This is a genomic window from Bacillus nitroreducens, assembly GCF_964021195.1.
The window spans coordinates 3,249,435-3,364,777 of record NZ_CAXHYI020000003.1 but is presented as its reverse complement, the minus strand read 5'-3'; the positions used below and the strand labels follow the sequence as shown (position 1 = coordinate 3,364,777).

Sequence of the window (115,343 nt, the reverse complement as noted above, 5' to 3'; positions counted from 1 at the left end):
GTAATGCCCCTTTTATTGCGCCTTCAAGCTGTATATGATAATCCTCCCATGCAATTTCCTCGGCGCTTTTTCTTGCGATTGGATCAAAACGGAAGTTAATTAAGGCGTTATTGATAACTGTTGTGATTGGTTGATCAAAATGTTTTTTGGCTTCTAAGAAAAGATTTTCCACTTGTTCATGATTTCTTACATCGGCTTGGATTGCAATTGCATGATCCCCAATTTCTTCTTTTAATAATAAAGCCTTTGCTTCACTTTGGTAATAATTGATGACTACTTTTGCTCCTTCGTTCGCAAATGCTTTGACTAATTCTTTGCCTAACCCACGTGCACCACCAGTAACGAGAACAACTTGATTCTGTAATTTCACGCTAGTAGCCTCCTTAATTAATAAAATAAAAATACCGCAAAAAAAACAGGCCCAAAAAAATGGACCTGGTTTAGGTTTCAAGAAAAATGGAAGTTTACCACTCTACTTTCCTCCGCCGGTATTATCCGGATCAGGTCCAAGGGTTAAAAAACACTTGTTTTTCTCTCAGCCCGACTGGGCACCCCTAGTAGTTTGCGAATATTCTTTATTTAAGAATAGTATGTTCCTATAGAATTGTAAAGATATATGATTCTTTGAGTAATGAAAAAAATATCAAATATATTTACTACCCTCTCTAATACTCAATTTGGGTAAATTTGTGTTACGAATAAAGTCCCGTACTGAATTCGGATTGGTCTTTGAATACTCTCGTAATGCCCAACCAATTGCCTTTTGTATGAAAAATTCTTTACTTTCAGCATTAGCTTTTATGTATTTGTATAGTTTTGTTTCATTTGTTTCTTCTTTGTATTTTAGTTGAAATAGGATTGAAGAACGTATTAACCACATGTTGTTACTGTAGGACCAAATTTCAATTTTATCCTCAATCACACTTGGGGTTTCTTTTGCTATTTTTCCAACAAGATGTGGAGAAAGGACATCGACAGTATCCCACCAAGATTTAGTTGTAATGAGGGTTTCAATAAAGGACAGGTGGCTACTATTGATTTTTTTAATTGCTCTTACTAAGTAGTCTTGTGCTGCATACTGATATTCTCTTTCATTCTTCTTCCATAATTGATTAACTAACTCAAGATTCAATTCTTGTTTTAAAATACCTGTTTGCTTATAAAAATCACGCATTAATTGTCTTCTTAATGGTGTTTTTATACCAAGGAATGGAAAATGGTTTTTCATATATTTTTGCATGGGTATGGCGTTTTCTTCGTCTCGATTCTGTTCAAATAATGAAACAAGTTGGTTTAGTTCCTTCATATCATTCGCCCCTGTAGACTCATTTTCCCTATTATACGAATTAAAAGTAAAAAATACTATCTTTTCTATGTAAGACTACGTCCGAAAAGATAGTATTTTGCCCTTGTTATTTTGGATTAATAGGAGTTACGACTGCAAATAGGTTTTCTGTTGGATTATTTAGGTTTACTTCAATAACCTTGTACCCTTCAAGGTCCTTGTAATCATTTGAAACAGGTGTTTTGATCTCGTTGCTCATCTTTCGTACTTCCCTTCTAACTATTTTCTCACACAATAGGTAGTATATGATGCGGTTACGAAAATGTGCCTCTTTTTTTAAAAACTTTTTCAAACCTTAAATTTTTAATGCCTCATCACGAACGCGGTCCATAAATTCCTTCACCACATCATGATTTGCATTTTTGCTGCTTAACTTCAGCATGGCTCTTCCGACAAAGTTAACTCCCTTGTTTTGTCCCTCATAAATGAATTTGGTGTGAGAGTCGCCTAACTTAATGAGTGTAAAAGTTGTCGTAATTTCGAAAGCTTTCCCTATTACAAAGCTTGTTTGTTTTTTCTTTTTATTTTCGGTGTCTTCATATTGTGTTGTTTCAACGATATAAGTTTCTACTCGTTTTCCCTCACGATATTTCTGCTGATGTTTTGCGCCGACTTCCCCTTCTGTTTTCTCAAGTAAGGTATGTTCCTCAACCTTTGGCATGATTTTTTTTATATTTTTATCCGAAAATAGATTCCATACCTTTTCAATATTTGCCTTTATCGTTGTTTCCTCTTTCCATTCAATCATTGTTTTGTTTATCCTCCTTACCAGATGCAAGAAATTCATCGATCTGCTCAATTTGAAGATGAAGATCTGCAATTTGTTTTTCTATATTCTCTCTCTTCTGGAGAAGTAAAATCTCCAGGTGTGCAAATGATTCATCTTCCATAACCGATATCATCTCTTGGATTGAAAATCCTAGGTTTCTTAGTTTCGTTAAAAGTATCGCAAGAAAAAAACTCCCATCATCATAATAGCGATACTTGTTTTTCGGATCGATATAAGCCGGCTCTAACAGTTTAACTTCCGCATAGTATCGCAATGTTTCCTTGCTCAACCCGGTCATTTCAGCAAATTCACTTATTTTATACAACTGCTATCCTCCTTGTTTTATCCACCTTTAACGGGAGTAAGAATGCCACTTTGAAATTATTAAATGCACGATGTGGCAATGTCTTTGTAACCTTCATCGTGTATGTCTTTTTGCAAAACCTATGGAGAGGAGAAATACCCTACACTAGTGGAAGACAACTTTATCTTAAACTATGGGGTGCACCACTCGGTCAACACATATCATTCAAAGTTTGTCCATCTAGTATTTCTTCAAACAGTATCTTGGTAAAAGTATTTTTTACTGCGATCGATACTATCATTCTAGTACAGTAGTTTACGAAAAAATAATTTGCTACTCGCTTTTATGAATGAAATCATGTGTAAAATAAAACAGAAAATGCCATATTAGTAACAAACTATATTGGAAAGGATGTGGAATTTTTAGTGAAAGATAAACATTTGAAAAATCAAGTTCTGTATATTACAAATCCCGCTTATGATGTGTTGCATTCAGAAAATCTACTTGATGAAACGAACGAAGAAAGTCAACGTGAACAAATGGTTCAGCAAGAAATGGATAAATAAAAAAACGGAGGACAATTCAAAAATTGTTCTCCGTTTTTGACCGTTAATCAAGCGGTGTAATTTCCACATTCAGTACCCCAACACTCGGTGCTGCACCTAGGGCTTCGAAAGCTTTACGGTGAAGATTGATTCGATTGGCTGGATATTTCTTCACTTCGTCAACAACTGTTACAATGACGTCTTGATGTGGGACAAACGAAACATTTCTCACCCGTAATCGTTGACCACATTTAAAAGGGCTATTTTCTCCGACCGCTACAGTCATATTGTTATCGTAGGACCAACCTAATTCACATTTTGTTGGTGTTCCGCCCCAGGTCCAAGTGGCTTTCCCAAGGATGGTATCTGGGTTTCGGTTCCAGTCCCAGCCATAGTATGGTGCTGGATACTGCGGCACGTACTGATGATAGTAATAACCATCGTACAAATTCCGTGGTTCTAAGTATCCGTGACAATAAGGGCAGTAATAACCAGATGTATGTCTTATCATCTCACTTCTTCTCCTTTGAAACTTCCTAATTACTTCGTCTACTTAAATGTATGTCACTTGACTAGTAATGGTTCCAATTGGAGTCGTACTTGGTATTCGAAACTTAAAGTGTGAGATTTTGTAATTTCTAATTCTGTGAACGAAATAAACCGAGTAGATCTGTTTTATTCGTTACAAGGTCCTCTAGTGTATACCCATTTAGGACATTTATAAATGCCTGTAATGCTTCATTTAAAGCAAATTTAAGTTTACAAGAAGGTGAGATTGCGCAATATCCCCCTCCTGATTTAAAGCACTCAACTATATTGAAGTCGTCTTCTGTCTTGGATACTACTTCCCCGATGTTAATATCTTTTGGATGCTTAGCAAGTTTGAAACCACCATTACGCCCCCGGATGGTAACGATATACTCTAGCTTTCCTAAATGATGGATGATCTTCATTAAATGGTTTTTTGATATATGATAAGCATCTGCAATTTCTTGAATCGTAGTTAATTCTTCATCCTTTTTCAAAGCCAAATACATTAATACACGTAACGCATAATCTGTATAATTTGTTAACTTCATTCTTATAAAACTCCTTACATTATGAGTTCTAAATAAGTATAGCATGGAAGTCCTTTTTTTGCGCAAATGTGACAACTTTTCAAAAGATGTATTTAAAGGGTATCTTTTATTCGCACTGTCATTATATTATAAACATGTATTTAAAATATTTGTTTTGAAAGGACGTTATGTAATGCTAAGTCAAAAAACAATTGAAATCGTGAAAAGCACTGTCCCAGTACTCGAAAAATACGGAAAAGATATTACTACTCAATTTTACAAGCGTATGTTTACAAATAACCCAGAACTATTAAACATTTTCAACCACGCGAACCAAAGACAGGGTCGTCAACAAACTGCATTAGCGAACGCGGTATATGCTGCAGCAGCTAATATTGATAATCTAGGAGCGATTCTTCCAGTTGTAAAACAAATTGGACAGAAACACCGTGCATTAGGCGTTTTACCTGAACACTATCCAATAGTTGGTGAAAATTTACTTGGAGCAATTAAAGAAGTATTAGGAGATGCTGCAACGGATGAAATCATCAATGCATGGGCTGAAGCTTATGGTGTTATCGCAGATGCGTTCATCGGAGTTGAAAAAGAAATGTATGATGAAGCAAAACAACAACCAGGTGGCTGGGAAGGTTTTCGAAACTTTGTTGTTGATCGTAAGGTAAAAGAAAGTGATGTCATTACATCTTTCTACTTAAAGCCAGATGATGGAAAAGAAATATCATCGTATCAAGCAGGGCAATACTTAACAGTTAAGGTACAACCTGAAGGTGATCAATACACACATCTTCGCCACTATAGCTTATCTTCAGCACCAGGAAAAGACTACTACCGAATCAGCGTAAAACGTGAGGAGCATGGTGTGGTGTCTAATTACTTACACAACGAATTGACCGAAGGCGATGTCATACAAGTAAGCGCTCCAGCTGGAGACTTTGTTCTTGATGCTAAAAATACACCTGCTATTTTAATTAGTGGCGGTGTTGGATTAACACCAATGGTCAGCATGTTAAATACGATTGTGGAGCAACAGCCTGAACGTGAAGTGATGTTTATACACGGTGCTCTGAACAGCAACGTTCATGCATTAAAGGCAGAGGTTGAAGAAATCGCGGCTAAACATGATAATGTAAAGAATTTCGTAGTATACTCTGAGCCAACTGAGCAAGATCGTGAAGTTATGAACTTTGATAAAGAGGGTTTCATTGACCTTGAGTGGTTAAAAGCAACTGTAGATATGAAAGATGCAGATTTCTATTTCTGTGGTCCAACTCCATTCATGAAAATGATGTATCGCTCATTAAAAGAATGGGGAGTTGCATCTGAAAATATCCACTTCGAGTTCTTCGGCCCAGCAAGTGAACTAGAAGAACCGACAAAAGTTGTAAATGCATAATCAATAGTTTTCAAGAAACCTTTAGTTTTGAATATGAAAAGTATTGTTTCTGTTACAAAATCGCCACCTAGTTAATACTAGATGGCGATTTTTCATACTTTGAATTGAGGATAAAAGTACTCATTTCATAGTCGGAACATATTTCGAAGTCTCATTACATTGTAAATAAATGCTGCATCTCTACCCTCTTTTGTGTATCGATTTCTTTGTCTACTTAAACAATCCATAAATGCGTAATCACATTCTCGTGAAGGGCCATATTTTTGATAACATAAATCATGTCTCATGCAACATGAATCTACCTGATTTGTAGGTGGTCCAGAGCCTCCACAGCCAGGTCCGCACCACCTATATCCTGGCAAACAAAAACCGATCCCTCTCCTTCTTTTCATTCTTATATTCCCCCTTTTAACGATCAAACCTACTACTAAAATATTTTGAAAATGAAGGAAAGGAAGGGCAAATACCATGCATACCTATTTGAAAATTAAATAATGATTGAAAAGTCTGATAAAAATTTGGTACTATTACTCTTATATGCACTTACACGGGCTTTCGGTTAGTCTATTTAAATCAACTTATTTACATTGAAATCACAACATGAGAAGGAGATTAGCATGAAAGGAAAACTTCATTATGCATGGATAATCGTCTTTGTTACATTCCTTGCATTTCTAGCCGTTCAAGGAGGTCGGTTAGCATTCGGAGCGTTTGTGGAGCCTTGGGAACAGGATCTACATATGGATCGGGCGACAACGTCTCTCATTTCTACAATTAGTTTTATTATTTATGGTTTATCACAGCCCTTTATCGGTAGATTAATAGATCGATATGGCGCACGCCTAATTTTATCAGTTAGTACCTTTATTGTGGGAATCAGCTTCTTTTTTATTACCTTTGTAACTCAACCATGGCAATTGTTCGTCCTCTACTCCCTTGTTTCAGTTGGAGTTGGTGGGGCTTCTAATGTGGCTGGGACTGTTCTGATTACAAATTGGTTTAATAAAAATCGCGGACTTGCACTTGGAATTATGGAAGCAGGTTTTGGTTTTGGACAAATGCTCCTTGTTCCAGGGTCATTACTTTTAATTCATTGGTTTGATTGGCGAACGACTATTTTTATTTTAGGTGCGTTGTTGATTGTTATTGTGTTCCCTGTCGTTTTATTCTTTTTACGAAATCATCCAGATGAAAAAGCGATGGAACCTTTGGGTGGAATGGTGGTTGAGAATGATCATTCAAAGACAGAACATGAGAAGGAATCGATATTACTAAAAGACTTATTTAAAATGCGGCAATTTTGGTTCTTAATGATGCCTTTTGCTATTTGTGGATTTACCACAACTGGTTTGATGGATACCCATCTTATTCCATTGTCTCATCACCATGGTTTTTCAGTGACTGTAACTGGGACCGCCGTTAGTATTTTAGCAGCTTGTAATATAATTGGAATATTGCTATCTGGCGTTATAATAGACTACTGGAGTAGTCGTAAATTATTAGTATTTATTTATTTTACTCGGGCCTTAGCCATTGGCATTCTAGTATACTCACATAATACAGTGTTGTTATTGGTGTTTGCCGTTATTTTTGGATTTGTTGACTTTGCTACAGTTGCACCAACTTCATTATTGTTGACTCAATACTTTAAAAACTATTCAATAGGATTTATTGTTGGATGTTTATCCCTTAGTCATCAAATTGGTTCTGCTATGGGAGCTTATATACCTGGACTTTTATTTAGCACATATGGTAACTACAACATAGCTCTCTATATTTCGATACTTATTGTAATAGCTGCAGCCATTATGAACCTATTATTACCTGAACCAAATCAATTAAATATGCCAGAAAAAAGGGCAAGCTAGACGTTTAGCTTTGTCCTTTTTGCTTCATCCTATCATCTCTACTTTAGAAATAACATCATCTAGGTTACATAATGATATTATAATCAACTTTAAATCATTCACTTCTTCAACGTAAATTTCAGGTACCCTTTTTTAATTTCTAACATATAGTATCAAGTAACGATTTGGGCTCATATTTACGAATTTTTCATGAGGTGATCCGTATGTATGTAATTCATTACTATGAAAATAAAAATAACCTCCTCACTCAGTTGGTACAAAATATTCCAGCCGTTGATGATGTAATTAAAATAAAAGGACGTAAAGGCAAGGTCATAAACATAACGTATAACGATGAAAGAAATGTTCATGTCCAAGTTGAATTAGAACGTAAAGTTAAGAAGAAAGCTATCGATGATTCCAAAAAAAGAAGAAGATAAATGGTATGTGTTGGTTATGAGAAAATGTTTAAAAAAGCCTGTGCCTCATGGTTTTCACATGTAGGAACAGGCTTATCACTATTTCCACCATTCATCAAACATACTTGCTGGCATGTGCCGTTTATGTTGTGAAATGTAGTACCGTCTTTCAATTTTTTCAGCGTCTTCTTTTGAGATTTGTTTACCTTCTAAGTAATCATCAAGTACGTCATACGTTATTCCAAGCTCTGTTTCGTCAGCCTGTAATGGTTTGACATCTAATAAATCTGCTGTTGGAACTTTCAAATAGAGACGTTCCTCCGCTCCTAATTCTTTTAATAGAGCGCGTCCTTGACGCTTGGTCAGTCCTGATAACGGCAATAAATCGGCTCCTCCATCCCCATATTTCGTGAAGAATCCTGTGATTGCTTCAGCAGCATGGTCTGTTCCGACTACTAACAAATTGTGCATGCCTCCAACTGCATATTGAGCAATCATTCTTTGTCTGGCTTTTACATTACCTTTATTGAAGTCGCTGATGTCTTCAGAAGTAGAATTTCTATACTCCGTTACAAATGCATCAACCGTTGTAGCAATATCAAAGGTAATTGCACGATCAGGTTTGATAAAGGATAATGCTGCCTGAGCGTCATCTTCATCCTTTTGAACTTTGTATGGCAAACGAACTGCGACAAAGGTTGCCTCTTGTCCCTCACGACGAAGTTCTTCAACTGCCATTTGACAAAGTTTCCCAGCCAATGTGGAATCCTGTCCTCCGCTTATTCCCAATACAAAACCTTTTGCTTTGCTTTTTAGTAAATAATCCTTTAAAAAAGCAATCCTCAGTTTGATTTCCTCTTTTGGATCAATAGTTGCCTTTACATGTAAATCTTTCATAATCTGTTGCTGAATACTCATGAATATTCCCTCCCTCGTTTACTCGCAACAAACTTTTTATCCATTTACCTTTTCAATCATTTCTTCAACGCTTTCCCTTACTTCTGCAATTCGTTTCATCTTATTATCCCAACAAGCTTGGCTTAAATCGACTGGATATTCTTCAGGCATGGTGGTACGTTTGTACTCATCCCATAGTAACTCAAGGTTATCCTTTAAAAAGCTGCGAATTTCTTGTAATGTTGGAATTTCATATACGCGTTTCCCATTTTCGAAAATTGTATGTTGTAATTCTCTTGCTTCAAAATTTGTCACAAATTTACTAATAAATGTATGAACAGGATGGAACATTTTAATTCGTTCTTCATTTTGTGGGTCTTCATGTTCAAGTGTAATATAATCACCTTCAGATTTTCCGCTGGTCTTATTAATAATTCTATACACTCTCTTTAACCCAGGTGTTGAAACTTTTTCAGGATTTGCACTTATTTTTATAGTGTCTACCATATTCCCATTTTTATCTTCGATCGACACAAGCTTATAGACAGCCCCTAATGCTGGTTGATCATAGGCTGTAATGAGCTTTGTTCCAATACCCCAAGAATCAATTTTTGCACCTTGTGATTTTAAGTTAATGATTGTATTTTCATCAAGGTCATTGGATGCGACAATTTTGGCATCTTTAAAACCCGCTTCATCAAGCATTTTTCGAGCTTCTTTTGATAAGTATGACAAATCTCCGCTATCTAAGCGAATGCCGATAAAGTTTATGGTGTCCCCTTTTTCTTTTGCAACCTTGATTGCATTTGGAACACCTGATTTTAACGTATCATACGTATCAACGAGAAATACACAATCTCTATGTGTATCCGCATAATGTTTAAATGCTTCGTATTCATCACGATACGCCTGTACCAAGGAGTGTGCATGAGTACCAGAAATGGGTATATTAAATAATTTTCCAGCTCTAACGTTTGAAGTAGAATCAAAACCTGCAATATAGGCTGCTCTTGTCCCCCAAATGGCTGCATCCATCTCTTGGGCACGTCTTGTACCAAATTCCATTGCTATTTGATCACCAACAACCTGTTTTATACGTGAAGCCTTTGTCGCAATTAATGTTTGGTAATTAATAATATTTAAAATCGGTGTTTCCAGTAGAGCTACCTCACAAATTGGTCCTTCAATTCGAAGGAGTGGTTCATTTGCGAACACAACTTCTCCTTCCAATACAGATCGAAGTGTTCCTGTAAAACGAAGCTCTTTCAGATAGTTCAGAAAATCATCAGCATATCCTTCTTCTCTTAAGTACTCAATATCCGTGTCGCTAAAGGAGAAGTTTTCGAGAAGATGAATGATTCTCTCAAGACCTGCAAAAACAGCATAGCCATTTCCAAATGGCAATTTGCGAAAGTTCACCTCAAATACGGCTTTACGATTATGTACGCCTTCTCTCCAATAAATCTCTGCCATATTGATTTGATATAAATCTGTATGTAATGCAAAACTGTCATCCTTAATATATTTGTCCATCAAATATTACCTCCAATAAATAAAACCGTGTAGAATTAGCGAACTTCTGCACCGAGTGAATCTTTAAAATGCCCAAGTGCCCAATCATGTCCAGCTTGGTTAAAACTTGCAACGGCTGAGCTATGAATGACAATTTTAAATCCACGGTTATAAGCATCTACAGCTGTGTGAAGAACACAAATATCTGTACATACTCCAACAATATGGACTTCTGTGATTCCACGCTCACGCAATTTTATTTCAAGATCTGTTCCTGCAAAGGCAGAATATCTTGTTTTATCCATCCAGTACACATTCTGATTAGTCTGCTGTTCATTAAACACTCTCTGTAAGTCCCCGTAAAGCAATCTTCCTGATGTATCTTCTAGATTATGGGGTGGGAATAATTTTGTTTCAGGGTGTAACTCGTCTCCTTCTTTATGAAGATCAATTGCAAAAACAACAAAGTCATCATTCTTAATAAATTCCTCAGTGATACGAACAATTTCTTTCTCGATCTGCTGACCTGGTTCTCCACAAGTCAACGCACCATCATTTGCAACAAAATCATTTGTATAATCAACATTTAATAATGCCTTTTTCATTAGAATTCCTCCTCTTTCCTTTAATCATTCGGTTAGCAGGTATATAGTAGCATAATTAAGGTGAGTGTTACCTTTAGTGGAAAATTTTATAGAACCATAAAGTTCATTTTATACGAACTTTGTTGGTTTTTGAATAGAATTGATCGTTTTTGTAAAATCTTAAGTATGCAAAATGGACGTGGAGATGTATAAATGTTTAAAACAATTACGGAACAAGATTGGGTGAGTGAATATATTAAAAGGAAAAAGAATCCGCTCCCTGTGGTGTTAGGAACTAAGGGTACGTGGACAGGAAACAGAAAACCAATGATTATTTTAATAGGATTTACATTGGTAGATGTTTTAGTCCTCGGAGATTTATATGGGGTATCCCATCATCCTGTTCGAAAAATGAAAACGAAAGAAATAACATATTTTGCGATAAATATTATTGATAAGAAAAAAGTAAAAGAAATAATGAATGAGTGGAACATCGATTGAATAAAAGAACCCCTACGTGTGTACGTGGGGGTTCAAAGGCTATGTCTGTCAATCTTCATCTAATTCTTCGTCAAAAATCTCATCAAAGGCCGCAGATACTTTGTTAAATTCCTCATCACTTTCAATTGCTGAGAAATCGCCCTCTTCGTCTATTTTCAAAAAGAATATATCGATATCCTCCTCTGAGTCCTCTTCTAAGTCTTCTACAAAGCTAACTGCTGCGTAATCTATCCCTTCAAACTCTACGACGCCAAGAACCTCAACATCTTGCTCTTCACCAGTCTCATCACTTATTGTAAATACTTCACCGACTTTTACTTTTTCCATTATGCTTGCCTCCCAATGAATGATGTATGATATTATCTTTCCAGTGTACAGTTTAAAACATACCATAAATACATGAATAAATGGCAAACTGGAGATAATAATCCTGTGAAATCTTTTTTCACAAAAATCAATGTGGAGGGATATATATTGAATATTCTATTTCGCATCTTTCTAGAGTTTTTTTATACACTAGTCAAATTGAACATCTTCATGAGGAAACTCATTTTTAGACTTACGTATTTGTTACGCTCTCCGGTTCTTGCGTAGAAGAATATTCAATCGTTATATCATTTTCTCATTGATAAACATGCATTGAATTTAAAACGCATGGAAAGACCCCATTTTCTACGATTGGGGTCTTTTTTATGTAAATGTAGTTAAAATCCAATTTTACTCCAATCAAATAATGCGCCAGGGTCTGTTTTTCTTCCTCGTGCATATTCATCATGGCCAATTACATGGCTTCTATTAGGTACAATTGCTGGATTTCGTTTTAAAATAATTTGTACTAATCGGTTAAGTGATTGATACTGTGCTTCCGTAAAGCCTGCTAATGAAGTATCAATTTGGTTATAAATATCCTCTGGTACAATCGCTGTCATCTCCTCTTTTGTACCCATTGCGATAAGCTCAATCCCTATCGAATACTCATTCATTTTGTCGGCGTAGGATGGAAATTCAACCAAACTGCCTTTCCCAGCATGATAGGCTACCCTGTCCTCGGATACGAGGTTGTAGATGTTTCCTTCACGGTCAATCAGGTAATGAACAGATAGACCATAATCTTCAAATATGGAATAAACATCATTAAAATTATATGGATCCTTTGGGTTAACTGCTGCATTACTTATAAAGTGAATCATCAAATGAGTAATCTCATTTGTCCGTTCCTTTGAATGGTCAAGTGGTAATGGTTTATCAATCGTTGGAATGAGCTCGATCGAGGCTACTTCTACTTCTGGTTTTTCAATCTTATTTTGTTCAGAACAACCAAAAAGTAAGCATAAAAAGAGTAAGCTCGTACTATAAAGTTTTAATTTCATATTGAGTTCTCCTACTTTACAATCTTACACGCTATTCATGTAGGTAATTATACCCAAACACCTTTGTGTTATCTAGTAATTATTATATATAACAAAGTCTTAGGTGTCGGTCTAAAGTAGGATCAGCGTTATTCAAGAATATCCATCGGTAAATCTATTATCAAACTTGAACAAAAAAGCAACTAGTACAGTGGCTATAACATTGTATGCTTGAAGTTTTCGCTTTAAATTTCAAAATCCCAATCGTCTTTTAGAATTAAATAAAGGACTAATAAATCATTTTCTAATTGTTTATACGTTTTCCCTGTTATTTCAATTCCTGCCTTAGGTAATAAAATCCCTGCAATTTGCTGTGTGCGTGTATCCCTTATATGATCTTTTAGTTGTGTAAATCGGTTGCAGTAAGTCTGAAGAAGCTTCCATTCTTCGTTTCCGAATGATTTTAATGCCCATTGGTCAATTACAAGGGAGTTACTTGAAAGTCCTCGCATCCTAATTTCTTTTTCAAGGGGACTATGTTTTTTCTTGTTTTTTGCTCTTCTTTCGTGGATTACAATTGTTCCAGCGACTAAGTCTCCGATCCGCTTATGTTTAGAATGGAAAAAGATCATCATAATACCTATAAAATAAGATGCTGGCAAAGAATCAATGATCCGTAGGAAATTTCGGATAAAACTGGATAACAAAGTGATACTATGACCATTTTCCTGAATAACACGAATCCCGATGATTTTCTTTCCAATTGTCTTTCCTCCTGCAAAAAATTCAAACAGAAAAAAATACCCCCAATTTAGTAAAAACAACAGAACGATTGTAATGGCAACTGGACCTGAGAATAAAGTTTCGGAAATAAACCAAAATTCAGATCCTCCATAAAGGATGAGTACTAATGTAAGTAGAATGAGTAGACTAACCCCCATTAATATTATCGTATCAAGCACAAATGCAGCGGCCCTACTGCCTACCCCAGCTAATTGAAATTGGATGGAAACATACTCAGGAGTTTTTATATTGTTTTTTTCTAGATTCAAAAGGATCCCCCTTTTCTCCACTATTTTTCTTAGAAGCTATTTCTATTTTTCTCTAAAATTACTATAATAAGGATATCTTGCGTTTAATGGCATATAGTGTCAGTCTGGGGCAATTCATGTTAAGCGCTTGAATAATGGTACAAAGACACGAACGTCTTAGTGTCCACCCATGTGGGTCTAATTACAAGAGGTGATAACAAATTGAATTTGAAGCAATTTGTAAAACAACATCGTGACGAATGGAAGCATCTAGAACAATTGATATCGATCTTACATAAAAGAAGAAAATCACGAAACAGTACAGAAATAAATGAGTTTTATCAATTATATCAAAAATGCGCTGCTCACCTATCATATTGTCAGACCTATTTTCCTAATGAGGAAATAACCCCTTATTTAAATGGTCTTGTCTCAAAAGCTCATAATCTGCTTTACAAAGATCAGGTTTCAAGTTTTGGACAAATCCGCTATTTCTTTAGTACGAAATTCATTGGGCTTTTACTAGAACAATGGAAGTTTATCGTTGTTGCTTTTATATTGTTTACATTGGGAGCAGTAGGAAGTTTTTTATCGGTCCTCCAGGATCCTCTTCATATGTTCTCCATTCTGCCTACCGAAATAGCCCAAGGTGTTGATCCCGATTATTTAGGAAGTCAAGATGGCATGGTCGATTCATCCCTAATGTCCGCAACCATTATGACTAATAACATACAGGTAGCCATCCTTGCCTTTGCAAGTGGCATAACATTTGGTATTTTAACGGTCTATGTCTTAATTTATAACGGCATTATCGTTGGTGCGCTGGCTGGCTTATTTTGGCATTATGGCAAAACGTATGATTTTTGGGCTTATATTGTCCCACACGGAATGATTGAGCTTACGGCTATTTTTATAGCAGGCGGCGCTGGGCTTTTAATGGGTTACAAACTACTTGTTCCAGGTCATTATTCGAGAGTTTACCAGTTGAAATATCAAGCAAAACGATCGGTCCAACTACTTTTAGGAACGATACCGCTATTTGTTATTGCAGGTATAATTGAAGGTTTCATTACACCTGCTGCCATTTCTCTTGAAGCAAAATATGCGGTTGCCTTTATAACGGTTATTGGTTTGATCCTTTATATTGTGACTGGTAAACTCTTTTTAATGAAGAATGAGACTACAGTAAATTCCGATTCATAATATCAATGTAATATGAAACAGCTGTAACGGCTAATTTATCTTCTTTGGCCTCTATCATGATGAGGCCTTGGTTTTCCCATTTTCGTTTTCTCTGCTTCTTTTCTAATACTTGCTGTTGAGCCATACTTTTTAACATTGCTATATGATCATTCGACGGATTTTCTTTCACTCTTTGGGCTAAGACTGGGTCCTCTATACCGATCATCAGAAAATAATGTCGCTGTCTAAGTTTTCGTAGATAGATAAGTGCACTCTCTTCCCTAATAAAAGTATATACATCGCTAAATAGCATCAAAAGGCTACGCTTTTTCTGCACGGTTTCCAAATACGAAAACACGGCCCCATAATTAGATTCGGAAGCATCTACCTTCAATCCATAGATAGCCCTTAAAATGGTTTGAAGATGGGCCAACCCTTTTCCAGCTGACACATATGTCTTTACTTCTGATGAAAAAGCTAAAATGGATACATAGTCACCATTTTTAAGTGCAGCAGTTGCAACAGTAATTGCCGATTCTATAGCTCGTTCAAGGCGGTTACCTTTTTCTAGTTCAGCTCCCATCATCCTGCCGCAATCTAGTAAAATTGTAATATGTTTACCATGCTCTGGTTCATACTCGTTTGTCATCACTTCGTGTAGCTTCGCGGTCTGTCTCCAATTTATGGTGCGAGGATCGTCTCCAACAACATAGCTTCTAATTTTTGAAAACTCACCAGTACCTGTTTGATGCTTTCGAATTTTTATTCCTTCATATAATAAGAACTTTTGTGCATTTTCAAGATAATGTCTTGCTTCTGATAAATCTGGAATGACTCGAACATCGTTTGTTAATGGAAAGGTAATTTGTTTTTCCCATAAACCAAGAAAGCTCTTGTATCGGAAATATAATTTAGTAATTTGATAATCTCCCCGATCGCTTGCTTTCGTTTTGTAGATAATCTTTGATGATTTTTCTTTTGCAATCGTCCCTCTAATTGGAAAGGAATGTGTGAAAGAATCTGGGATTCCATCAATGAAACGATAGGTTAATCCGAATGATGAGTGATTCGTTATTTCAATCTCGACAGGTATGGCTAGCCCTCTCTCTATTTCTTCCTGTACTTTGCGCTTAGCAGAAAGCTGTTTCTTTTTTGGTGAGAAGTACAAATCAACAAAGCTTGCTAACAAAAAAAACAAATTTAAACCTATGATCATAGACCAAGAGATTTCAAGCATTAGACTGGCTAGCAATGCGATTGAAAGAATAAACAAACAAATAAGTAATCGTTTTGTGGGCAAAATGCCGCTATCTAGGAACAGGAACCGATCCCACAAGTTCTTCAATGATTTCGTCAATGGTGATTCCCTCCAATTCTGCATGTGGAGATAACTGAATTCGATGTCTCAATGCAGGCTTTGAGACCATTTTTACATCATCTGGTGTGACATAATCTCGTCCAGCTAAATAGGACCATGATTGTGCTGCTTTTGCGATTGAAATGGCAGCCCTTGTACTTGCACCATATCGTATCGTTTCGGACTCTCGTGTTTTGCGAACGATTTGCATAATGTAATTAAGGACGCTATCACTTACAGTAACTCGTTCTATTTCCCTTCGAATGAATAAAAATGTGGAAAGATCAATGACTGTAGAGCTATCTTGGGTAGATAATACTTGCTCAATTACTTGTTTCACAACATTTCTTTCTTCATCAAAAGATGGGAATTCAATTTGAAGTTTAAATAAAAATCGATCTTGCTGGGCTTCTGGCAAACGGTATGTACCCTCAAATTCAATTGGGTTTTGTGTAGCTACAACAAAAAACACTTCTGGTAGCTTGTAAGTCTCGCCTTGAATGGTGACTTGTTTTTCTTCCATAGCCTCTAATAAAGCAGCTTGTGTTTTTGCAGGCGTACGGTTAATTTCGTCAGCTAGTAGAATATTCGTGAAGATAGGTCCTTTTAATGTTTCAAAGTGTCCTTCCTTCATGTTGTAAATCATACTACCTGTGATATCACTTGGTAATAGATCAGGCGTGAATTGGATTCGAGTAAAATCTCCTCCGAGCAATTTTGCAAGTGTACGCACCATTTGTGTTTTCCCTGTACCAGGCACTCCTTCAAGTAGAACATGACCACCTGCTAGAATAGCAGATAAAAGAAGCCGTAAGTTTGTGTGCTGACCTAAAATTCGCTGCTCATATTTTTTAAGTAAGGATGTGAGTTCTTGTTTCATCCTTTCTCCACCTCTTTTCGTAATTCATCTAGGTTCTTTGACCATTGCAAATAATCATGTTTAGATAGTTTTTCAATTTTTAAGACAGTTGATAGACCTTGTAGATATCGCTTAATCTCATCTTCCTTTTTTCCAAACCAGTGTTGTGTTAGTTTCGTTGTTAGGTCAGTCCATTCCCGATGAACAGGTATTCCCCATTTTTCTTGTAACAACTGTTTCACATACTCAGCTTGTATATGTAAAGATTCGTGATAATAGCGACCTCGTATGTACCAAGCACTTAAAGCTCGTATATTCTCATCACTGAATCGAATAGACTCCTCTCGAGGGACAATCACAGGGCCAAATCTCTTTCCTTTATACCAAAGCCAAAGAAATACTAAAAATGCCGCTTGTAAAAGGAATAGTAAGAACCATTTCGGATATAATGTGGTGAAACTAACCGCGTTTTTTGTACTATGAATATATTCATCAAAATAATAAAAGGATGTTTGTTCATCTTCAATTAACGATAAAACGAGTGGAATATGTTCATAGTCTAAGAGGCGGTCATTTGTGAGCCATTCAGGTGTAATAGCCGTAATTAATTCACCATCACCAATTTTTCGACTTGTCGCAATCGCACCTGCATCATCTTCCAGGAGAATCCTTTCATTTTCAGCAGGAATGATTCTATTTGTAGATTGAATGAAAGCTGTATATTCTCTTCCCTCTTGATCTTTCATGGATATGGCTTCATCCATGAAAGAGTCAATATCTGCTGGAAGTGTCTTCAAATCAAACATTCCTCTTGGATTAGCTTTAAACAAAATAAGCCTGTTTCCAGCTTCAATAAATTGTAGATACCCATTTGCATCTTCCTGCTCTGGTGTAAAATAAGGCTCCACCATAATCAGGACTTGATTTTCGTCTTTTTTTGTAAGGTATTGAGGTGAATGTGACCACCTTTTCACTTGATTTTTATCCTGTAAATATGTATAAATGGCTTTCAGACCTGTAGGAGAAGGAGAATCAGAAACATAGTGTGGATACGCTTTTGGGTTAAATGATTCTATATAATAAGTTAGCGCGAGTAGAAGTACAATCAGTCCTATTAGGGTTATCCATACTTTACCTTTGCGCATTCTCCTCACTCCCTTCTGTATCAATTAACCTGACAAAAACTTTTTCACGAAATTGAATATATTCCTCTCTATTAATCTGATATTCTCCATATGCTACCTCATCAAATACTAATGCCAAATCATAAAATTCATTTGCCAAAGTCGGATTGACTTTACGGAGTTCGTCATAATACTCCCAGTTTGTTTTCCATGCTTTTGCTTCGAGCCATTTTTTTTGATGGAAAAGGAGAAGCAGTGCTAAAAATAAATGTCTAGTTGCAGCTGAAAAATCTTGAACATCTTGATGCTTATGTGCTTCCTGTAAATGTTTCTGATAGGTCCAGTTAAGTTCCTCAGTTGAATGAAGTGGCTTATGTGTACTAAATTTCTTGGGTCTTCTATTTCGAATCAACAAAAATACCGCAAGTCCCAAAAGGAAGAGAATCGAAAGCATGATTAAGAATAGCACAACGTCTGCAGCACCATTTGCCGAGCTTATTGATGGAAATAATCGTTCCAATACATCGGCTAGCCAATCTTTGATTCTGTTCCACCATTCTTGAAATATATTTCTAGATTCATCATAGTAGACTCGATACTCTTTCTCCTTAAGAATGTCCTCAATCCGTTCTCTTGAATCCTTCATTTCTCCCATTGCCTATCACCACTTATCTTGGTTCATTGAACCCCTTAATCATTTCATCCAAATCCTCTGCATCATGTCGAACCTTTGCATCAAGATACATGACTCCGTAGCCAACAGTAAATAGCAGATTCGTAAAAATTGTTGTTAGGTTCACAATTAATGTAAGTAGAACACTATTGCCTAAAAAGATACCAAACGTCGCTTCAATCGCAAGGCTTATGGCACTGATAATCAAAAAGAATATGATATAAAGACTAAATAATACCCATCCACGATTACGGGATAATTGCCAACTCCGAGAAAATCCAGGAGATTCATAGTCTAGTACAACAGAACCAAAATAAAAGCCCCAACGTGTCATTAAATACCCAATACCGACATACATTCCAATCCCTAATACAATAACAAATAATATACCGATAACGGGCACTCCTATGGCGCCGAAGATTCCAATCGGAAATAAGATCATCAGAGATACAAATAAAAATCCAAAGGCAATCAGACCAAATAAAATATTACTTCCAAGCATTGCCCAAAATCGTGTAAAAGCCTTTTTTATCAAGGATCCGATTGTGTATTCCTCATTTTTTCGAATGTGGTTTAAGGCTAATAAGATTGCAGCTGTTGCAACTGGAAATAAAACAATACTTATCAGACCAACTAAGAGCGTTCCAATTGCTCCACCTAATCCGATCGTTTCTGCAACTGCTTCTTCATCAAAGCTAGAAAGTACTTGGGTAAACCAATCATCGCCAGGCCCAGTTTCTCTGAAAAAACTGTTTCCTGAGGCCAGTAGGATGAATGCTTCAAGTATGTATACGGGTCCCATAAAAATAAGCAGAATGGTAAAAAAATCACGAAATCGTTTTCTGCTTAAACTAAATGTAAGATCAAGAATTTCGCCAAAGCCCTTTGGTTGTGAAAACTTGGTGTTCAATCTGCCATCCCCCTAATGTTAAAAAAGTTGGTAATATCGCCTATTTTAACATTATTCTGGAAAATTTTCTGTAGGTTTTTAGAAAAAATTTCAAAATTCCAGAGGGGAAAAATTAAGGCCTGATCTCGTATAGGAATCAGGCCAAATGTGATGATTAGTATAAAATTATGATTTAATGGCACTTGCGACATCATAATGACTAAGTTCGATTTCCAGTTGTTTACCCATGGCAAGCTTTGCTAATTCGCCCCCTAAAAAAGGTCCGACTGTTAGCCCTGAGGCTCCTAGTCCGTTTGCAACGTAAAGATTATCAAAATCTGGTATTTCACCGATAACTGGAAGGAATTCTGGAGTAAAAGGTCGAAAACCAACCCTTGTTTCTAATATCGTTGCTTCGGACAATTCAGGAGCAATATGTAATGCTTTATCAAAAATTTCATGAAGCCCACCTGCTGTAATCCTTGTATCGATGCCTTTATTATTTTCATGCGTTGCACCGACAACAATTCTTCCTTCATCAAAAGCTAAAATATATTGATCGTTTGGTGGCATGACCACAGGATAATGATCTGTAGTTGTATTTTCCAGATGAAGATGTACAATTTGTGCTTTCTGTGAGGATACAAGAAAATCTATTCCAAGTGGCTTAAGCAATTCGTTTGCCCAAACTCCAGCTGTAATTAATACCTTGTCAGCAATCACCATCTCATCATTAATATTTACCTCAATTAATCGCCCATTTTTTGATTGTAAACTTCCATTACCTGTTCGAAAATCGGCACCAAAATGTTTGGCTGCGCGTATTAACGCATTACGAAGCTCTCTTCCATTCACTCTGGCAGCACCACTAATATGTACGGACGAAAATTCATTTGATAGTGGTGGAAAGAGTTCCTTTGTTTCTTCGGAACGAAATCGTGTGATTTCTCCAATTTCAGGTGCATCTTCCCGACGAATGTATGCTCGCTCTTCCATTTTATCGAGTTTCTTTTCATCGGTATGGAGACTAATCGCTCCAACCTTTTTATAACCAGTTGAAGTCTCGCCTAATGATTCGAGTTCGCTAATTAGAGTGGAATAATATTTTGCACCTTCTTTGGCCAAATGGTACCAAGCCTTGTTTCTTCGCTGAGAAAGCCATGGACAGACAATCCCTGCCGCTGCATCAGTTGCTTGACCGTGATCCTTTCGGTCAACAATGATTACTTTTGCTCCTTCTTTAGCAAGATGATAAGCAGTGGAGGCACCTAAGATCCCCGCACCTATTACAAGATATGTTGTCATTGTTTCAAAATCCCTTCTATGTTTTACCTATCGTATATTTTACTAAAAATAGACCACAGAAGCATCTTCCTGTCGAAATTTGTATATTTTTCAGATTTTCATCCATAATAGACATAACGCTGTAAAATATAGGAAATAAATATGATACAAACAGCGGTGATTAATTGAAAGGAGGAATGAACTAAACAGTGGCTAAAAAAAATAAAAACCAGCCTCAAACAGGAGCAAATAGTATGGACACGGAATTTGGTGCAGAACAAGGTTTAAGTAAGAAGGCTAGGAAAAAAGCTGCTCGTGAAAATCGAAAAAAAAATAAGTAAGTAGCAAATTTACGTACCGGTACATATTTGACCTGTTCCAGGCTTTTTTAGGAACGGGTTTTTTCTTTTATTTTACACGTTATTGGACAACTGTATTTCCCCATATACTCCTTATAAGGAGGCGGTTTAATTGAAACAATTGGACATCCAAATGATATTATTTGTGGGTGCAACGTTAGTTCATGAATATTGGCTGTATTGGGGTCTTCCTAGGGTCTATTATTGGGACGTTAAGCGTACTCATCTAAATAAAATGGAAGACGAGATAGACGATAAAATTGCATAAAAAAGGGATAACAATTGTTACCCCTATTCGTTCACCTTAAATAGTCGTAAGCTATTTAATGTGACAAGCAAAGTTGCCCCCATATCGGCAAAAATGGCAATCCATAGTGTAAGCCAGCCTGGGACAACCAATAGTAAGGCTAATGCCTTTATAGCTAATGAGAAAGTAATATTTTGTTTGATTATCCTTAGTGCTTTTCGACTTAAATGGATTGTATATGGCAATTTGTTTAGGTCGTCCGACATTAATGCGATGTCTGCCGTTTCGAGGGCAGTATCGGTTCCTGCACCACCCATTGCAATACCGATAGTTGAAGCTGCTAATGCGGGCGCATCATTAACGCCATCTCCCACCATTCCTACTTTTCCATGAATTGATTGTAACTTATGGATAGCTGATAATTTGCCTTCTGGTAGTAAATCTGCATCTATATTCGTAACGCCAACGTCTTTTCCGATGGCATCAGCTGTTCGCTGATTGTCACCAGTAAGCATAACTGTTTTTTCAATGCCTATCTTGTGTAATTTCTGAATAACCGCTCTAGAGGATTCTCTTAATTCATCGGCTACAGCTATCAGTAGAAGAATCTTAGCTTCAGTTCCGAAGATAATAACCGTTTTACCTTTGTTTTGTAATGCATCTATTTTCTCTTGCTTTTCTTGAATAAAGTTTCTGTTAATTTCTTCAAAAAAGTTTGGACTACCAACGTAATAGATTTCTCCATCGATTTTAGCCATTAAGCCTTTTCCTGTAATTGATTGGAAGTCTTCTATGATGACATGCTGATATGGGAGACCTTCAGCTTTTTTTAGGATGGCTGAAGCAAGTGGATGTTGGGATCCTTTTTCTATTGCTGCAGTTAGCATGAGCCATTTCTCTTCCTTGTTATCAAAAGAGATAAGATCAACAACCGATGGGGTACCTTTTGTTAAGGTTCCTGTCTTGTCAAATGCGATTACATTAAGTGATCCAGCTTCTTCAAGATGAATGCCCCCTTTTATCAAGACTCCATGGCGGGCAGCATTTCCAATGGCTGTTACAACTGCAACAGGTGTGGACACAACTAATGCACACGGACATCCAACAACGAGAGCTGCCAATCCTTGATAAATCCAGTCATTCCAATTTGCACCAAAAAATAATGGAGGAACAACGGCGATTAACATCGCAAGTACGATAATTGCAGGCGTATAGTATTTTGCAAATCTATCGACAAACGCTTGAGAAGGTGCACGTTCAGCTTGGGCTTCTTCTACTAAATGGATAATTTTCGCAATCGTTGTGTCTTCCACCCGTTTTGTTACTCGTACTTCCAAGAGACCTTCTTCATTCAATGTTCCAGCAAAAACCTCATCATGAATGGTTTTACTTACAGGGACGCTTTCGCCTGTTATGGAAGCTTGGTTAATGGAAGAGCTCCCTTTTATCACAATTCCATCCATTGCAACCTTCTGACCCGGTTTCACAATCATAATATCTCCAACTTGAATATCCTCAACGGGTATGAGCCTTTCTTCTGTCCCATGCCGAATGAACGCTTCATTAGGTGCAATGTCCATTAACGACTCAATTGAATTCCTTGCTTTATCCATCGAATAGCGTTCTAACGCTTCACTAATTGCAAATAAAATCACAACTGTTGCGCCTTCTCCCCATTCTCCAATCAGTGCAGCGCCAATAATCGCTATAGTCATGAGTGTACTCATATCAAAATTGAAACGACTCAGGTTCTTAAAACCTTTTATAAATAGAGTATTTCCACCGATAAGTATAGCGAGAGCATACCCAATTGTTGAAGAGAGATGACCTTCTCCAAATTGCTCACCTAGTAACCAACTGAATAATATTATTACCGCTGATAGATACACTTTCCTGTTTTGTTTTTGCTTCCAGAATGAAACTTGCGGTGCAGCTTTTTCATGTTCTTCTCTTAATTTCAGGTTTTCAAATGCACCAGCTTTTTCAAGCTCCTTAATCGATGTGTTTCCTGTTACAGTTATTTTAGAAGCTCCAAAGTTTACATTTGCATCTATAACACCATCCAGGTGTTTGACGTTCGATTCGAACGTTTTCGCACAACCTGCTCAGGAAAAGCCTTGAACCCGATAGGTTTTTGTAGCTTGTTCAGACATATCCTCACCCCCGAAAAACAGATACTAATGTAAGTATACACTTTTGATGCTGGCGCTTACTAGAAGATAGGATCATAATAGGCTGCCCTTATTTTATCTACGTTATTTATCCCAAACTTTTGCTAATGTCTTACGGAAGAATATATCTAGCTCCTTCGTTGGATTGTGGAGCTTTGTTTGTAGCGTTAAGGCATTTTCCTCTATGTTATCAAGTTCATTTTTTATATAACGATCTAGTTCTATTGATTGGTTGATGGCCTTTTGTCCAGAAGACTTTAGATGAATGATGTTTTCTATGATTTTTTTTATCTCACCATTTGGAATGAGTTCTTGTATCAAATGATATAAATTAAGGTTCCCCATGCATTTGTTCGTTTCAATAAATTTTGCCATTAATAGTGGCCGTATAATATTTATATAAATTTTACTATTGGGTCCCTTTTCTTGTAATGTTTTATAATTTCCTTTGGCCATTTTTACATAATGGTAGATACAAGGAATGGGTGAAAAAATGGACGTTTCTAATTGATGCATTTTTTCAAGAAAAGAATATTTTTGGATATAAATAATGCCTGAGTGTAACCATTCCAATAACCCTGGGTTTGATTTACGAAAAAGTCTAAGTGCCTTTGTTAACTCCCAACCACTCATATCTATTAAAGGATCTACAGGGCAATCTACTTGATCATGTTTTGGAATTTCAAGTACATCTCGCTTTTGATCGATCGATAAATACCAATCCTTTTTATGTATGTAAATGAAACGAATATCGAAGTCACTATCTGGAGAAACAATTCCCCATGTACGGCTACCTGCTTCACATGCGTAAAGAATTTTGATGTCATATTGCTGTTCAGTTTGGTGAAGAATTTCAATAATATGTTCCTTCAATCGAATTCCCCCATTACATAGAAAAGGAGATGTTGCTATCCATCTCCTTTTACAAAATAGTATTCACTTTTCATGTATACATAAACCTTATAATTACATGTGCTGCAAGCCTACTAGTGATATCGCGTACATCCTTAGATGGGTCGATTTCAACAATATCCATCGCTTTAACTTTTGGATGTTTTACAGCTTTAGAAATACTTGAGAGTAACTCTCTTGATGTCAATCCACCAGGTCCAATCGCAGGACATCCAGGCGCGAAAGCTTGATCAACTACATCCATATCGACTGAAAGGTAGATAAAATCGACTTTTTGAGCTAATCGTTCCGTTTCTTTTTGAATGATTGACACAATACCCATGCTGTCAATATCATCCATTGTATAGATTGTGACTCCGTTGCGAATACAATAATTATGATATTCCTCCGCATTTGAATAATCTCGAATGCCGATTTGTATTAGATCTTCCCCGTTTAGATAACCACCATCGAGCAGACTTCGGAATGGTGTCCCATTCGTTCGACCACCATCTTCAAAATTTCGTACATCGTGATGGGCATCCCATTGAATGACACCAATACGACCGAATTGTTCATGAAATGCTCGAATCGAAGGAAAGCTCACCCCATGGTCTCCACCGAGCATGATATATCTTTTGCATGCATTGGTTTGAATCATTTCCCTTACACTAATATAAACCCTTTCTGTCGTCTCAATTAAGTTGGTTGGATGGGTATGAACATCTCCAAAATCGAGAACGTGAATATCCTTAAAATCATGGTTCCTTTCTCCTGAATAAGTGGAGTAGGCATGAAGAGCATTCCGTACCGTTTTTGGCGCGTCAGCAGCAAGTGAAGGTGAGATTGATGACTTTGATACGGGAAGTCCAATTATACCAATGTCCCCCTTGGCATCATGTTTATACGTTTTTATACATTCGGTCACCTTCGTTACATACTGGTCTTTGAAAATGACTGGCTGACCAGGTGTAAGGTATTGAAATTCAAACATTGTCGTTTCTCTCCCAAATTTTTGTTCCATTGACATATACGCTGTTTGTGTGATTTACGCCAAAATGATAGGGAAGGTACATATAATTTGGAATATCCCATATTACAAAGTTCGCTTTTTGACCAATTTCAAGAGTACCCGCTTCTCCCCCTTTTCCGATAGCGAAAGCAGCATTGACCGTGACTGCATTCCAGATTTCTTCAGGCGTCAATTTAAGTTTAAGCGCTGCCAGTGACATAATCAGCTGGAGGTTTTCTGTTACACAACTCCCTGGATTAAAGTCGGTCGCTAGTGCAACTGCTGCACCTGAATCAATCATATCTCGGGCTCGGGCATATGTTTCTTTCCCAAGATAGAATGTCGTTCCTGGCAGTAAAACTGCCACTGTTTCCCCTTCAGCAAGCATCCTTATTGCTTCATCAGAAGCAGCAACTAAATGGTCTGCACTGATTGCTCCAAGCTCGACAGCTAGTTCTGTTCCACCCAAAGAATCAATTTCATCGGCGTGAATTTTTATACCAAATCCCTTTTCCTTCGCTTTTTGTAAAAATGACTTTGATTGTTGTGTGGTGAATACACCTGTCTCACAGAAAATATCAGCAAACTCAGCTAGTTTTTCATTTTTTATGGTATCAAGGAGTTGAATCATTTCCCCAAGAAATTCATCCTCTTTTCCTTTATAGGTTGGAGGAATTGCATGGGGACCTAAAAAGGTTGAAACAATTGAAATAGGATAGAGTTCTTTTAGTTTTTTTACTACTTTTAGTTGTTTTAATTCCGTTTCTGGTTCCAAGCCATATCCACTTTTTGCTTCTATCGTTGTCACTCCGTATGATATAAATCGATTTAAATGGAAGGAAGCTTTTTCAAGTAATTCTTTTTCTGTTGCACTTTTTGTGGCCTCAACAGTCGAAAGAATTCCTCCCCCCTTTGCGAGAATATCAAGGTACGGCACTCCAGCTTGCTTTAAAGCGAGTTCTTTTTCACGTGAACCGCCAAATACTAAGTGAGTATGTGGATCGACCAAACCTGGAGAGATGACTTTTTGTTTGGCATCTATATTACAAGTTGCATTTAGGTGTTTTGATTCTTCATCCGTGCCAATCCAAGCGATCTTTCCTGAATGGACGGCAAATGAAGCATTCTCTTTAATTGGAAGCTGCTTCATTTCTTCCCCTTTGAGGGGGTTGGTTGATTCAATAGGTAAAATCAATTGCCCTATATTGTGTACGAGTATATCGTATTCCATGAGATCGCTCCTTTTCTAGTAGAATGAGAGATTTTGAACCAGATAATGCGATATTTTAAACGTATCTATTAAGTTACTAGTAAGTTTGTTTTTTTATGCATTAACGCTTTGGAAATGTGTCCTTTCTTTTGTGAAATGTTACCTAAGTTGAAGTTATTGTCCTCTACCTTTTACAATCTGTTTTCTAGCCCAAACCTCTTATAACATCGGGATGTCTACCCCTTTTTCCTTCGCGACTTTAATTGCTTTTTCATAGCCAGCGTCCGCGTGTCGAACAATCCCCATTCCTGGGTCTGTCGTAAGTACACGACGTAAACGCTCTTCTGCTAAATTCGAACCGTCAGCAACAGCAACCATTCCAGCGTGTAAGGAGTAGCCCATACCTACGCCTCCACCATGATGGACAGAAATCCACGAGCCACCAGCTGCAACATTAATCAGCGCATTTAGAATCGCCCAGTCGCCAACTGCATCGCTGCCATCTTTCATGCTTTCTGTTTCTCGGTTTGGAGACGCTACAGAACCACAGTCTAAATGATCCCGACCGATTACAATTGGTGCTTTCAATTCACCTTTTCGCACTAATTCGTTAATAGCGAGGCCCATTTTGACTCGTTCTCCATATCCAAGCCAACAAATACGAGCTGGAAGCCCTTGGAACTCCACTTTTTTCTGAGCCATATCAATCCAGCGATGCAAAGCTTCATTTTCAGAAAATAATTCTTTTAGAAGGGCATCTGTTCGATAGATGTCTTGTGGGTCACCAGATAAAGCAGCCCATCGGAATGGTCCTTTCCCTTCACAGAATAATGGACGAATGTATGCTGGGACAAAGCCTGGAAAATCAAATGCACGTTCAACACCTTGATCTTTTGCAACTTGGCGGATGTTGTTCCCGTAATCAAAGGTTACTGTTCCACGTCGTTGAAACTCAAGCATTGCACGAACATGCTTTGCCATTGATGCGTTTGATAATAACACGTATTTTTTCGGATCATTTGTGCGTAATTCATTTGCTTCTTTTACAGAATAGCCTTCAGGCACATACCCATTTAATGGATCATGGGCAGATGTTTGGTCTGTCATCACATCAATTTGTATGTTTCTATCTAATAGTTGATGATGTACTTCGGCAGCATTTCCGATGAGACCAATCGACAGAGCTTCACCATTATGCTTTGCTTCTAATCCCCATTTAATCGCTTCATCAATTGAATCTGTCATGCGATCACAATATTTCGTCTCCAATCGTTTCTGTATACGCGACTTATCTACTTCAACCGCAATACAAACACCATCGTTCATGGTTACTGCTAGTGGTTGTGCTCCCCCCATACCACCTAATCCAGCTGTGAGTGTGATCGTGCCTCTTAATGAGCCACCGAAATGTTGACGGGCCAGCTCAGCAAAAGTTTCATAGGTTCCTTGTAATATGCCCTGAGAACCAATATAAATCCAACTACCAGCAGTCATTTGTCCATACATCATCAATCCCTTTTGGTCAAGTTCATGAAAATGCTCCCAATTGGCCCATTTTGGAACTAGCACAGAATTTGAAAGTAAGACGCGTGGTGCTGCACTGTGTGTTTTAAAGACCGCAACTGGTTTTCCTGACTGAATTAGCATTGTTTCATCATTTTCTAGGCGTCGAAGCGTATTAACTATAGCATCAAATGCTTCCCAATTTCGTGCGGCTTTACCAATACCTCCGTATACAACAAGCTCTTCTGGTTTTTCCGCAACAGCAGGATCTAAATTGTTGTACAGCATCCGTAAAGCGGCCTCCTGCTCCCAGCCTTTACATTCAAGTTCCAATCCTTTTTTAACATGAACGACACGACTTTGAATTGACATACTACATTCTCCTTTACTATGTTTTATTTTGCTCCATCCTTACCAGGCAGTATGGCATTCCTTTAAGATTTATAGGAACAAACGATGATACGTACATGATTAACTGCCGATAAAGGTCCTCTTAAAGGAACAATTACTTCGTACACTACGTCCTTATGGAAACGTCTTAGTAACCCACATCGTGTTTCTCTCAGCTAAAATTTCACTTTAATATTGGTTTGGAGATTGGCTGTCCACACTAGATTATTTTTTTTAAGCCATTCGGTTACTCTCTCAATGTCTTCAGCAAACATACGGTCTTGATTAATGGTTGGGACAATATTTCTCGCTTTGTAATAAAATGCTTTTGTTGCAGGTGACATTTTCTCGATTCCACGATATTCAACTGCTTGCAAAGCACAGATACATTCTATCGCTAAAACCCTACGCACATTTTGGATAATCTGGTAGGCATGACGTGAGCCGATTGTCCCCATACTTACGTGGTCTTCCTGATTAGCTGAAGATGGAATGGAATCTACACTTGCAGGATGAGCAAGTGTTTTATTTTCAGAGACAAGCGAAGCAGCAACATATTGCATGATCATGGCACCAGACTGTAATCCTGGTTGCGCACTTAAAAAGGGTGGTAAATCATTGAGATGGGGATTGACCAGCCTTTCAATCCTCCGTTCCGAAATACTGGCAAACTCGGCAACTGCTATTTTCATAAAATCCATCGCAATCGCGATGGGTTGACCATGGAAGTTTCCACCTGAAATAACTAAATGGCCATCGTCAAAAACCAAAGGGTTATCAGTTGCAGCGTTGATCTCGATTTCTAGTTTTTCCTTCACATAATCTAATGCTTGCCAGGAAGCGCCGTGTACCTGAGGGATGCAACGTAACGAGTAGGCATCCTGTACTCTTTTATCTCCCTGCCTAGTTATCAATTTGCTTCCAGCTAAGATGTTACGGATTCGTTTCGCCACATCTATTTGCTGCGGATAACCCCGCGCTTCATGAATGGCAGGATGAAAAGCATCAATGATACCTTCTAATCCTTCAAGTGTTAAGCTCGCAATCATTTCACTTTGTAAAGCTAGGTTAGAAGCTTCAATCCAATTAATTACACCCATTGCTGTCATAGCCTGTGTTCCATTAATCAATGCAAGACCCTCTTTGGCCTGCAGGACAACTGGCAGAATACCTTCTTTTTCAAAAACTTTCTTAGTCGGTAATATCTCCCCGTTGTAATGCACATTACCTTCTCCCAGAAGCACTAGAGCCAAATGAGAAAGTGGCGCTAAATCTCCAGATGCTCCTAGTGATCCTTGCTGTGGAATTACAGGATGGATGTTCAGATTTAGTAAGGTGACGAGCTTTTCCGCAATCACGGGACGTATTCCAGAATATCCTTTCAGTAGTGCATTTAAACGAAGTAATACCATTGCACGTGAAACAACTTCAGGAAAAGAATCACCAACCCCACAAGCATGGGAGCGTATTAAATTTAGCTGTAAATCATTGACATCATCCTCGGCAATGATGACATCACTAAACTTTCCGAAGCCAGTGTTAATTCCATAGACGGTCCGTTTATCTGCCACAATTTTCTCAACCGCTTTGCGACTCTGTTCGACTTTTCGAAGTGATTCCCTGCTAATTGTTACATGTTCACCGTCATAACAGATTCGTTTCACTTGTTCTAAAGTTAACGACTGTCCTGTTAACTCAACCATACATCATCCCCCTAAATGTTTATGAATCGTAAAATCAGAAATGAGAAAATAGAAAGAAAAAGAGGCGACAATGGCATAGAAATACCATCATCGCCTCCTATTGACTAAAGGACTATAGGCAATGTAAACAATTATAGATTTTAAATATGATTAATTCCGAGACCAATTGTTTCGTGTTCCAACCCTTTAATTGGTGCACCAATCGTTCCGTAAAAAGCAACGGCTATCCATTCTCCCTCTTCTTCACTTGTATACGGTTCCCCACGAACAATCGCAAACCGTAAACCAACTGTACGGCTAATTTCACCAATTGCGGTTTGCCCTCTTGTCACACCTTCAATGCCCTCAATAATTGCGTGATATAGGGCATGTGTTTCCCGGTATTGTGAATCATGAATCAGGCTATGACGTTTTGCAGCTGTTTCTACAGCAGCAATCACCTTTTGCATGTTCATCGAACCAACTTTACCTTGACAGTATTTCACATTCTTTAGTGTAGATGAAAAAGGATCCATTTCGTCTTCGGTTAAGGTTGCTAATAATACAGCAATCTTTCCAATTGCTATTTTTTGACTCATATCGATAAACCTCTAATTTCTGAATTTTCCTATTATCTAGTAACTTACATTTATTGTATAGGTGAGCCAAATCATTTGTCAATAGAATTGGAAAATTTTAGTATATTAATATAGTAGTAAATTAGCAGGGTAAAGTATAAGTAGTACTTCTGAATTTTTATTTTTTATAAAAGATTGTTTTAAACTATGGTTTCGAGCTTTAGGGGGAAATTACTTGTTAAATTATTATTTTAAGATAGTATATGGGTTTGAAAAAGTTAACGTGGTTAATGATGCCAACGCGAAGAATATTTCAGAAGTAGCTCTTGCTTTCCAATGAACCTTTTTACGGAGGGGAAATATCCTTCCAGAGGTATCGACGCTTTTTAAACAGGGGTTGATCCTTTCTCTCCAAGCAACAAGTGTGGCTAGAATGGAGACGACACCTTCTGATGATAATCGGTAAATTCTATCAGCATAAAGAGCTACAAAATATTAAAACCACACAGATTATCTGTGTGGTTAATCAATTGATCACTCAAATCCTGCTGTCATTTCGTCAGGGTTGGATCCAACTCGATCATTTTTATTGAGTGCGCTTATTTTTACCATATCTTCTTGTGTGAGTTCAAAATCAAATACATCGGCATTTTCTTTAATTCGGTTTTCCTTAATTGATTTTGGAATGGTCACAACACCGTTCTGAAGATCCCAACGTAAAATAACTTGCGCTACAGTTTTATTGTATTTATTACTAATTTCAACTAGTGTTGGGTCATTTAGTAATTCACCACGTTTAAGTGGAGACCAAGCTTCTAATTGAATTCCTTCCTTTTTACAATACTCATGCAAATCTGTTTGCGTAAGATGAGGATGGTATTCAACTTGGTTAACCATTGGTTTAATTTCTGAATTATTGATAAGGTTTTCAAGATGGTGAATGTGGAAATTACTAACACCAATTGCACGTACACGGCCATCTTTATAGAGTTTTTCAAGTGCGCGCCATGTATCAATATACTTATCTTTACCTGGCCAGTGAATGAGATATAAGTCTAAGTACTCGAGACCAAGCTTATTAAGGCTTGTTTCAAATGCTTGAAGTGTTGATTCATAGCCTTGATCGCTATTCCAAACTTTAGAAGTAACGAAAAATTCCTCTCTGTTGATTCCAGATTCACGAATGGCTTGTCCTACACCCTCTTCGTTTTGATAAACAGCAGCAGTGTCAATGCTTTTATAACCATGCTTGATCGCCCATTTTACGGAATCGATAACCTCTTGTCCTTCTTTAACTTTAAATACACCAAGCCCAAACCAAGGCATTTTCACGCCGTTATGTAATGTCGTTGTATCTTGAAGACTCTTTACCATATTTATCCTCCTTTTGGTTTGAAAGATTTACCATTAACAGTTTCTCACACGTTAAGTAAATTTTCAATTATAAAGAATTTCGTTTAATCATTATTTTTCTTATCAAAAAAACGATACCTGTAGAGGCATCGCATTAAAGTTACTGCTTTGTTGGTGTGATCCTTTTTTGAATACGCTGATTATCCAATAAACTTAGGAGTTGCGACTGGATAAGTTTTGATTCAATCGTGGCATGTGATGGGTCAGCGAGATTAACTTGTTCTATTGGGTCTTTCGTTAAGTTGTAAAGCTCGAATTGATCAGGAAGGGGTTCCGTTTTTGTTGTAACTTTTAAAACTGAAATCGTGACTTCTTCCTCTATTAGAACCTCGCTCTCCACGCTTGTTACCTGGTCTTCGATTCCAGGGTTACTCCAAAATTGAGGGTTATCAAAATACCGAGTCAACTTCCATAGTTCCTTTTTTCTTTGAAGACCTGTTGGAATGTATGCAATCACGGTTTCAAGGTGGTTTGGTTGTACGACTGAATCATAAGGTTTGCCAGAGAATGTTGTTTGATGTAGTCCCCTCGTTACATCGTCGTCCGTCATAAAATAGACGGGCTCATTTTCACGTAGAATTTCAGTTTTTTCTTTTAGTAATGGAGTTAAGTTACGTCCAACAGGCGGATGCACTTCAGAATGAGTCTTTTTTAACTCCCTTTGAGCACTACTTAAATCAATATCGGCTAATCCTAATAAAGTTGGCAGAATATCAACATGACTTGTCAACATAGACGTTGTTTTACGCTCTTGAAATAATGTAGGACTATGAATAATAAATGGTACATGTATGGACTCTTCATACGCGTTATACCACTTTTGAAACAAACCGCCATGTGCCCCAAGCATGTCCCCGTGATCAGAGGTAAAAACAACAATTGTATTTTCATAGAAACGTGAGTTTTTCAGGGCGTTGTATACCTTCCCCATTTCTATATCGACTTGTTTTTGAAGAGAATAATATAACTGTCGATAAAATAAACTGTCCCTTGTAGGTTGAAATGTTTTATGGTAGGTTTCACGATAGCTTTTTTGTGCAGTAGGTTTTGTATCTAAAGATTCATTAGCTGTAGGTGCAGGCGGAATATGTGGAAGTGTGTGATCTACCTCAAAATGAAATAATGGTGAATGTTCGGTTAGGTCACCAAACAGTGTGATATCATGTGGATTTAAAAAAGATGAAACGATAAGCCATGGTTCCTCATTAGACTCTTTTTCAAGGGAACGAATTAACTCTACAACTTCTCGCGCATATACTTCATCACGCCCTTTTGTTCCGATACCTGCTGATGAAGCAGAATTTCTTGGGTCTGAGCCATGTGGTTCGGGACCTAGCCATCCAGAAAATCCAAATACATCAAGACGGTTTGCATCCAAATATAGTTGTTCCAATTTGCGGTCTGGAACTCCAGTAGTAGGATTATAGCTTTTTAGTGCTTGATGTGTACCTGGAATTAAAATATCAGCTACACTTGTATGCCATTTCCCTTTCCAAAATGTTTTGTACCCACCATGACGAAAATAATCTCCAAATGTAGGAACGGTATTTGGATCTAGCCAAAACACATCAGGTTCAAAGCTTTCTGCAGCACCCCCTATTGTTTTTGTAAGTCCGTGTAGGGATGGATATTGTCCTGTATATAATGTAGCTCTACTAGGAGAACATGCAGTACTTCCCACATAATGATTCAAGAATTCAAATCCATTTTTCCGAAGTATTTCCTGAGTTTTAAGATTCTCTTTACACCATTTTTTTAATGGTTCATCCTCATAGACGGTTGGAAAACGCTGTTCATCCACAATAAAAAACAAGAAATTGGGTCTTTGTTTTGGCGACGGTTTGTCATGCACTTTCTTATTCACTTGGAAAACCTCCTTTACGCCAAGTATTCTTTATCATATGCCTAGTATAAGTTGGAATTTTATTATCTAGAACTTTTCTTTTACTTTATTTAATAACTTTATTTGATGGTTTAGCCATACCTGTAGCATAAGTTTTTGTGATGTGGTGATATACCAATAATCGGTCTAGCGTTTATCTCCCAGTGTTTAACGATGCCGTAATATATTGGTACCTGTACTTGCAGTAAATTTTATAACATTTAATATGGAGTTGGATCTACCAGTAACTTTATATTCGTTGTAATACCTCCTGAACATAAAAAAAGAGAGGTTCCCCTCTCTTGCGAAAATTGGTTTACTTAAACCAACCAGGCTGTCGAGAAAGTCTCGACAGCCTTTATTCTTTTGATACACTTTAATAATTCACTGCGTTAATATGTTATAATATATTTAATAAATTAGGGTTGGTGATATTGTGTTAAATACTAGGGAAAATACACAAAATGAAATTGAATTTGTATCAATTGACGAGCTTGTTCCAGATAACCATCTGTTACGAAAAATAGATAAATACATAGATTTTTCTTTTATAATTGAGAGAGTAAAACCTTACTACTCTGAAGATAATGGTCGACCTTCGATCGACCCTCTTGTTCTTTTTAAAATGATGTTTATTGGATATTTTTATGGTATCCGTTCCGAAAGACAGCTTGAACAAGAGATAAAACTTAATGTCGCATATCGTTGGTTTTTAGGTCTCAGATTTAAAGATCCTGTACCACATCATTCCACAATAAGCTGGAATCGTCATAAGCGTTTTAAAGATACAGACATCTTCCAAGAAATCTTTGATGAAATTGTTCTTCTTGCAATGAATCACAAAATGGTTGGCGGAAGAGTCTTATTTACGGACTCCACTCATCTCAAAGCTAATGCGAATAAACATAAATTTACAAGGGAAGAAGTTGAAGTAGAAACTCGTGAATATTTAAATGAGTTAAATAAGGCAATTGAAGAAGATCGTGCTGAACATGGAAAAAAGCCTTTAAAGGAAAAGGAGGAGGTGAAAGAAACAAAAGAGATTAGAGTAAGTACCACAGATCCAGAAAGTGGGTTTATGTCGCGAGACAATAAGCAAGAGATGTTCTGTTATTTAGACCATCGGACAACAGATTTGAAGTTTAACATTATAACTGATGCATTCGTAACTCCAGGTAATGTCCATGATTCAATACCATATCTTAGCCGTTTAGATCGTCAAATCTTACGATTTAACTTTAATGTGGAAGCTGTTGCTCTTGACTCTGGATACTTAACTAATCCGATTTGCAAAGGATTATCAGATCGTAAGATCTTTGGAGTTATTGCCCATAGAAGGTATCAACCAACAAAAGGACTCTTTCCAAAATGGAAGTTTAAATATAATAAAGAAAATGACATTTATGTTTGTCCAAATAGCGAGGAACTAACATATCGTTCAACTACAAGAGAAGGTTACCGAGAGTACAAGTCAGATCCCAAGAAATGTTCAACCTGCCCTCTTCTTGAACAATGCACTAGATCCCGGAATAAGCAAAAAGTTGTTACTCGTCATGTTTGGGAAGATCATAAAGATAAGGTGAGGCTAAATCGCCTCTCTCTGGAAGGGAAAATTCTTTATAAGTTTAGAAAAGAAACCGTAGAGCGAAGCTTCGCAGACTCAAAAGAGCTGCATGGGCTTCGCTACTGTAGGTTACGGGGAATTAAAAATGCTAGTGAGCAAGTATTACTTACAGCAGCCTGCCAGAACATGAAAAAGATTGCCAACCACCTAGCCAAACAAGGCTAGATGGTTGGGAGTGATATTTTCAAGATTTTTGATAAAGAATAATGTCAACTTACAACTACAAAAACCACCGAAAACAAAAAGTGTAGAGAAAAAATACCCCTTTCTCTACACTCTGATTGGTTTACTTAAACCAACCTTTTTCTTTTGATTGAGTGATAGCCTCGATCCGATTTTTCACTTCCAGTTTATCCAAGATGGTAGAAATATAATTTCGAACAGTTCCTGTTTTAATACGTAATTCATCGGCAATTTCTTTTGTGTTTTTCCCATCTGCGACGAGTTCGAGTACTTCTCGCTCACGACCTGTTAATGGATTTTCATCAGCATATAGATCATCCATTAATTCTGGTGCGTAGACACGTTTGCCACTCATCACACTTCGGATTGAGTCTGCAAGTTCCTCACTCGGACTATCTTTAAGTAAGTATCCCTTCACACCCGCTTTTAAAGCACGTTGAAAATAACCTGTACGTGCAAATGTGGTTAAAATAATTACTTTACAGTCTGTATCCTTTAATTCTTCAGCGGCTTCAAGTCCTGTCTTTTGAGGCATTTCGATATCCATCATACAGATATCGGGCTTGAGCTCTTTTACAAGAGAAATAGCTTCTTGTCCGTTACTTGCCATCCCCACTACTTCCATATCATTCTCTAAGTTTAAGAGTGACCCTAACGCTCCAAGGACCATTCTTTGATCTTCTGCAATCACGATTCGAATCATAAAAGTCCCTCCACCTCTACCTGTTTGCGGACATTCGGTATTTTAATAATTAGTGTGATCCCGTCTTCCATTAATATTTCTAGTGTTCCATTAACAAATTCAAGGCGTTCCCTCATCCCTTGAAGACCATGTCCATCACCAACATCTTTCGTTGGAATGCTTCCGATCCCATCGTCTTTAATAATTACTGAAATTTCATCATCATGTTGTAGGATTTTAATTTTACAATGGGTCGCATGGCTATGCTTTACTACGTTATTGATCGCTTCTTTTATCAACATGCTAATCATATTTTCGTAGAAAAGTGAAACATCTTTTAAATCTTGAACATATTCAAATTCGATTCCAGCGGCTTTTAATATTTCCTTTACACGAATAATTTCATCCTTTATACGAATGCCTCGCATCTGAGATACCATTTGTCGCACTTCATTTAGTGCGGTACGTGCGGTTTGTTGCACATCCTTTAATTCATTCCTTGCTTTTTCTGGATCTTTATAAATTAGTTTCCTTGCTAAGTCACTTTTTAGTCCGATCATTGAGAGCTTTTGTCCTAATGTATCATGAAGGTCTCTAGCAATTCGTTGACGTTCTTTATATTTTACAAGCTCTGCAATCCGTTTATTCGCATCCTCAAGCTGTTCCTCTAACTTCTCTTGTTTCTTTCGATTATATATATTAAAAGGTAACAGGATTACACTAATCCAAATAATGATAGCGAAAGGCAGCTGAGATAAAAATACCTCGTCCTTAATTACGAGATTATAATTAATTGAAAATGTAGTAGCTACTAAATGGATGATATACAACGTTAAAAAAGCTACACGATTCTTTATATTCCCATTGTAATATGCAATATAAAACGAGAAATAGATAAAGGCAAACAGAATCGACATGGTTAACGATATTCCAATTAAGATGGACGTCCATAAATAGACTGGCCATTTTTTAGAAATAAAAGCAAAACGTAGTGAAATGAAAAAGATAATCGTCAAGATGAGTCCAGTAATGATCTCAGGAGTAGATGACGATTGAAAGATGAAATAAAACGGTAAAATGCTCATTACTGCCCAAATATAGGGAGATATTCCAGACCATTTTTGAAAAAACGAATATTTCTTCATTGAGTTTACCTCATTTTTTTACTTGTATAATATCATGATTACATAGACCTTGGCTATTTTATCCATTTTTCCACATGATGTACAATTTTTTTGAAATATACTATGATTAGCAGAGGATTATCTTACTCATCGGATAAAGTACATAAATTTAGGATGTTTTCGCACTGATTGTTGCTCTATAACCCTCTTAGTCAAAGTAAATTGAAGTTTAACGATGTGTTGATTTCGGTTGTGGATGGACGCTTATATTACGGGCATGGCCTTAGCTTACCCATCCTGCAGTGTGAAGAGCGAGAAGGCTCGCCCGCGCACCCGCTAAAAAGCAGAGTGTGTAGCAGACCAGAACGTTGTCTTTAATATAATTTTTTATAAAAGAGCCTAAATTTAAAGGAAAACCCAGCTTATTTTTCTAAGCTGGGGATTTTTTTGACATTCTTTTGCTCGGCAACCATCTCTTTAATTTTTCCATATCCGACAAAGACCTTTTCATTTTCGTCCCATAAACGGAATTTTAAAGATTTAAGACTTGTTTTTAAGGTGATAGTTGGCACATGTTGAAGTGGAGCAGTTTGATTATGCACCTCTTCAAGCTTGTAATTTGGAACGCGTGGACTTAAATGATGCACATGGTGATAGCCAATGTTTCCTGTTAACCACTGCAAGGGCCTAGGAAGTTTGTAAAATGAACTACCTTCAACTGCCGCTTTTACGTATTCCCAATTTTCATCTTCTTCAAAATAAGAATCTTCAAATGTATGCTGAACATAGAATAACCAAACTCCTGCAATTCCTGAAACCATAAAAATCGTTCCTTGCACGAGTAAAAACGATTGCCAACCGATTGTAACACAGAAAATGGCTGCAATTGTCACGATCCCGAGATTGGTGATATACGTATTGATACGCTCTTTCGATTTTGCTTTTCTTCTGTTAAAACGATTTTCAATTAAGAACACGAAGATAGGACCTAATATAAACATCACAAATGGATTGCGATAAATTCTGTAGCATAGACGCTTCCAAACAGACGCTTCCAAGTACTCTTCAACTGTTAAGACCCAAATGTCTCCAGTGCCACGTTTATCGAGATTGGAGCTTGTTGCATGATGGACAGAGTGATCATGTCCCCACTTACTGTATGGAAATAATGTTAAAATACCGCAAATGGTACCAATGATTTTATTTGCCTTACGATTTTTAAAGAACGAGTGGTGACAACAGTCATGAAAAATGATAAAAATTCGCACAAGAAACCCTGCTGCAACTACTCCTATTACCAGTGTCAAAAGGTAAGAAATATCCAATGCATAATAGGCAAGTGCCCAAAGTCCAAAATAAGGAATGATGGTGTTGCAGAGTTGGATCAAACTTGCCTTAAAGTTTGACTTTTCAAACGGTGCCACTTGCTTACGTAAACTTCTGTGATCTAATTTGTTCATATAATCCTTTCCTTTCTAGATGTTCATTTCATATTTTAAGCAAATTTTCAAAATTAATTAGGGAATTTAGCTAATAAAAACCAAATATTTCTTCATTTACTATGCTATAGGAGAAACATGAAATGTACTAGACATAGGTGTCATGTGAAATATATGACAAATGTCATATGTTGAGTTGAAAATTTAAAATACACAAAAAATTAACACAGGATTCTGGGCTAATGAGAGCTTTTCATGTTATAATTATTTGACAGAATATTTCAACTGTTACTTTAGCAAATATCTAAAAAGGAGGAACTATATGTATAAATTAAAGGAAAAAGAGAGAATCTTCATTTATACTGGTCCTGATGGTTCTGGAAGAAAAACATTAGGCAAAATGGTCGCTACAGCATTTGATATGCAAACTGTTCCCTCATTCACAACCCGAAGCCCTCGCCCCTTTGAAAATAACGGAGAAGACTACCACTTTGTAAGTAAAGAAACTTTTCAACAAATGATGCAGCAAAACGAATTCCTAGAGAGTGTCGAAATTGATGGACATTATTATGGAATTCGTGAAATCGACATTATCAATATTTTTAAAAAACATAAGATTGTTTATTTAACGCTTAACCCTGAGGGAGCCAGTCTATTAAAGGAAATGTATGGAGATAAAGCGATACGCATTTTTGTATATGCTGATCGCGAAACGGTATATGAACGACAAGTTAAACGTGGTGATTCTAAAGAGGACATTGAAAGACATATGAAACACTACGATGAAACCATGGCCTATAAAACGTCATGTGAGCATGTGTATGAAAATTATGATTTACCACAAGTCTCTTACCAAATTAGTGAAATGATTGAAACGTATCTTGATAGACAGCTAATTGCCGATGACTATTAAAAAATAACGCCCTGTGGTTGAAATGAAACTCCACAGGGCGTTATTTTTATCTTATAGGTTATTAAAGCTTTCAGTTAATACTGGTACAACTTGTTTTTTACGAGAAACAACGCCTTTTAATTCTGCCGTTTTGTTATCAAGTGTTACATTGAATGCTTTTTCAACGGCTTCTGTTTTCGCACCAATTGCTAGTCCTACTGAGTCATTGTTTAAAATGTCTGTAATAACAAGAAGGAATAAATCCAGCTCGTTATCTTTGATTTGTTGATTCATGACCTCTTCAAGCTCACTTTGTCTTGCGAGTACATCTTGTGGGTCAACCACATTTACTTGAGCAATTTGTACTTTGTTGCCATTCATCGAGAATTCTTTTGAATCTAATGAAACCAATTGTTCAGCTGTTTTATCACTTACATTTGCACCTGCTTTTAACATTTCAAGACCATAACTTTCTGCGTCTACTCCAGCAATTTCAGCTAATTCACGAGCAGCTGCAATATCTTCCTCTGTACAAGTTGGTGATTTAAATAAAAGTGAATCTGAAATAATTGCAGAAAGCATTAATCCAGCAATATCTTTTGTGATTTCAATATTATTTTCTTTATAAAGCTTGTTAAGAATAGTTGCTGTACAACCAACAGGCTCAACTCGGAAATACAATGGGTCACTCGTTTCGAAGTTTGCCACACGATGATGGTCAATAACCTCTTTAATTGCTACATTTTCCAGACCGTCAGCACTTTGTTGACGCTCATTGTGGTCCACTAAGATAACATTTTGAACCTCATTCGCTACATTTTCAACTAAACGTGGTGCATCTGTTTTAAAATAATCCAATGCATATTGAGTTTCACTGTTTACCTCGCCTAAGCGAACTGCTTCAGCGTCCATGCCCAGTTTCTTCTTTAATTCAGCATATGCAATTGCTGAGCAAATTGTATCGGTATCTGGGTTCTTATGACCAAAAACAAGTACTTTTTCCATTTATTCATTACTCCTTATTGCTTAATATGTATGATGTACTCTATCATTTTACACAAAGAATCACGTACATTAAAGAAGTTTAGAGATTTTTATTCATTTTCTTCATCTAAATGTGTTTTACAAAACTCAAGAACAACTACCTCTTCTTCTTCCTCAAGCTGAAAGTCTAGCACTTTTTGAGTGCCTTTGTCATAGAAAGAATACTGAGCAATCCGTTCTCCCTTTTGATCAACTGCAAAAATCACTTTTAGTTCAATTCCATGTTCAGAGTATAGTTCATCATCCTCGGGAACTTCAATATCTAGAAAGAATTCATATCGGTCTCCTTCTAATATACCTGTTGGATCCTTTAACTTTTCAACCGAGTATCCTGTTATATTCATTTTTATGTCCATCCTTTCACTTACGTTAAGCTCCGTACCTATTATACACATTCTTTCCAGAACAGTGAAAGAAGATTTCTATTCCGCACTTCTTTTCATTTTGTACACTTTTAAATCATAGGACTTCCTTTTATTAAATAAACTAATAACATATCCTAAAACGAAAGCTTAAGGTGAATACCCAACTTTGACAAGTATGAAAAGCATGAATCAAAGCAGTTACAATTTCATGAAGTTGGTCACTTTCAGCTGAAAATTGGAAAAGGAGTTGTGGTCAAATGGCAGTAATGAATAAGATTGCATTATTATTTGTCGTTCTGTACTCTGGTATCATTTTGGCAAATACGTATTTAGGGGAAACGGAACGGGTACAGTCTAATGTTGTTATTTTTGTATTGAATGGATTTGCTTATATTGTATCAGCGATGGAAATGGAAAAAGAGAAATCTCAGCTTTCTGAAAATAGATCAATCGCATAAAAACGACCGCTTCGATTCCTTAAGCGGCCGTTTTTTTATCTTTTCCGTATATTTACAAGAACGTTTCTTCTAATATGTTCTGCAAAATCTTCCAAAAGTTTGATTGAATTGATATCTTGTTCAAATAATGGGATATACAATTTTTGTTGAGATGGAAATTCTTTTTCGATACTAGAAATATAGTCTTTTTCTAGTTCTTTACGCCTTTTTAAAAATTGGCCAACAATATCTTCATTTAAAATTTTATTAATGAAAAGCGTATTGATTGATATATTATGTCTACCCAACAATTGTAAAGCTTTTGCTGTTTCAATAATTGACAGTCGTTCGGGGTTAAGAACGAAAATGAACCCTGTTTGGTTATTATTTAAAATGATTTTCCTTACTGTAGAAAATCGTTCCTTGCGTTGCTGTAAAACTTTGTAGATTGGATCATCAATGGGTTCCCCATCATTTAATAGCTGTGTATAGGTTTCATTTCGCTTCTTTCTTCTCTCAAGCATTCCATCAATCCACACACCCATCAATTCAGGTAAAGTCAATAATCGGATCGTGTGTCCAGTTGGTGCAGTATCAAAAACAACTGTATCGTACTCTTTCCCTTCGTCAAGGATTATTGATACAATTCGATCAAAAAGTGCTGCTTCTTCTGCTCCTGGTGAGGAGCTAGCAGCTTCAATTTGCCGATTGACCTCTTCCTGCATATGTGAACTAACAACACCTCTAATATTTTCTTTAACCGAGTTAATATAATTCTTTGCTTCTATTTCAGGATCAATCTCCACTGCATCTAAACCTGGATAGACCCTTATAGCTCGATTGTTTAATGGCTTATGAAAAATATCACCTACATTATGAGCAGGATCTGTAGAGACAAGTAACGTTTTGTAACCTTGTTGAGCATGTAATAACGCTATAGCTGATGCACTCGTGGACTTTCCCACCCCACCCTTTCCACCAACAAATATAATTTTATTTTTACCAATCATGTTCTCCCCTCCTATTAACAACACCGTATACCTGTAAGTGGTGATTTTTCCATCCCCATACGTAAATGCCACTCATGAAATTTCTCAATTATATAAGGGTATAGCTCTAATGTATAGTAGAAAGCAGGATTTGGAAGACCAAGCGTTTCTGATAAACATAATAGTAAGAAAAGGTCGTCTTCATCTCGTAGCTCTCGTGCGATTTCTGTTCGATGATTAACTGAGAGTATCTCGTCGTATAATTGAAGCAACCTTTTTAAAGCATCTATTCCCTTCATTTCATTCCCTTCTTTCTATCAGTAAAAAAGGAAGCCCCCATATCGAGGTTTCCTTTTTCATACTGGTCTTTACATGTTTGAGTCAATGTTGTGTGGTGGCTCTTTTTTACTTAACTCTTTAAAGGCAGTTAAGACAATCCAAACTGCAAAAATCAAGATAATACTTCCAAGTATAAATAATAGTAGATTAGCATCTGTACCCCCTACACCTGCCCAGTCGAAAATCACTTGCTGTATCATTGCCCATACCGTCATGACGAGTAAGAACAGCATTGGAATTATGGTAACTAGATAATTTCGGCCTAGTCGTTTTAACCAAACAGAGATTAATAGTAAACTAATTGCAGCCAAAAGTTGGTTAGAGGTACCAAATAATGGCCATAATACATAACCGCCTGAACCAAATCCGTTAGGGCCTTTTGGTAAAAGAACTAATGCAGCACTTGTAGCAACTGCTACTGTTGTAGCAACATGAGTTTTTTGTAGAGAAGAAACTTTATACTCTGCTCCTAGTTCTGCGATAATGTATCTCATTAAGCGAACAGATGAATCAAGCGTTGTTGCAGCGAAACTAACGACGATAATTGCAATAATTGTTGCTGCAATATCAGCAGGAATTCCTATTCCTGTAGCTAATTGCGCTCCACCAGAAATAAAGTTTCCGAGTCCACCAGAGTTCGCTGCGGAAAAACTACTATATGCTGCCTTAAAATCTCCAGCATTAGCAAATAATGTTACACATGCAATAATTGAAATTAAGGCTAGAAATCCTTCCCCTACCGCTCCAAAGTAACCTACGAAGCGAGCATCTGTCTCTTTATCCAATTGTTTTGATGACGTTCCTGAGGATACTAAACCATGAAATCCAGAGATGGCACCACAGGCAATTGTTATAAACATCAAGGGTAACCATGATTTATCGGTAGCCTCTGCATTCATCATTGGTGCTGTTACATCAGGGTTAAGGAAGATAAGCCCTAGATACATGATCGCTAATCCTATTACAAGTTGATGGGAGTTGATATAGTCTCTTGGTTGAAGTAATTTCCAAACTGGGAGTGTAGAAGCAAAGTAACAATAAACCATTAAGATAATGATCCAAACAAAGAATGCCATTGATACACCGCTTAGACCGAATAATGAGGCTGCGTCTGGACCACCAAAATAGCTTACTAGATCGATTTGTAATGCAGGAACTTTACTGGTTAGAACGGCTGAACCATACATGATGATTAATGCTACTACTGAAGGTAGTAACATGCTCCCTTTTTTTCTATAGACAGCATAGCCAATCCAAATGGCAAGTGGTATTTCAATAAATACTGGAATCACACTAGCTGGGAATTTAATAAATAGATTTGAGATTACCCAGGCAAATACAGCATTTACCATCAATACAAGAATCAAGATGATAAATAAAAATAAGAGCTTCGCTTTTTTACCGATTAATTTATCGGCTAATGTTCCTACTGATTGCCCCTTATTTCTAACTGACAGAACAAGTGTTCCGAAGTCGTGAACCCCTGCTGCAAATACTGTACCTAGCACAACCCATAACAGCGCTGGCCCCCAGCCCCAATAAACGGCAATAGCAGGGCCTACAATGGGAGCAGCACCTGCGACTGAGGTAAAATGATGACCCCATAGTACATGTTTCTTCGTTGGTACGAAGTCTACACCATCGTTAAATTCGTGAGCAGGTGTAACAAAATTAGGATCAAGACGGTAAATTTTCTCTGCAACAAACTTTGAGTAATACCGATAGCCTAAAATAAACACGATAGTACCAAATACAGCTAACCAAATTGCACTCAAGTTATTCCCTCCTATTCAATTTTTTAGTTCAGAAATTAAAGATGAATACTAATTTTTATGTAAGCGTTGTCAATAATATTATTTAAAATGGTCACAAATTCAAAAGACAAAAATCTAAATGTACATATATAAAAAAATAACAAAACCGCAGTATTAAATATTCTGCGGCTTTGTTATTTTTTTTAGGAAAGTAATGCTCGGTCATTGGTCATTTTTGCGCCTCTGATTCGTTGGAATTCATTAAGTAATTGCTCAATTGTCAAATTGGCTTTTTCCTGCTCATCAACCTCTAAAATAATTTGTCCCTTATCCATCATGATGAGACGATTTCCTAAATCAAGGGCTTGTTGCATATTATGAGTGACCATCAATGTTGTTAAGTTATACTTTTCAACAATTTCTTTTGTTAAATTTGTAATTAGTTCTGCACGAGCTGGGTCAAGTGCTGCAGTATGTTCATCCAGTAATAATATTGAAGGCTCAGTGAAAGTTGCCATTAATAATGATAGAGCCTGACGTTCCCCTCCAGAAAGCAAACCTACTTTTGCTGACAAACGATTCTCTAATCCAAGGTTAAGTGTTTGGAGTACTTCTCTAAAATAGTCCCTACGTTTCTTTGTAACTCCTCTTCGTAGCGTCCTTGTTCGATTTCGTGAGTAAGCCATTGCAAGATTTTCTTCAATGGTCATATTCGGTGCAGTTCCCGCCATTGGATCTTGGAAAACACGTCCTATAAGCTTGGCACGTTTATGTTCAGGTAAAAATGTCACATCCTTACCCGCAATTTCTACTGATCCAGCATCAGGTATAAGTACACCTGAGATAACATTCATTAAAGTGGATTTACCAGCACCATTACTACCGATGACTGTTACAAAATCGCCTTCTTTTAGTTGTAGATTTGTCCAATCAAGCGCGATTTTCTCGTCAGGAGTACCTTCATTAAAGATTTTATGAATTTGATTTAAGTGTAGCATTGGCCTCACCCTTTCTTTCTGAAGGTACGCTGTTCATTTTAACTAGCTGTTGTTGTCGTTTTGCCCTTCTAGCTTTCTCTCTTGTTCCTTCAAGGATTTTTGGAAGAATGAGTGCAATGATAACGATAATAGCTGTAATTAACTTCATATCTCCTGGTTGTAGGAACTCAACACGTAAAGCTAGCGATACGACAATTCGATAAATAATGGCTCCACCAATTACGGCAAGTGTTGCTCTTGCGATTGTTTTTACACCGAATAGTGCCTCACCGATAATAACAGATGCTAAACCAATGACAATCATCCCAATTCCCATTCCTACGTCGGCGAATCCACCCTGTTGAGCAATGAGTGATCCTGAAAATGCAACAAGTGCATTAGAAAGGCCTAAACCAAGGATAGTCATTAAATTGGTATTAGCAGAAAAGCTTGAGATCATTTTTTTATTGTCGCCAGTTGCTCTAACTGCAAGACCAATTTCTGTTCGAAGAAACATATCAATCAAAAATTTAATCAGGAATGTAACGATTAACATAAAAAGTAAAATGCCCCACGTTTTAGGTTGACTGCCACCTAAACCAATTGCGGCTAACACAGAATTGAAAAATGTATCTAATCCTAATGAAGCAAACACGTCTGTTACACTTGTAAATGCAGTGTCAATATTTAATAGTGAAACATTTGATTTGCCCATAATTCGTAGATTGATTGAATACAGGGCGATCATCATCAAAATACCAGAAAGTAGTGCGTTAATCTTACCGACCGTGTGTAGTAATCCTGTGATACTACCTGCAATAAATCCTGCTACAAGTGCTAGCAATGTAGCGATAAAGGGATTTACTCCATTGGTAATCAAAATGGCGGAAACAGCAGCTCCTGTAACGAAGCTGCCGTCAACCGTCAAGTCTGGAAAATCTAAAATACGGAAGGAAAGGTATACACCAATTGCCATGATAGCATAGATGATTCCTGATTCAAATGCTCCAAATAATGCTGTAAACATGTTGAATCATCCTTTCTTTTAGTGCGTATTAAAAAGGTACGTGTGGAACGCAAGTGTTAGCTAGCGAACTTTCACAGGAGGTGGTGTCTTCGATGTTCGATATGTCGAAGTTCCTCATTCGATGTGTCAAAACACCGAACCTTTTGAACAATATTTTTATTCACCTTCGTAGATTTCAGCAATCTCTTCCCATTCAGCTTTAATTTCAATTCCTTGTTCTTCTGCTGCTTTTTTATTAATGAAAAGTTGTAGACTGTTAGGAAGTTCTACTGGAATCTCAGATGCTTTCTTTTCACCTTTTAGAATTTGTGCTGCCATTAGTCCAGATTGATATCCGATATCATAGTATTCAAACCCACTTGCAGCAAATCCACCTGCTTTCATCGAGTCAAGCTCACCAACAAACAATGGAATGTCTTTTTCGTTTGCAACTGCAATGATTGAGTCTAATGCTTGAACAGCTGTATTATCAGTTGGAATATAAATCGCATCAACACGGCCTACTAGACTTTCAGCTGCTTGTTTAACCTCAGCAGTTGTTGAAACTGATACTTCAACTAATTCAGCACCATCTTGTTCTGCAAATTCTTTTACCTGTTCAACCTGAACAACAGAGTTTTGTTCACCAGAGTTGTAAATGACACCAATCTTCTTTGCTTCCAATTGTTGTGTAATAAAGTTGATTGTTGTTTTTGTAGCATCTGGATGGTTATCAGTTGTACCAGTGATATTTTCACCAGGCTTATCGAATGCTTCAACTAAGCCAGCTCCTACAGGATCTGTTACGGATGTGAAAATAATTGGAATTTCATTTGTTGCATTAAGTGCAGCCATTGCACTTGGCGTTGCATTAGCAAAAATTAAGTCTACTTGGTTACCAACCAGGTTTTGTGCAATTGTTGCTGTGTTACTTTGCTCACCTTGTGCGTTTTGGAAGTCAATTTTCAGATTATCGCCTTCCTTAAATCCTTCATCCTCTAATGCTTTTTTAAATCCTTCCGTTGCTGCATCCAAAGAAGTATGTGGTGCGTATTGTGTAATACCAACTACCACTTGCTCTTTTTCATTGTTGTTACTGCTCTCTGATTTCTCAGAAGTTTCATCCGAAGATCCACAGCCCGCTAAAGCGAGAAAGCCTGCTAACAACACTCCTACTAATTTTTTTGATCCTTTCATTGAAATCCCCCTCAATCTTCTGTATTCTATTCTAGTGCCTATTTATTATACTAGAATAATATTTTTTCACACATTTACTTTAATGTGACACAGCATAGAAGCGTTAATGTGTGTTATTAGTTATTCGTAATATACCATTCTAGTGAATCAGAGTCAATCGTTTTCTGAACATTTATGATTTTCGAAAGGTTGTTATATGTAGAAAGCAAAATACGAGGATTAGCAAATATTAATTCATATTTTATTTGTTGAAATCAGACAATATAAAGATAAGTAAACAATGAGGTGTATCTAATTGAAGGAATCACAACAATGGTCATCAAAATTAAGTTTCATTTTAGCGGCAGCTGGATCTGCAATTGGACTTGGAGCAATATGGAAATTTCCTTATGTTGCAGGTACTAGTGGGGGCGGAATCTTTTTTATCATATTTTTAATTTTTACCTTATTAATTGGTTTACCCCTATTATTAGCTGAATTTGTTATAGGAAGATCCACTCAAAAAAACGCCATACAATCTTTTAAAGAATTAGCACCGAACTCTAATTGGCATATTCTTGGTCGTTTAGGTTTTTTTACAAATGTAATCTTGCTCTCATTTTATAGTGTGGTAGGCGGCTGGATTATCGTTTATTTAGTTAGCGGAGGTATTGGAAAATTAAATGGCTTAACAGAAATAGAATATGGGATGTACTTTAGTGAAGTAATTTCAAACCCTATCCTCGTACTAATTGCACAACTTACGTTTATTTTAATTACGATTTTTGTTGTAACAAAAGGGGTTCAAGCAGGAATCGAGAAAGCAAATAAATGGATGATGCCTTTGCTCTTTATCCTTTTTGTGGTGATTATTATTCGTTCTACTACCCTTGATAACTCTATTGAGGGAATCTTGTTTATTTTAAAACCATCTCTGTCATCCCTAACTTCAGATACGATTCTATTTGCATTAGGTCAGTCATTTTTTGCATTAAGCGTTGGGGCATGCGGTATGTTAACGTATAGCTCTTATCTTTCGAAAAAGGAGAACTTGGTACAGTCTGCCTTTTCGATTGTATTATTAAATATCTTTGTTACATTATTGGCGGGGTTAGCTATTTTTCCAGCAGTTTTTGCGTTTGGCCTGAAGCCTGACGCTGGACCTGTTCTCTTATTTAACGTGTTACCAACAGTATTTAGTAATATGCCGTTCGGAATGGTCTTTTTAGTTGCTTTTTTACTTCTGTTTTTATTTGCAACTCTTACTTCTGCATTTTCTATGCTCGAGCTAATTGTTTCGATCTTAACGAATGGAGATGTTCGAAAACGAAAATTTTATGGATGGGTTTCAGGTATTATTATTTTTATTATAGGAGTGCCATCAGCGCTTTCATTTGGAGTTTTGAGTGAAGTGAGCCTGTTTGGAAAATCTATTTTTGATTTTTCGGACTTCCTTGTAAGTAATATTCTATTACCCATGGGTGCGTTATTTATCTCTATATTTGTGTCTTTTAAATTTCCAAAAACAGAACTTTTTAAGGAAATGCAATCGGGTAGTAACTTACCAATTATCCTATTGAAGATTTGGTTCTTTTTAATTCGTTATATTGTGCCAGTCGTTATTATTATAGTTTTCTTGGATAGTTTAGATATTATTTAAAAAAGGTGTCCTGTTTTTTACGCAGGGCACCTTTTGGTATAGTATGCTTTTACTTCTTTTATACTTAATTTGTTTCTTTAACGACTTCTTTATCAACCAGAGCTTCATTTAGAATCACTTTAATTCGTAGGATTCGTTTTTCGTCCATCTCCAACACTTTAAAGGTATGATTTTTATAGTCGATTTCTGGAAGTTCGTCACCTGGTGGGATATAACCAAGCTGACCAATCACAAAACCGCTTAATGTGTCATAATCATCTATCGGAAGGTCAATTTTTAATATATCTTCAACTTCATATAAATTAATCCTTCCATCCATTGAATATGTATGTTCATCGAGCTGAATAATTTCTTCATCTTCAATCGTATAATCATCGTATTCATCGAATATATTCCCTACAATTTCTTCGATTAAATCTTCGATTGTAACAATTCCATCTGTCCCACCATACTCGTCAATAACAATCGCCATATGTATATTGTTTTTCTGTAATTCTTTAAACAATTCATTTGTGTGCTTTGATTCTAAAACAAAATAAGGGTCTCGCAGCAAATCTTTTAAATTAAACGAAATTTCATCACAATCATCAACAAATTTAAATAATTCTTTTGAATGCAAAATTCCAACTATGCGATCGATGGTTTCATCATATACAGGAAATCTTGTATATTTTTCAACATTCACAAGATGAATAATTTCTTTCAATGTAGAATCTAATGGAATGGCGATGATATCTGTACGGTGTGTCATGATATCTGAAACAGTTTTATTATCAAATTCAAAAATATTATTAATCATGAATTTTTCAGATTCCTGAATAGTACCTCGTTCTTTCCCTACATCCACCATCATTCGAATTTCTTCCTCTGTTATATTTTCATCATCAGCGTTTGGATCCACCCCAAATAAACGAACTAAACCATTAGTTGACAATGTTAGCAACTTGACGAAAGGAGCTGTGAGTTTTGACAGAATCGTTAACGGTCTTACAGCAATTAACGAAATCTGTTCTGCTTTTTGTAATGCAAGTCTTTTCGGTACGAGCTCCCCTATCACTAATGTAAAGTAGGATAAAATAAGGGTAATGACAATCACTGATAAAGAATCAATAAGAGCTGGTGCTAGTGGAACACCGATATCAACTAACCAATTCGTTAAATATGACGCAAAGCTACCAGCTGCAAAGGCACTCGCTAAAAATCCTGCTAACGTGATTCCAATTTGAATTGTTGCTAAAAACCGACTAGGATTTGAAAGTAATCTATGCAATAAAACAGCTTTTTTATCCCCGCTATCAGCCATCATTTTAACTTTATTATCATTTAAAGAGACCATTGCCATTTCAGAAGCTGCAAAAAATGAATTTAATAAAATCAAAATAACAAGTATTAAAATTTCAACAAGCATGTCAAATTCCTCCAATGACTCAAAAAACAACGCAAAATTTTCTCAAACACGTCTTGTGGTTTATTTGTATCAGGTTTATTAGACACGACAATGAGGGTCACAAAGACGTTGCTACAGGTACGTAAATAAGCTTTTCTAATTAAAAACTTAACTAGATTCCCCTCTATTCGCCATAGGGCTTTCATTTTTATCAACTGGCAGACTAATTAAAGTTAATTTTCCCCTTATATCGCATGTCTTATGCTAATTTTGCTAATTGCTTTCATTTCAGACATTTGTTTTGCTTGAAATTTTACATTTATTTACAGAAAGATTTGAAGATTTTATAATTTAAATGGAAGTTATTTATCATGAATCAAAGATAATAATACTGAAATAATATTTTAGGGGCCTAGTTTGGAATGCAGCACTTGAAACAGGCGGTGTTTTAGTTGGCGATGAGGTAAAAATCTCAATCGAAATCGAAGCTGGAAAAGCTGAATAATGATCAAATGTGCCAAGCGCCTTTAAAGTGAAAGATCGACTATCTACTTTAACGTCTTGTGGCAAACGTCGATGTCAACACATCTTCAAAAATACTTTGCATTCTTGTTCGTGCGATACTAATCCTCTCGAAGCCTTCCTTGTCCTGTGTAAGTTCGACAAGCACAAGACGAGCTGGATTAAGGCGTGTTCTTTGACCTTCGTGCCAGATTGGCTTGTGATCTCGAGCTATTCAAAACTAGCTTTTCCTAGATAGTTACTTTAAGCGTAATCAATGATGAAAACAGACTAGGCGCTGGAGCTGGATGTAAATAAATCAATGTAGAAAATGATCTCTAAGAAATCTAAAAAGCAGGCATTTGCCTGCTCTTTAGTATTCATAAAGTATTGTGACGATTTTATTTTCAATCGGTTTTCCGTGTGCATCATTCATTAAGTTATTCAATAAAATAGAGAAAATAAGCTCCTCTCCATTTTTTGTTTCTATGTATCCTGATAAAGAACTCACTGTTCTTATCGTTCCAGTTTTTGCTTTTACCTTCCCTGCTATATCAGAATGATTCATACGATAGCGTAAAGAACCTCCAACGAGTCGTTCGCTATTTCCTGCAACAGGTAAAGAATTCAAGAAAGTGGGAAACCAGGTTTGACTTTGAACGGAATAGAGAAGTTTGGAGATATCGTTAGCAGAGACTAAGTTAACATGTGAAATTCCAGATCCATCTCTTATGACCATATTACTTGGATCGACACCGATTTTTTGAAGCTCCTCTTTTACAACTTGGATCCCCTTCTCCCAACTGCCTTCTCCTTTTTTGACACGCCCCATTTCCTTTACTAATGTTTCACCGTGTCCATTATTACTTAACTTCATAAATGGTACAAGAAGCTCGCGTAGTGGAATCGATGAATCGGATGCTAGTAGTTTTGCAGACTCAGGTGTTTTTGCTATCCCTTCTGTTCCAATTACGTGGATCCCTTGTTCGGAAAGAGCTTGCTTGAATAAATCGAGTGCATAACCTGTCGGCTCCCATACAGTCATCCATTCTTGCATTGGTACAGCGCTTACTGGAATAGTTCCTTCAATTGTAATGACATTCTCACCATGTTCCCGAATGATCTCAATTTTTTTGGGCTCTTCTTTCGTAACTGTTTTTGTGTTGTTGATAATTTTCAGGTAATGAGTTGAAGGAGTAAGTGAGATCTCAGCTTTTTCCCCTACTTTCTTATTAGGTGATACGTTCACGATTACAGTACCTGAATCATAATCCTTGTTCGGTGAAGCTGTTAAAGCTGAAACCGCAGAACCGTAGTAATACGTTTCATCACTCCAGGTTAAGTCAATTGAATATCGTTCATCATCATACCAGCTATCATCCGCAATGATATTTCCAAAAACGGTATCGATGCCAGATTCCTTAACTTTTTTTGCAAGCAGATCTAAATCTTCGTGACGGAGAGTGGGGTCGCCCTTTCCTTTTAAATATAGATTTCCAGTTAGTTTCTTTTCTTTTATCTCTCCATCAGTAAGTACCTCTGTTGAGAATTGGTAATCTTCACCAAAAGTTGATAAAGCGGTTGCAGCTGTTATAAGCTTCAAATTCGATGCAGGCCGTAGTCTAATATCCCCTGCATGCTGATATAAAATTTCTCCTGTTTTTGCAGAACGAATACTAATACCTGCAATTGCCCCTTTTAAATTGGGTTCATTTAAAATTAGTTGATTCAACTGACTAAACACTTGATTTTGGTTTGCATTTGCAGTCACTTTACCTTGTGTTGAAATATCAATGGATGGAACAATTGCTATAATAAGAAATAGTACTGCACATAGCAATAATTTTCTATATCTAATAATTAGCCTTCCCCTCCTCTAGCACTTTTGTACAATTTTGTAACTATTACCATATTTTATACAATATTCTTCCTATTATGAAGTGAAAAAATAAAGCATCCATTATTGGATGCTTTTGTATTTTATAAAAACACGAAGTATATAACCGCTGCAAGTATGATGCGATAAATTGCAAATGGTAAAAGTTTAATTTTATCGATTAAACGTAGAAAGAATCGAATCGAGATAAGAGCAAATACGAATGCACTGATGAATCCTACAATAAATACAGGAAGTGCGTCCATTGAAAAATACTCTAAATTTTTCAGGAGTGATATTCCGCTTGCTCCTGCCATAATTGGTACAGCCATAATAAATGTAAAGTCCGCTGCTGCTCTATGACTTAATCCGACGAGTACACCACCCGAGATTGTAGCACCAGATCTTGAAAAACCAGGCCATAATGATAAACATTGGATAAGTCCTACCGTTAAAGCTTGCTTATACGTAATTTGGTCAACAGTTTGTGTATTTGGATTTCTTGCACTATACCGGTCAGCAATGATCATTAAAACTGCACCAATAACAAGTCCAATTAAAACTGTTTCAGTTGTGAATAAGTATTCATCAATCGTATCCTCAAACAATACTCCAAGAACACCTGCAGGAATTAAACCTACTATGATATGAGTTAATCGTAGCTGTTTTGCACCAACTGGAACAATCTTATTTTTTCGATTTAATCCTAATAAATCAATAAATCGGTTTTTAAATACGACAATAACGGCTAAGATCGAGCCGAGCTGGATGACGACTTTAAACGTATTGGCAGGGTACTTTCCAAGAAACTCCTCCGTTTTTAGCCACATGTCATCAACAATAATCATGTGGCCAGTTGAGGAGACTGGAGCAAATTCTGTTAGTCCCTCAACCAAGCCTAAAATAATCGCTTTAAATAATTCGATAATATCCATAAGAAATATTGTACTCCTTTTTATAAATGTCTAGCTCCAGGTGCAGAGAGCCACTATTATCTCGTTTTTGATCTTCTTTTTGTAAAAAAGATAACAAGAAAACCAATACCCGCCAATGCGATTAACGCATATGTAATATTCGAGTAAATGTCCATGTAGTGAACGATTGTATCCCATGATTCGCCAAAAGCAGCACCAAGCAAAACAAGGATGATATTCCAAATTAATGTTCCGAGTGTTGTAAATAGAATAAACATCCAGAAGTTCATATTTGACATCCCTGCAGGTATTGAAATTAAACTTCTGATTAATGGAACCATACGACAGAAAAAGACGGTCCAGTAGCCATATTTATCAAACCAAGCATCTGCTTTATGGATATCCTCTTTTGTTACACGTAAAATTCGACCATAACGGTCTATAATTTTTTCTAAACGTTCGACGTCAAGTAAACGCCCTATTCCGTATAAGATAACTGCTCCTACAACTGATCCAAGTGTAGCGGCAATGATAACGCCTGTTACGGTTAATCCCGTTCTTGTTGTCATAAAGCCACCCGCGGTCAAGATAACCTCCGATGGAATTGGTGGGAAAAGGTTTTCTAGTGCAATCAATAGAAAGATCCCGATGTACCCAAATTGTTCCATAAACTCTGTAATCCAGTTTTCCATGTTAACCTCCAAATAAGCTGCTACTATCATACGCAAGTAAGAAATGAGTAAAGGTGGTTTAGACCCCTAAAAGATCGTCAAAAATAGAAAACGTTAGTAACCGACGATAGATTTTTTGGAGTCCATCACGAATAGGCTGTTCCCTACTTTACTAAAAGCACCTACCAACTGATAGCATTCCTATTGTAATCTATGTTTGTCCATCTTTAAAGTATTCCTTGAAATTTTTCTCATTCCTGTAATTCTAAAACAACAGGGCAATGATCACTCCCCATTACGTGTGAGTGGATTTGTGAATCTTTTAGTTGGTCTTTGAGCTTCTCTGAAACAATAAAATAATCAATTCTCCACCCAATGTTTCTCTCCCTTACATTTCGCATGTAGCTCCACCATGTATATTGATCCGTTGCATCTGGATAAAAATATCTAAACGAATCAATGAAACCAGTATTGAGCAATTCTTTCATTTTCCCTCGTTCTTCATCAGTGAATCCAGAATTTCCACGATTTGATTTTGCATTTTTTAAATCGATTTCGGAAACCGCAACATTTAAGTCGCCACATAAAATAATTGGCTTTTTCTCATTTAAATCAGTCAAGTACTGACGCATTCTGTCTTCCCACTGAAGACGAAAATGAAGTCTCGCGAGGTCTCTTTGTGAATTCGGTGTATAGACATTAATAAGATAAAAATCTTCATATTCTAATGTTAGAATCCGTCCCTCTGGCTCTTCGTTTTCATCTCCTACCCCATATGTAACAGAAATTGGTTTTTTCTTTGTGAAAACAGCTGTTCCAGAATAGCCTTTTTTAAGCGCATAGTTCCAGTATTGGTGGTAGCCATCAAGGTCAAGTTCAATTTGGCTTTCCTGTAGCTTTGTTTCCTGCACACAAAAAATATCGGCATCTATTTCATTAAAATAATTCAAAAATCCTTTTTTTACACATGCACGTAATCCATTTACATTCCAAGATACAAGTTTCATATTCTTTAAGGTTCCTCTCTTTGTTACTCCTCGTAAATCATCTTTCTAGTCATACCACCATCAATGACGAGATTAATTCCAGTAACAAAATTATTTTTTGGATCGGTTAAATATAGACATGCATTCGCAATATCTGCTGGTTTTCCGACCCTGTTTGAAAAATGTTGCTCATGGTCGATGTTCCGAAGTTCATGATAGTCTCCAGTTTCGATCCAACCTGGTGAGATTGCATTAACAGTTATCCGATAATCAGAAAATGAGGCAGCAAGAGCGTGAGTAATCGCAACAATGCCTCCCTTAGTGGCTGCATATCCTTCTGAATGAGGTTCAGACATCAATGCCCTTGTTGATGCAAGATTGACGATTGAACCTCCTTTATGTTTCATATATTTGGCTGCTTCTCTCGAACACAGAAATACACTTCGTAAATTTGTGTAGATCACATCATCCCATTCATCAACCGTTACATCAAAAGGTGATTTAAACAAACCTTTTCCTGCATTATTTATTAAAATATCAATTTTACCATAAATTTGGTAGGTTTTAGACATTAAATGAATGATATCTTGCTCATTTCTTACATCGGTCTTAATAAAAGTAGCAAATTCACCGTATTTATTAAGATTATGTGCTAGACTTGTCCCACCGTCGACATCTATATCCGCTAATACAACCTGATCACCATTACCAACATATCCTTCCGCAATTCCTTTTCCAATTCCATTTGCCGCTCCAGTAATGATTACAACTCGACTCATTTTCTTCACCAGCCTATTTAATAGTTTCAAAACATCCTTTCACCATTATAATCGACGATTATCATCTGGCAAAATAAAACAAAGATATAGAGAATACGAGCATGTTAAAATGACAAGGAGGAGTGAGATTAATGGGGAAAAAAGTATTGGTGTTTTTATTCTTTATTTGTAGTTTTCCAGTTCTATTAAGCTTAAACCCTATCATCTACGACTCTTCATATTATGCAAAATATGAATCTCCTGAAGGGATTCTTTTCTTAAGCTATTCAGAAAACTGGGATGAAAATCAATTAGAAAACTTGTACCTTGAATTAGTTAAAAATAATCACGGTGAGGAAATTAACCTTTTACAAGAAGTAAGAATAGTAGGTGGAGCATCCCCTACAAATGATCGTATTAATGGGGTCTATCACCCTTTCATTAGCAGCATTACTCTTTATAAAGGGGATTTGTATTCAGATACACGGGATTACCGTGATACTTTGGCACATGAATATGGGCATCATTTTGCCTATTACTATTTTCCTTCACATCATTTCCCGTTTTCCAAGTGGGCAAAACTTCGTGGCTTAGAAGATATGCCAGTTCGTTGGAATTCATTTTTCAATTATTCTATTTCAGCTCACGAATGGCACCCACAAGAAATTTTCGCGGAGGATTATGTTCTCTTATACGGTGCAATGAATGAAGTTGACCCTAATGACATTTATACAAACGAGGCATTTTATTTACGAACAGAACATGAGAATCAGAATCTCGAAAATGTTCTTGGAAATACCGAAATCCATCAGTTTTTAGAACAAAAATCAGGCGTTAAAATTGATGAAAATCGTAAACTCAAAACTCCTGAGCTTATAGGAATCAATGACGGAAGTCTAACTTTTTCAGTGGAGAAGAAAGAAGATATTGCATATCGGCTTAATCTAGCAGACGAAGAATACTATGAAATAACAAATGACAAAACTGGATTGATCACTTTCTCTAATATTGATATTCCGGAAAAAGCTATTGTTTCAATTGATGTTCTTGATTTAAATACGTCAATTGGTTATCGTACATTTGATATCCCTCTAGAATCAGAGGATTTAATAGAAAATTAACCGCATTTCATTATATAATAAGATTATCATGTTAAACTTTATTTTTGTAAGGATATTACAGATTAAAGTGTAAACCTTTGGCGTTTGCCTCAGATGTTCAAAAAGCGACTCCCTATGGAAGCGAAATTCTGGGTGCAACATAGCAAAGGTGGATTAGATTGAAAGGCGGTAATGACGATTCCAACACCGAGTATGGAAGATTATTTAGAAAAAATATACTTAACAATTCAGCAAAAAGGATACGCTCGAAGTGTAGATATTGCGTCTTCATTAAATGTCCTTCCATCTTCTGTTACAAAAATGATGCAGAAATTAGATGAAGAGGGATTCGGGATTTACGAAAAATATAGAGGCTTTGTACTTACCGAAAAAGGTACAACCACTGCAAAGAAACTAGTAGAAAAACATGAAATGCTTGAAGATTTCTTAAAAATGATAGGCGTTCAAGATAAAAATATCTATGAAGAAGTGGAAAAGCTCGAGCACTATATTAGTAAAGAAACTTCTCATTGTTTGACGACCTTGATTGAATTTTTTGAAGAAAATCCAGCTGTAAAAAAGGACTACTTAAAGTTTCGTAAAGAAAAAATATAAAATAAGCTCAGAACTGTTCGAGGCAGCTGAAAAACTTACGTTTTTTATAGGTGATTAAATTGATAAATCAAAAAAGACGACTAAAATTCATTTTTTGAATTAAAAGTCGTCTTTTTTATGCATATGATACCATTTCACCCTGGGTTATTACCCTAATAGTTTTAAAATCCGCTTTATATTTACCGTAAATATCGCCATGGCACCTTGTAATTCCATGCCAATTAGACCCGAGGATTTCGCTACATCATACCCGTGTCTGTGTTTTAATTCGCTATTTTTAGCTTCTATTTTATAACGCTCTTTAGATTTTTCTTTAAAATAGTCGCTTTCCTGAAATTCCATCTGTTCAGTATGTACATTTGATTTAATACTAACAGAATAAGTTTTACTTTTAGCACCTTCCTTATAACAACCTTCTTTAAATGGACAGTGTTTACACTTTTCGATATCAAAATAATAGGTATCCACTTGATTGGCAGCTACGCCTTTTTTACCTTGTTGAGCTTTGCGAATGGCCATATGTCCTGCCTTACAGACATACATTCCAGCATCTTTATTACATTCAAATACATCCTCTTTCTTACGAGTACCTTGAGTAACAGATGGGTTTAATTTAGCAACTAGTTTTATTTCATTCTTTTCAGTGTACTCAATATTTCCTTTTTCAGAGTAGGCTGCATCACTAATAACTGTTTCAACATCTATTCCAGCTTTTTTCCTTTTTTCTATGAGTGTCTCAAGTTGTTTTCCATCATTTTTCTCACCTGAAGTAACTGCCGCGGCTGTGACAATGCGTTCCTCGCTCATCGCAAGATGTGTTTTGAATCCAAAGAAGGCAGTATCGGCACTTTTGTGCCCTATTTTTGCATCTTGGTCCTCGGAAATCTGTAAGTGTTCAATATCATCCTCGACAGTTTCTTTCAATAAATTTAATTGTTCCTTAACTTTGGGGTACTGAACAAGAGTTTCTTCCTTCTCAATTACATCTATAAGTTTTTGACTGTACTCAATTTCATCTTCTAGGGCATCAAATGTAGTTTTATTAGGAAACTTATCTTTCATTGTTTCATCTATTTGCTATACAGCTTTTCGTAACTTTCTTGAGCGATCCATTAAGATTTCTTTAGGTGATTTTTGGTTATACCGTGCTTTTGTGTGGGTAGCATCTACTATAATACTTTTACTTTTGATGATTTCCTTTTCAATCGCAATTTCTACAGTTTTATTGATTAACAAATCTAATAGGTCAACATTTTTTAAACGCAGTTTTCGAAATTTAGTTAAAGAACTCGGATCAATCACTGGCTCTTCAGGAGCCATATCTAAAAAATACTTAAAGGACATGTCGTACTTAGAACGCTCGATAATATCAACATCAGACAAGTCATGGATAGTCTTTAGCAATAAATATTTGAACATGCGAATAGGGTCGACAGCATTTCGACCGTTATCATGACAGTAATTTTCCTTAAGCTCTTCATATACGAAAGAGAAGTCCACAAGTTCATTAATTTTCCGTAGCATATTCCTGCGGACCGACAATATCATAGATTTGCATAAACGGACTAAAAGTCATTGATTGTTGTTTTTGAATCATAGAACCCACCCACATAGAATTGATACAACCATTATACAATGAAAAAAGGTATTATTTTCTCAAATTCAGAGAAAATAATACCTTTTTAACTAATGTTTATTGGAGCGGAAGGCACGAGACTCCTGCGGGAAAAGCGTGGCCAGGGGAGACCCAGCAGGAGCACAGCGACGAGGAGGCTCCCAGACCGCACGCGGAAAGCGAGTGGCTGCAGCGGAAATCAACACCAATTTTAGAAAGGGACTTTTTCAGTGCCCTCTGAGCTTTTTTAATTGAGTTGAAATTTGATGACTTCATCCAAATATGTCGTTCGCTGATTTCCTTGAATTTGTAACTTGCTAGGAATAAACTCCTCAAGTAAGTTATCATTAAGTACCTCAATAATCATCTTCGTTTGGTATTGACGTGGAATATTCTGTTCTTGCATTAAAGAGTAATAAGTATGTTCATCTAGATCTAATTTTTTTCCATTGCGATCCATAAATGTTCCATCTATCTCCATCACTCCCATCGAGGTAGGCGTAAGTTCATGTTGATCAAGGAACTCCAAACTTAGTGATTCAAATTTTCGCCCTTCATTCAATTCCATTTTCATCTCAATTTTCGTAGGCTGACCTAGTATTACTTTTTCGATTGAAATTTTACTTCCCATGTAGTCAAATGTTTGTGGGAATGGTTTGTTTATATCAATATCTACTTTGTAGTTATCGCTCGTAAAATATGACAACGAATTTAAGAGAACATCCACTTCTTTTGGCTTCTCAAAATACATTGTGTTGAAAACTGCATGATAACCGTTATATCCCCCCTCTAGACTATGAATGGGAAAGCTATACCCAAATAACAGTGGTTTGGTTATCTTCTCCTCTGTTTTAATTCCTTTAAAATAAACCTCATTTAGGCTTATTTCATCTGAGGTTACTTCAGGTCTAAAGTGAAGGACTGTTACAGTTGGAGCGATGATAAACGAATCGAATTGAATAGGGATTCCGTCAACCGTAATAACTTTGTCAACTTCATGAACGATCGATGATTTTTTTTCAATCGGAATTTCAAAATCCCATTTACCATGAATATATCCTTCTGTTCCATAGTAGTACATCCAAAGTGCATTTTCGAAATCCTCATCCATTTTTTGTAGCTTTGATATATTGAGTTTTATTGTTTTGGTTTCATCTAAAATAGGTAATAAACTTATGGTACCCTTGAAAATATTACCTTCACTTTTTAAGGGTTGTATTGGTAGCTGATTGATAGGATATGTCGTCTGATTTAGAGTTGTGACTTCATCAGGTATAATCACACCATCCCACACATTAATCGCATATTGATCGTCGTTGTTAAGATTTTCAACCTCATAATAGATTAAAGTTTGAAATTCATCTGCAATTGCACTTTTTATTGTTACTCTTATCCCATTGTTCTCTTGAACAAGATTTAGAGGCTCACCCAAACCACGTTTTAAATAATTAAGTAGTTCTTCATCCTCCTTGCCCTGCCAACCTAACCATGAGTAGTATGCATAAGCAAATCCGTTTGTCACAAACCCAATTATCATAAATACAGCAATCATAGATGTGAATGCAATGCCGATTCGTTTCTGTTTTTTGCTTTTCTTTCTTTTTATTTCCTCTACTTTATTGATTCGATTAACCACAACGTTCAGAAAATCAGTAGGAATGTTAATCGATTGAGCTTCATCATAAAGAATATTTATTGTGTCTTGAAAAGCAGCTAGGCTACTTTGACATCTTTGACAGGTGTGTAGGTGAATTTCTAGTTCAATTTTATCAGTACGTGCAATTGTACGATTAAGATAAGATAGAAATTTATCCTGATAATGAGTGTCCTCTTCCCCACTTAATCGTTGAATCCCTTTATGTATGTGCTGTAAAACTGTTTTATTTGGGATTTCAAGAATGTCAGCTACCTTTTCAACTGATTGCCCAGCTACATATGTTAAAACAACAGCATCTTTGTATATCTCATCGAGTTGGTCGAATCTAGTTTGGCTGTATGCATGGTGTCGCTGTTGTTTGCATTCTTGAAAAAAAAGCGAGAACATCCAACTTTCAATGTTGGGATTCCGTTTCTGTTTCTTCGCTTCACTATGTACAGTCATGATTATGTTGTAAAAAACGTCTTGTATGGTGCTATTATTTTTTATATAGACATAGGCCAATTTATATAGGCTGTTTTTTCTTTGTTCAAACCAATGTAATATCGCTCCTAAGTCCTTTTCTCGTATTCTTTTTATCATTTCAGGATCTGTTTCTATTATGTTCACAATATATGCCTCTCTTTAAATAAGTACTTTCTCTTCTAAATAATTCAACATCCATGCCATGAATCCCTTGTGTAAATCAAAAAAGACTAAATCTGTTTTGATTTAGTCTCAGACTGTTACAGACGCTCGCATACTTCGTTTCTTGCCTCAATCGTCGGCTCATGAAGACAACTTTCCTATTCACGTCTTTGATCGGCTGGTCGCCTTGTCTGACAAGCGTTTTCAAGACAGTCTGGTAAAGTGAATCCTGCTAGTGTTTCCTATAAAAATGAGTGTAGACAAAGTCACGTTCGACTTTGTCTACACTCTGACACTAACTCTGTTTTAATTTAGACTTTAATGTAGGTTATTTCTTTTTCAAATCCTCTGTCTCTTCCTCATATTCTTCTGCAAACTCGGTTTGAAAGTTAGGCCTATAGATAGGTCTTGTTGTTTCTTCGTGTTCGTCAAGTACCTTGTTTTGCATATAAGCATGAAATAATGCTTCACCTAACGAGATGAATCCAGCAGCTGCTATTGAAGCAGTGATAAGTCCAGATGTATTATCCATAAACGTATAACTCAAGAGCCATATGGCAAAAAAACTAAGACCAAAATCTGCAAAAGTAGCAACCACATTCCCCATTCTTGGTAATGTAAATAAATCTCCTACAACGTATGCAAGACCCGTTACGAGTATACTCATTAGGAGAATCTCTCCAAAGGAAGCCCCTCTAAAGATTCCAAAAAGGGAAAGAAGTACAATTGAAATCATGATAAATTTAATCCCTAAAGCTTTTGCGTGTTTCATTCCTCGACATCACCCTTTATATTCTTATTAAGCCTTATCATTTGATGAGTGCCCTTAGAATATAAAAGGTAATTACTGGTCTTAGACAGGTTATATGACCTGATTTTCTAATTGACTATGATACAGATTGTGATAATAGCCTTTTTGTTGCAATAATGAAGCATGATTCCCTTTTTCCACTATCTTACCATCTTTTAATACGATAATTTGATCCGCTTTTTCAATCGTGTTCAATCGATGGGCAATAATGAAGCTTGTTTTCCCTTTCATCAAACGTTGCAGTGCTTCTTGAATTTTCATTTCTGTGACAGTATCGATGCTACTAGTCGCTTCGTCTAAGATTAATATAGATGGATTAGCAAGGATCGCTCTTGCAATTGAAAGGAGTTGTTTCTGTCCTTGGCTAATACCACTACCATCCTGTTTTAAAATAGTCTTATATTGGTTTGGGAGCTTCTTAATAAACGAATGAGCATTTGCCAATTTTGCAGCTTCGATTACTTCTTCGTCAGTCGCGTCTAATCTTCCATAGCGAATATTATCCAAAATCGACGCTTGGAATAAATACACATCCTGTAGGACAAATCCCATATGATGACGTAAGCTTTCTCTTGTCATCAAAGATGTACTGATTCCATCGATTGTAATCGAACCCGAATCTGGTTCATAGAACCTAGATAATAAATTTATTATCGTTGTCTTACCTGCACCAGTTGGTCCGACAAACGCAACCGATTGTCCAGCTTTTACCTCAAACGTCACATCATTAATCGTATTCCCATCTTTTTCATATGCAAAAGAAACCTTGTTAAATCGAACGTCTCCTTGAATACGAATCATGTTTTTTGCTTTTTTCTCATCCTTAGTTTCAACTTCTTCATCTAAAATATCAAAAACTCGCTCTGCTCCAGCTATTGCAGAAAGTAGTGTATTGAATTGATTTGCAAGATCATTAAGTGGCCGTGTAAATTGTCTCGAGTATTCAGCAAAAATAACAATTGTTCCAATCGTGATATGACCATTTAATGCTAAAACACCACCAATACCAGCAATAATCGCAAAGCTCAAATTATTTAACACGTTCATCAGTTTAGGTATAAATCCAGAATAGGCCTGAGCATAATAACCTGCTTTCTTGAGTTTTTCACTTTTTTCTAAGAAAGCATTTATGACGGTTTCTTCCTGTGAAAAAGTCTTCACAATTCTTTGACCTGAAATGGTTTCTTCGATATATCCATTCAAATCTCCTAAATGCCTCTGCTGTTCCTTAAATAGCTTTCCAGTACGCTTTGTGATCCACCTAATTCCGAAAAACATAATCGGAATAATAATCATTGTAATTAGTGTTAACAATGGGCTTAACCAGAGCATAATCGCTACTGTTCCAACAAGAGTTAGGATACTTGAAAATATCTGAATAACTGATGTATTAAGAGTTGAACTAACATTTTCAATATCGTTTGTAATACGACTCATCAACTCGCCATATTGTCGTTTATCAAAAAAGTGAATGGGTAACCGATGCAATTGTTCAAAAAGCTCTGTCCTCATTGAAAACACCGTATTTTGTGCAATGCCTACCATCCAATAGTTTTGATACCAAAGGGATAAGGAATGAAGAATATAGACTTCCCCTAATCCAAGTAATAGAAGGATGATGCCTTGATGATCTTGTGACACGATGTATTCATCAATCCCCTTACCAAGTAAAAATGGACCCAGGAGTCCAAGTCCCGAACTCGCCAAAACCATCGCTAGTACAGCTATCAGTAGTTTATAATTGACAACTAAATAGGACCAAATTCTCTTTAGAGTACCAATTTTGTCTTTTGCTTGCTGCGGCTTTTTTCCGTGATTTTGCTTAGATCGATTCGTTCTCATTGACATGCTGTGGTCCCTCCTCTCCAAATTGTGTTTCATACACCTTTTGATAAAATGGTGAGGATTCTATCAATTCATCATGACTTCCCGAAGCAATAATTTTCCCATCTTCTAAAAGTAAAATGGTATCGGTTGCCATAGCTGTGTAGATCTTAGATGTAATAATCAAGGTTGTACATGAATAGTTTTTTAGTTCTTCCAATAGTTTTGCTTCTGTTTGTAAATCCAATGCACTCGTACTATCGTCTAATAATAAAATTTTCGGCTCCCGTACAAGTGCTCTAGCAATGGATATCCTCTGTTTTTGTCCACCTGAGAGGTTTACCCCTTTTTGACCTATAACGGTTTCATATTGCAATGGAAACTTTTCGATGGTTTCATGTATTTGGGCACGTTTGGCAGCAATCATAATTTCCTCCAATGACGCATCCTGCTTGCCCCAAAGAATATTGTCCTTAATCGTCCCCGTAAACAACAAAGCTTCCTGTGGAACATAACCAATTTGCTTGCGTAATTCTTTTAGCTTGCGATCTTTGACATCAACATCATCAATTAGAACATTTCCTTGAACAACGTCATATAATCGTGGAATGAGTTGAAACAATGATGTCTTTCCAGAACCTGTTGCTCCAAGAATAGCTACGGTTTCACCTGGTTGAACTGAAAACGTAATATCCTGTAATACCTTTGTATTTGTACCTGGATACGCGAAATCAACATGAGAAAAAGTAATTTTTCCTGCTGTTTTCGGAAAATTTTTCAACTCTGTGTTTGCTTCTACCAAATCAATTTCTGTATCGAATACTTCAATAACACGGTCAGTTGAAGCTTTTGCTCTAGAAAAATGCATAATAATCCATGAAAAAACACCAAGTGCCCCAGTTATACGTGTCGTATAGTTAATGATTGCAACAACTTCCCCAACTTGTACATTTCCAGAACTTACATCCAGACTACCGAACCACAGAATCGCAATAATACTTCCATTCATCAGTAATAATAGCACTGGCATAGTTAGTTCAATTAGGCGAAGCGATTTGATCGTCTGATCTTTTAAATCTTCATTTGCTTGAAAAAATCGTTGAGTTTCATGTCTCCAACTGACAAACGCTTTGATAAGACGCATTCCAGATAGATTTTCCCTCATCACACCATTGACTGAATCTAATTTCTGTTGAACAGATTGGAAAAGCCTTCTCGCTTTTGTCATGATAAAGACAAGAAAAAGAATAAGAAATGGAATCGTTACAATCAGCATCATCGCAAGCTTTGCATTTACGAGGAAGGCCATAATCATTCCAAAAATAATCAACATGGGTGCTCGTATTGCAATGCGTAAACTCATAAATACTGTATTTTGCAGTTGAGTGACGTCATTCGTCATTCTGGTAATCAATGTTGCTGTATCAAATTTTTGAAGATTTGAAAAGGAGAATGATTGGATTTTTGTAAACAAGTCTTTTCGTATGTCATACGCAAAGCTTTGACTTGTATGTGAAGCAAAGAAGGAATTTGCTATTCCAGAAATAAAAGCTAGGATTGAAATACCAACCATGATTCCTCCCCACTTCAAGACAACTGACAGATCTTTTTGTAAAATACCATCATCGATAATTTTTGCCATTAAAAGCGGTTGCAATAGTTCAACTGCGAGTTCTACAAATGTTAATAACAACGCGACTGTAATAACGAGTCGATATGGTCTTAAATACGCTAATATCCTAATCATATGAGGCCTCCAAAAGTATGTACAAAACAATTCTATCTATTTTACTGAATTATTTTAATCATACAATAAAATTCTCTGATATTATAGAAAAAAAACCAAAAGGCTTATGCCCCCTGGTTTTATGAGTTTTGTAGACTATGAGAATATAATTTTTGGCTGGCAAAAAAGCTAATAACTGTTGCAAGTGTAACAGCTATGATCATATACAAGGTCAAATGATGCATCCCTTTTTCCACATTAATTTGATTAGTAATCAGCATTCCCATAATACTTGCTCCAAACGTCGTGCCAATATTTCTAGCAAAAAAATGAAGACTTGTTGACATACCCTTTTGATGTGCTTCTGCCATTTCCTGCGAGCCGATTGTTCCAATTGTCACAACGATACCAAAGGCAAACCCTTGAATCGTTAGAATTCCAAAAATATACCAGAAGCTAGATTCTTTATTCAAGAATAAAGCTAGAACCGCAGAAAGGACGAGAAGTCCGTTTCCTAAAAATATCGTTTTGCGATATCCATATTTTAAAATAAGCTTCCCTGATGGAACAGATGCCAACATCCAAGCAGCACTCATTCCGAACAGTACAAGTCCACTTATTATAATTGAAACCCCTTGAACCTCTTGCATAAAGAGTGGAATATAATTAGAAAACGCAAAAATACTTAAGAATATCAACAAACCATTTATGTTTAACCATGAGATGTTTTTATTGCTTAAGATTTCAATTGGGATAAAGCGTTTATCCGATTTCTTCTCACATAAAAGAAAGAGAACTAGGAATATAATCCCAAGTAAATTATAGATTAAAAGATTTTTAGTTGTTATAGTATTCATTAAAAATGAAAGCATGCTTCCAGTAAATAGTATAGCGCTAAGATAATTTAGTGGATTTGTATCCTTCGTAATGTTTTCTTTATATGGAATTAAACATAACAGGACGATGATTCCGATTGGAATATTAATAAAGAAAATCCAACGCCACGACATAGATTCTACGAAAAATCCACCGATTAGAGGTGCGATTACAGCTGATACACCCCACATGGCTGAAAAAAAACCTTGTATTTTTCCACGCTTTTCGATCGAATAAAGGTCTCCAGCAATGATCATTGTCAAGGGTGAAACCCCTCCAGCACCTAATCCTTGAATTCCACGATAGATAATTAATTCAATCATGGAATTTGCCAAACCACAGAGCAATGAACCAATGGTAAAAAGAATCATCGAAATACTAAATATCTTTTTTCTTCCATAAATATCGGCAAGTTTCCCGAATATTGGTAAGGAAACAGTGGAAAATAAAATATAGATGGCAAACATCCATCCATAGAACTTATAACCTCCAAGTGTTTCTGAAATGGTTGGGGCTGTAGTCTGGAGGATGGTTGTGTCCATAGCACTAATAAGCATCGCCAGCACAATACTTACTAAAACAAACGGTTTAGATTTCATCTCTTTCTCCCCTATACGCTTTGAGTTCCTCCATTATACTACAAATAATGGAAATGAAAATAAATATGTTTTTTCAAAAAAATTGTGTCTCCTAAAAAATAAATGAGGTAATTATATGATTCGCATTACTGCTATTACAGATAACCATGAACGATTGACAAATGTTCCTATTTCAGAAGTGAGAAAGAATGATTGGAAATGGTATTGGATTGATTTTAATTGTCCTTCAGAAACAGAGATGGAGGAACTATCACGTACACTTCAGTTTCATCCCTTGGCAATTGAAGACTGTATTCATGTATTGCAACGGCCAAAATTAGATTTTTATGATTCAAATACCTTTTTCGTTTCACATAGTCTCTCTGGTAATACGATGGAAAAGGAAGAAATTAATATGTTTTTAGGTGAGAATTATATTGTGACTTTTCATTTAAAAGAATCAAGTGAAGTAAATGAAGTGTGGAATAGGCTAAAAGCTTCCGACATGATACAAAATTGGGATCCCTCCCTTGTTTTATATCATATCATTGATAAGTTAGTTGATAATTATTTTCCAATTATCTATCATCTTGAAGATACATTAAAAGAAATAGAAGAAAATTCAAATGAAAAATCAATGGAAGAACTTTTAGATGAGCTTTTTGAAACGCGTCATCATTTACTCACGCTCCGCCATACTGTGACACCGATGAGGGATTTGGTCTATCGAATCATTAATTCGCACCGATTGGAATTTCTGCAGCACCGAATTGAATATTTTCATGATATCCATGATCATTTGTTACGTCTAACAGAAAAAATTGATGCAAACCGTGAATTAACAGCAGATATACGCGATAGTTATTTGTCACTTAACTCCCACCAAACGAATAAAGTGATGCGAATTTTAACCGTCATTACAACGATTTTCATGCCACTCACTTTTATTGCAGGTATTTATGGCATGAACTTTACGTATATGCCAGAACTCACATATAAATATGGTTATTTTGTAATTCAAGCGATTATGATTGTCATTGGCATTGGCATGTTTATATGGTTCAAGCGAAAAGGCTGGTTTCGGTGAGATGTTTGAATCGATATGAACTTGTCATCACAGTAAATAGAAGTGTCTCGGTTATCTGAGGCATTTGCAATAACTTTCTGAAAATACTATCAATGGATCAGTCTTTTCGTTTATAATAAAAATTGTTAGAGTACCGAAATAGTTACTAGGAGGTAAGATCATGACAATGGTGAAGGAAAAACTACTAACACGTGCTGAAGTGCCAGTTGAACAAACATGGAAACTAGAGGATTTATTTCTATCGGTTGAAGCATGGGAACAGGAATTAGCTGCACTTGAGGTTGATGTATCAACTGTTACAAAGTACAAAGGTCAATTAGGAAATGGAGCAAAGGTATTTTTAGATTGTTTATTAGCAAGAGAAGAACTTCAAAAACGTATGATTTTAGTAGGTACATATGCAAACTTACGGTTTAATGAAGATGCTACAAATTCTGAAAATCAAGGGAATGCAGCAAAGGTTTCATCTATTTTCTCATCAATCAGTGCGGCTCTATCATTTATTGAGTCTGAAATCCTAGCATTACCAGATGGTACAATTGAACAATACATAAAAGAAGAAAAAGAGTTAGAAGAATTTAAGAATAATTTAAATGTCATAATGGACAAAAAGCCACATACCCTCTCACCTGAAACAGAAGAAACACTGGCAGCACTTGGTGAAGTTCACGATGCACCGTATATGATTTATCAACGAAGCAAAGCATCTGACATGACCTTTCCTTCCTTTAAAGATGAAGAAGGAAAGGAGCTCCCACTTTCTTTCGCATTATTTGAGGATCGCTATGAGCTTTCGGAAAATCCAACGGTAAGGAGAAATGCATTTGAGGCTTTCTCTGATACATTAAAAAAATATAAAAATACGTTTGCTGCTGCCTACGGAACGGAAGTAAAGAAACAGGTAGCATTATCCAAATTGAGAAGCTATGAGTCTGTTACACATATGCTTTTACAACCTCAACAGGTTACATTAGAGATGTATCATAATCAGTTAGATATTATTCAAACTGAGCTAGCGCCACATATGCGTAGATTTGCTAAGCTTAAACAACGTGTACTCGGTTTGGAGAAAATGCATTTTAGTGATTTAAAAGCACCACTTGACCCAGATTTCAACCCAAAAACAACGTATGAAGAGGCTTCAAAAACAATTCTAGAAGCTTTACAGGTGATGGGACCTGAATATAGTGCAATCATGGAAAAGGCACTTACAGAGCGTTGGGTCGACCTCCCAGCAAATATCGGAAAATCGACAGGTGCTTTCTGTTCTAGTCCATATGGAGCACATCCATACATTCTTATTACTTGGACTGACACAATGCGTGGTGCCTTTATTTTAGCTCATGAACTTGGTCATGCGGGTCATTTTTATTATGCAAATGGACATCAACGAGTTGGCAATACAAGACCATCCACTTACTTTATTGAAGCACCTTCGACCATAAACGAATTGCTGCTAGCAGAGCACCTATTGTCGAAAACGGATGATAAGAAAATGAAACGTTGGGTAATCTTACAATTGTTAGGAACGTATTATCATAACTTTGTCACTCACCTTCTCGAAGGTGAATATCAACGCCGTGTCTATGCGCTTGCGGAAGACGGTAATCCAATAACCGCACCAGGATTAAGTGCCATTAAAGGTGACGTATTAAAATCCTTCTGGGGAGATACAGTCGAAATTGATGATGCTGCAAGTTTAACTTGGATGCGTCAGCCACATTACTATATGGGACTCTATCCCTACACATATTCAGCAGGCTTAACAGCCTCAACTGCTGTTGCTCAGTTAATCAAAGAAGAAGGTCAGCCTGTCGTAGAACGTTGGATAGAAGTATTAAAGGCTGGTGGCACGATGAAACCCCTAGAACTACTTAAGCATGCTGGCGTTGATATGTCTAATCCAGATGCAATTCGAAAAGCAGTTGCGTATGTAGGCGAGTTAATTACTCAATTGGAAAGTCTTTACGAATAAAAGGAAATCAGGCTGTCCAAAAGGTCAAGGAAATGTGACTTTTGTGGGCAGCCTTTTTAATTATATAAGATGGGCTGTTGATTTCCGATGTAATTACTCGCATTCTTACTCGTATCATAGAGAGTTTTTTAGGATTTTCATTTTACCATGAATGATTTACAAAATAACCATATGGTAAAAAGTTTTCATATCAGCCTGTACAAGCCATGATTACATTTCCGTCTAGGTCTTTAAAATTGAACCAAGCAAAATGATCTCCTACCCTTTCTAATTCTCTTACAATTTCAATATTGTTAGCATTTATAAAATGATAGGCTGCATCAATGTCTTCAACGATAAAATTAAAGATCGGGTTCGGTAATGGTCTGTGAGTAAAAGTAGGATCAAATGCGTGGTCATCTAATGTTAAACTCGTCGTTTTGAGTAACTGGAATATTACAAACGGGAGATTGCACCTTATTTATATCAAATTTAACCCCTAAGATATGGCTATACCATTCAGCTGATTTTTTTTAAGTCTGAAACGTGTATGAATACCCTACCCATTGTATTTTTAATCGGTGTTTGTTTTACCTTTTTCTATTTCATACTTCCATTTTAAATCAGTGGTGTCTTGCGAATTTTTACGCTTAAATAATCGGTCAATCGACCACTACTACGTCGATTCCCTTTATAAGGCATACATTCTATAAAAAACAAAAAATCCCTTTAGACTTACTCACAAATCTCAGCTAAAAAGCTCACCATTAAAGGTAAGCTTTGTGTGGCGATATGAATATCTGTTGTGTATCGTTTTGACTTACCTGCTATTTGTTAAAAACACGTAAATGATTGGATTTGTCGTAAGCTTATTCCGAAATAGACCCATCTAAAGCCATTCCATCTATAGCCCGAGACTGACCTTCTACCAACAAATGTAGGGTAGAACCAGAATTGTCCTGGACCTCTTAACCATACGTAGGTATATCTAAATAGGCATCCTCGTATACTTCCTGGATCGATTGCAAATGCTTGTGCTTGTTGGTTTTGGGTTGGAACAAATGATGGAGGTGGTGCTGTTGGTGGTCCTCCCCCCTGTCCACCAAATGGTGGGAATCCGCCTGGTCCTTGACTTGAGGGTCCAAATGATGGCCCCATTGACCCTCCTCCGAAAATTGGAAAAAGGGAACCGAGTTGTCTTTCGTAATCATGAGGAGATTCAAACTCTGTGTGGTATGGTTGTGTTGCCCCCATATACCCATACGGGTCATAATAATACATCTTTTTATCACTCCTTATTCATAGGCTACTAGCATCCTATTCTATAGGCTTATGCCTTTCAACTTGTACAACTAAAATGGGCATTTACCTAGATAAAAAAATGACCCACCATACGATGATGGCGGGCCATTTTTTAGTGGTCTCTTTGCACAAAATAATTTAATATATGTTTTAAAAATGTCGTTCTTAGTGGAAGATCTTGTAATGTTTCCATCGCCAAACAATAGTGCTCCCACAGTGCTTTTCTTGCACCATCTACTCCCAATACTGTTACAAAGGTTGACTGATTATTTTTTAGATCATTGCCAGCTGTTTTTCCAAGAATTGAAGATGTGCTTTCCACATCTAGTAAATCATCCTTTATTTGAAAAGCAATACCAGCATGATAGGCAAACTTTTTTAACGCATTAATTTTGAATTCGTCTGCTTGAGCAAGTATGGAAGGCATGATAAGTGCTGCTTCAAATCCTTTTCCTGTTTTTAAAAAGCACATCATATTAAGTTCATCTAGTGATAGATGTTTTCCTTTCGATTCTAAATCCATCGCCTGACCTTTACACATATCCATCGTACTCCCAGATGAATACTGAATCAATTTAAGAACTGTTTTCGGATCAAAATGAGTAAGGGATGCCTGTTCAAATGTCGCGTTTTGTGTCAGAAAAAGCCCTGTTAACTCTGCAATAGCTGTATTATATGCTTGGTGGACGGTGGATTTTCCACGCCGAAAAGACGCATTATCCTGGGATGGCAGGTCATCATAAATTAACGATGCTGTATGCATGTATTCAATTGATTTTAAAAGTGGCAAAATGGTCATTTCATCTAACCCGTATTCTTTTACGCCCATCATCCAGGTCAATATCGGTCTTAATCTTTTTCCATCTCCTTCAAGACTGTAATTTGCGGCTTCGGTTATTGGAGTAGTGTCATTGTCTATATTCTGAATCTGAAAATGGCTATTTAACTTTTCACGAACTTTTTCTACCATTTCGATAAACTGTTCATGGTCTTCTCGTTCATTTCTTAAACTTGTTACCATCTGATCTCTCAAGAGTTTGTCAAAAAAATCAACATCATCTGCACGACGAACCATTTTTTGAATTAACTTGTCAAAGGCTTCATTTCCAGTAGAAAAAGTGGCCATTACTTCTTCATACACTTTATTTCCTACCCGTTGTTTATATCTCTTCAATCCATTAATGGCACGATTTAAAATAATCTCACGGACTTTCGGATCTTGATTGTATACGTTATGAATTAAGAAAGAAATGACAGACCAATATAGCTCAAATGGATTTACTAAATCACTCCGCTGCTGATGATGGGTTAAATAATACGTATAGGGTGTTACTGCACCATCTTCTAAATCGGAAAACATATCTGCAAAATCATCTGCGAGTTGGTTATAGATACCATAATAAAAAATTCGGGTGTTAATCTCTTCGTCCTCAGAGGCACGAATAAGCGAACGAACTATCAATCTAGATGAAGCAGATTTAATGATGATCGGTACAAATAAATCTTCATTCGTGTAAGTTGAATTTGACAAGTCTTTTTCACGGTCGACTTCTTGGGATTTAAAAAAGACATAGGACTGTTCAAAAAAGGAATCTAGTGCTTCTTTAGGCTGATTACTTTTAATATATTGGAAGGCTTCTGATAATTCTGCGTGTATAAATTCTAGCAACACTTTATTTTCATCCATCCAATTACCTAAAGCAGGGACAGTACCTGTTAGAAGTGTAGACCGAATCAGGTCCGAGTACTGCTGCTTTTCTTTGTTTGACAGAATGTTGGCATCTAATAAATCATCAATAAATGGATAAGTGAGGCCATAGGCATAGCCTAGTCGTAAAGCCACATCAAGTCTTTTGGCACGCTTATTTGGTGAGAGATTCTCTCCTAATTCTTCTATTTCATTCATTACGACTCCTGCAATGATCTTAAGCAGTTTTCTCTGGGCATGCGTCGCATCCATTCCCTCTGGTAGATTTCTAGCAACAACTTTTAATTTATCAATTAACCAAATAATCGTTGACTCAATTCCCTCTTTTTGTCCCCATCTATACAATCCTGCCATGGTAAACAGATCCATATGATCTTGTTTTTTCTCTTTTGCTGTTCTTTCTAGTAGACGCTCCTTTAAATTGGTTACCACGCTCTGAATTCTCTCTATCGTCTTCTTGGATGTAAGATCTTTTCCCATATCTCTCATAAAAATATAGGAAATACTGCGATCTAAGTAGCTCTCTAGTTTGCCGTTGTAATGTAGCCAACGAATATAACGATCATAACTTCCTTTTTCAAAGTTTTTCTTTTTGCCTTTAAACGAAAAGATCGAACGATGAATATGGTCTTGTTTCCAAGAGTGTATATCACTTGTTAATGTTTCAATATACTGCTTCTCCTTCACGTCTTTTAAAAGCGACTGAAGATACTGTTCAGCTTGCTTTTGTTCATCTTGATATTTTTTTTGGGGATTATTTATTAATCCTACATTCATCTTTTTGATACCTCAACTTTTGTTCATTCCTTTTGTGTGAAACATAATCATATTCAATTCATTCTACCTTTAAACTAACACATTCTTTACATGACGACCATTTATGTATTTGTAAATGAAATATCTTCTAAATATATACTTCGACTATTCATTTACTTGTACCTACTTTCATCATAGGTATATAAAGCATATTAATGTCAGTATATTTCTGACTTATGCTTAATATCCCATGTCTTTCCAACTAGTATTCTATAGCGTAATATCGTTTTATATGTGTTGTATAAATTTATAAATTTATACCAAACGGCTGGTTTTCGTCCAAACAATGTAGCAAACTGGATGAATAAGAGATTTCAATATAATCTCAAACAGCTAGTGATGGAACGTTCGTTACACATTACAGATTATCTGTATGACAAGCTGATGGTAAATACGATCTTGAAAAATATGTGAACCGTGGAGATCCAGTTGATTTCTTTAAAACTGGAGATAAAATCACACCTGTTTCAGGCAAAGTCCATTCAGGCTCATACTACTTCTGAAATGGATATAGTTCGACTCCAGCAAATTCTGGAATCCATATAACGGATATCGTTGAAAATGAAGCTGGTTCAATCACAGGTAAATTTTATTACAGTACAAACCAAGGTAAGAAAAAATAATATTTCCATAATGCTAAATTGTTCTCCCCTACTTCTTTTCTTATGTTCTTATTGCGAGTGGTTTGCCTGCCCTTGAAGTGTGGGATACGAATGAAAAAACCTGAGTCATATTCGAACTCAGGTTTCTTTCCATTTAAAAACGCCCTATTTATCTAACTTTAGTTTTGCTAATGCATCGGCTAATGCGGTATTGATTGGTTCTTCTTTTTGTTGTTTTTTCATGTAGCTGGAAATTTCCCGCTTCGAGAGTTTTCCTGCTTGATTCTTTTTACGGCGTTCGTTGAAGGTGGCTAATTTCTCTCGATGACCACATTTACAAACGAATATTTGGCCTTCTCCTTCGCCCCGCAATTCTAATTTCTTATGACAATTTGGACACCTTGCATTTGTGAGTTTCGCAATATTTTTACGATGTCCACACTCACGGTCCTGACAAACAAGCATTCTTCCTTTTTTGCCATTCACTTCAAGCATTAATTTCCCACAGTCTGGACATTTCGTACCTGTGATATTATCATGCTTGAATTTTGAATCACTTGTTTTGATGTCGGAGACAACTTCCTTTGTATACTGCTTTATATCTGAGATAAATGCATTCTTTTTTAGACGACCTTTTGCAATTTGTTCGAGCTTCTGCTCCCATTCTGCGGAAAGGACTGGAGATTTTAAATCATCTGGAACAAGCTCTAAAAGTTGTTTTCCTTTATTTGTGATGTGGATGTCTTGGCCTCTTTTTTCAATCAAAAATGTATTAAATAGTTTTTCTATAATATCAGCACGCGTTGCAACCGTACCAAGTCCGCCTGTTTTTCCAATTGTCTCAATTAGGTCCTTGCTTTCTCCTGCCATGTATTTAGCTGGATTTTCCATAGCTGAAAGTAACGTCGCTTCATTGAAAGGCTTTGGTGGTTGTGTTTCTTTTTCGATTTCTTTAACGGAATAAACCTTCAGGCTCATTCCTGTTCGTATGGAAGCTGGAATTTGACCATCATCCTCATTTTCATCCATTGTTGTAATGACCTCTTTCCAACCTAAAGAGGTGACTGTAATTCCTTTTGCAACGAAAAGCTCGTTGCCAATTCGTGCTTGAACTGTTTTCTGTTCATACGTATAGGGTGGTAGAAATACCGCTAAGAAACGTTTTACAATGAGGTCGTAGATTTTTTCCTCTTTCGCAGATAACGATTGAAAGTTTGGACGTTCTTCAGTCGGAATAATTGCATGATGATCTGTAACCATAGCATTATCAACAAACGATTTATTTGTTTTAATACTCTTTAAAATCTTTGCTCCAAGCTTTGCATATGGCTGAACCATACACGCTTCAATTCGATCTTTTAATGTATCAATAATATCTGTTGATAGATATTTTGAATCCGTACGAGGATAAGTTACAAGTTTATGTTGTTCGTAAAGTTTTTGAAGTACATTTAACGTCTCTTTCGCCGAGAAACCAAATCGTTTATTCGCATCTCGCTGAAGCTCTGTTAAATCATAGAGCTGTGGTGCATAGCTTTTCTTTTGTGATGTTTGTACATCCGTGATTTTTGCTTCTTGTCCCTGTAGTGATCGGACAATCGATGCTGAAACATCTTGCTTGAAAATTCGTTGCTCTTTCGTTTTTTCATGTTGCCATTTCAAAGACAATGTTTCCGTCATCGCTTTAATTTCATAATAAGGGATCGGATTAAAGTTTCTAATTTCCTCTTCGCGTTTTGCAATTATTGCTAAAGTCGGTGTTTGGACACGTCCGCATGAGAGTTGGGCGTTAAACTTAGTTGTTAGTGCTCGAGTCGCATTGATGCCAACGAGCCAGTCAGCTTCTGCCCGAGCAACAGCTGAAGAATACAGATTTTCATATTCTTTTCCGCTTTTTAGGTTCGCAAATCCTTGTTTAATTGCTTTATCGGTCACAGAAGAGATCCATAAACGTTTGATCGGTTTACGTGTATTTGATTTTTCGATGATCCATCTCGCGACAAGCTCTCCTTCTCGCCCTGCATCTGTTGCGATAATAATTTCATGTACATCTTTTCGATGCATTTGCGCTTTTACCGCACTGTATTGCTTACCAGTTTGTTTAATGACGACAAGGCTTAATGGATTAGGAATAATCGGTAAGTGCTCTAATTTCCACGATTTATATTGTTCCCCATATTTTTCGGGGTCTGCTAATGTGACAAGATGCCCTAACGCCCATGTCACGATATATTTATCCCCTTCGAAAAAGCCATTCCCTTTTTTGTGACAATTAAGAACTCGGGCAATGTCTTTTCCAACAGAAGGTTTTTCTGCAAGAACAAGTGATTTCATTTTAATTCCTCCAATTCACTCTTCCTATTATACACGATTCCAAATTGAAGGCATAAAGAAAACCCGGTCTTATTTACCGAGTTTGGTTAACTACAATAGGAAGTGCAATTTGGAATTCAGTTAAACTGGAGTCTGAAGTGCAGGAGATCGTTCCCCCATGTTTCTCAATGATTTTTTTACATACAAATAGTCCGATCCCTGTCCCGAATTCTTTTGTTGTATAAAATGGTTCAAAGATCGTATCAACCGATTCCTTTGGTATCTCGGGTCCGTTATTAGAAATGGACACAACAATTTGATGTTCAACTTTTTTACCTTTAATCATAATGGTACGATCGGTTTCACGTTGTCTCAGTGCGTCGATGGAGTTTATGAGAATATTTAATAGAACTTGTCTGATCTCGTCTTCATTAACGGTAATACGTAAGTCAGCGTCAATATCCGTTAAAACTTTTACATCTCCCTCTAAAATACTAGCATAAATAAAATCAGTAATATCGTTAAACAAGTCAGTTAATGAAATCTCGTTCTGGGAATTCTCCACCAATTCTTTCTTTGAGACATGAAGGAATTGTGAGATTTTGTAATTTAACTGATTTAATTCATGACTTATGATGTCTAAATATTTTATATCAGGATTATCATTACCGATTAATTTGACAAACCCGATGATTGCTGTAAGAGGATTTCGAAATTCATGAACAAATGTTGATGCCATCTGGCCTAATATGGTTAGGCGTTCTTGATGACTTTGGTCTATGTATTGAATTTTCTCTTGGAGCTGCTTTTCTTTCATTTCCGTGTATTTTGAAACAGCGTGATATGAAAATAAGTCAAAGATGCGATTTACTTCCTCAAAAACAGGAGCTAATTGTTTATGGTCTAGATTTGCCTGATAGATATATTTTAAGATTTCAGATCTACCGAGATTGACATTATAGACAAATGCACCAATATTAATATTGGCTTCTACACGTTCTTCGGCAAGTTTATAGGCAAACAATTTAATCTGTTCTTCATTGATTGGATTGATTAATGAGTTTTTGATCAATTCAAACATCGTTAGACCATTTAATACTACTTTATCTTTATGAACATCATTCTCGGCTATCACGGTTCTTTCTTTCCATGATTTTAAAAAGTATGATAAATTGCTTTCTAGGTAATAAATAAGTTCTCCTACAACTTGATTCATTTTCGTTCAAGTCCTTTCATCATCTTACATTACTCCATAATATGTATTTATTCTACATTTTTTGCAAATCTCCTTTTTGAATTTTAAAAAAATTAAAATAGTAGACAAGTTTCCTATAGGGTCAAGCATACATTATAGAAAGAGAAAGGATAGGAGGGTTGATAAATGAATTTTGTAGTGATTAAAAAAAGTTGGATTGTTACTGTTTTGGTTGCTGCAATGGTATTAATTGGAGGCTGGATTTGGTTAAAACCTGAAATCATTCCGACAATTGCTCCACTAGCCGCTAAAGATGATGTTGTCATACATATCACAACAGGAGAATTAAAATCAAAAACAGATGACGGCAGAGAAATTGAATCTTACTTCTGGAATCCTGGCACTGTTTATGTACCACAGGATAAGGAGGTAACGTTCAAGATTTTTGGCGTAAACGGTAAGGAACATTCCTTCTATATCGAAGGTACAGACATAAAAGGCACTGTGAAAAAAGGTGAAGAAATTACAGTGAATACAACTTTTAAAGAAGAAGGCATGTATCGCATCATTTGTCTGAATCACTCAGATATTAATAATAACGGTCCAATGATTGGTTATATTGTTGTAGATTAACTTAAATAATGCAAGGCACCCCAATTCTAGCTAAAGGCAGGCACGTCTTGTGCCTAACGCTAGAATTCTTAACGTCCTAGTATGGCTTGTGGCGTTTTAGTAAATGGTGCATAAAGCTAGAAATGAAAAACAGGAGAGCTAACTCTCCTCAGAGTGTAGAGAAAGGGGTATTTTTTCTCTACACTTTTTGTTTTCGGTGGTTTTTGTAGTTGTAAGTTGACATTATTCTTTATCAAAAATCTTGAAAATATCACTCCCAACCATCTAGCCTTGCTTGGCTAGGTGGTTGGCAATCTTTTTCATGTTCTGGCAGGCTGCTGTAAGTAATACCTGCTCACTAGCATTTTTAATTCCCCGTAACCTACAGTAGCGAAGCCCATGCAGCTCTTTTGAGTCTGCGAAGCTTCGCTCTACGGTTTCTTTTCTAAACTTATAAAGAATTTTCCCTTCTGGAGAGAGGCGATTTAGCCTCACCTTATCTTTATGATCTTCCCAAACATGACGAGTAACAACTTTTTGCTTATTCTGGGATCTAGTGCATTGTTCAAGAAGAGGGCAGGTTGAACATTTCTTGGGATCTGACTTGTACTCTCGGTAACCTTCTCTTGTAGTTGAACGATATGTTAGTTCCTCGCTATTTGGACAAACATAAATGTCATTTTCTTTATTATATTTAAACTTCCATTTTGGAAAGAGTCCTTTTGTTGGTTGATACCTTCTATGGGCAATAACTCCAAAGATCTTACGATCTGATAATCCTTTGCAAATCGGATTAGTTAAGTATCCAGAGTCAAGAGCAACAGCTTCCACATTAAAGTTAAATCGTAAGATTTGACGATCTAAACGGCTAAGATATGGTATTGAATCATGGACATTACCTGGAGTTACGAATGCATCAGTTATAATGTTAAACTTCAAATCTGTTGTCCGATGGTCTAAATAACAGAACATCTCTTGCTTATTGTCTCGCGACATAAACCCACTTTCTGGATCTGTGGTACTTACTCTAATCTCTTTTGTTTCTTTCACCTCCTCCTTTTCCTTTAAAGGCTTTTTTCCATGTTCAGCACGATCTTCTTCAATTGCCTTATTTAACTCATTTAAATATTCACGAGTTTCTACTTCAACTTCTTCCCTTGTAAATTTATGTTTATTCGCATTAGCTTTGAGATGAGTGGAGTCCGTAAATAAGACTCTTCCGCCAACCATTTTGTGATTCATTGCAAGAAGAACAATTTCATCAAAGATTTCTTGGAAGATGTCTGTATCTTTAAAACGCTTATGGCGATTCCAGCTTATTGTGGAATGATGTGGTACAGGATCTTTAAATCTGAGACCTAAAAACCAACGATATGCGACATTAAGTTTTATCTCTTGTTCAAGTTGTCTTTCGGAACGGATACCATAAAAATATCCAATAAACATCATTTTAAAAAGAACAAGAGGGTCGATCGAAGGTCGACCATTATCTTCAGAGTAGTAAGGTTTTACTCTCTCAATTATAAAAGAAAAATCTATGTATTTATCTATTTTTCGTAACAGATGGTTATCTGGAACAAGCTCGTCAATTGATACAAATTCAATTTCATTTTGTGTATTTTCCCTAGTATTTAACACAATATCACCAACCCTAATTTATTAACTATATTATAACATATTAATGCGGTGAATTAGTAAAGTGTATCAAAAGAATAAAGGCTGTCGAGACTTTCTCGACAGCCTGAGGAGAGCTAACTCTCCTGTTTTTATATTTTCCGCACTGTAATCGCATTTGTTGTTTTTTTGATAATACAGTCTTCAATATCAGCTTGTCCAAGGAGACCCAGGGTAATAGCAGCTTCAACCTTCTGTTGATCAGGTTGTTTAATAACTCTAATGCATTCGACAAGATTTAATTCTTCTAGTTTTTTAACCATTTTCTCATCATGGTAGCTTTCAGAGGAACGAACTTGGCGTTGAATCTTGTAGTTTCCTACAATTGATTCCCCTTTTTTGTGTTTTCCTACTGTCTCATCAAAATACACGTTCAAGACTTTCTTCATTTCTTTTATTTCCTTTTCAATCTCCTTCGCCTTTTCACTTAATGTAAAATACTTACTAATGAGCTCTTCAGGAAGTTGTGTAAAAGACTTTGAATCTTGCAATTAGCTTCACCCCTAAAATCCTTGATACTTCATCATATGAAGTGGGATGAAAGAACATTCTAACACAAAAGATTTTGGAAATAAGAAAAGAGCAATAACCGTTATACGGCTTTGCTCCAATAAGTTATATACTCTTATACAACAGCTTTTTAAGTAACGGAAACAGGACATCTGGCAATTGGTCAATATTTGGAACCAAGATGCTATACTTTCCATAAATGTTTTGAATTGTTGTTTGTTGACCTTCATCGATTTCTCCATTTGATAGAAAGACGTTAATGACTTCAATTCCATGCTTACGTGCTTTAATAACTGCTTCATGTGTATCGATAATCCCATTTTGCTCGTAATCAAAAGCGGCTGGCTCGCCGTCAGAAAAGACAAGCAGAAATTTTTGTTTTTCAGTTCGTTGTAATAGCTTTTTTGTTTGCAAACGAATTGAAAAACCGTCGCGATTGTCTTCTTCGGGCTCAAGTTGCATAATCTCTGCACCATAACTTCGCTTTAAGCTTGAGTCAAAATCAATCACCGTTTGCATATAGTTTGGTTGTTTCGTACTATCAGCATCATTTGTATCCTCCCAGAAACCGGTTATATCATGAGGTACTTGGACAGATTTTAGCGCTTCATGAAACAAGGCGATGCCTAGTTTTGTCTGGTCCATTTTATCGTACATGGATGCTGAGCAATCAACTAACAAACTGAACACTGCATCAATTTGATGGGACGGCTGCTCTTTCTTATAAAATAATCTAGGATTGTCATCTGTAATCATACGAAGCAACTTTTTATTTAAACGGCCAAAATGTAGATCTTCTCTAGGAAGATTCTTTTTATGCTCTAGAGTTTTTAGGATCATTTGCTTTAATTTTTTCTGATAAGGAGCAATGATAGCCTTGTTTTTCTCGTAGTCGATAACTTCATCGTCTGTTGGTTTTCTAGCCTTCTTAAAAACAGGATAGGCAAAACGATTTTCCTTTCCAAATTCGGACTCTGAGGAACCTTCCTTTTCTACGTGTTCCATTTCCATTGCTTCGATTTTGGAATAATCATTGTTTTTACTTTGTTGTGATGAACCTTGCACCATACCTAAAGCCTGATCACCTTCTTCGCCTTCTCTCGCTCCTTCGCCCATGAGGTTGGTTCTGGAGCCTTGTTCTAAGTCAAATTGTAAAAAGCTTTTGGTAGGTGTATTTGTTTCTCGATGCCAGGTTTCGAACTTCTCCTCATGGATGTCTTCGTCTCCTTTTTTCACGTCATCGAGCACATCATTATTTTTTAGTTTATCTTTTCGTTTCAAGTCATCAATTGTCAAGCCGTTCTCTAGTTGCTCGTAATCTAGCTCTGGTAAATGAAAATACGTATTCAACATATCCTCATCGAGTACATCTTCTAACACATCGATGATTTCCTTACATACAAACACGATCTCTTTGGTTGATTTCGCATCAAAGACTTTCGCCAGTTGACTTCGAAGAAATGGAATCACGAGGTCAATTTTTTCTTGAATCGAAGGGATTTCTTCTAGTGGTGATTCAGCTGTCAAAAGTAGAAATAGTGTGTTGAAAAGAGCATCTGTTGGAACACTCTTCACAATGTTTACATGAAGTTGGTCCTCATAATATTTGCGATAAATCCGTCGTCTTTCATTAAAGGCTCTACGTGTTCCAGGGCGTTCCTTTATACAAAGTTCCTCTAGACGGAAATCTTCAAAAAGCATAAACAATTGCTTTGCAAAACTAGACAAGTCAGACTTTCTGCAGAATGCTAAATAACGATCAATTTCTTTAAAATCAGTGTGTTTCATGCTGCCGATTGTTCGCAAAAAAACATCACTTAATAATCCGTTTCGTTTGTCATTGTTAGGTCGATTATCCCAAAAATGGCTAATGATGATTTTGGGTTGAATCGGATCAAGGTATGACTTATAACCTAATTCGACTTCAAGTTCGGGATTCTTTGAGATTGTTTTCGCAAGGTCTGATAATTCCATGAACAGGAAGGAATCCACCTTTTTATCATTGAATTGTATAAATCTCATGGTTATAACCTCACTCAAACAGAGTTTCTGCTATATTTTTAACCGCTGCTTTCTCCCGATCATCTTCAAGTTTTTCGATAATTCCACGTTCGATTGCACGTAATGGCGGCATATACATCGCTAAATCACATGTATCAATTAGTGCTCGAATCGAAGCGGCTTCCTCAGAAAGCATCCCACCACGAACCTGTGTAATTAAATCTGATGATAAGGATACAAATTGATTGATTAATTTTTCATCTTGTAATTCCGTTTGGGTTTGAAGGACATCTTTAAGTGTTTCACCTTGAATATAAGGAACATCAATCACCACAAAACGGTTTTTCAATGCCTCATTTAATGGCACAGTGCCTACATATCCTTCATTAATTGCAGCTATGACACCAAAGCCGTTTTCTGCACGTACCACTTCAGCGGTAAATGGATTTGTAATCATTTTGCGATAATCTAGTACACCATTTAGGATGGGTAATGTTTCAGGCTTTGCCATATTGATCTCATCAATATAAAGTAAATAGCCTTTTTTCATCGCATTTATCACAGGCCCAGGAACAAAATCAATTTTCATTTTTCCTTCATGCTCTTGGATTGTTTTAAAACCAAGCAAGCTTTCCGCATCTAGGTCAACTGAACAGTTAATGCTGTACATTGGCTGCCCAAATAATTGAGAAATTGTCTCCGCAAGCTTTGTTTTTCCAGAGCCAGTTGGGCCCTTTAGAAGTACATTTTTTCCGATGCTTAGAGCTATTATCGCGTCACGAATAATGTTAATATCTGATGGTGTGTACCCACCTTTTCCAATTAGAAGCTCATCACTGGTAACGCGGCTTTTTCTATTTGAAATTTCGGTTTGTATATTTTTCGGTAATGTTAAATCTTCAAGTTGAATAGTCATGAAGTATCAAATCCTCTCGTATATATCTTATACCCTCACGTATTTTAACGTAGTTTATCCAGTCGAGCAATGAATCCACCTTATAAATCATATATTTGTACATTTTTCAAGAAAATATGGTATGATAATAATAACAATTCGTAAAATACAAATAGACCGCAGATGTTGCGAGCATCTACGGCCTAGCAATAGAATGGTCCCACTAAGAGGATCAGCCTAAACGAATAGACCTCACCCGATTTTTAGCCGAATAAGGGAGGTCTATTTTTTATTGTTGTCAAAAGATAATATCGCAACAACAAGTGACGCAAACGAAAGCATAATTACAAGGCTCTCATAAATCGTCATATAGGCATCACCCCCTTTCTTGGGAGCTTAGCCGACCACCCTTATGGACAACCTATTGCATATTTATTATAGCATATTTTACCACACGAACACACGTTTCAATTAAAATTGGTTCTTTATACTCACAAGAGAACCGTCGATGTTCGCTTTAATTGCATCTTCTTTCTTTTTGAGATGCTCTCCAATATATGAAACCAGTTCATTGTCAAATGCTAATCCACTTGCAAATTGACGTTTGACAAACCGTTCAGCCTCTTCAAACGTTGCAAACTTTGCATCCAATGTTTTCTTCTCATGATGGATTACCCAATTGTTTTCTTTTTTGAAGATGAACGACTTTTCGCCTTTTCGATTTACATAGAGAGTTCCATTCTCGTTCTCTTTAAGATTAAGTAGGTTTTCAGGCGCATCATGACGTATCGCATATAGTGGAAATGTATTTTTGACGAATAGTTCAAATGCCGAATCACCTAAAGTGCATCCTGAAGCTTTCGGATGTCCTCCGCCACCATATCGTTTAGCAAATTCAGATACATCTACTTCATCATGTATCGTACGCAATCCAATTTTTTTCGTACCAACATTTAAAATCGCAATTAAGTCTAAATGAGGATTTAGCTTACCAAGGGCATTTCCAAGCTCAGAAATATATTGCTCAGCATGAACCACACCGACACAATATTCCTCAATAAAGATTTGAACAATTTGTCTATTTTTCGAATTGATATAACGCTCGATCTTCTTGTCCTCTGTATCTAAGAGGAATTCTTCCCCTTCCGTTAATTGGAAGGATTCACGATTGTTTTGAAGCCTCTCAAGCATTTTTTCCTCAAATTCTTCAATTCCAATAATAAAAAATAAATCATTTAGACGTTTTGCTTCCACTCGATTTTCAGACTCCCATTCCCATGTATCATAGAGTCTTACTAATTCGATAAATTCTTCTAACCCTTTATGTTCTTCGATTAGATTTTTCTCACGAAGAAACTCATAGTACAGTGAAGTTGCACAGGTTTTCTTACCAGATTCATATTCAGCCTGTACAAATCCCCAGTCATATTTATTAAAATGCATCGCTGTCTTGTGGTGATCCACCATTTGTATATGATGACCTGCTTTATGTCGTTTCTCTAATGCTTTTTCATTTTTTTCATTGACAGCAAGGTCTGTTATATATACTTTTGATTGATTATGTTCGGGTTTTTCAATAAATTTTTCTACACGCTCATTTAAATTTCGGTAAGAGCAATAGGAGACATCAACCTCTTCACCAAATGCAAGTTTGGCAACAAGTCCACATCCTACGCCATCTAAATCACTATCTGAAAATAACTTTATCAAGTCGGATTCCCCCTTTACTCCTAGTTTCGATAACATCTGCTATTTTCATACCCATTTACTACTTTACACTAAAAAATAAAAAAGGACGAGTCTTCCCTTAGGAATTGAAAAATATTTTTCTTCAATCAAGTCACTTTTGTGATATAATCCATTAATCATAATGAAGGTAAAAGGAAATGGTTCTATGTATCAAACATCAACACTAAAAGAAAAATATAAATTATTTATTCATATTCTCATTCCGATTCTCGTTACACAGGTTGGTCTCAATCTGATGACTTTCGTTGATACAATGATGTCAGGTCGTGCTGGAGCATATGACCTCGCGGGTGTAGCGATTGGCTCTAGTCTTTGGGTACCGGTGTATACAGGTTTATCGGGGATTCTATTGGCAATTACACCGATAATTGCCCATTATGTTGGGGCAAGACAAACGGATAAAGTTCCTTACTCAGTTATGCAAGGCATCTATATTTCTGTATTCATCGCCATTGTCGTAGCATTGATCGGTGCAATTGTATTAAATCCCATCTTAGGACTTATGAAATTAGATTCAGAGGTTCGTGAAATTGCAAAAGATTATCTCATTGGACTTTCTTTCGGAATTGTGCCGCTCTTTATTTATACTGTACTGAGGTCATTTATTGATGCTCTAGGTCATACTCGCGTAACGATGATTATTACGCTAACTTCCCTTCCAATTAATGTGATCTTTAACTATTTATTGATTTTTGGAAGGTTCGGTTTTCCTGAACTTGGTGGGGCTGGAGCTGGCTATGCAACAGCGATTACGTACTGGTTAATTGTCATTATCTCAGTATGGATTGTAGTAAGACAAACACCGTTTAACGAGTACCGTGTATTACGAAAATTCTATTCAATATCTCTATCAAGCTGGAGTGAGATCTTAAAGCTTGGCTTGCCTATTGGATTCGCAATCTTTTTTGAAACGAGTATATTCTCTGCAGTAACACTCCTTATGAGTGAATTTAATACAATCACAATTGCTGCTCACCAAGTCGCAATTAATTTCTCGAGTTTGTTATATATGATTCCATTAAGTATATCAATGGCTCTAACGATTGTTGTAGGTTTTGAAGTCGGCGCAAAAAGATTTAGCGATGCAAAACACTATAGTGTTATAGGTCTTTGTAATGCTGTATTTATGGCTCTTGTGTGTGCAGCGATTATTTTGGTATTTCAAGAGCCGATTGCCAAAATGTATTCAACAAACACGTCCGTTATCGAATTAACAACTCAATTTTTAATCTATGCGATTTTCTTCCAACTTTCAGACGCGATTGCAGCACCTATACAAGGTGCACTTCGCGGCTATAAAGATGTAAATACAACCTTTGTAATGACTCTTATTTCCTACTGGGTAATTGGTTTGCCTGTAGGCTATGCATTGGCCAACTTTACATCTTTCGGTGCTTTCGGCTATTGGATTGGGCTAATTGTCGGTTTAGCTGCTGGCGCGATCACGTTATCAGGTCGACTCATCATTGTTCAGAAAAAAGCAACCAAATTAAAATTTAATATGGATTGATGGTAGGAGCTGTCCTTTGGGGACAGCTCCTTATTTATTTGTGAACTGGGATATAATTGAGATCGTTTGGGAAATGACGTACCGTCATTAACGCTATATTAACTAATGAATGACGATAAATGATATAGCGCAACATTAATTAAAGTATAATCCTTACTCCATATTTCAAATAATGAAATCTATATTAATTCACTTAAAAATTTAAGCTCATCTTCGTGTGAAAACTCATTTGAATGCGGAGTTTCAAGTACAAATGGAATTTCTGCAAACACTGAGCTTGATAACAATTCTTTTATTTGACTCACCTTAATTTCACCATGTGGAATAGTAGCATGGCGGTCCTTCATTGAATTTGTTGGATAGGCAGAATTGTTTAAATGAACCGCTTTAACATGGTCAAAATATCCAAGTTCTATCCCTTTCGACTCAACCTCTTGCCAATTCTCTCCATTCCATACACCACTTGCGAACATATGACATGTATCCAAACAAAAGCCAATTTTCTCAGGATACTCTGTTAGTTGTCTCACCTGAACAAGCTCTTCTATTGTTGTTCCAGTTGGACCGCTTTTTCCTGCGTTATTTTCTAGCAAGATAAGCGCTTCCCCGTCCCACTTAGACAGAACATCATTTATTGTTTCTATCATTCGTTGATATCCCTCAAGTGGATTCGTAGCATTTTTTAACACACCAAAATGAACGACGACACCAATCGATCCACATTCATTTGCAATGTCTAAATCATTTAAAAGCGAGTCCTTTACTAGTTCAATGTGATTCTCATCCGCTACTAAATTTGTGGGGTACGGTGTATGGGCGATGGTTAGTAATCCATGCTCTTTACAAAATTGGCTACACTCCATGGCATCACGACGATCAAACTCCTTCACAGAAAGACTTCGTGGATTTTTCGGAAAGTATTGAAAGGATCTTGCACCAATTTTAATAGCATGCCGAGCAGCACCTAAATAGCCATCTCGTATACTGATATGACTTCCAAATCTCATGGTCTCGTCTCCTAAACTACGTATATGCTTAGTTTTTCATTAAGAGTAAGAACTATTCATGTATTGGACATACTAGTTTTTGAGGTGACTTGATTTGGAAAATTATACGTCAAAAGATGAGTCAGTCGTGAATAAGTCAATCGAGGAATTAGAAGAGGAAATGGGCCTGTACCTCGTATCACCTGAAAAAATAAGTTCGATTTATGAAAACGAAGAAGAATAAGAAAAGAGCGAACTGAGAGTTCGCTCTTTTCTTCAGGTTTAGGAAATTATAAATTTCAAAATTACATGCATCGGCAACATCATCACTCGAAAAAAACGCAATGCAGGATCAAGAAAGTGTAAACATCGCCACATTAGTAACTGATGTTTGACTATATTTCGTTCATCCGTTCTGTATTCGTTCTATTTCTTCTAAGTAGAGATGCTGAAGGTTGAGTTTATCTTCTACTGTTAAAGTAGAGTCAAATATGCGCTTACTTGCTAAGATAAATTTCTCTAAAGGAGTTTTTCGAAGTCTAGGATGAGTTAATTCATCCAGTAAATCTCTCCGAATTGTTTCTCGTAGAATGTCTTCACTGTTTAAGTCCTTTTGCCAAAGTCTACGATTCATCCAAAGTGATTGATATGCTATTAAAAGTTGGTCAAAATCAACTGGATCTTTCTCTTTCTCCATGTTTTATAGAGCCCCTTTATTCTTAGAGTATTTTAGCTCCTATACTTAATCATCAAATTTATATGTCCAATACACTTCTGTACGAAGCCACTCAATCATTTCATCGTCATTGTCCTCAATTTTTTGAAGTAAATTTCCCATTAATCCCTCTGTTTGAGAACGATGTGCTTTTAAAGTAGCAAACTTTTTATCTAATACACTGCTGACATCAAATTCGACGTCGTGTTCACCAATTTTTTCGACGCGGTTATGTGTAATAGCTTTACAATATACTTTAGGTCTATTTTCTTTTGGTATACGTCTAACGGCACGAATTGTCGCTTCACCTGTCGCATCATGATCAGGGTGAACACCATGTCCTGGATAAAATGTAATAACGAGTGATGGGTTCACTTCTTTGATAATTTCTTCAATCGTGTCTGCAATTTTTTCTGGATCCAGGAATTCTAATGTTTTATCACGATAACCTAACATACGTAAATCCGAAATACCGCATGCTTTACACGCTTCTTTAAGCTCTTTTTTACGAATCTCAGGTAAAGTTTCGCGGTTAGCAAAAAACGGATTCCCAAGATTTCTACCCATTTCACCTAGTGTTAAACAAGCATAGGTGACAGGAACCCCTTTTTGTGTATTTAAACTGATTAAACCTGAAACCCCAAATGCTTCATCATCAGGATGTGGAAGCACGATTAAAATATGTCGTTCCATTTTATTTCTCCTTTGCTTTCGAATATGCCATCGACTTTTACGTTAGATTTTGAATGGAGTTTTGCTTATCTGAAGGGCAACTGCAAGTTTTCCTTCTTCATCATGGCCAGCCAGTAATAAGCGATCCATTTCATCTAACTCCCAATCGGTTAACCCTTCTGCATAAATCCAACCTATATCCATTTTAAGACCAACACGATATGGGTCATTTCCGACAATTTTTCCTTCTGTGAATGTAACAAGGGCGTTTCGTATAAAAGCACCTGCCGATGTTTTGCGTGCGCCAGAATGAACTGCATAAGCACCATTAGTTGTTTCAAGATGAATATATACGTTTTGGTTCGCAAAACCATCAATTAATTTTTGGACAGCTTCTTTCTCAATTGGTTTCAAATGTGAATCCTCCAAACTCTAGATATAAATATAATAATCATATTTAAATATTAACGATTTTATCAATAAAATTCCAATAATGCGAACTATAAAGTGAAACTTCAATCATAAAAGGGTGGTTTTTACCCTTTTATGATTGTTAGATGAGGCCCACAGGATGTGGGTCACAAAGACGTTGCCACAGGAAGTGGCGCACTTAGTCTTTGTTCGAAAGTTCGGACCTTTACGGGCAAAGTTACAAGAAAGACCCATGGTAACTATTAAAAACCTAGTAATGAATGCCTAATTGTCTAAAAAAATGGAATAAGGTTTTAAAGGTAGCATTTAATTACGGATATGGTATGATTTTCTACGTATTGGGTATATTACGAATATGAAGAAGGTGGTGAACAAAATTGTCAATAGAAAACATTGAATTACAGAATAATATGGAATTCGGTATAACACCGAAATTCATACCAAACTTATGCGAAGCAAAGACCTTAAAAGTTGTTGAGATAAATAATTCATCTGTCCGAATTGAACTAGAATCAAAGCAAAAAGGTGTCTTCCCACTCTCCCATTTTCAATATTTAATTCGCCATGGGGCCCTTGTATTACCAAAGGAAGAAGGAGAAGAAACTGCATAAATGAAAACAACCATCAGATAGATGGTTGTTTTCATTAGAATTATTCACCAAGTTTTTCTTCTTTTAATACACCTTCAAGTCCTTCAATTGCTGCATCTGCATCATTACCTTCAGCTTGAATTACAACTGTAGAGCCTTTAGGTACACCTAGTGACATTACACCCATAATTGACTTTAAGTTCACTGACTTGCCATTGAAACTAAGTGTAATTTCTGATTGAAATTGACTTGCTTTATGTACGAGCTTCGTAGCCGGTCTAGCGTGTAATCCAGCGTCGCTTGTAATTGTAAAAGTTTTTTCTGCCATAATTAGTAATCCCTCTTTCTATTTTTCTTACTACTATAGAATAGCCATTAATGGACAAGATAATCAAGTATAATTTTCAAATTTGACAATTTGGACAAAAAAAAGTTTTCTTTGAAGATATTTCCTCCCTCACAATTTGCGAATTACACCGAACACATGATTCACCTTCTCGGTCATAGACCTTACATATTTGATTATATCCACCCGTTAATTGATCTTCTCTAAACAGTGGTTGCTCTATATACCCTCCAACCTGAATGGCTTCTTGGAGAACAGAAGTAATGGATTTATACAATTTGTTAACTTGTGTAGCATCAAGTGTATCGAATGTCCGAGTTGGTAATAGTTCTGATGCGAAACATATCTCATCAGAGTAACAATTTCCGATTCCAGCGAGAAAATGTTGATCAATCAGTGTTGTCTTAAGCATACCTCTTTTGCTTTCAATTAATTTCTCAAACGCTTGAATGGTAAAACTAGGCTGTAGTGGTTCTGGACCCAAATCTGATAATTCTTCTTCAACTTGTTCGGAAGAAAGTAGGTGTAAATACCCTAATCTCAGTCCAATAAAACAAAGGCTTTGAGTTCCAAAGTTGAGGATAACTTGTTTTGTCCTTGAAATGGTATTTCCATCACTTTCTATATACATCAAACCACCAAGCATGAGGTGTAATAGCAACTTTTTTCCATTTGATAGGTCAAAAATAAGATGCTTTCCCCTCCGATGAATTTGGGTAATTTTATTATTGACTAGTTCATTTGTAAACTTGGAAACCGCGATATTTATTGATTTTTCACGATTTACTTCTACGGACTTTATTGTGTAACCTGCTATTTTTAGCTGGAGGAGGTTTTTATAGGTTTCCATCTCTGGTAGTTCAGGCATCATATCACCTCCGATGTAAGTTGTGCTTAGCATAAACAAAAAAGGATGATAACATGTATGGAAAAAGCCACGAAGGAAGACCTTCGTGGCAATGATCACTGTAATTTTTCAATTTCATTTTGAAGTTGCTTCGTACGTTTTGCATTTCCTTCTGCGAAATTTGCAAGTCTCACTTTCAGTTCTTCATCATGATGAACACGTTCAGAGGTAATTAAATAGCGCCGCATTAATTCTGATTCAGCCGTATAGGCTGTTTCTAGTATTTCTTTTAAAGAAACATCAGTAAGGGCATCTTCCCGATCATGATCACGGTCAAAATCCTTTTCATGATTCATTTCCATCACCTCTTTAAAAGTATTTGCGGTTTCGAGGTGATTAAGACTGTAAAAATTAGTAAGGATTAAGATTCTTCAAAAACACCTTTAATTGGTTGTCCATTCTTGACGTGTGTGAGTACCCCACTCTCATCTTTTGCGATTTTACCAGAAACAATGACATATTCAATTCCTTTTGATAAGGAAGCTGGCTTTTCAGCAGTTGAGGTATCAATGATTTCATTGTAGTCAAAAATCGTAATATCTGCGGTTGCACCGATATCTAGTCTACCTCTAGTCGCCATTGCAGGTGCAATATCCTCAAGCTGTCTTGCAGAGTGAATCGTGATTTTTTTCATCCCTTCCATCAACGGCAATACATCTACGTCTCGAATATAGCGACCAATAAATCTTGAGAAGGTACCTGCCCCTCTAGGGTGATTGTACTCACTATCCATTGTGGCATCACTGCCAATCATGCTATGTTCGACCTGTAAGGCTTGAATCAGTTCTTTTTCATCCATTGCGTAAACAATAACTTGTCCACCTCTAGCACGGTGTATCGGAAAAGTTTCCTCTGTTAGACGCTCTGTTGTTCCCGCGACTTGAATATCTGAATACGTAATGCCAAAACGTGTTTGCCAGTCACCTGCCAGTCGTTCAAATGAAATATTAGTTGCCCATGAATCATATGGGTACACATCATATGTCACTTGGTACCCTTCTGCGCGAGCCTCTTCGATTAATGCGAGTGCTTCATCCATTGCACCCGTTCCACCTGTACTATGAAGATGCATAAAATGAACAGGAGCTTCAAGTTCTCTCGCATACCCAAGAACTTCTTTCACAGAATCTATACTTGTATGTTCTCCGGTTATACTAGAATGTCTGCCATGGAAATGGGTTACAAGCCCATACTCCTTTGCAACCTTCATAATAGCCTTTATTTCTTCTGGAGATGTACCAGGATAATATTCAGGGCTAAACGCTACAGAGAGCGCACCCTTCTTAATTTCCTCACGCGCACGATTCACCATATAATCAATTTGTTCCTGTGTCGGCGTTCCATGGTTGCCAAGTCCTGCCTCATATCTAAGACGCACTGCGAACAAGGCGCCCCCATAATTAACGGATGTTGGATATTTTTCATATTGATTAAAAAATCCATGAAAATCAACGGTACACCCATGCATTGATAAGTTTGTTGTCACTCCATCACCAATTTTAAATTTAGCGGCCATTGGATTTGGATTGAATGAAAGCATATCAATAAATCCAGGACTTACGATTTTTTGAAATGCATCGATTTCTGTTTCACCTTGAATAGTTGCTTTTGTAATGGCAGCTACTTTGTCTCCATTAATACCTACATTGTAACCAATTTTAATCGTTTCTTTATCTGGATCAAGAACGATTCCATTTTTAATGACAATATCAAATGTTTGATGTTTTTCTTCATGAGCGGTTTGTGGGTAATCAAACATTTTAATCAAAAGTTTATCTTTGTCCGATTTGAAGCCAATCAACTGCTCGCCGTCAAATAAAAACTTATCACCACTGATATTTTTAAGTTGAGTTGTTTTATTTGTCGCTAATTCATGTACATAAGCAGACACTTTGCCTTGATCCTTAATCGTATAGACAATTTGCTCAAGACCAGGGGTTGAATCGACCCAGTCAACTGTTGCTGACTCTGAAGGAAGGTTTACAACAAGTAAATCCATATGCGAATTAAATTCTGTAGTATTAAATATGATTTCGGCTTTCTTCATTTCTTGGTTGTTTTTCGCATACAGCATACCTTCCATGTAACCATTTTTAAACTTAATATTGCTAATGTTTGCTGAATCTTCAAAAGCCAATTCAGAGACAGTTTCTTTTGTCGCAATATTTATAATTTGGATGAAATTGCTTCCATCTTCCTTTTTACCGTATAAATACAACAAATGAGAATCTGGATTCACTTCAACACCTTGATAATTATTTTCTGGTATGTCTGGGATTTGAAAATCAGCCCATGGCATAACATTTTCTATTACAGATTGTTGGTGGTCTCCAATATAAAGCTTTTTTTCACCTTTTTCTTCAAGCATGGCAAGCACTTGATTTCCATAAAACGTAATTCCCTCAATTTTAAAGCCATTTACAATAAGTTGGCTTTTAACTTCTTCGTCAGACTTTGAAAATTTTTCGGACGGTGACAAGAATTTTGAACCAAGAAAGAACAGAAATATTACAATTGCCAACGTTACGCCTATTTTTACAAAACGATTTTTCATATTAATCACCCTAACAAAAGAGGAAAAAATTTCGAAACGCGAAATCTTTTCCCCCTAATCAAAATGCGCCTGACATATATCCTCGATTTTATTCGAACGATCTTTAAAAAATCGTGGCTATCCCTCAGAGGCGTTCATATCATTTTAGCTGATGCTAAAATATGTGTATATTACTCTTTTAATGCTGCTTCTAATGCTACTTCGATCATATCATTGAATGTCGTTTGACGTTCTTCAGCAGTTGTTTCTTCCCCTGTTAAAATATGATCACTCACTGTTAATACAGATAATGCATTTCGACCAAATTTTGCTGCTAATGTGTAGAGCGCAGTAGTTTCCATCTCTACAGCGAGTATTCCATATTCTGCCCATTTTTCTAATTCAGCATTTTCGTTATAAAAAACATCACTCGTAAATACGTTTCCTACCTTTAATTTTAACCCTTTTTCCACACCAACATCATATGCTTTTCTTAATAAATCAAATGAAGCAGTTGGCGCGTAGTCCACGGATCCAAAGTTGATACGATTCATTTGTGAATTTGTTGAAGATGTCATTGCCAAAATCACATCACGAACCTTTACATCCTTTTGAATAGCCCCACAAGTACCGACACGAATAAGATTTTGGACTCCATATTCATTCATCAACTCATGTATGTATATTGAAATCGACGGAACTCCCATTCCAGTTCCTTGAACAGAAACACGTTTTCCTTTGTATGTACCTGTAAAACCAAGCATACCTCGTACTTCATTATAACATTTCACATTTTCAAAAAAGTTTTCAGCAATATATTTTGCACGCAAAGGGTCTCCTGGGAGCAAAATTGTTTCAGCAATATCCCCTTTTTTCGCTCCAATATGTGTACTCATGTATGTACCTCCTATGTAGTAGAATTGAACTCTATCTATGTTACCACAATTACATTCTACTTAAAAATTTTCATTAACGCAAAATTATGGGGAAAGCTATGGTTGTAACATTTTCTTAAGGGGGTGTTCGTACGTGGGGAACAAAAAAATGAGTAAGAAATTAAGACAGGCTGTTGACTATGCAAATGCTACTGACACAACAAAGGGTGTTGGAAATCCACCAAATACATCAAAAAAAGAAAAAGATGGCTTTATACAGCCTAAGTAATGGAGGGAATATGTAATGGGAAAGAAAAATCGTAACCGTATCAATGCACCTAAGAAAAATAACCATATACCACCTGAAGCAATTGAGGCAGAACAAAATGCACATGGAAAAGAATTTTCCGCAGCGGGCGGACGTAAAAACGGACCTGGACATAATGAATGAGTAATGAATAAAGGGACGGCCAATGGCGGTCCCCCTTTTTGATGTGTAGCTTTAGATTGTATAGTAATTGTGTACTCGAAAAGGTCAACGGAAAATTTAATTGTAGAATTGTCTAGGCTTAGGTCGGTGTTTCATATCTATGAAGGACCTTCACAGTAGAACTTTTACAATGATCGGGACTTCATGCCATCAATAATGAAGCTTTATTGAAGTTCGAGACTTTGCTCTAGACTTCATTATAGTGCTTATAGAAATTAGGTAGAGCACATATTATGCTTTTCTCAATTACAGCGTTATGTTGATCACAGAAAAGCTTCGATATAAGGTCTTTAAATTTTTTTAACTATATTGACAGGGAATTTGCTATTTTTCAATAAAAAATACGGCGGGTTACCCCCCGCCGTACTATGTACTCAGTCGCTTTCCTCGTCAATGACACATTTATAGAGTAAGTATTCAAATGTAATATCCGCTAGTTCCTCTAGCTCTTCCTCACTCGGGGCAAATCCCCTTTGGACAAGCTCGTTATAGAAAAACTCAGCTATTTCCTCCGTATCAATAACAACCTCAATCTCCTTCAGCATGATCGCCCCCTTTACTTAAGATGTATGTCAAAAAAACATCACCTATGTCATTTTCATATGTATTTAATTTTTTAGTCATGAAATCGAATGTTCATACATAGAATGGGATATAAATAATTTGGACAAGCCTATTGGAGGGGTTTTCATGACAAACAAAGGCGTTATCGTATCATTTCCAGTTAAAGAAGAGGTCAAAAAGACAAATACATTCCTTGAATTCATTGACGGAGACGGGTTTGACAAAATGTTAGGAAAAGTAACAAACGGTCTATTTTCAGTTATTATATTTTTAGGGATCCCATATTTCTTTCATGTGTTATTACAAGCTTTTTTCATTCGTTAATCGTTACCTTTCCCAGACTCAAACTTTTGTAAATTTCTTAAAGCAAGGTCCATCACGTCTTTATATTTTTGATCCTGGAACATTTCGTACAGGATCTTGTAGTCATTGTAAACGTCAAGTAAACCATCAATGATATCTTTTTTCTCTTTTTTTAGATGCAAATGCTTTTTTTCGGATTTACGATAGATATCCATATTTTCATACATCCCCGCATTATTTTTCTTTTTCACAAAATACTTTAACGAATATTTTTGAAGGAATGTTTCAGCTTGATCAAAGTCTGCAAGTAGTGTTAGCTCATCCTCACCCGCTTCGAGCCACTCACCGTCTGTTACTCGTGCTAGTTCGTAAATCACATCCTCCCACGCACCCTCTTTATATCTCCAGATTTCAGTGTGTATGCCAACAATTATAAACACATCATTGTCATATCCTTGCACGAAGACAAGGTCACCAAAATAAAATTTATATTCAATTTCAATTTTTTCCGTTTCGATTGGCTTTGCTTTGTATTGGGAAAGCAAGGTTAGAGCAGATTCCGAATAAAAGACATCTCCTTTATTCACTTTATAAAGATAATTTCCATCGAGCTGGCGAATCTCCGTTACAGAACCAACAGTTCCATATACCGTAACGACAACGATATCCCCAATTTTGAATTTTGGTTGTTTGCGATTATCATCCATATCCTCATCCCTTTTGCTTTTGTGTCGATTTGAAGGGTGTGTGATAGTATATGCAAGTCTTTTGCAAAACGGCATTCGTTTAGGGCTTGTGGAGCAAGAAAAATATAGGGGTGCCGAGCCTAAAATTTTGGAGGCTGGGTGTTTCAGTTTCGTGGATAAGAAACCAGGTTGAATAAGAATAAGTGGCAGTAAATTTTGATAGTGCAATATGTCGGTGTTGGGCAAGCATGAATTGCTAGTGACAGTATTTTTGGGATAGTGACAGTAAATTTCGTATAGTGACAGTATTTTAAAATTAGTAACAGTATTTTTCGGATAGTGACAGTATTCTATATTTACACCAGAAAAATCGATAAAAAACCACCGAGAATCGTTATCTCGGTGGCTTAATTCAGTCTTCATTCACATATAGCTCCCAGGCTTTATCAAAAGTTGACATGCTTTTTAAATAATGTCCGTTAAGTTCTAAATATGAGCTCAATTCATCATAATCCTTCGAATAAATTGGAAAACTATGATCCAAATAAAGGTCGTTTGCAAACTGACTAATCTCATCTTTTGTTTTTTCTGCACGATATTTAACAATATAATGATAAAATGACTTCCCCAAAATAACACACCTACTCTTACGAACAGTTTTTAGGTCATTTTATCACGTCACTCTGTCATGTCAAATAAAAAAATAAATTCGGTAGTAAAAATAATATATAGTTTATTATTTTAATCATTATATTTCAAACTCATTCACAAGTTAAAGTGTACCTTACAAAATCGACTACTGTATGGTGGGTAAGATCGAAATTTACTAATGGTTCGAATTCGATGGATATTGGTTTATAACTAGGATGATCTAAATCAATTAATATTTTCCCATTTATTTCGGATGTAATCGGATCTATATCGATGCCATCAATTGTTTCCCCACCTTTACAAATAACCTAATTTTTGTCAATTCGGTACACTTCCTGCACTTGATCTGATTTTATATCAAACACGCCATCCGTCCATGTAAACGTTACAATTACTTTTTCCACTATTCATTCTCCTTTTTCGTTGAATCTTATCTTCATGTCCATAAAGGAGAATTTACTATGGATATTGATTTATTCCATGAAGTGGCGTTTCCAGAAATGGTGGTCGTTCTAATACTTTTGAAAATGTATGGAATACCGAGTCTAAAAAGGCTGCCCTGGTATTAAAACCATTTAGAACAGCCTTTTTATTTGATATGAACACTAAAATCGAAAATAGTTATGCTTTAAGAAACGTGGAATTTCCATTAGTTCCTTGTACTGTACGGTTTTTGCAAGTTTTTTTGTATCGATTAACATGAGCTGGTCTTCGATTTCATTGATGATGTTTTCCTCTTGATACTCCATACCACAATCGCCGCATTCAACACTTGGTGTATCTGTTATTTCAATTGCCCGCGTGCCATCAGGCAATTCCCAATAGACACTGTTCGTCACTTCTTTCGCGTTTTGCGAATCACACCACATACACTTCAACAAAATAACCTCCTCCCCTTAGCTTGATGTTTCCTCTTCTTTACCACCTTGCATTTTCTTCAAAGTAGATAGATATTTTTTCTCCTTCAACTGATCACGTTTTTCACGTTTATCCTTTAATGTGCTATGGGTAGGGTCTTCTGTGTATTTCTTTCTTCTTGTAAGTCGACTTATCCCCTCTGGTACAAGATTGAATCCGTCTCCTAGTAACCCCGCAATCCCAACTTTCGATTTTTTATTTTCAAGTGATTCGTAATGCTCTGAAAAATAAGCATCCGCACGGCCAGGCACATAGTTTTCTGGTTCAGGATATGTCGTAATGACACCTTCAAAGTTACGAAGCACTACTTTTTCTGGGCTTTGAGAAAGTAGATAGTTCGGCTGTAGCGCTATTTTTCCGCCTCCACCAGGTGCGTCGACGACAAATGTTGGTACAGCATAGCCTGAAGTGTGGCCACGCAGTCCTTCGATAATTTCAAGACCCTTTGAAACAGGGGCTCTAAAGTGTCCGATCCCTTCTGATAAGTCACATTGATAGATATAATAAGGACGAACCCTGATTTTAACTAAATCATGCATAAGCTTTTTCATGATTTCCACACTATCATTAATACCAGCCAAGATAACCGATTGATTTCCAACTGGAACACCAGCGTTCACTAGCATTTCACACGCAATTTTTGCTTCCTCAGTGATTTCAAGTGATGTGTTGAAATGAGTGTTTAACCATACTGGATGATATTTCTTTAAAATATTACATAAGTTTTCGGTTATTCGTTGTGGAAATACAACAGGAGCCCTTGTTCCAATTCGAATAATCTCGACATGCGGAATTGCACGCAAATTTTTTAAAATGTATTCAAGAATATTGTCGTTGATCAGTAGTCCATCACCGCCAGATATTAAAACATCGCGTACTTCTGGTGTATTTGCGATGTAACCAATAGCTGCATCTAGCTGTTTTTTCGGCACTCCCATACCGATTTGGCCAGAAAATCGTCTTCTCGTACAGTAACGGCAATACATCGAACATTGGTTTGTCACTAGAAACAAGACCCGGTCAGGATAGCGATGAGTGAGTCCTGGTACTGGTGAGTCCTCGTCTTCCTCTAACGGGTCCTCTAAATCGTATTTCGTTTTGTGAATTTCCTTTCCGATTGGAACTGATTGCATACGAATTGGACAACGCGGATCATCTGGGTTCATTAATGACGCATAATAAGGTGTTATATTTAAAGGAATCGTCTTTGTTGAAATCAATACACCCTCTTCTTCCTCAGGGGTTAGATTTATCACCTTGCGCAAATCGTCTATCGTTCGGATGGTATTGGTTAATTGCCAAATCCAATCATTCCATTGTTCTTCTGTTACATCCTTCCATAGCTCAATGTCTTTCCAATGACGTTTAGGTTTATATAAGTTTATTTGCATAAAAAATCTCCTCCCTATTCATATAACATGCAAAAAGCATGCCATACTTTTAAATAGAAAGGAGATTTGATAAAAAATAGGCTCATATTTTCATTTTTTGTAGCTTATACTGCAAGGTTTGTCGTGGAATTTTTAGTAGTTTAGCAGCTTGGTTGATATTCCCACGTGTTTTTTTCATGGCAGCTTCAATTAATGATCGTTCCGTTTCTCTAACTGCTTGACGAAGTGGTCTTATTGTAGACGTCGAATTCATCTGAGGGTGTTCAACAAGATGGTTCGGAAGCAATTCCTTTGTAAGCGAGTGTCCTTCGGCCATAATCATGGCATGTTCAATAATATGTTTTAACTCACGGACATTTCCAGGCCACTCATAGTTTGAAAATAACTTGATAACCTCGTCTTCTACTACTGAAACGTTTTTTTGAAGGTTGTGATTATTCATCCCAATAAAGTGATCCACTAAATATGGTATATCCTCTTTACGATCACGCAATGGTGGAATTACCAATGAAAGTACATTTAAACGATAATATAAATCAGGTCGTAGTTCACCATCCTTCACACAATCGGCTGGATACTTATTTAATGCCACTATCACGCGAACATCGACCTGGAGCGCTTTCGGGCTTCCGATTCTTCGTACCATCCCGTCCTCAAGCACACGGAGTAACCGAGATTGAAGCGCAAGTGGCATTGAATTAATTTCGTCCAAAAAAAGTGTTCCACCGTGTGCAATTTCAAATAATCCAGCCCGATCGACCGCTCCTGTATAGCTTCCTTTTACTGTTCCAAATAAGATGCTCTCTAGTAAACTTTCTGGTAACGCAGCACAGTTTTGTGCAATAAATGGTGCTTTTCTTCTTGGTGAAGCATTATGAATTGCTTGAACGAGCAGCTCTTTCCCAGTGCCTGTTTCTCCATACACAAGAACGGTTGAGGAGGAGTTGGCAACCTTTGTTGCCTGTTGTTTTACATGATTAAAGTGCTCATTTTTCGTCAGGATATCATGAAAGGTGTATTTTGCACCATCAATTTCATGAGGTTTTTTTGATACTTTGTGTACTTTGGATTGCAGGTCCATCAATTTATTGGACAAGTCTTTGATCTTAGAATAATCTTTTCCAATTTCAACGGCGCCCATAAATGTCCCGTTTATATGAATTGGAAGTGTCGTATTCACCGTATCGATCAGCTTTCCCCATTTATTTTTATACGTTTGGGGTAGATGAAAAATTGGTTGTCTTGTACGAATGACCTTTAATAGTGTGCTAGAATGCTCATTTAAAGAGGGAAACACCTCAAGAAGATGTTTTCCGAGGACCTCCTCTTTTGTGAGCCCATCATGCTTAGCTGCTACTTGATTATAGAAGATGGTGATTCCTTCTTCATTTACAACGTGAATTGCTTCGTCAATGCTATCTAAAATAGCGAGAACGAGTTCTTCTCCGATTTGCATGTATCTCCACCTCCTAACTTGAATGACGAAAATCTGGCACTTACTGCCGAAAAATGAACATAGGTACAATTATTCCTTAGCAAAACTATTTAGACTCATTAGATAAATCCTTCACCCATACATTCATGTCTTCAATCTTGTCAAAAATATAACAATTGTTAGTGAGTCTACCCGTGTATGTGTATCCTAGCTGGTAAAAGCTTTTATTCATACCATATGAAAGTGCCCTCGCGATTGAAAAGGCACAATAGATTCCTTGATTTACAAGTTCTTGTTCTAGTTGCATCAAGAGTTTTTTCATGAGTCCGTGCTTCCTGTATGCATCCAAAGTTGCGCAGTCGGTAAGCTCTGCATGATAAAAGTCATGATTCATTTCGGCTGATGCACTACTGACAATCACATCACCGTCAAGAGCAACATAGAAAATAGTCGAATCGTTTATAGCTTTTTTAATATAATCAGGTTGATTCAGTGGAGTTGGATAGATTTGGAATACAGTATCATATAAAGTAGCAAGTTGCTCTATGTCATCGACTGTTGCTTTGCGGATAATAAACGGTGTGTCTGTTAGATGATTTTCTCGTGGATGACGAAGAATGTCAGTCATGATCTGTTCTTCTTCCATCCATTTATCGCTGTTTCGCCTTTTATTTGTTAAATATTTCGTCACAAAATACGCATCACTGCCATTAAAATATTTCGGGATCACTGCTTCAATCATATAACCACGAGATATAAAACAAAGGAGATCTTCACGTTTCGCCATCCAAATGATTTTTTCAAAAGAATGCTGCTTGGCAATTTCATTGACCTCGGTTAAGAAGCTCATTACATTTCCTCGATAGTCGATCACTCTAAGTCGAAGGTTGAAATAATCTACAATAATGTTTGCTTTATATGTAGCTGCTTGTATTTTTTTCTGTTCACTGTATTTTTGAATTGACAACATCAATCCTCCTCATATCGTAATAATTTCATTGTTACTCTACTACTTCACACCATGTTAGGATGGTTTGGGCAATAATTTCTGCTGTTTCAAATACCCTTTCAAGTTCAATATATTCATTTGGATAATGGGCAACCTCCGTTGTTCCTGGACCAAACACGATTGTTGGTATTTTACCAACCGCAGTTAACAAACCACCATCTGTTCCCCAAGGTGAGGCTTCGATAATAGGTTCCCTTCCCATCACTTGTTTAAAACTTGTTTTTAAAACATTCATAAGTTCATGTTCAGGGTCAATTGTCCCTGGTACCCACCTAGCTCCAAACCATTCCAATCCGACTGGATGGTCTTTAAACCAAGGATCACTTTCAGGTAGTTTTTCAAGCCATTGTTGCATTTCTGCTTTAGCCTGTTCTATTGATTCTTCTGGTTTGACACCCATACGTCCTTCGAGAGTAACAACGTCTGGAACAGACGAAGGCCATGTCCCTCCATTAATTTTACCAATATTTATAGGAACTGGGATAGGTGTATTTTTATATAATGGGTCATTAATTGACCCATTTCGTATCATTTCAAGTTTTAATAAATGATGAATGACCGTTATGCTTTTTTCAATGGCACTCACGCCTTCATATCTTGTTCCACCATGTGCGATACGGCCATATATTTCGATTTTAAACCACATCGAACCTTGCTGCTTCGGGAATATCTTCATATTGGTAGGCTCAGGGATAATCGCCCCGTCCGCTTTATAGCCTCTTATTATTGCGGCAAGTGTTCCAGCTCCACCGCTTTCTTCTTCAATTACGCTTTGAAAAATAACGTCGCCTTTTAATTCGATTCCAGATTCCTTAATGGCTTGAATGGCTAAAAGTAGAGCTACATTTCCACCTTTCATATCGGTAGAACCGCGTCCATATAATTTTCCATCTTTTATTTCTGCAGAATATGGATCCATTTCCCATTGGGTGATGTCGCCTTCAGGAACGACATCGATATGTCCATTTAATAGAAGTGATTTTCCTCCACCATTACCTTTTAAAACAGCGACTACATTTGGACTATCAAGGAAATTCGAACGTGGCGAAACAAAATAGGGATGCTTTAATAGTTCAGTACCATTAGGCTCCCATATGTCAATTTGCATCCCTAATTGTCGACATTTTTCAATGACAATCGCTTGTGAAGACCTTTCATTACCTTGAAGACTGGGTTCTTGAACAAGCTTTTTTAATAGACGAATCCCTTTACTTTTATTCTCTTGGATCCATTGCTTTACTTTTGTGTAATTCTTACTCACAAACGTCCCCCCTCTTTATTAGGATAGTTGTGTAATGGCCCTATCCCATTTTAATTGGGCACTTGTATGTTTGATGACATCTTCAACTGAAAATGGACTCATCACTTCTAACAAATAGAGGCCGTCCTTTCTTACTTCTATCACGGCCATATCTGTGATGATAAGATCGACACAATTTTTTGAGGTCAAAGGTAAACTGCATTCTTTAACAATTTTGGAATTGCCATGTTTGTCAATATGGTTCATTAAGACGATTACTTTCTTTGCCTTTTGTGCTAACTCCATCGCCCCGCCCATACCAGGCACACGCTTGCCAGGAACGATCCAGTTGGCAAGGTCACCTTTTTCACTGACCTGAAGAGAACCGAGAATTGTGATATCTATATATCCACGACGAATCATCCCAAATGCTATGGAACTATCAAAATAGGAGGAACCGGTAATAGTTGTGACGGGGTAGCCAGCAGCATTGCAAAGATTCTCATCTTCGGCTCCTTTTTCGGGACTTGGGCCAATCCCTAAAACCCCATTTTCTGCATGGATCATTACATTCATTCCAGCAGGTAAATGATTCGGAACAAGAGAAGGTATCCCAATCCCTAGATTCACAACCATTCCGTCTTTTATTTCCTGTGCGGCACGTTTAGCAATTCGATTGCGAATATCTATTCCCATACCCATTTCCAGTTCACCCCTTTGCTCTTAATGACCATATCAACGTAGACACCAGGCGTAATAATTTCTTCTGGGTCAATTTCACCTAGTGGAACAATTTCCTCCACCTCTGCTATGGTGAATTTCCCTGCCATCGCAACTAGAGGATTCATATTTCGAGCACTTTTATCGTAAACAAGGTTACCAAATGGATCGCTTTTTTTAGCAAAAATAATCGAAACCTCAGCTGTTAATGGCTTTTCAAGGAGGTAATCTACACCATCAACGTGAATGATTTCTTTTCCATTTGATACGATTTCATTATCTATTCCGACATCTACTAAAATACCTCCAAGCCCGACACCACCTGCACGGATCCGTTCTGCAAGTGTGCCTTGAGGTGAAAATTCGATTTCCATTTTACCTTCTGTCATTAATTGCCCAGCAACAGGATTTGAGCCAATATGAGAAACGATGCATTTCTTTGCATGACCACGACTGACAAGCTTACCAATACCAATGTTAGGGAAACCCGTGTCGTTTCCAATCAAGGTTAAATTTTTGACGTTTTTCTCTAGTAAGCCTTCAATTAGCGATGGTGGATTTCCAATCCCACCAAAACCTCCAAACATCAGAGTTGTTCCATCATCAATCCGTTCGAGTGCGTCTTCTAGAGTTGAAATCTTATTGTATCGATTTTCAATCAACTTCTTCCACCTCCGACTATATTGAAATACAGTGATATATATTTAGTGGGGGGTTATTATAGCACCCAGTAAATGTTTGTTAAGAATGCCTCTCAAGGGTGGTGTTCCTAGTCAAAGTTCTCCTCAAGTGGGATAATCCCTTTATTCCTAAGCTCAGCTTCAACATCAGTTAAGGTTTGATCTAGAATTTCGAGTAGTTCATCAATTTGGGCAATAGTAATTGTAAGTGGTGGTGCAACTAAGACGGCATCTCCGCCTACGCCTTCAATTCCTGCCGCAGCTGGATATAATAAGAGCCCATTCTTCTGTCCTTCCGTTACTACGAGTGACGTTAAATCAATTTCTTTTTTAAATGGAAACTTCGTAATCATATCGGAGACAAACTCGATTCCACACATAAGCCCTTTTCCACGAACATCACCAATAATAGGATGTAAATGTTGTAATTCTTGTAGTTTCTTAAATAAGTAGTTACCGTTTTTCATAGAGTTTTCAACTAGGTTATGAGTTTCAATGTAATCTATAACGGCTAATGCAACAGCTGTAGATTGTGGGTTTGCACTAAAGGTGTGTCCACTCATGACTAATTTTGATCCTTTTTGAATAGGTTCCATCACCTTTTCACTGACAAGAGTAGCAGCAATTGGGGTGTAGCCAGCACTCATCCCTTTTCCAAGAGTAATGATGTCTGCTTGTGTGTCCCAATGTTCTAGGGCAAACATCTTTCCTGTTCGCCCCATTCCAGTCATAACCTCGTCTGCAATAAATAACACATCATACTTTTCACAGATTTTTTTAATGACTTGGTAATAACCTGGTGGCGGGACAATTGCACCACCAGCTGCCCCAATAATGGGTTCTGCAATAAATGCTGCGATATGCTCAGAACCTATACGATTAATGGCATGTTCCAATTCTGTAGCACACATATGATTGCATGTTGGAAAGGTAGAGTGAAGTGGACAGCGGAAGCAATAAGGTGGCTGGATGGTTGGATAGTCTTCCAATAATGGGACAAACCGTGCTCTCCTGCCGGTATGACCAGACATGGAAAGAGCACCAATCGTAATACCGTGGTAGCTCATCCAGCGCGAAAGAATTTTATTTTTCCCCTTAATCCCTTTTTCTTGCCAATGTTGGATCGCAATCTTCATAGCGGTTTCGGTTGCCTCAGAGCCACTATTTACAAAAAATGACCAGTATTCTCCACCTTTTGCAAGTTCACTGAGTTTTTTTGCTAATTTTTCAGCGGGTTCACTTGTAAATTGTGACCTGTATACGAAAGAGATCTTGTGAGCCTGCTTATTGATTTCTTCAATGATTTCTTTAACGCCATGACCGATGCCTGCCGTGATTGCCCCAGAAGAGCCGTCGATGTATTTTTTTCCGTTGATATCATATAAATAAATACCATCTCCATGGCTGATTGTTGGATATTCCTTATCCAATAAAGGCTTGATTAAGCGGGTTTCGTCCACTGCGAATCCCTCCTTATTATGAAAATAGACTCCTCAACTGTATAAGCTTTTTTTGAGTAAATAGCCTATTATTACATCATATGTATGTAAGGATTGATAATTTCGTTAATCTCAGGATTTTTCCTCCATTAGACTTTTATGAATCCATATTGCCGCCTGCATCCCATCTCCCATAGCAATTGTAGTCTGTTCTGAGTGAACAGTAATATCACCAGCAGCCCACACATGTTCAACATTGGTCTTTTTCGTACGAGGATCCACGATGACGTGCTTATTTTCAGTTCGTTCAATACCGAGTTGTGTTGCTAATTCTGAACGAACCTCATTACCTCCAAACCCCAAAAATCCGCGTTCTGCAGGAATCACATCCCCACTTTTCAAGCGAACACCCATAAAATCAGCAGTATCCTCCTCAAGCAATATTTCTTCCACATCCTCTTGTATGTACGAAATGCCATTTTGTTTTAACTTTTTCAACGCTTCTCGATCAAGTTGTTTCCAATCTTGATTGATAAACGTGATTTGATTTGTAAAATATGATAATGTGAGCGCCATATTTGCTCCAGGCATATTTGAACCAATGACAATCACATGCTTATCAGCAACTTCATAGCCATCACAATCAGGGCACACATAGATCGTCAGTCCGAGGCATTTATAGATATTTTTAATAGGTGGTATATTATCCTTCACACCTGTTGCAATAAGAATTCGTTTCGCAGTATAGGAGTCACCCCCACGACAATCTATCTTAAATGATTGTTTCTGTTTGTTTACTTGTATAACTTCATTGTTTATAAAAGAAACACCGTATCGTTTCGCGTGCATTTTTCCTAGATTTCGTAATGTTTCTCCACTCACCCCATCTGGCCAGCCTAAAATATTATGGTAGCACCGACAAATTGAGGAGCGACCATCATTGGAATCAATCACAGCGATTTTATGCTTATATCGCCCGAGTTGAATCGCTGCCTGTAATCCTGCTATGCCGCCACCAATGATCATGACATCAAATTGATTGCTCATTCTTTCACCTCTATAAACACATATAATGTTTATGGTTTGTTTTATAAGGGAATTTCTATTCAAAAATAATATAAGTTTACATAATAAAATTATGATAAACAAATGCTGTTGCATGCTATTTTACTTATATTTTTTTCTTTCATTATAAAAACTCCTTCCACGTTTTGTGAAAGGAGCATATTCTCTCTTGTATTTGTATATCCCGTATAAATTGGCAGTATCTTCTCACTTTCTATATAACAGGTTCCATTTGTGTGGTGCAAATGGTTCAACTAGCAAGTATTGGGGGAAGCACCCCCAACAAATGAAGCTCCACCCTATCGTACGTAAGAAGCTCCAACAATTATTAATAAGATAAACAGCACAACAATTAATACAAAGCTGTTGTTATATCCATATCCACCATACCCGTATCCACAGTGATCATGATAACCGTAATGCATAGTGTCATCTCCCTTTCTTTTATCTTTACACTGTTAAGATATGTGCCTATGGGTTGTACTGTATGTGCTAGCGCCTATTTTTCAAGTTTTTATTTCTCATTTTATTTACTATATAAAAATAGTATCCTAGACTACCAACATCATTGAATTTTTATACATAATGTTTTATAATAATCCAATAGATACTTAACATAGAAAGCAGGGTCCATATGAAATCAGAAATACTTGCAGCTATTGAAAAGAATAAGGAACGTTTTTACGAAATAAGTGCATATATTGGGGCAAATCCAGAGCTTGGCCATGAAGAATACAAAGCTTGTAAAATACTAACGGATGAGCTTAAAAAGCACAATTTCCAAGTAGAAATTGGAACAGCTGGCCTCCCTACTGCGTTTGAAGCGACTTTTGATAGTGGAAAACCAGGAGCTACCATTGGGATTATGTCAGAGTATGATGCACTCCCAGAATTGGGACATGCTTGTGGTCACAACTTAATAGGAACAATGGGAATTGCAGCAGGTATTGGATTATCGAAGGTCCTTTCAAATACTGGCGGAAAAGTGGTTGTGTACGGTACACCAGCAGAAGAAACAAAAGGTGGTAAAGTAACAATGGCGGAAAAAGGCATTTTCGATCACCTTGATGTGGCCATGATGGTCCATCCGCTAAGCCAATATGAAAAAAGCGGCACTTCGCTTGCTATGGATGCCATCCAATTTGAATTTTTCGGTCGTGCAGCCCACGCAGCAGCAGCGCCACATGAAGGAATCAACGCTCTTGATGCTGTCATTCAAACATTCAACAGCATCAACGCATTAAGACAACATATTACACCAGATGCTCGTATTCACGGAATTATATCCGAAGGTGGAAAAGCAGCAAATATCGTTCCAGATTATGCGGTGGCACAATTCTATGTTCGTGCTGCTTCGCGTGCTTATGTGAACGAACTAGTTGAAAAAGTGAAAAAATGTGCAGAAGGCGCTGCCCTTCAAACTGGCGCAACTATGGAATGGTCATTTTATGAATTCTCTTATGATGACATGGTTACAAATGAATCCTTGTCTGAAGTATTTAATGATACGTTAATCGAATTAGGAGTAAATCCAGAGGAAATTCATGAGCGAGCAGAAGGCGGTTCTCTAGATATGGGAAATGTAAGTCACGTTGTCCCTTCTATCCATCCGTACGTAAAAATTGGTGATGAACCTTTTGCATGCCATACACACGGATTCCGTGAAGCAGCTTTAAGTAACCAAGGCAGAGAGGCCATGATTCTCGGAGCTAAAACAATGGCATTAACAGGTTATAAAATTCTAACAAACCCTGAATTACTCCAAAAAATAAAAACAGAATTTACGAATAGATAATACTCCAATGACGATTCTCGTGGCATAAAGCTAAGAGGTCGTCTTTTTTATTCTCGTAGCGTGTAGTTGTCATGCCAGATTCTTTCTTATCAAATAGGAATCAGTCAATCCGATTAATATGATTAAGTTTTAAACTATTCCATAATAGAGTATTCCACATTATCCGAAAGATTATCGAATAGATAACTACCTATAATGCTCCAAAAAGAAAGATTGACAAAATTGCAGTAACCTCTTTAACTTCCAACTGTACTCAAAATATCTCTTCTATGTAGTATGGTAGTTCAATCAGTTTTACTTCATCAACTTCTTCCTCCTTTCTTTTCTTTACCACATGACGATCTTGTTTAGTATGAATGACAACTCTAGGAGTAATATCTTTTACTAGCATTCTTGGAAAAAAGTTGAAATACTAGCAAGGTTGTTAATATCCTTAGTGGAATAAGGTTTGCATCTTTGAGAACCTCTTTCATCGTTTCGTTTTGGTTTAGATTAGTACTTCTGAATTTTTATTAAACAGGAGACACTTTCGTTGTGTAGCCTCAAGCCACACCCACTCAAAAGATTCAGCTGAAGTTCATAACAATAAAGTGCAAACAATTTATGTTTCTCTTAACCAGAAAAAAATTATACATCATTACTAGTTTTTGGAAGCATATTTTGATGTAATCTAGCTGTAAAGAAACTGTAATACTAATCTATTTATTTTTTTCATAGGAATGAGTCATAGAGAGTTATCCAGTACCAAATTAACTAGGAGGACTTATATTATGAAAAAAATACTAATTGGAATAGCGATTTTCATAGCATCTCTATTTTTTGCGGATAGTGCTTTTGCGTATACAGTTCAAAAAGGTGACACAATGTCAGAGATTGCAAATAGGAATGGTATGTCTTTAAACGAATTAGCAGTTATGAACCCACAAATTGAAAATTTAGACCTGATTTATGTCGGGCAAGAAATACATACTGAAGTAACTGAAAACACGCCAAAATTGACAGAAGGATTGAATGTTCAAAAGAAAGAGGAAGTAGAGATTGTTGAGGAACCTGAGGAAATGATCCATGAAGAAAAAGTTGAAACAGAAGTTAAAAGTGTATCAACTGCCTCAACTAACTATCAAATTTCAGATGCTGACTTGGATTTATTAGCAAGAATTGTACGAGCTGAGGCTCAAGCAGAACCTTTCGAAGGAAAGGTAGCTGTTGCTGCTGTTGTATTAAATCGAGTAGAAAGTTCTAAATTCCCTGATACCATTCGAGGTGTCATTTATCAACGTGGCCAATTCCAACCTGTACGAAATGGTCAAATTAATAAACCTGCTGATGAAGAATCGATTAAAGCGGTGCGTGCCGCATTAACTGAAATGAGAGATATTGCGAACGATGCATTATTCTTTTACAATCCAACTATTGCAACAAATCGTTGGTTAGATACAAGAACAACAGCCGTAAAAATTGGGCGACATGTGTTTAAATATTAAAATAGGAAATAGGAATATATGACCTGCGAAAATAAGTCGGGAACACAAACGTTTACGTTTGTTCCTGATATACAAATATAATAAATGCCTGAGCCTTTACGTGTTACGTGAAAAGGGTTCAGGCATTTTTGATTAATTACCGTATCTTCAAAAACTGCATTCTCTGATTAAATAGTGTAGGATAGCATAAAAATCCGAGCATGATGCTTGTGACAGCTGCAGTTGTTAATAGTAGAAAGAGGACGAGTAATTGAAATTGAACGGCTTGAACTGGACTTGCACCCGCAATAATTTGACCACTCATCATACCAGGTAGTTGAACAAGTCCGATTGTTTTTTGGCTCTCAATCGTTGGAATCATACTTGCCTTAATGGCTGTAATGAGTTGTGTATGGATGGCTTGTTTCGGTGTTCCTCCTAAGGAGAGAATTAGTTCCGTTTGTTCCTGATGCGTATCTACTTCTGAAGTAAATCGATTTAAAAACAGGATTGCCAGTACCATCGAATTCCCAACAACCATCCCACTTATTGGAATAATGTATTGTGCTGTTGCAGGTGTAATGTTAAATCCAAGTAGGATCGATTGAGTGAGTACTTCCATAAATACTAATGTCAGTGCAATCTTCCAAGTAATTCCTTTAATAGTCTTCCCTTTTTTCCTTGCATTCTGTGTGGCCGCTACAATCATAACGAAGACCATTAGGAATATATAAATAAGGCTTTCTGTATCAAAAACAAATTTTAAAATATACCCAACTGCAAACAATTGAATGATTGATCGTACGACTGCAATTGTTGTATCTTTCTCCAGTCCTAGGTTAAATGTTTTCGACAGAAAAATTGGGATCAGTACAAAAATTAGTGCAATGGCTAAGGCGAGTGTGCTCATTCCATCTCCCCCTTTACAAATTGCTTTACTCTTTCGTGAGTAGGAGATTTTAATATGGTACTTTTTCCTGTTTCAATGACTTCCCCTTCCATTAAGACCCATACATAGTGACCTATGTCTATCGCTTGTTGCAGGTTATGGGTAATCCAGAGCATCGTTACTTTGTACTTCTTGTTTATTTTTACAATGAGCTCTTCAATTTCGTGTTTGGAGACTCGATCAAGTGCCGATGTAATCTCATCCAACAACAAAATTTTAGGTTGGTTGACAAGTGTTCGTGCAATGGATACTTTTTGTCGTTGACCACCAGATAAATCACGTACATCTCGATGTAGATATTCTTCATCTAACCCAACGTCATCTAATAAATCCTTCGCTGTTTTAACTTCCAGTTTTTTTGCTTGAAGTTTCAAAGGTAATTCTAAATTATGAAAAACAGTTCCGTTCACCATTGGTGCATTTTGCAATGCGATTCCAACAATCCGACGAAGTTCCACTGGCTCATATGTATCGATTTTCTTATCTTTAATGTGAATTTCACCAGAAGTTGCTGATAAAAGTCCGTTACATAATTTCAGGAGTGTAGACTTCCCTGCTCCCGACGGTCCTACTAAAGATGTAATCGTTCCTTCATAAAAAGAGCCTGTAATATTCTTTAAAATATGTTTATCATCTGCATGAAAATTAACCTTGTTAAAATGAATGGCTGGGTTTAAATTATGCATGTATTCACTTCCTTTAAATGCGATATCAATAAAATACCATACATGTTCCGATACTAGTATAAATTTGATTTATTTCATTAGTATGTACCATAAAATACTTTTACATATTGAGCAAAAAATAAGAGACTGTGTCTTGACACAGTCCCGTTACTGTTATAATGAATAGTATCAATATGGATAAGTGACCTGCTATACGATTCGATGGGGCTTAACTCCCAACCTCAACATCTATTGAGAGTTCTTCATGATAAATCCATGCATTTTGCCCAGGAGTTGTAGCTCCAATACAAACAAATAGTGGATCTGGTCCGTGTGAACCATTAAATGTTACGACGAGATGTTTATAGACATTTAGATGATATTCATCCTCTTCACGGAAAAAGGATAATTGCGGGTTATAAATGCGATTTCCTTCCGTATATTCATTTCGGTATTCACTATATTCGGGTAAATCTTCTGGCCGTTTGACTTGGCTAAAGGTAACGACTATTTTCCTTGTTTCAAAAAAGAGCGAAACATATTCGTATGAAAGACCAGCTGTTCTTATTTCTGGAGTAACATTCAATTCTGGGTGTTGGTTTGCAATATTGTAGATTGAGTTGAACACATATGAGGCGCGTTGTCTGGAGATGAAATTTCTTTCGGTGATGAGATTCGGCTTTCCCTCTCTATCTTTATAAAAATGCTCTAAACCGTCTTTAATCCCTTTTATAATTAATTGCCTTTCAGCATGACTTAAATAGAACTCATGACTAGAATCTAGCAAGAATTGTCCCTCCCTATTTTTTGAGTTTTTTCCATTATACCTCTAGGGATGTGTCGAAAAGTGTTAGTTTCTGGGAAAGGCTATTAACTTTCTCTCTTTGATTCAATAGAAAAAAGAGGTAAGCAAAATGGAGGGCACTGAAAAAGTCCCTTTCTAAAATTAGTGTTGATTTCCGCTGCAGCCACTCGCTTTCCGCGGGCGGTCCGGGAGCCTCCTCGTCGCTGTGCTCCTGCGGGGTCTCCCCTGGCCACGCTTTTCCGCAGGAGTCTCGTGCCTTCCGCTCCAATCAACATTAGTTAAAAAGGTATTATTTTCTCTGAATTTGAGAAAATAATACCTTTTTTCATTGTTAATGGTTGTATCAATTCTATGTGGGTGGGTTCTATGATTCAAAAACAACAAGCAATGACTTTTAGTCCGTTTATGCAAATCTATGATATTGTCGTTCCGCAGGATAATATGCTACGGAAAATTAATGAACTTGTGGACTTCTCTTTCGTATATGAAGAGCTTAAGGAAAATTACTGTCATGATAACGGTCGAAATGCTGTCGACCCTATTCGCATGTTCAAATATTTATTGCTAAAGACTATCCATGACTTGTCTGATGTTGAT

General features: G+C 36.7%; 112 protein-coding genes, 3 pseudogenes and 1 riboswitch (2 of these 116 cut by a window edge). Of the genes and pseudogenes, 27 read left to right on the top strand and 88 right to left on the bottom strand.

Translation table 11 applies throughout. The features are described from left to right. From ACWPVE_RS20345 to ACWPVE_RS20325, 5 genes are all read right to left on the bottom strand, one after another. Positions 1 to 370, bottom strand: partial view of a 3-oxoacyl-ACP reductase gene (locus tag ACWPVE_RS20345; protein ID WP_453996577.1) — the start only. It extends 392 nt beyond the left edge of the window; 370 of the gene's 762 nt are visible here — the first part of the coding sequence; its start codon is at positions 368 to 370; its stop codon lies off the left edge, out of view. A 90-nt stretch (positions 371 to 460) separates the two neighbouring features. Beyond that, positions 461 to 566: riboswitch (TPP riboswitch) on the bottom strand. A gap of 77 nt (positions 567 to 643) precedes the next feature. Then, positions 644 to 1,306 carry a DNA alkylation repair protein gene (locus ACWPVE_RS20340; protein ID WP_453996575.1) on the bottom strand — a complete coding sequence of 221 codons (663 nt, stop codon included), beginning with the start codon at positions 1,304 to 1,306 and terminating at the stop codon, positions 644 to 646. Between the two features lie 106 nt (positions 1,307 to 1,412). Then, positions 1,413 to 1,544 (bottom strand): hypothetical protein, encoded by a 132-nt coding sequence (locus ACWPVE_RS20335; protein WP_453996573.1) that lies wholly within the window; start codon positions 1,542 to 1,544, stop codon positions 1,413 to 1,415. Positions 1,545 to 1,640: 96 nt separating this feature from the next. Continuing rightward, positions 1,641 to 2,093: an SRPBCC family protein gene (locus ACWPVE_RS20330; RefSeq protein WP_453996571.1), complete on the bottom strand. Its 453-nt coding sequence runs from the start codon at positions 2,091 to 2,093 to the stop codon at positions 1,641 to 1,643. Then, a complete protein-coding gene (locus ACWPVE_RS20325; protein ID WP_453996569.1) occupies positions 2,086 to 2,439 on the bottom strand; it encodes a MerR family transcriptional regulator in 354 nt (117 codons plus the stop codon). The genes ACWPVE_RS20330 and ACWPVE_RS20325 overlap by 8 nt, the downstream gene beginning before the upstream one ends. A 404-nt stretch (positions 2,440 to 2,843) precedes the next feature. On the opposite strand from ACWPVE_RS20325, the gene ACWPVE_RS20320 reads away from it, so the two are divergent. Further along, the gene (locus tag ACWPVE_RS20320; protein ID WP_453996567.1) at positions 2,844 to 2,984 is read left to right on the top strand and encodes a hypothetical protein; all 141 of its coding nucleotides are present in this window, start codon (positions 2,844 to 2,846) and stop codon (positions 2,982 to 2,984) included. Between the two features lie 43 nt (positions 2,985 to 3,027). Here the strand turns inward: ACWPVE_RS20320 and ACWPVE_RS20315 are convergent, their stop codons facing one another. Next, on the bottom strand, positions 3,028 to 3,474 hold the full coding sequence (locus ACWPVE_RS20315) for an RlpA-like double-psi beta-barrel domain-containing protein (protein WP_453996565.1): 447 nt from the start codon (positions 3,472 to 3,474) through the stop codon (positions 3,028 to 3,030). 127 nt (positions 3,475 to 3,601) lie between these two features. Next, positions 3,602 to 4,042 carry an RrF2 family transcriptional regulator gene (locus ACWPVE_RS20310; RefSeq protein ID WP_453996563.1) on the bottom strand — a complete coding sequence of 147 codons (441 nt, stop codon included), beginning with the start codon at positions 4,040 to 4,042 and terminating at the stop codon, positions 3,602 to 3,604. Positions 4,043 to 4,214: 172 nt separating this feature from the next. On the opposite strand from ACWPVE_RS20310, the gene hmpA reads away from it, so the two are divergent. Then, on the top strand, positions 4,215 to 5,435 hold the full coding sequence (hmpA, locus tag ACWPVE_RS20305) for an NO-inducible flavohemoprotein (protein WP_453996561.1): 1,221 nt from the start codon (positions 4,215 to 4,217) through the stop codon (positions 5,433 to 5,435). Between the two features lie 125 nt (positions 5,436 to 5,560). Here the strand turns inward: hmpA and ACWPVE_RS20300 are convergent, their stop codons facing one another. Continuing rightward, entirely contained in the window at positions 5,561 to 5,827 is a 267-nt protein-coding gene (locus ACWPVE_RS20300) for a Parvovirus coat protein VP1-like protein (protein WP_453996560.1), read from the bottom strand. A gap of 225 nt (positions 5,828 to 6,052) precedes the next feature. Between ACWPVE_RS20300 and ACWPVE_RS20295 the strand changes: the two genes are divergently transcribed. Next, positions 6,053 to 7,303 (top strand): MFS transporter, encoded by a 1,251-nt coding sequence (locus ACWPVE_RS20295; protein WP_453996558.1) that lies wholly within the window; start codon positions 6,053 to 6,055, stop codon positions 7,301 to 7,303. A gap of 203 nt (positions 7,304 to 7,506) precedes the next feature. After that, positions 7,507 to 7,722: a hypothetical protein gene (locus tag ACWPVE_RS20290; protein WP_453996557.1), complete on the top strand. Its 216-nt coding sequence runs from the start codon at positions 7,507 to 7,509 to the stop codon at positions 7,720 to 7,722. A gap of 78 nt (positions 7,723 to 7,800) precedes the next feature. Here the strand turns inward: ACWPVE_RS20290 and nadE are convergent, their stop codons facing one another. The 3 genes from nadE to ACWPVE_RS20275 are packed head-to-tail and all read right to left on the bottom strand — an operon-like array spanning position 7,801 to position 10,715. Further along, a complete protein-coding gene (gene nadE / locus ACWPVE_RS20285; RefSeq protein ID WP_453996555.1) occupies positions 7,801 to 8,619 on the bottom strand; it encodes an ammonia-dependent NAD(+) synthetase in 819 nt (272 codons plus the stop codon). A gap of 36 nt (positions 8,620 to 8,655) precedes the next feature. Beyond that, complete coding sequence (locus ACWPVE_RS20280; protein WP_453996554.1) at positions 8,656 to 10,131, bottom strand: nicotinate phosphoribosyltransferase; 1,476 nt, start codon at positions 10,129 to 10,131, stop codon at positions 8,656 to 8,658. A 35-nt stretch (positions 10,132 to 10,166) separates the two neighbouring features. After that, positions 10,167 to 10,715, bottom strand: a complete 549-nt coding sequence (locus tag ACWPVE_RS20275; protein WP_453996552.1) for a cysteine hydrolase family protein — start codon at positions 10,713 to 10,715, stop codon at positions 10,167 to 10,169. A gap of 192 nt (positions 10,716 to 10,907) precedes the next feature. Here ACWPVE_RS20275 and ACWPVE_RS20270 point away from each other — a divergent pair, with 192 nt between their 5' ends. Next, positions 10,908 to 11,195, top strand: a complete 288-nt coding sequence (locus ACWPVE_RS20270) for a hypothetical protein (protein WP_453996550.1) — start codon at positions 10,908 to 10,910, stop codon at positions 11,193 to 11,195. A gap of 48 nt (positions 11,196 to 11,243) precedes the next feature. Here ACWPVE_RS20270 and ACWPVE_RS20265 read toward each other — a convergent pair whose 3' ends face one another. The 3 genes from ACWPVE_RS20265 to ACWPVE_RS20255 form a co-directional block, all read right to left on the bottom strand. Further along, entirely contained in the window at positions 11,244 to 11,522 is a 279-nt protein-coding gene (locus ACWPVE_RS20265) for a DUF1292 domain-containing protein (RefSeq protein ID WP_453996548.1), read from the bottom strand. Positions 11,523 to 11,899: 377 nt separating this feature from the next. Further along, entirely contained in the window at positions 11,900 to 12,565 is a 666-nt protein-coding gene (locus ACWPVE_RS20260; protein ID WP_453996546.1) for an N-acetylmuramoyl-L-alanine amidase, read from the bottom strand. 224 nt (positions 12,566 to 12,789) lie between these two features. Beyond that, on the bottom strand, positions 12,790 to 13,596 hold the full coding sequence (locus tag ACWPVE_RS20255) for an RDD family protein (protein WP_453996544.1): 807 nt from the start codon (positions 13,594 to 13,596) through the stop codon (positions 12,790 to 12,792). Between the two features lie 201 nt (positions 13,597 to 13,797). Between ACWPVE_RS20255 and ACWPVE_RS20250 the strand changes: the two genes are divergently transcribed. Continuing rightward, positions 13,798 to 14,778 (top strand): stage II sporulation protein M, encoded by a 981-nt coding sequence (locus ACWPVE_RS20250; protein WP_453996542.1) that lies wholly within the window; start codon positions 13,798 to 13,800, stop codon positions 14,776 to 14,778. On the opposite strand, the gene ACWPVE_RS20245 is transcribed toward ACWPVE_RS20250, so the two are convergent. The 6 genes from ACWPVE_RS20245 to ACWPVE_RS20220 form a co-directional block, all read right to left on the bottom strand. Continuing rightward, positions 14,756 to 16,114: a DUF58 domain-containing protein gene (locus ACWPVE_RS20245; RefSeq protein ID WP_453996540.1), complete on the bottom strand. Its 1,359-nt coding sequence runs from the start codon at positions 16,112 to 16,114 to the stop codon at positions 14,756 to 14,758. The two genes, ACWPVE_RS20250 and ACWPVE_RS20245, sit on opposite strands and share 23 nt — an antisense overlap. Beyond that, positions 16,065 to 16,994 (bottom strand): AAA family ATPase, encoded by a 930-nt coding sequence (locus ACWPVE_RS20240; RefSeq protein ID WP_453996538.1) that lies wholly within the window; start codon positions 16,992 to 16,994, stop codon positions 16,065 to 16,067. Before ACWPVE_RS20240 ends, ACWPVE_RS20245 begins: the two co-directional genes overlap by 50 nt. Next, positions 16,991 to 18,118: a DUF4350 domain-containing protein gene (locus tag ACWPVE_RS20235; RefSeq protein ID WP_453996536.1), complete on the bottom strand. Its 1,128-nt coding sequence runs from the start codon at positions 18,116 to 18,118 to the stop codon at positions 16,991 to 16,993. The genes ACWPVE_RS20240 and ACWPVE_RS20235 overlap by 4 nt, the downstream gene beginning before the upstream one ends. After that, the gene (locus tag ACWPVE_RS20230; protein WP_453996534.1) at positions 18,105 to 18,752 is read right to left on the bottom strand and encodes a DUF4129 domain-containing protein; all 648 of its coding nucleotides are present in this window, start codon (positions 18,750 to 18,752) and stop codon (positions 18,105 to 18,107) included. Before ACWPVE_RS20230 ends, ACWPVE_RS20235 begins: the two co-directional genes overlap by 14 nt. Positions 18,753 to 18,765: 13 nt before the next feature. Then, entirely contained in the window at positions 18,766 to 19,680 is a 915-nt protein-coding gene (locus tag ACWPVE_RS20225; protein WP_453996532.1) for a hypothetical protein, read from the bottom strand. A 165-nt stretch (positions 19,681 to 19,845) separates the two neighbouring features. Continuing rightward, positions 19,846 to 20,964, bottom strand: a complete 1,119-nt coding sequence (locus tag ACWPVE_RS20220) for an NAD(P)/FAD-dependent oxidoreductase (RefSeq protein ID WP_453996530.1) — start codon at positions 20,962 to 20,964, stop codon at positions 19,846 to 19,848. Between the two features lie 188 nt (positions 20,965 to 21,152). Here ACWPVE_RS20220 and ACWPVE_RS20215 point away from each other — a divergent pair, with 188 nt between their 5' ends. Continuing rightward, positions 21,153 to 21,284, top strand: a complete 132-nt coding sequence (locus ACWPVE_RS20215; protein WP_453996528.1) for a hypothetical protein — start codon at positions 21,153 to 21,155, stop codon at positions 21,282 to 21,284. 130 nt (positions 21,285 to 21,414) lie between these two features. Further along, positions 21,415 to 21,570: a hypothetical protein gene (locus tag ACWPVE_RS20210; RefSeq protein WP_453996526.1), complete on the top strand. Its 156-nt coding sequence runs from the start codon at positions 21,415 to 21,417 to the stop codon at positions 21,568 to 21,570. Between the two features lie 23 nt (positions 21,571 to 21,593). Here the strand turns inward: ACWPVE_RS20210 and ACWPVE_RS20205 are convergent, their stop codons facing one another. From ACWPVE_RS20205 to ACWPVE_RS20165, 9 genes are all read right to left on the bottom strand, one after another. After that, a complete protein-coding gene (locus tag ACWPVE_RS20205; RefSeq protein ID WP_453996524.1) occupies positions 21,594 to 23,702 on the bottom strand; it encodes a heavy metal translocating P-type ATPase in 2,109 nt (702 codons plus the stop codon). A 102-nt stretch (positions 23,703 to 23,804) separates the two neighbouring features. Continuing rightward, positions 23,805 to 24,593, bottom strand: a complete 789-nt coding sequence (locus tag ACWPVE_RS20200) for a nucleotidyltransferase domain-containing protein (protein ID WP_453996522.1) — start codon at positions 24,591 to 24,593, stop codon at positions 23,805 to 23,807. Positions 24,594 to 24,663: 70 nt separating this feature from the next. Further along, positions 24,664 to 25,605, bottom strand: coding sequence for a formimidoylglutamase (gene hutG, locus ACWPVE_RS20195; RefSeq protein WP_453996520.1), 942 nt, complete (start codon positions 25,603 to 25,605; stop codon positions 24,664 to 24,666). After that, complete coding sequence (gene hutI / locus ACWPVE_RS20190; RefSeq protein ID WP_453996518.1) at positions 25,598 to 26,854, bottom strand: imidazolonepropionase; 1,257 nt, start codon at positions 26,852 to 26,854, stop codon at positions 25,598 to 25,600. Before hutI ends, hutG begins: the two co-directional genes overlap by 8 nt. 198 nt (positions 26,855 to 27,052) lie before the next feature. Beyond that, the gene (gene hutU, locus ACWPVE_RS20185) at positions 27,053 to 28,708 is read right to left on the bottom strand and encodes a urocanate hydratase (RefSeq protein ID WP_453996516.1); all 1,656 of its coding nucleotides are present in this window, start codon (positions 28,706 to 28,708) and stop codon (positions 27,053 to 27,055) included. Between the two features lie 194 nt (positions 28,709 to 28,902). Continuing rightward, a complete protein-coding gene (hutH, locus tag ACWPVE_RS20180) occupies positions 28,903 to 30,429 on the bottom strand; it encodes a histidine ammonia-lyase (protein WP_453996514.1) in 1,527 nt (508 codons plus the stop codon). Positions 30,430 to 30,569: 140 nt separating this feature from the next. Continuing rightward, the gene (gene hutP, locus ACWPVE_RS20175) at positions 30,570 to 31,013 is read right to left on the bottom strand and encodes a hut operon transcriptional regulator HutP (RefSeq protein ID WP_453997660.1); all 444 of its coding nucleotides are present in this window, start codon (positions 31,011 to 31,013) and stop codon (positions 30,570 to 30,572) included. Between the two features lie 507 nt (positions 31,014 to 31,520). Further along, complete coding sequence (locus ACWPVE_RS20170) at positions 31,521 to 32,360, bottom strand: aldo/keto reductase (protein WP_453996512.1); 840 nt, start codon at positions 32,358 to 32,360, stop codon at positions 31,521 to 31,523. A gap of 139 nt (positions 32,361 to 32,499) precedes the next feature. Continuing rightward, a complete protein-coding gene (locus ACWPVE_RS20165; protein WP_453996510.1) occupies positions 32,500 to 34,263 on the bottom strand; it encodes a sulfatase-like hydrolase/transferase in 1,764 nt (587 codons plus the stop codon). A 454-nt stretch (positions 34,264 to 34,717) separates the two neighbouring features. Here ACWPVE_RS20165 and ACWPVE_RS20160 point away from each other — a divergent pair, with 454 nt between their 5' ends. Then, the gene (locus ACWPVE_RS20160) at positions 34,718 to 36,070 is read left to right on the top strand and encodes an IS1182 family transposase (RefSeq protein WP_453990812.1); all 1,353 of its coding nucleotides are present in this window, start codon (positions 34,718 to 34,720) and stop codon (positions 36,068 to 36,070) included. A 121-nt stretch (positions 36,071 to 36,191) separates the two neighbouring features. Here ACWPVE_RS20160 and ACWPVE_RS20155 read toward each other — a convergent pair whose 3' ends face one another. The 3 genes from ACWPVE_RS20155 to ACWPVE_RS20145 all read right to left on the bottom strand — a co-directional run bounded on the left by ACWPVE_RS20155 (position 36,192) and on the right by ACWPVE_RS20145 (position 39,354). Continuing rightward, positions 36,192 to 36,791: a response regulator gene (locus ACWPVE_RS20155; protein WP_453996508.1), complete on the bottom strand. Its 600-nt coding sequence runs from the start codon at positions 36,789 to 36,791 to the stop codon at positions 36,192 to 36,194. Beyond that, positions 36,788 to 37,915, bottom strand: a complete 1,128-nt coding sequence (locus ACWPVE_RS20150; RefSeq protein ID WP_453996506.1) for a sensor histidine kinase — start codon at positions 37,913 to 37,915, stop codon at positions 36,788 to 36,790. The genes ACWPVE_RS20155 and ACWPVE_RS20150 overlap by 4 nt, the downstream gene beginning before the upstream one ends. Positions 37,916 to 38,316: 401 nt before the next feature. Further along, complete coding sequence (locus ACWPVE_RS20145) at positions 38,317 to 39,354, bottom strand: fatty acid desaturase (protein WP_453996504.1); 1,038 nt, start codon at positions 39,352 to 39,354, stop codon at positions 38,317 to 38,319. 301 nt (positions 39,355 to 39,655) lie between these two features. Between ACWPVE_RS20145 and ACWPVE_RS20140 the strand changes: the two genes are divergently transcribed. After that, the gene (locus ACWPVE_RS20140) at positions 39,656 to 40,246 is read left to right on the top strand and encodes a guanylate kinase (RefSeq protein WP_453996502.1); all 591 of its coding nucleotides are present in this window, start codon (positions 39,656 to 39,658) and stop codon (positions 40,244 to 40,246) included. A gap of 51 nt (positions 40,247 to 40,297) precedes the next feature. On the opposite strand, the gene ACWPVE_RS20135 is transcribed toward ACWPVE_RS20140, so the two are convergent. Both ACWPVE_RS20135 and ACWPVE_RS20130 read right to left on the bottom strand, forming a co-directional pair. Further along, positions 40,298 to 41,230, bottom strand: coding sequence for a manganese-dependent inorganic pyrophosphatase (locus ACWPVE_RS20135; protein WP_453996500.1), 933 nt, complete (start codon positions 41,228 to 41,230; stop codon positions 40,298 to 40,300). Between the two features lie 89 nt (positions 41,231 to 41,319). Continuing rightward, complete coding sequence (locus tag ACWPVE_RS20130) at positions 41,320 to 41,613, bottom strand: DUF6509 family protein (RefSeq protein ID WP_453996498.1); 294 nt, start codon at positions 41,611 to 41,613, stop codon at positions 41,320 to 41,322. A 278-nt stretch (positions 41,614 to 41,891) separates the two neighbouring features. Between ACWPVE_RS20130 and ACWPVE_RS20125 the strand changes: the two genes are divergently transcribed. Continuing rightward, positions 41,892 to 42,092 carry a hypothetical protein gene (locus ACWPVE_RS20125; protein WP_453996496.1) on the top strand — a complete coding sequence of 67 codons (201 nt, stop codon included), beginning with the start codon at positions 41,892 to 41,894 and terminating at the stop codon, positions 42,090 to 42,092. 35 nt (positions 42,093 to 42,127) lie between these two features. Here ACWPVE_RS20125 and ACWPVE_RS20120 read toward each other — a convergent pair whose 3' ends face one another. The 6 genes from ACWPVE_RS20120 to ACWPVE_RS20095 form a co-directional block, all read right to left on the bottom strand. Next, positions 42,128 to 43,081 (bottom strand): ArsA family ATPase, encoded by a 954-nt coding sequence (locus ACWPVE_RS20120; protein ID WP_453996494.1) that lies wholly within the window; start codon positions 43,079 to 43,081, stop codon positions 42,128 to 42,130. Between the two features lie 14 nt (positions 43,082 to 43,095). Continuing rightward, complete coding sequence (locus ACWPVE_RS20115; protein ID WP_453996492.1) at positions 43,096 to 43,359, bottom strand: cory-CC-star protein; 264 nt, start codon at positions 43,357 to 43,359, stop codon at positions 43,096 to 43,098. Between the two features lie 69 nt (positions 43,360 to 43,428). Further along, the gene (locus ACWPVE_RS20110; RefSeq protein ID WP_453996491.1) at positions 43,429 to 45,174 is read right to left on the bottom strand and encodes a carbon starvation CstA family protein; all 1,746 of its coding nucleotides are present in this window, start codon (positions 45,172 to 45,174) and stop codon (positions 43,429 to 43,431) included. 182 nt (positions 45,175 to 45,356) lie between these two features. Beyond that, the gene (locus tag ACWPVE_RS20105) at positions 45,357 to 46,151 is read right to left on the bottom strand and encodes an ABC transporter ATP-binding protein (protein WP_453996489.1); all 795 of its coding nucleotides are present in this window, start codon (positions 46,149 to 46,151) and stop codon (positions 45,357 to 45,359) included. Continuing rightward, positions 46,126 to 47,157, bottom strand: a complete 1,032-nt coding sequence (locus ACWPVE_RS20100; protein WP_453996487.1) for an ABC transporter permease — start codon at positions 47,155 to 47,157, stop codon at positions 46,126 to 46,128. Before ACWPVE_RS20100 ends, ACWPVE_RS20105 begins: the two co-directional genes overlap by 26 nt. A 156-nt stretch (positions 47,158 to 47,313) precedes the next feature. Next, complete coding sequence (locus tag ACWPVE_RS20095; RefSeq protein ID WP_453996486.1) at positions 47,314 to 48,333, bottom strand: ABC transporter substrate-binding protein; 1,020 nt, start codon at positions 48,331 to 48,333, stop codon at positions 47,314 to 47,316. A gap of 295 nt (positions 48,334 to 48,628) precedes the next feature. Between ACWPVE_RS20095 and ACWPVE_RS20090 the strand changes: the two genes are divergently transcribed. Further along, entirely contained in the window at positions 48,629 to 49,972 is a 1,344-nt protein-coding gene (locus ACWPVE_RS20090) for a sodium-dependent transporter (protein ID WP_453996484.1), read from the top strand. Positions 49,973 to 50,036: 64 nt separating this feature from the next. Here the strand turns inward: ACWPVE_RS20090 and ACWPVE_RS20085 are convergent, their stop codons facing one another. Next, on the bottom strand, positions 50,037 to 51,380 hold the full coding sequence (locus ACWPVE_RS20085) for a hemolysin family protein (protein ID WP_453996482.1): 1,344 nt from the start codon (positions 51,378 to 51,380) through the stop codon (positions 50,037 to 50,039). A 388-nt stretch (positions 51,381 to 51,768) separates the two neighbouring features. Here ACWPVE_RS20085 and ACWPVE_RS20080 point away from each other — a divergent pair. Beyond that, positions 51,769 to 51,864: pseudogene (locus ACWPVE_RS20080) on the top strand (YceI family protein); the annotation flags it as partial. A 369-nt stretch (positions 51,865 to 52,233) separates the two neighbouring features. Here the strand turns inward: ACWPVE_RS20080 and dacB are convergent. From dacB to ACWPVE_RS20055, 5 genes are all read right to left on the bottom strand, one after another. Then, the gene (gene dacB / locus ACWPVE_RS20075) at positions 52,234 to 53,721 is read right to left on the bottom strand and encodes a D-alanyl-D-alanine carboxypeptidase/D-alanyl-D-alanine endopeptidase (protein WP_453997658.1); all 1,488 of its coding nucleotides are present in this window, start codon (positions 53,719 to 53,721) and stop codon (positions 52,234 to 52,236) included. Positions 53,722 to 53,840: 119 nt separating this feature from the next. Then, positions 53,841 to 54,671 carry an undecaprenyl-diphosphate phosphatase gene (locus ACWPVE_RS20070; protein WP_453996480.1) on the bottom strand — a complete coding sequence of 277 codons (831 nt, stop codon included), beginning with the start codon at positions 54,669 to 54,671 and terminating at the stop codon, positions 53,841 to 53,843. A 56-nt stretch (positions 54,672 to 54,727) separates the two neighbouring features. Then, entirely contained in the window at positions 54,728 to 55,342 is a 615-nt protein-coding gene (locus ACWPVE_RS20065) for a DedA family protein (protein ID WP_453996478.1), read from the bottom strand. Between the two features lie 230 nt (positions 55,343 to 55,572). Then, a complete protein-coding gene (locus ACWPVE_RS20060; RefSeq protein ID WP_453996476.1) occupies positions 55,573 to 56,328 on the bottom strand; it encodes an exodeoxyribonuclease III in 756 nt (251 codons plus the stop codon). Positions 56,329 to 56,351: 23 nt separating this feature from the next. Beyond that, a complete protein-coding gene (locus ACWPVE_RS20055; protein WP_453996475.1) occupies positions 56,352 to 57,086 on the bottom strand; it encodes an SDR family oxidoreductase in 735 nt (244 codons plus the stop codon). Positions 57,087 to 57,217: 131 nt separating this feature from the next. Between ACWPVE_RS20055 and ACWPVE_RS20050 the strand changes: the two genes are divergently transcribed. Further along, complete coding sequence (locus ACWPVE_RS20050) at positions 57,218 to 58,186, top strand: hypothetical protein (RefSeq protein WP_453996474.1); 969 nt, start codon at positions 57,218 to 57,220, stop codon at positions 58,184 to 58,186. Between the two features lie 177 nt (positions 58,187 to 58,363). After that, on the top strand, positions 58,364 to 58,780 hold the full coding sequence (gene mntR / locus ACWPVE_RS20045) for a transcriptional regulator MntR (protein ID WP_453997656.1): 417 nt from the start codon (positions 58,364 to 58,366) through the stop codon (positions 58,778 to 58,780). Between the two features lie 147 nt (positions 58,781 to 58,927). On the opposite strand, the pseudogene ACWPVE_RS20040 reads toward mntR, so the two are convergent. The 6 genes and pseudogenes from ACWPVE_RS20040 to ACWPVE_RS20015 form a co-directional block, all read right to left on the bottom strand. Then, positions 58,928 to 60,377 (bottom strand): annotated as a pseudogene (locus ACWPVE_RS20040) (IS1182 family transposase). Between the two features lie 265 nt (positions 60,378 to 60,642). Continuing rightward, positions 60,643 to 62,661 (bottom strand): DUF4179 domain-containing protein, encoded by a 2,019-nt coding sequence (locus ACWPVE_RS20035; RefSeq protein WP_453996472.1) that lies wholly within the window; start codon positions 62,659 to 62,661, stop codon positions 60,643 to 60,645. A gap of 346 nt (positions 62,662 to 63,007) precedes the next feature. Continuing rightward, the gene (locus ACWPVE_RS20030) at positions 63,008 to 63,451 is read right to left on the bottom strand and encodes a YndM family protein (RefSeq protein WP_453996470.1); all 444 of its coding nucleotides are present in this window, start codon (positions 63,449 to 63,451) and stop codon (positions 63,008 to 63,010) included. Between the two features lie 90 nt (positions 63,452 to 63,541). Then, the gene (locus ACWPVE_RS20025) at positions 63,542 to 65,338 is read right to left on the bottom strand and encodes an ABC transporter ATP-binding protein (protein ID WP_453996469.1); all 1,797 of its coding nucleotides are present in this window, start codon (positions 65,336 to 65,338) and stop codon (positions 63,542 to 63,544) included. Continuing rightward, the gene (locus ACWPVE_RS20020; RefSeq protein ID WP_453996468.1) at positions 65,313 to 67,061 is read right to left on the bottom strand and encodes an ABC transporter ATP-binding protein; all 1,749 of its coding nucleotides are present in this window, start codon (positions 67,059 to 67,061) and stop codon (positions 65,313 to 65,315) included. Before ACWPVE_RS20020 ends, ACWPVE_RS20025 begins: the two co-directional genes overlap by 26 nt. A 119-nt stretch (positions 67,062 to 67,180) precedes the next feature. After that, on the bottom strand, positions 67,181 to 68,515 hold the full coding sequence (locus tag ACWPVE_RS20015) for an MDR family MFS transporter (RefSeq protein WP_453996466.1): 1,335 nt from the start codon (positions 68,513 to 68,515) through the stop codon (positions 67,181 to 67,183). A gap of 115 nt (positions 68,516 to 68,630) precedes the next feature. Between ACWPVE_RS20015 and corA the strand changes: the two genes are divergently transcribed. Then, entirely contained in the window at positions 68,631 to 69,581 is a 951-nt protein-coding gene (gene corA, locus ACWPVE_RS20010; RefSeq protein ID WP_453996464.1) for a magnesium/cobalt transporter CorA, read from the top strand. A gap of 160 nt (positions 69,582 to 69,741) precedes the next feature. Beyond that, positions 69,742 to 71,556, top strand: coding sequence for an oligoendopeptidase F (gene pepF, locus ACWPVE_RS20005; protein ID WP_453996462.1), 1,815 nt, complete (start codon positions 69,742 to 69,744; stop codon positions 71,554 to 71,556). A gap of 190 nt (positions 71,557 to 71,746) precedes the next feature. Here the strand turns inward: pepF and ACWPVE_RS20000 are convergent, their stop codons facing one another. The 5 genes from ACWPVE_RS20000 to ACWPVE_RS19980 form a co-directional block, all read right to left on the bottom strand. Further along, positions 71,747 to 71,839: a hypothetical protein gene (locus ACWPVE_RS20000; protein WP_453997654.1), complete on the bottom strand. Its 93-nt coding sequence runs from the start codon at positions 71,837 to 71,839 to the stop codon at positions 71,747 to 71,749. Between the two features lie 530 nt (positions 71,840 to 72,369). Continuing rightward, positions 72,370 to 72,816 carry a hypothetical protein gene (locus tag ACWPVE_RS19995; protein ID WP_453996460.1) on the bottom strand — a complete coding sequence of 149 codons (447 nt, stop codon included), beginning with the start codon at positions 72,814 to 72,816 and terminating at the stop codon, positions 72,370 to 72,372. A 133-nt stretch (positions 72,817 to 72,949) separates the two neighbouring features. Continuing rightward, positions 72,950 to 75,322 carry a polyprenyl synthetase family protein gene (locus tag ACWPVE_RS19990; RefSeq protein ID WP_453996458.1) on the bottom strand — a complete coding sequence of 791 codons (2,373 nt, stop codon included), beginning with the start codon at positions 75,320 to 75,322 and terminating at the stop codon, positions 72,950 to 72,952. A gap of 806 nt (positions 75,323 to 76,128) precedes the next feature. After that, entirely contained in the window at positions 76,129 to 78,297 is a 2,169-nt protein-coding gene (locus ACWPVE_RS19985) for a DNA topoisomerase III (protein ID WP_453996456.1), read from the bottom strand. Between the two features lie 73 nt (positions 78,298 to 78,370). Then, positions 78,371 to 79,492: a histidine kinase N-terminal domain-containing protein gene (locus tag ACWPVE_RS19980; RefSeq protein WP_453996454.1), complete on the bottom strand. Its 1,122-nt coding sequence runs from the start codon at positions 79,490 to 79,492 to the stop codon at positions 78,371 to 78,373. A 165-nt stretch (positions 79,493 to 79,657) separates the two neighbouring features. On the opposite strand from ACWPVE_RS19980, the gene ACWPVE_RS19975 reads away from it, so the two are divergent. Further along, entirely contained in the window at positions 79,658 to 80,104 is a 447-nt protein-coding gene (locus ACWPVE_RS19975; RefSeq protein WP_453996452.1) for a hypothetical protein, read from the top strand. Between the two features lie 264 nt (positions 80,105 to 80,368). On the opposite strand, the gene ACWPVE_RS19970 is transcribed toward ACWPVE_RS19975, so the two are convergent. From ACWPVE_RS19970 to ACWPVE_RS19945, 6 genes are all read right to left on the bottom strand, one after another. Then, complete coding sequence (locus ACWPVE_RS19970; RefSeq protein ID WP_453990053.1) at positions 80,369 to 81,721, bottom strand: IS1182 family transposase; 1,353 nt, start codon at positions 81,719 to 81,721, stop codon at positions 80,369 to 80,371. Between the two features lie 128 nt (positions 81,722 to 81,849). After that, the gene (locus ACWPVE_RS19965) at positions 81,850 to 82,248 is read right to left on the bottom strand and encodes a hypothetical protein (protein ID WP_453996450.1); all 399 of its coding nucleotides are present in this window, start codon (positions 82,246 to 82,248) and stop codon (positions 81,850 to 81,852) included. Between the two features lie 124 nt (positions 82,249 to 82,372). After that, positions 82,373 to 84,289 (bottom strand): vWA domain-containing protein, encoded by a 1,917-nt coding sequence (locus ACWPVE_RS19960; protein WP_453996448.1) that lies wholly within the window; start codon positions 84,287 to 84,289, stop codon positions 82,373 to 82,375. 10 nt (positions 84,290 to 84,299) lie between these two features. After that, a complete protein-coding gene (locus ACWPVE_RS19955) occupies positions 84,300 to 85,184 on the bottom strand; it encodes an ATP-binding protein (protein ID WP_453996446.1) in 885 nt (294 codons plus the stop codon). Between the two features lie 261 nt (positions 85,185 to 85,445). Further along, complete coding sequence (locus tag ACWPVE_RS19950; RefSeq protein WP_223254366.1) at positions 85,446 to 85,532, bottom strand: putative holin-like toxin; 87 nt, start codon at positions 85,530 to 85,532, stop codon at positions 85,446 to 85,448. A gap of 102 nt (positions 85,533 to 85,634) precedes the next feature. Continuing rightward, on the bottom strand, positions 85,635 to 86,873 hold the full coding sequence (locus tag ACWPVE_RS19945; RefSeq protein WP_453996444.1) for a DHH family phosphoesterase: 1,239 nt from the start codon (positions 86,871 to 86,873) through the stop codon (positions 85,635 to 85,637). A gap of 184 nt (positions 86,874 to 87,057) precedes the next feature. On the opposite strand from ACWPVE_RS19945, the gene ACWPVE_RS19940 reads away from it, so the two are divergent. Further along, a complete protein-coding gene (locus ACWPVE_RS19940) occupies positions 87,058 to 88,422 on the top strand; it encodes an MATE family efflux transporter (RefSeq protein ID WP_453996442.1) in 1,365 nt (454 codons plus the stop codon). A gap of 179 nt (positions 88,423 to 88,601) precedes the next feature. On the opposite strand, the gene ACWPVE_RS19935 is transcribed toward ACWPVE_RS19940, so the two are convergent. Beyond that, positions 88,602 to 89,429, bottom strand: coding sequence for a deoxyribonuclease IV (locus ACWPVE_RS19935; RefSeq protein WP_453996440.1), 828 nt, complete (start codon positions 89,427 to 89,429; stop codon positions 88,602 to 88,604). 94 nt (positions 89,430 to 89,523) lie between these two features. On the opposite strand from ACWPVE_RS19935, the gene ACWPVE_RS19930 reads away from it, so the two are divergent. Further along, a complete protein-coding gene (locus ACWPVE_RS19930) occupies positions 89,524 to 89,652 on the top strand; it encodes a hypothetical protein (RefSeq protein ID WP_453996438.1) in 129 nt (42 codons plus the stop codon). A 162-nt stretch (positions 89,653 to 89,814) separates the two neighbouring features. Here the strand turns inward: ACWPVE_RS19930 and ACWPVE_RS19925 are convergent, their stop codons facing one another. From ACWPVE_RS19925 to ACWPVE_RS19915, 3 genes are read right to left on the bottom strand one after another with little or no spacing between them, the layout of a single operon-like run. Further along, positions 89,815 to 90,105, bottom strand: a complete 291-nt coding sequence (locus ACWPVE_RS19925; RefSeq protein ID WP_453996436.1) for a hypothetical protein — start codon at positions 90,103 to 90,105, stop codon at positions 89,815 to 89,817. 45 nt (positions 90,106 to 90,150) lie between these two features. Next, complete coding sequence (bshB2, locus tag ACWPVE_RS19920; RefSeq protein WP_453996434.1) at positions 90,151 to 90,816, bottom strand: bacillithiol biosynthesis deacetylase BshB2; 666 nt, start codon at positions 90,814 to 90,816, stop codon at positions 90,151 to 90,153. A gap of 42 nt (positions 90,817 to 90,858) precedes the next feature. Beyond that, positions 90,859 to 91,209 (bottom strand): YojF family protein, encoded by a 351-nt coding sequence (locus ACWPVE_RS19915; RefSeq protein ID WP_453996432.1) that lies wholly within the window; start codon positions 91,207 to 91,209, stop codon positions 90,859 to 90,861. A 395-nt stretch (positions 91,210 to 91,604) separates the two neighbouring features. On the opposite strand from ACWPVE_RS19915, the gene ACWPVE_RS19910 reads away from it, so the two are divergent. Further along, positions 91,605 to 91,838, top strand: a complete 234-nt coding sequence (locus tag ACWPVE_RS19910) for a hypothetical protein (RefSeq protein WP_453996430.1) — start codon at positions 91,605 to 91,607, stop codon at positions 91,836 to 91,838. 40 nt (positions 91,839 to 91,878) lie between these two features. Here ACWPVE_RS19910 and ACWPVE_RS19905 read toward each other — a convergent pair whose 3' ends face one another. The 5 genes from ACWPVE_RS19905 to deoD form a co-directional block, all read right to left on the bottom strand. Beyond that, the gene (locus ACWPVE_RS19905) at positions 91,879 to 92,145 is read right to left on the bottom strand and encodes a phosphocarrier protein HPr (protein WP_453996428.1); all 267 of its coding nucleotides are present in this window, start codon (positions 92,143 to 92,145) and stop codon (positions 91,879 to 91,881) included. A gap of 76 nt (positions 92,146 to 92,221) precedes the next feature. Next, complete coding sequence (gene mutM, locus ACWPVE_RS19900; protein WP_453996426.1) at positions 92,222 to 93,031, bottom strand: bifunctional DNA-formamidopyrimidine glycosylase/DNA-(apurinic or apyrimidinic site) lyase; 810 nt, start codon at positions 93,029 to 93,031, stop codon at positions 92,222 to 92,224. Positions 93,032 to 93,126: 95 nt separating this feature from the next. Continuing rightward, positions 93,127 to 93,366, bottom strand: a complete 240-nt coding sequence (locus tag ACWPVE_RS19895) for a hypothetical protein (RefSeq protein WP_453996424.1) — start codon at positions 93,364 to 93,366, stop codon at positions 93,127 to 93,129. Positions 93,367 to 93,431: 65 nt separating this feature from the next. Beyond that, a complete protein-coding gene (locus tag ACWPVE_RS19890) occupies positions 93,432 to 95,624 on the bottom strand; it encodes an amidohydrolase family protein (RefSeq protein WP_453996422.1) in 2,193 nt (730 codons plus the stop codon). Between the two features lie 170 nt (positions 95,625 to 95,794). Next, the gene (gene deoD, locus ACWPVE_RS19885) at positions 95,795 to 96,499 is read right to left on the bottom strand and encodes a purine-nucleoside phosphorylase (protein WP_453996420.1); all 705 of its coding nucleotides are present in this window, start codon (positions 96,497 to 96,499) and stop codon (positions 95,795 to 95,797) included. Positions 96,500 to 96,632: 133 nt separating this feature from the next. Between deoD and ACWPVE_RS19880 the strand changes: the two genes are divergently transcribed. Further along, positions 96,633 to 96,767, top strand: coding sequence for a hypothetical protein (locus ACWPVE_RS19880; protein WP_453996418.1), 135 nt, complete (start codon positions 96,633 to 96,635; stop codon positions 96,765 to 96,767). A 15-nt stretch (positions 96,768 to 96,782) separates the two neighbouring features. Next, a complete protein-coding gene (locus tag ACWPVE_RS19875) occupies positions 96,783 to 96,929 on the top strand; it encodes a hypothetical protein (RefSeq protein ID WP_453996416.1) in 147 nt (48 codons plus the stop codon). A gap of 413 nt (positions 96,930 to 97,342) precedes the next feature. Here the strand turns inward: ACWPVE_RS19875 and ACWPVE_RS19870 are convergent, their stop codons facing one another. Next, the gene (locus ACWPVE_RS19870) at positions 97,343 to 97,510 is read right to left on the bottom strand and encodes a YozD family protein (protein WP_453997651.1); all 168 of its coding nucleotides are present in this window, start codon (positions 97,508 to 97,510) and stop codon (positions 97,343 to 97,345) included. 148 nt (positions 97,511 to 97,658) lie between these two features. Between ACWPVE_RS19870 and ACWPVE_RS19865 the strand changes: the two genes are divergently transcribed. Then, positions 97,659 to 97,856 (top strand): hypothetical protein, encoded by a 198-nt coding sequence (locus ACWPVE_RS19865; RefSeq protein WP_453996414.1) that lies wholly within the window; start codon positions 97,659 to 97,661, stop codon positions 97,854 to 97,856. On the opposite strand, the gene ACWPVE_RS19860 is transcribed toward ACWPVE_RS19865, so the two are convergent. The 12 genes from ACWPVE_RS19860 to ACWPVE_RS19805 all read right to left on the bottom strand — a co-directional run bounded on the left by ACWPVE_RS19860 (position 97,853) and on the right by ACWPVE_RS19805 (position 109,494). Further along, complete coding sequence (locus ACWPVE_RS19860) at positions 97,853 to 98,542, bottom strand: hypothetical protein (RefSeq protein ID WP_453996412.1); 690 nt, start codon at positions 98,540 to 98,542, stop codon at positions 97,853 to 97,855. The genes ACWPVE_RS19865 and ACWPVE_RS19860 overlap by 4 nt on opposite strands. 391 nt (positions 98,543 to 98,933) lie before the next feature. Beyond that, a complete protein-coding gene (locus ACWPVE_RS19855; RefSeq protein WP_453996410.1) occupies positions 98,934 to 99,152 on the bottom strand; it encodes a YozE family protein in 219 nt (72 codons plus the stop codon). Positions 99,153 to 99,777: 625 nt separating this feature from the next. Continuing rightward, complete coding sequence (locus tag ACWPVE_RS19850) at positions 99,778 to 100,050, bottom strand: YokU family protein (protein ID WP_453996408.1); 273 nt, start codon at positions 100,048 to 100,050, stop codon at positions 99,778 to 99,780. 18 nt (positions 100,051 to 100,068) lie between these two features. Then, entirely contained in the window at positions 100,069 to 101,481 is a 1,413-nt protein-coding gene (kamA, locus tag ACWPVE_RS19845; RefSeq protein WP_453996406.1) for a lysine 2,3-aminomutase, read from the bottom strand. A gap of 82 nt (positions 101,482 to 101,563) precedes the next feature. After that, positions 101,564 to 102,937 (bottom strand): sigma-54 interaction domain-containing protein, encoded by a 1,374-nt coding sequence (locus ACWPVE_RS19840; protein ID WP_453996404.1) that lies wholly within the window; start codon positions 102,935 to 102,937, stop codon positions 101,564 to 101,566. A gap of 85 nt (positions 102,938 to 103,022) precedes the next feature. Next, the gene (ablB, locus tag ACWPVE_RS19835) at positions 103,023 to 103,883 is read right to left on the bottom strand and encodes a putative beta-lysine N-acetyltransferase (RefSeq protein WP_453996402.1); all 861 of its coding nucleotides are present in this window, start codon (positions 103,881 to 103,883) and stop codon (positions 103,023 to 103,025) included. 34 nt (positions 103,884 to 103,917) lie between these two features. Next, positions 103,918 to 105,186, bottom strand: a complete 1,269-nt coding sequence (locus ACWPVE_RS19830; RefSeq protein ID WP_453996400.1) for a peptidase — start codon at positions 105,184 to 105,186, stop codon at positions 103,918 to 103,920. Positions 105,187 to 105,204: 18 nt separating this feature from the next. Then, positions 105,205 to 105,867 (bottom strand): 3-oxoacid CoA-transferase subunit B, encoded by a 663-nt coding sequence (locus ACWPVE_RS19825; protein ID WP_453996398.1) that lies wholly within the window; start codon positions 105,865 to 105,867, stop codon positions 105,205 to 105,207. Then, positions 105,852 to 106,544 (bottom strand): CoA transferase subunit A, encoded by a 693-nt coding sequence (locus ACWPVE_RS19820; protein ID WP_453997649.1) that lies wholly within the window; start codon positions 106,542 to 106,544, stop codon positions 105,852 to 105,854. Before ACWPVE_RS19820 ends, ACWPVE_RS19825 begins: the two co-directional genes overlap by 16 nt. Before the next feature lie 110 nt (positions 106,545 to 106,654). After that, positions 106,655 to 108,025, bottom strand: a complete 1,371-nt coding sequence (locus ACWPVE_RS19815) for an aspartate aminotransferase family protein (protein ID WP_453996396.1) — start codon at positions 108,023 to 108,025, stop codon at positions 106,655 to 106,657. Positions 108,026 to 108,136: 111 nt separating this feature from the next. Further along, entirely contained in the window at positions 108,137 to 109,051 is a 915-nt protein-coding gene (locus tag ACWPVE_RS19810; RefSeq protein WP_453996394.1) for an NAD(P)/FAD-dependent oxidoreductase, read from the bottom strand. A gap of 317 nt (positions 109,052 to 109,368) precedes the next feature. Beyond that, entirely contained in the window at positions 109,369 to 109,494 is a 126-nt protein-coding gene (locus ACWPVE_RS19805) for a YjcZ family sporulation protein (RefSeq protein WP_304214262.1), read from the bottom strand. 209 nt (positions 109,495 to 109,703) lie between these two features. On the opposite strand from ACWPVE_RS19805, the gene ACWPVE_RS19800 reads away from it, so the two are divergent. Beyond that, complete coding sequence (locus tag ACWPVE_RS19800; RefSeq protein ID WP_453996391.1) at positions 109,704 to 110,864, top strand: M20 family metallopeptidase; 1,161 nt, start codon at positions 109,704 to 109,706, stop codon at positions 110,862 to 110,864. A 770-nt stretch (positions 110,865 to 111,634) separates the two neighbouring features. Then, positions 111,635 to 112,348: a cell wall hydrolase gene (locus ACWPVE_RS19795; protein WP_453996389.1), complete on the top strand. Its 714-nt coding sequence runs from the start codon at positions 111,635 to 111,637 to the stop codon at positions 112,346 to 112,348. Positions 112,349 to 112,484: 136 nt separating this feature from the next. On the opposite strand, the gene ACWPVE_RS19790 is transcribed toward ACWPVE_RS19795, so the two are convergent. The 3 genes from ACWPVE_RS19790 to ACWPVE_RS19780 form a co-directional block, all read right to left on the bottom strand. After that, positions 112,485 to 113,237 carry an ABC transporter permease gene (locus tag ACWPVE_RS19790; protein ID WP_453996387.1) on the bottom strand — a complete coding sequence of 251 codons (753 nt, stop codon included), beginning with the start codon at positions 113,235 to 113,237 and terminating at the stop codon, positions 112,485 to 112,487. Then, positions 113,234 to 113,962 (bottom strand): ABC transporter ATP-binding protein, encoded by a 729-nt coding sequence (locus ACWPVE_RS19785; RefSeq protein ID WP_453996385.1) that lies wholly within the window; start codon positions 113,960 to 113,962, stop codon positions 113,234 to 113,236. Before ACWPVE_RS19785 ends, ACWPVE_RS19790 begins: the two co-directional genes overlap by 4 nt. A gap of 208 nt (positions 113,963 to 114,170) precedes the next feature. Beyond that, the gene (locus tag ACWPVE_RS19780) at positions 114,171 to 114,728 is read right to left on the bottom strand and encodes a hypothetical protein (RefSeq protein WP_453996383.1); all 558 of its coding nucleotides are present in this window, start codon (positions 114,726 to 114,728) and stop codon (positions 114,171 to 114,173) included. 384 nt (positions 114,729 to 115,112) lie between these two features. On the opposite strand from ACWPVE_RS19780, the pseudogene ACWPVE_RS19775 reads away from it, so the two are divergent. Next, positions 115,113 to 115,343, top strand: a pseudogene (locus ACWPVE_RS19775) (IS1182 family transposase) (it continues 1,190 nt past the right edge of the window).

What these genes read in the sequence shown, in the direction of transcription:
- ACWPVE_RS20340 (WP_453996575.1), bottom strand. Translation starts at nt 1,306, where the DNA reads ATGAAGGAACTAAACCAACTTGTTTCATTATTTGAACAGAATCGAGAC.
- ACWPVE_RS20335 (WP_453996573.1), bottom strand. Translation starts at nt 1,544, where the DNA reads ATGAGCAACGAGATCAAAACACCTGTTTCAAATGATTACAAGGACCTT.
- ACWPVE_RS20330 (WP_453996571.1), bottom strand. Translation starts at nt 2,093, where the DNA reads ATGATTGAATGGAAAGAGGAAACAACGATAAAGGCAAATATTGAAAAG.
- ACWPVE_RS20315 (WP_453996565.1), bottom strand. Translation starts at nt 3,474, where the DNA reads ATGATAAGACATACATCTGGTTATTACTGCCCTTATTGTCACGGATAC.
- ACWPVE_RS20310 (WP_453996563.1), bottom strand. Translation starts at nt 4,042, where the DNA reads ATGAAGTTAACAAATTATACAGATTATGCGTTACGTGTATTAATGTAT.
- hmpA (WP_453996561.1), top strand. Translation starts at nt 4,215, where the DNA reads ATGCTAAGTCAAAAAACAATTGAAATCGTGAAAAGCACTGTCCCAGTA.
- ACWPVE_RS20300 (WP_453996560.1), bottom strand. Translation starts at nt 5,827, where the DNA reads ATGAAAAGAAGGAGAGGGATCGGTTTTTGTTTGCCAGGATATAGGTGG.
- ACWPVE_RS20295 (WP_453996558.1), top strand. Translation starts at nt 6,053, where the DNA reads ATGAAAGGAAAACTTCATTATGCATGGATAATCGTCTTTGTTACATTC.
- ACWPVE_RS20290 (WP_453996557.1), top strand. Translation starts at nt 7,507, where the DNA reads ATGTATGTAATTCATTACTATGAAAATAAAAATAACCTCCTCACTCAG.
- nadE (WP_453996555.1), bottom strand. Translation starts at nt 8,619, where the DNA reads ATGAGTATTCAGCAACAGATTATGAAAGATTTACATGTAAAGGCAACT.
- ACWPVE_RS20280 (WP_453996554.1), bottom strand. Translation starts at nt 10,131, where the DNA reads ATGGACAAATATATTAAGGATGACAGTTTTGCATTACATACAGATTTA.
- ACWPVE_RS20275 (WP_453996552.1), bottom strand. Translation starts at nt 10,715, where the DNA reads ATGAAAAAGGCATTATTAAATGTTGATTATACAAATGATTTTGTTGCA.
- ACWPVE_RS20270 (WP_453996550.1), top strand. Translation starts at nt 10,908, where the DNA reads ATGTTTAAAACAATTACGGAACAAGATTGGGTGAGTGAATATATTAAA.
- ACWPVE_RS20265 (WP_453996548.1), bottom strand. Translation starts at nt 11,522, where the DNA reads ATGGAAAAAGTAAAAGTCGGTGAAGTATTTACAATAAGTGATGAGACT.
- ACWPVE_RS20260 (WP_453996546.1), bottom strand. Translation starts at nt 12,565, where the DNA reads ATGAAATTAAAACTTTATAGTACGAGCTTACTCTTTTTATGCTTACTT.
- ACWPVE_RS20240 (WP_453996538.1), bottom strand. Translation starts at nt 16,994, where the DNA reads ATGAAACAAGAACTCACATCCTTACTTAAAAAATATGAGCAGCGAATT.
- ACWPVE_RS20235 (WP_453996536.1), bottom strand. Translation starts at nt 18,118, where the DNA reads ATGCGCAAAGGTAAAGTATGGATAACCCTAATAGGACTGATTGTACTT.
- ACWPVE_RS20230 (WP_453996534.1), bottom strand. Translation starts at nt 18,752, where the DNA reads ATGGGAGAAATGAAGGATTCAAGAGAACGGATTGAGGACATTCTTAAG.
- ACWPVE_RS20220 (WP_453996530.1), bottom strand. Translation starts at nt 20,964, where the DNA reads ATGACAACATATCTTGTAATAGGTGCGGGGATCTTAGGTGCCTCCACT.
- hutG (WP_453996520.1), bottom strand. Translation starts at nt 25,605, where the DNA reads ATGTTTGAATTTCAATACCTTACACCTGGTCAGCCAGTCATTTTCAAA.
- hutI (WP_453996518.1), bottom strand. Translation starts at nt 26,854, where the DNA reads ATGGAATACGATATACTCGTACACAATATAGGGCAATTGATTTTACCT.
- hutU (WP_453996516.1), bottom strand. Translation starts at nt 28,708, where the DNA reads ATGTCAATTCAAAGTCGTGTCGTTCATGTTAAAAAAGGATTGGAACTT.
- hutH (WP_453996514.1), bottom strand. Translation starts at nt 30,429, where the DNA reads ATGGTTGAGTTAACAGGACAGTCGTTAACTTTAGAACAAGTGAAACGA.
- ACWPVE_RS20170 (WP_453996512.1), bottom strand. Translation starts at nt 32,360, where the DNA reads ATGGTAAAGAGTCTTCAAGATACAACGACATTACATAACGGCGTGAAA.
- ACWPVE_RS20155 (WP_453996508.1), bottom strand. Translation starts at nt 36,791, where the DNA reads ATGATTCGAATCGTGATTGCAGAAGATCAAAGAATGGTCCTTGGAGCG.
- ACWPVE_RS20150 (WP_453996506.1), bottom strand. Translation starts at nt 37,915, where the DNA reads ATGAAGAAATATTCGTTTTTTCAAAAATGGTCTGGAATATCTCCCTAT.
- ACWPVE_RS20145 (WP_453996504.1), bottom strand. Translation starts at nt 39,354, where the DNA reads ATGAACAAATTAGATCACAGAAGTTTACGTAAGCAAGTGGCACCGTTT.
- ACWPVE_RS20140 (WP_453996502.1), top strand. Translation starts at nt 39,656, where the DNA reads ATGTATAAATTAAAGGAAAAAGAGAGAATCTTCATTTATACTGGTCCT.
- ACWPVE_RS20135 (WP_453996500.1), bottom strand. Translation starts at nt 41,230, where the DNA reads ATGGAAAAAGTACTTGTTTTTGGTCATAAGAACCCAGATACCGATACA.
- ACWPVE_RS20130 (WP_453996498.1), bottom strand. Translation starts at nt 41,613, where the DNA reads ATGAATATAACAGGATACTCGGTTGAAAAGTTAAAGGATCCAACAGGT.
- ACWPVE_RS20125 (WP_453996496.1), top strand. Translation starts at nt 41,892, where the DNA reads ATGGCAGTAATGAATAAGATTGCATTATTATTTGTCGTTCTGTACTCT.
- ACWPVE_RS20120 (WP_453996494.1), bottom strand. Translation starts at nt 43,081, where the DNA reads ATGATTGGTAAAAATAAAATTATATTTGTTGGTGGAAAGGGTGGGGTG.
- ACWPVE_RS20115 (WP_453996492.1), bottom strand. Translation starts at nt 43,359, where the DNA reads ATGAAGGGAATAGATGCTTTAAAAAGGTTGCTTCAATTATACGACGAG.
- ACWPVE_RS20105 (WP_453996489.1), bottom strand. Translation starts at nt 46,151, where the DNA reads ATGCTACACTTAAATCAAATTCATAAAATCTTTAATGAAGGTACTCCT.
- ACWPVE_RS20100 (WP_453996487.1), bottom strand. Translation starts at nt 47,157, where the DNA reads ATGTTTACAGCATTATTTGGAGCATTTGAATCAGGAATCATCTATGCT.
- ACWPVE_RS20095 (WP_453996486.1), bottom strand. Translation starts at nt 48,333, where the DNA reads ATGAAAGGATCAAAAAAATTAGTAGGAGTGTTGTTAGCAGGCTTTCTC.
- ACWPVE_RS20085 (WP_453996482.1), bottom strand. Translation starts at nt 51,380, where the DNA reads ATGCTTGTTGAAATTTTAATACTTGTTATTTTGATTTTATTAAATTCA.
- ACWPVE_RS20070 (WP_453996480.1), bottom strand. Translation starts at nt 54,671, where the DNA reads ATGGATATTATCGAATTATTTAAAGCGATTATTTTAGGCTTGGTTGAG.
- ACWPVE_RS20065 (WP_453996478.1), bottom strand. Translation starts at nt 55,342, where the DNA reads ATGGAAAACTGGATTACAGAGTTTATGGAACAATTTGGGTACATCGGG.
- ACWPVE_RS20060 (WP_453996476.1), bottom strand. Translation starts at nt 56,328, where the DNA reads ATGAAACTTGTATCTTGGAATGTAAATGGATTACGTGCATGTGTAAAA.
- ACWPVE_RS20055 (WP_453996475.1), bottom strand. Translation starts at nt 57,086, where the DNA reads ATGAGTCGAGTTGTAATCATTACTGGAGCGGCAAATGGAATTGGAAAA.
- ACWPVE_RS20050 (WP_453996474.1), top strand. Translation starts at nt 57,218, where the DNA reads ATGGGGAAAAAAGTATTGGTGTTTTTATTCTTTATTTGTAGTTTTCCA.
- ACWPVE_RS20030 (WP_453996470.1), bottom strand. Translation starts at nt 63,451, where the DNA reads ATGAAACACGCAAAAGCTTTAGGGATTAAATTTATCATGATTTCAATT.
- ACWPVE_RS20025 (WP_453996469.1), bottom strand. Translation starts at nt 65,338, where the DNA reads ATGTCAATGAGAACGAATCGATCTAAGCAAAATCACGGAAAAAAGCCG.
- ACWPVE_RS20020 (WP_453996468.1), bottom strand. Translation starts at nt 67,061, where the DNA reads ATGATTAGGATATTAGCGTATTTAAGACCATATCGACTCGTTATTACA.
- ACWPVE_RS20015 (WP_453996466.1), bottom strand. Translation starts at nt 68,515, where the DNA reads ATGAAATCTAAACCGTTTGTTTTAGTAAGTATTGTGCTGGCGATGCTT.
- corA (WP_453996464.1), top strand. Translation starts at nt 68,631, where the DNA reads ATGATTCGCATTACTGCTATTACAGATAACCATGAACGATTGACAAAT.
- pepF (WP_453996462.1), top strand. Translation starts at nt 69,742, where the DNA reads ATGACAATGGTGAAGGAAAAACTACTAACACGTGCTGAAGTGCCAGTT.
- ACWPVE_RS19995 (WP_453996460.1), bottom strand. Translation starts at nt 72,816, where the DNA reads ATGTATTATTATGACCCGTATGGGTATATGGGGGCAACACAACCATAC.
- ACWPVE_RS19990 (WP_453996458.1), bottom strand. Translation starts at nt 75,322, where the DNA reads ATGAATGTAGGATTAATAAATAATCCCCAAAAAAAATATCAAGATGAA.
- ACWPVE_RS19985 (WP_453996456.1), bottom strand. Translation starts at nt 78,297, where the DNA reads ATGAAATCACTTGTTCTTGCAGAAAAACCTTCTGTTGGAAAAGACATT.
- ACWPVE_RS19980 (WP_453996454.1), bottom strand. Translation starts at nt 79,492, where the DNA reads ATGAATCAAGTTGTAGGAGAACTTATTTATTACCTAGAAAGCAATTTA.
- ACWPVE_RS19975 (WP_453996452.1), top strand. Translation starts at nt 79,658, where the DNA reads ATGAATTTTGTAGTGATTAAAAAAAGTTGGATTGTTACTGTTTTGGTT.
- ACWPVE_RS19960 (WP_453996448.1), bottom strand. Translation starts at nt 84,289, where the DNA reads ATGAGATTTATACAATTCAATGATAAAAAGGTGGATTCCTTCCTGTTC.
- ACWPVE_RS19955 (WP_453996446.1), bottom strand. Translation starts at nt 85,184, where the DNA reads ATGACTATTCAACTTGAAGATTTAACATTACCGAAAAATATACAAACC.
- ACWPVE_RS19950 (WP_223254366.1), bottom strand. Translation starts at nt 85,532, where the DNA reads ATGACGATTTATGAGAGCCTTGTAATTATGCTTTCGTTTGCGTCACTT.
- ACWPVE_RS19940 (WP_453996442.1), top strand. Translation starts at nt 87,058, where the DNA reads ATGTATCAAACATCAACACTAAAAGAAAAATATAAATTATTTATTCAT.
- ACWPVE_RS19935 (WP_453996440.1), bottom strand. Translation starts at nt 89,429, where the DNA reads ATGAGATTTGGAAGTCATATCAGTATACGAGATGGCTATTTAGGTGCT.
- ACWPVE_RS19925 (WP_453996436.1), bottom strand. Translation starts at nt 90,105, where the DNA reads ATGGAGAAAGAGAAAGATCCAGTTGATTTTGACCAACTTTTAATAGCA.
- bshB2 (WP_453996434.1), bottom strand. Translation starts at nt 90,816, where the DNA reads ATGGAACGACATATTTTAATCGTGCTTCCACATCCTGATGATGAAGCA.
- ACWPVE_RS19905 (WP_453996428.1), bottom strand. Translation starts at nt 92,145, where the DNA reads ATGGCAGAAAAAACTTTTACAATTACAAGCGACGCTGGATTACACGCT.
- mutM (WP_453996426.1), bottom strand. Translation starts at nt 93,031, where the DNA reads ATGCCTGAACTACCAGAGATGGAAACCTATAAAAACCTCCTCCAGCTA.
- ACWPVE_RS19895 (WP_453996424.1), bottom strand. Translation starts at nt 93,366, where the DNA reads ATGAATCATGAAAAGGATTTTGACCGTGATCATGATCGGGAAGATGCC.
- ACWPVE_RS19890 (WP_453996422.1), bottom strand. Translation starts at nt 95,624, where the DNA reads ATGAAAAATCGTTTTGTAAAAATAGGCGTAACGTTGGCAATTGTAATA.
- deoD (WP_453996420.1), bottom strand. Translation starts at nt 96,499, where the DNA reads ATGAGTACACATATTGGAGCGAAAAAAGGGGATATTGCTGAAACAATT.
- ACWPVE_RS19875 (WP_453996416.1), top strand. Translation starts at nt 96,783, where the DNA reads ATGGGAAAGAAAAATCGTAACCGTATCAATGCACCTAAGAAAAATAAC.
- ACWPVE_RS19865 (WP_453996414.1), top strand. Translation starts at nt 97,659, where the DNA reads ATGACAAACAAAGGCGTTATCGTATCATTTCCAGTTAAAGAAGAGGTC.
- ACWPVE_RS19860 (WP_453996412.1), bottom strand. Translation starts at nt 98,542, where the DNA reads ATGGATGATAATCGCAAACAACCAAAATTCAAAATTGGGGATATCGTT.
- kamA (WP_453996406.1), bottom strand. Translation starts at nt 101,481, where the DNA reads ATGCAAATAAACTTATATAAACCTAAACGTCATTGGAAAGACATTGAG.
- ACWPVE_RS19840 (WP_453996404.1), bottom strand. Translation starts at nt 102,937, where the DNA reads ATGCAAATCGGAGAAGAACTCGTTCTCGCTATTTTAGATAGCATTGAC.
- ACWPVE_RS19825 (WP_453996398.1), bottom strand. Translation starts at nt 105,867, where the DNA reads ATGGGTATGGGAATAGATATTCGCAATCGAATTGCTAAACGTGCCGCA.
- ACWPVE_RS19810 (WP_453996394.1), bottom strand. Translation starts at nt 109,051, where the DNA reads ATGAGCAATCAATTTGATGTCATGATCATTGGTGGCGGCATAGCAGGA.
- ACWPVE_RS19805 (WP_304214262.1), bottom strand. Translation starts at nt 109,494, where the DNA reads ATGCATTACGGTTATCATGATCACTGTGGATACGGGTATGGTGGATAT.
- ACWPVE_RS19800 (WP_453996391.1), top strand. Translation starts at nt 109,704, where the DNA reads ATGAAATCAGAAATACTTGCAGCTATTGAAAAGAATAAGGAACGTTTT.
- ACWPVE_RS19795 (WP_453996389.1), top strand. Translation starts at nt 111,635, where the DNA reads ATGAAAAAAATACTAATTGGAATAGCGATTTTCATAGCATCTCTATTT.
- ACWPVE_RS19790 (WP_453996387.1), bottom strand. Translation starts at nt 113,237, where the DNA reads ATGAGCACACTCGCCTTAGCCATTGCACTAATTTTTGTACTGATCCCA.
- ACWPVE_RS19785 (WP_453996385.1), bottom strand. Translation starts at nt 113,962, where the DNA reads ATGCATAATTTAAACCCAGCCATTCATTTTAACAAGGTTAATTTTCAT.